The organism is Bacillus sp. SRL337, from assembly GCF_984799155.1.
The window spans coordinates 1,091,786-1,207,128 of sequence record NZ_OZ481793.1; the positions used below are offsets into that span (position 1 = coordinate 1,091,786).

Consider the following 115,343-nt stretch of genomic DNA (forward strand, 5'->3'; position numbering starts at 1 on the left):
AGAAGATCTGCCAAAACTTGACCAAATCATCTTCAAGTCCATCCCAGAGAACTCTGCTCGTTTGAATGCTCTGATTTCAGGTGAAATTGACTTGGCAGACGGCATCAATCCAAGTGATGCGGAAAAGATTACGTCTGATGAAAATCTACAATTATTCGAACGTCCTTCTCTGAACGTTGGATACCTTGGATTGACAAGTACAAGAGAACCATTTAATAACCCGAAAGTTCGCCAGGCATTGAACCATGCTGTTAACAAGCAAGCCATCATTGATGCTTTCTTTGAAGGGAAAGCTGATCCGGCTAAGAACCCGATGCCGTCAGTAATCAATGGATTTAACGATGATATTGAACCTTACGAGTTTGACCTTGATAAAGCAAAAGAGTTGCTTGCAGAAGCAGGCTACCCTGATGGATTTGAAATGGAACTTTGGGCTATGCCGGTTCCTCGTCCATACATGCCGGATGGACAAAAGGTAGCTGAAGCAATCCAGGCAGACTTTGCCAAAATTGGTGTGAAAGCAAAAATCGTTTCATTTGAGTGGGCAACCTACCTGGATAAAGCCAGCAAAGGTGAAGCGGATGCATTCCTTCTTGGCTGGACAGGTGATAACGGAGATGCGGATAACTTCCTTTATACTCTTCTTGATAAAGATAATATCGGCAGTAACAATTACTCTTATTACAGCAGTGATGAACTTCATGATATCCTGATTGAAGCACAATCAGAAGTTGATGAAGACAAACGTGCCGAGCTTTACAAGCAGGCTCAGGAAATCATTCACAAAGATGCTCCATGGGTACCTTTAGCTCACTCAACACCGCTATTGGCAGGAAGCTCTAAGATTAAGAATTTCAAACCGCATCCAACTGGATCAGACTTGTTGAGCGGCGTAGAAATCGAATAATGAAATAACAAGGGGGGGATTTCTCGGATTTCTCCCTTTTGTACATATTAAATGGATTTGGTGATGTCCTTGGGATAGACCAGGACAGTCTCATCAAATTTAAACTAAGTATGCGGCAGCAAGAAATAATGCCTTACTAAAAGAGGTGACCAATAATGTTTCAATATACGATTCGCAGATTGTTGCAGCTTATCCCTGTGCTTTTTGGAATGACATTCATTGTTTTTATGATCATCAGGGCCATTCCCGGCGATCCGGCGCAGACCATTCTCGGTCAGCAGGCTACCAAAGAAGCTGTGGCTGCATTAAGAGCTCAGCTTGGATTGGACAACCCCTGGTATGTTCAATATTTTCATTATCTAACAGGTTTATTTCAAGGGGATCTTGGAGAATCAATAAGAACTAAATCAGCAGTTTCAAGTGAAATATGGCCGTATCTTGCAGCCACCTTTGAGTTGGCACTGGTAGCGATGATTATTGCCGTGGTCATAGGGGTGAATGCTGGTATTATAAGTGCATGGTTCCAGAACTCCTGGTTTGATTATACAGCGATGATTCTGGCTTTGGTTGGAGTGTCAGTACCAATTTTCTGGCTGGGATTGATGGGGCAGTGGGTATTTGGAATTCAATTGGAGATCCTGCCGACCACAGGCAGGGAAAATATTAGAAATCCGGTCGATGCCATAACAAATCTCTATTTACTTGATACACTTATCCAGGGGGACTTCCAGAAGTTCGGGGCTGTCCTTCGGCATTTGATCCTTCCGGGGCTTGCACTGGCAACCATCCCTATGGCAATCATAGCAAGGATGACACGCTCGAGCATGCTCGAAGTCATGAGATCCGATTACATCCGTACAGCAAGGGCAAAAGGGTTGAAAATGTTCCTTGTTGTCTATAAACATTCATTAAAAAATGCAGTCATTCCGGTTCTGACGGTCATCGGTCTGCAAATGGGCCTTCTGCTCGGAGGAGCTATATTGACCGAAACCATTTTCGGCTGGCCGGGGATCGGAAGATATATATTTGATGCCATCGGTTATCGTGACTATCCTGTTATCCAATCAGGGATCCTGGTGGTGGCGGCCATATTTGTTACAATCAACCTTATTGTCGATCTTCTGTACGCAGCAGTCGATCCGCGAATCAAATACAATTAAAGAGAGGTGTCCATCATGGCAGAACTGGCACCAAACACAGGTGAAATAAAACAAAAAGCATCAGAAGAGACCATCTCTCCATGGAAAGAAGCATGGAAAAGTTTTCGTAAAAATAAGACGGCATTGGTTGGCTCGGGGATTGTATTGTTCTTTATCATCCTCGCGGCTGCAGGTCCTCTTATCGCTCCGCAGGGCATAAATGAGCAGAATATGGATATCAGGCTCCAGGCTCCGTCTGCAGACCACTGGCTCGGGACCGATGACTTTGGACGAGACATTCTATCTAGAATCATCCATGGTGCAAGGATTTCACTGACGGTAGGGTTCTTTGCTGTAGTCGGCTCAGCAATTGCAGGAAGTCTGCTTGGGATTGTTGCAGGGTACTATGGAAGATGGGTCGATACCATCATTTCCAGGTTTTTTGATATCTTATTGGCCTTTCCGAGTATCCTTCTGGCGATTGCGGTTGTAGCTGCTTTGGGACCATCACTCCGGAATGCGCTGATTGCCATTGCGATTATCAACATACCGAACTTTGGGCGTTTGATCAGATCCCGGGTTTTAAGTGTTAAACAGGAAGAGTATGTTATGGCTGCCCAGGCAATAGGGATGAGTGACAGACGGATTCTTTTCAGTCATGTCCTTCCTAACAGTATGGCACCAATCATCGTTCAGGGAACACTGGCGATTGCGACAGCCATCCTTGAAGCAGCAGCACTGGGATTCCTGGGACTGGGAGCACAGCCGCCTGATCCAGAGTGGGGGAAGATGCTTTCGGACGCCCGCAGATACATGCTTGATGCCCCTTGGACAATGATTTTTCCAGGACTGGCCATCATGCTGACAGTATTGGGATTCAATCTAATGGGAGACGGTCTGAGGGATGCGCTGGATCCAAAAATGAAGAATTAAAAAAGGATGCCATCACGGCATCCTTTTTCGTTGTTTTCGTAACCTTTTAAAAAGTCCTGGGGTATGGTTAAGAATGAAGGATTTCGCCATTCAGCTTCAGGGTTCACATAAGCCGATGCGTCAAGAACCATCCGACAAACTCGTCTTATGCCTGTCAAGACTGAACAAGTGCGTTTCGGCTTTCGCTCTTATCTTTCTTCCATTTCTTTTACAGTCACTTCGTTTTCGTCTTTGTGATAGGACTGGAAGCTCGTGATCAATGTATCAAGGTGTTCGAGCTGTTCATCATATTCAAATATCGCAGAGAAGATGTGCAGAATGTGAAAAGTATTGATATCACTCTCATTATAAGACTTATTGATTTCATCCATGAACAAGTTCATCATTTCTTTTCTATTCAGACAAACGGTATTGGTGTAATCTTTTTCTGTGACCATATGCATCTTGCCTATAAAACGGAGAAGCTGCTGTTCGTGATAAGTTAAAAGGCAGTCCATCTGTTCTGTTATGGAGCTTCTTAAATCCTCTGGTAAATGATTGAATTCATTCTCGTAGCGGTTCAAGCGCTTAAGGATTTCAAAGCTCCTGCGGGCAGCTGAAATCATTTGCCTGTAAATAACCAGCTTTCTGCTTTTTGCAATATCACTGGTTTTTAAGTAATTCCTTTCCTCCTTGTACAAAAGGTAAAGCTGCTCGCTCTTCGTCAATCTTTCCCTGATTTTCTCAAAATCTTTTTTTAACAGGTGAAAATCAGCTGAATGCCTGTTGCTCAAACGGATCCACTTTAGAATTTCTTCAGTAACATCTTCAATCTGGTGATAAAGCTTCGTCTCATATTTTGGCGGGATAAAAATCAAATTGACAACGAAGGAAGCGAAAACACCGGTCATAATGGTTGAAAACCGAATCAGCGCAAACTGTATAAAATCATCCTGTGGGGCTTCCATGATGGCAATAAGCGTTACAAGAGCAAGCCCGATGGTGTTTTCAATTCGGAGTTTTAAGATAATAATAATAGCAAAGATTGCTGCGAGTCCGACGACCAATATGTTATGGCCAAATAGAAGAACCAGCATAACTGCAAGAATGGCACCAACAAGATTACCCTGTATCTGCTCAATAATCGTAAGATAAGAGCGGTAAATGGTCGGCTGAACAGCAAAAACAGCGGCAATCCCGGCGAATACCGGATTTGGAAAATTGAGCATGTCTGCAGCCAGCAGGGCGAGTACAATTGCGATCCCGGTCTTAAAAATACGGGCACCTAACTTCATTATATAAATATCCTTTCCATAGTACTTATTTTGTCTGGACCAGGGTGTTCATAAAACGAATAGACTATATTGTAGATTTAACACATAGGGAGAATGCTAAACAATTTCGTTTTGCATAGACCCTATTTTACTTATTAAGGAGGTAAAAGGGAATAGGGAATTTCACCAGTCACTAACAAAAAGGCTGATCTGGATTTTATATCCAGCATCAGCCTCTTTAATTGATTATTCCGTTGAAACAGACGGATCTGCCTGCTCTTTTGAAGGGATGACCTGAAGGAAATGTTCATCAGGTGATTCCAAGAGCTTTCTTAAATTTTCCGCTTCTTCTGGTTGTTCTTTCTCAAGCACTTTAATGTAGCTTGATAGAAGGTCGTTAATATCTTCCCGCCCCTGTTCATTTAATGGCTGGAGTTGAACCTTCGCACCTTTTGCAATCCTTCTGTGCAATGCCTCTTGGGTAAGCCCCATTTCCGGCTGATGACGAAGATAGACGACGCCGCCGGTCATTCCTGCACAAATCCATGGACCCGGATCACCAAGGACGAGGCCGCGGCCATTTGTCATATATTCAAAGGCAAAACCTTTAATGTTGGCATTTGCTCCGATGTTGCCAAATTCTTTTGCTGGAATTGGTTCTTTGACGAGGCCGCCGATGACCATATCAGCACCTGAGAGCCTGATGCCGGCGCGGGCATCTGCATTTCCCTGCACCATCAGGAGTCCTTCCTGAGCCCCATAGCCAAAGCCCTTACCGGCCGAACCGTTAAAGAAGAGGTTGTTTCTCGTTTTTCCTTTTGTAACGATGATGCTGCCGCCATAACTGGACTTGCCCAGTCCATCCTGCGCGCCTCCGCTGACGGAAATGTTGATGCCTTCCACGTTGTAAGCCCCGAGTCCATTGCCAGGGATGGAACAATCATTATAAGCCAGTTGGACCGGCTGTAATTCTGCGTTGATATTTTGCAGTTTTGAACGGACACGGTGTCCAGAGGCACGGCTGCCCAAAACGCGCTGATTTGAAATGACTCCTGAGAATTCCCTTGAAAGGTGAAGATCCTCAACGCTGCTGTCAAGATATTCTCCTGCGACAGCCTGCAGTACTTTTGGCTGCTCCAGAGAGGCAGCTGCTTCTTTGTGAAACTGTCCAATTTCCAATGGCTGCAAAAGGGTGGCTAAATTCATGAATTCCTTGCCGCTTGCCTGTTCCAATAAATCGGATCGCCCCACCGCATCCTGGAGACGCTGGATTCCGATTGAAGCAGCCAAGGCTTTTAATTCTTCTCCAAAAGCGGTGAAGAGGTTTGTAAGCCCGGAGACAGCAAGATTCAACTGCCTTGGCACAAAACGACGGAGACCGTGGTCCTTTGCCTGGGCTTCAGATTCAATTTGAGTTGCAATACCAACATGGCAGGTGTCTAGGTGGCAGCCGCGGCATGTGGTACAGCCAATTGCAATCATGGACAGGGTACCAAACCCGATTCTATTAGCACCAAGGAGCATGACCTTCATAACATCCTGCATGCTCTTGATCCCGCCGTCAGCCCATATCTCGACTGTATCTCTCAAGCCGGCTTCAAGGAGGGCATTATGAGCTGCTTTGACTCCGATTTCGACCGGAAGTCCGACATGTTGAAGGGCATGGATCCTTGCTGCTCCGGTACCGCCGTCAAATCCGCTTAGGGTAACAATGTCCGCACCTGCCTTTGCGATTCCGACAGCGATTGTTCCGATGTTTGGGACGACCGGCACTTTTACAGCGACTTTTGCCTGGTCATTGGCTGTTTTAAGCTCATGAATCATTTGAGCTAAATCTTCAATTGAATAAATATCATGGTTATTCGAAGGCGAGATCAAATCAGAGCCGATGGTCGCATTACGTGCCTGGGCGATTTTTGCTGTCACCTTAGAGCCGGGGAGATGGCCGCCTTCCCCGGGCTTTGCCCCTTGGCCGATCTTGATTTCCAGCAGGTTAGATGAGTTAAGGAGTTCAGCATTGACCCCGAATCGGCCGGATGCGATTTGTTGTCCGCGTGTTTTAGGGTATTTTCCGATCATGTCCTTAATCTCCCCGCCTTCACCGTTCAAGCTGACCATGTTCAGGCGGTCTGCCGCTTCAGCATAGGCTCTGAAGGCAATTTCATTCTGAGACCCGAAGGACATTGATGCTATGGCAAAAGGAAGGCTGTGATCTCCTACACAGATATCCACTTTTGCCGGGTCAAGAGGTTTGTCTGCTTTTTTCAGGGAGGTTAAGTGCCTGATAGTGACAGGCTTTGTATCTTCCTGCTCGGTGATTTTCTCTCTGTAGCCTGAATAATCCCCAGTCCTGGCCACATCTCCGATGGCTTTCCAAATCCGCGGGAAGAGATGGAAACTTTTAGCGATTCTTTGCTTCTCATCGGAGTACTCAGCGGCTCTTTGAAGCGCATCTTTTTTCATCTCTTCAAAGTTGAATGCGAGACTTTCGGAACCGAAGAAGTTTACGATTTTCAACGTCTCTGCAACTTCATTGCTCAGACCAATGGCTGAAAACAGTCTGCCATATCCTCTAAGTTCATGGATTCCTATAGTGGAGATGACCTTTTCCAAGCCCTTTTGCAGGGAAGTATACAAATTTAAGACAGGATCATTGGACTCTTCTTCTAGGACTGTCAGGAACATATAGTATGGGCTGATGACATCCGCACCGAACCCGTATGCCACAATCACATCATGGAGGGAGCGGATGGCTGCGGAGCGCAGAAGCAATGAACAATCCCTTCTTAGAGAGACATCCGTCAGCCTTTGGTCGATTGCAGAAAGGGCAAGATGAGGATCCAGCCATAAGCTGCCATTGTGATGAGAGTCCCCGTCATCCAGCACCAGCAGGCTTTTCCCTGAGGCCGCAGCTTCCTGTGCTTCGTCTGCTAATCTATTCAAAGCTTCCTGAATCGTTTCCTGTTCTGTAAATGTTATAGAAATAAAGTGACATAGATTCTCTTGCTGGAAGAGATGTACAAGTCCATCATAGCTCGGCTGCTGCAAAGTTTCCGACACCTGCCAGCCTGCTTTTCCTTCTATAACGAGAGGAGTGAGCAGTTCGACAGCAAGGTGCTTTTCTGTTTTTTGGTTATAATGGGGTCTTTTTCCGATGATTGTTCTGGTCGAAAAATGCTCCGTTTCACGGTCTCTGTCGATTGCCGGATTAGTTACGACCGCGACGCTTTCTTTTATAAAGTCTGTCACGTTTTTACGATTCGGGTTGATGGCTGCAAGAGGTGAATCATGTCCAAGCGAACGTATCGGTTCTGCCCCTTTTTCCGCCATTTGTTCTACCAGTTGGACCTGTTCCCTTTCCCAGCCGAATGCATTGTATTGGCCATTTTCAATGCTGGTAGGATAACTCATCATGATATGTTTTTGCAGATTCAGCGTTTCCAGCCTGGTTTTGTATCCCTTAAAGGCAATCCGGTTTTCGAAACGGTTGTAAATTTCAGTTTGGAAGTCTGTATATTCATATTTTCTGATTCTGTCATTCTCCCAGGAAAAGCCGACTTTTTCGCCTGGGGAAAGGGGTTTAGGATCACCAGTGAACTCAGAAGAATTGATGATTCCCGGTTCAGAAGCAAATACATAAGCGGTCTCGATTTCAAGCATCCACAGCGGACGGAGGCCAAGTGAATCCACACTGAAGACAGCTTCTTCACCGAACCTGGAGACGATGCCTGCAGGACCCTGGGCAAAGTGTCCCCATGACTCCCTTAAGTAGGCGTACAGATCCTGGAGGTGGTCGGGATACTGTTTAATTTCATTAATGATCGGAGGGAAGATAAGTTCCATTGCTTCAAAAAGGGAGTACCCATCTCTCCCAATAAGTGTCTCAATCGTTCTGTTAAGGTCTTGTGAATCGCTTCCATTTTCCACAAGCGGTACATCAATCTTTTTAGCTTCAGCTCTTAACTTGCTGATGGTATTGATTTCACCGTTATGGCCGATCACACTGAAAGGCTGGACTCTGAAGAAGTTTGAAAGAGTATTGGTTGAATAACGGTTATGGCCCAATGTCATGGTTGAAGCAGCTTTTGGATTTGTCAGGTCTTTATAGTATCTCTGCAGTGAAGCACCGGCGCCCATCACTTTGTATACAGCATGGTCAGGGCTCAATGATGCAGCATGTATACCGCTGTTCTCCTCAATAGAAGCGAGCAGTTCAAATAATAGTCTGTAAGTTTCTGGCTTCTCCTGATTTTCGGGAGCAAGCATGGCCACTTGCAGAAAATGTGGATTTTCTTGAGCGGCAATCGGACCTAAGGTGTCAGGTCTCGTTGAATCAAGGTCTGTCAGCAATACATAAAATCCTTTTCTTTCAATCTTGTCGACAACTTCCTGTTTCCCTTGGGTTACTGGAATTCCTTTAATGAAAAAGTGGCCGATCGTAAATCGGGGCGATAGCGCTAAAGAGGAATCGATAGAAGCGGCTTCGAGTTTTTCGGACCAGACGGCTCTGGGAATATCAATATGTATACCAGCTCCATCTCCTTCACCGTTTATAAATCCTGCGCGGTGGTCCATTGTTACCAAAGCTTCTATACAACGGTCTATATTTTCTTTTGCAGGAATTTTGGTTTTTTCAATCGATGCTACAATCCCGCATGCGTCATGTGCACCGTTATGAAATTCTTTAAAGAGTTCTGGACTCCATTGAGTTCGTTGTTCCTTCAATAAAAACACCTCCAAAAAAAATACAGAATATATAACGAAATATTCTGAATAATAATTCCATTTTATCACAAGAATTTTCAGAATTCAATTTTTTATTCAAAACAATGGATGGTTATAGGGTGGCGTTGAAATACACATCTACTGAAAACGCTTTCATAAAAGGGTAAAAGAAATACAAGGAGGGAGTCCTCCTTGTATACGGTTGAATTTTTATGCGTTTTGTAATTGTTCAAATGCATAGTTAACGGCTTTGATTGTTTCCTCGATATCTTCTTCAGTATGAGCTGTGGTGAGGAACCATGCTTCATATTTTGATGGAGCGAGGTTGATCCCCTGATGCAGCATGAGATTGAAGAACTTTGCAAACATCTCTCCGTCAGTTGCCTCTGCCTGTTCGTAATTCTCTACCTTCTCTGTAGTGAAGTACAGGGTGAGTGCCCCTTTCAAACGATTAATTGTGATGGGTGCATTGTACTTTTCAGCTGCTTTTAGGATACCTTCCTCGAGAGTTGCCCCCAACTCATCAAGGTGGGCATAAACCCCTTCTTCTTTAAGGACTTCGAGACAGGCAATCCCTGACAGGATGGAAGCGGGGTTGCCTGCCATGGTTCCTGCCTGGTAAGCAGGTCCAAGAGGTGCAACTTTTTCCATGATTTCAGCTTTCCCGCCATAAGCGCCGATTGGAAGACCTCCGCCGATGATTTTCCCCATTGCAGTTAAATCTGGTTTCACTCCAAGCATGTCCTGTGCTCCGCCATACATGAAGCGGAAAGCTGTGATGACTTCATCGTAAATCACAAGGGACCCGGCATCATGGGATATATCGTTTACCTGCTGCAGGAATCCTTCTTTTGGTTCGACAATGCCAAAGTTCCCGACGATTGGCTCTACTAGAACTCCGGCAATTTGGTCACCCCATTTTTCCATCGCTTCTTTGAAAGGCTCAATGTCATTGAATGGAACAGTAATGACTTCATTGGCGATGCTTTTTGGGACCCCTGCAGAGTCTGGTGTTCCAAGTGTGGAAGGGCCTGAACCTGCTGCTACAAGCACAAGGTCCGAGTGGCCGTGGTAGCAACCGGCGAATTTGATGATTTTATCCCGGCCAGTATAAGCTCTGGCCACGCGGATAGTTGTCATGACCGCTTCCGTGCCGGAATTGACAAATCGGACTTTATCCATATTCGGCATTGCTTCTTTCAGCATTTCTGCAAACTTCACTTCAAACGGTGTAGGTGTGCCATATAGTACTCCGTTCTCGGCTGCCCTTGTGATCGCTTCTGTAATATGCGGGTGTGCATGCCCAGTGATGATCGGGCCGTATGCAGCAAGATAATCAATGTATTTATTTCCGTCCACGTCCCAGAAATAGGCACCTTTTGCTCGTTCCATGGCAACAGGGGAACCGCCGCCGACAGCCTTATATGAGCGGGAGGGACTGTTGACGCCCCCTACGATGCTGTCCAGTGCCTTTGTATGTAAACGTTCCGAGTTGGTGAAATTCATTTTGAAAAGTTCCTCCTTTTATAATGGCTGCTTTAGAAGAGTTTGTTGATTTCCGCTCAGAGGTCTGTTGTTCGCGGGCCGCTGAAGCCGGACTGAAGCTATTTCCGCAAGTGCTCGTACCTCTTTCGCGGCCATCAACACCTATCAACTCAAGGGTATTCATAACGCAGAACAATTCCATTTTGTACAGCCTTTCTTTTCTCTCACTCATTTTAGTACTATGTCCGGAAATGCGCAAATGAAGGGAATCTTTAACAAGCATCTTCCGCCCATCTTTCCAGGGGGCTGTGTTACACTATTTCATGGTTTAAATGAAGGAGGAAGATGAATGAACAATGCTATAGAAGTACACGGATTGCGGAAAGATTTTAAAGCTTACTCCAGCCGTTCTGGATTGAAGGGCGCTTTTCGTGATTTGTTCACTCGTAATTATAAAGTCGTTTCTGCGGTCAACGATATTAGTTTTACTGTAAAGCAAGGAGAAATGGTTGGCTATATAGGGGAAAACGGCGCGGGTAAATCAACAAGCATCAAGATGCTGACTGGTATCCTTACACCGACCTCCGGTGAAGTGACAGTCAATGGCATGAATCCTCATAAAGAAAGAGAAAAGTTCGTCAAAAGTATAGGCGTCGTGTTCGGCCAGCGTTCCCAGCTTTGGTGGGATATCGCCGTTCAGGAATCCTTTCAGCTTTTAAAAAAGGTGTATAAGGTTCCGGATGACCAATATAAAGAACATATGGGCCATGTAATTGAAACCCTTGAGATTGCACCTCTGCTGGACAAACCTGTAAGGAAATTGTCCCTCGGCCAGAGAATGCGATGTGAGTTAGCTGCAGCGCTGGTACACAATCCCCCTCTGTTATTTTTAGATGAGCCGACAATAGGTTTGGATGTCCTCGTCAAACTGAAAATCAGGCAGTTTTTAAAAGAAATTAATGAAAAATATAATACAACCATTCTCCTTACTACACACGACCTGTCTGATATCGAGGCACTTTGTGAGCGGGTGGTCATGCTGGATGAAGGCAGAATCATTTACGATGGGGCCCTTCAGAATCTAAAAACGGAGTGGGGAGAGCAAAAAGAAATCCAGTTCCAGTTCATTGATCCTGCATCTGTAGAGGAATTGAACATACTTACAGCTGGATTGGGTGCCGGATGGCAGCTGGATGAGAAAGAAATGCGGTATTCTGCAATGATTGAAGCAGATGATAACAAAATCTCTGATTTAATTGGTCTTGTGGTGTCTTCCTATAAAGTAAGAGATATGAAAATCAAGGAGACTACCACAGAAGAAATCATCCGGAATATTTATGAACAGGGAATTGTTGATTTTAAACCAGCAGAAAAAGAAACCGTGAAGGTATAAGGGGGATCCGCAATGTCAAAATATATCGAGATGATCCGGATCCGCTTTTTGATGATGCTTGCCTATAGGACAAATTATTACAGTGGTATCCTGATATACAGTATCAATATTGGGGCCTATTATTTCCTATGGCAGGCCATCTATGGAGGAAAAGAGGATATAGAGGGCTTGTCCGTCATACAGATGACCACCTATATCGCCGTTGCCTGGATGGCACGGGCCTTCTATTTTAACAATATCGACAGAGAGATAGCCACGGAAATCAAAGAAGGAAAAGTGGCAGTAGAGTTGATCAGGCCCTACAGCTACCTGGGGATGAAAACGATGCAGGGGCTGGGGGAAGGAATCTTCAGGCTATTATTTTTCTCGGTTCCCGGCATGGTCATAGTAGCTCTTGTCTTTCCGATTGAGGTTTCGGCTGACCTGTCCACCTGGATATTGTTTTTTCTGTCCATCATTTTCAGCTTTATGATTAACACACAGATTAATCTGCTGACGGGAATCACTACTTTTTTTCTATTTAACAATGATGGTTTGATTCGGGCAAAGCGCGTAGTAATCGACCTGTTTTCTGGCCTCCTGCTGCCTATCAGCTTTTTTCCGTTTTGGGCTCAAGGTGCAATGAAATTTCTGCCGTTTCAAAGCATCAGTTATGTTCCGAGTATGATTTTCACGGAAGGATATGCCGGTTCTGAAGTGTATGAAGCTCTTGGACTGCAGATCATGTGGGTACTGGTTTTGCTTATACCGATCAGCGCCTTGTGGCAGCTTGCAAAAAAACAAATGATTATCCAAGGAGGGTAAGAGGTGTTTTACGTATCCATGTTCTTCAGATATCTTTCACAATATATGAAAACAAGGCTGCAATACCGTGCAGACCTTGTGGTTGAAATATTTTCCGACCTTTTGTTCCAGGCTGTCAACCTTGTTTTCATTCTGGTTGTATTTGGGCACACTCAATTGTTAAGCGGCTGGACCCGTGATGAAATCATATTCATTTATGGCTTTTTTCTTATACCGTTCGCACTCTTTTCAACCTTTTTTAATATATGGGATTTCAATGAACGCTACATTGTAAAAGGAGAAATGGACAGAATCTTGACCCGTCCGATTCACAGCTTGTTTCAGGTCATTTTGGAAAGGATGGAGCTTGAATCTCTTTTTGGCGTGATTACAGGGTTTTTCATTATGTTATATGCCGGGCATAACCTTGGATTATCGATCAGTTGGCTGGATCCTATCTTATTTATATTGTTTGTGATCGGAGGAGCCCTCGTATATGCGGGGATTTTCATTGCCCTTGCAAGTATTGGATTCTGGTCAGATGCGAAAACGTCCATTATGCCGATGATGTACAATATCGGGAATTATGGAAGATATCCGGTTGATATTTATAACAATGTCATCCGTTTCGTTCTAACCTGGATATTGCCTTTTGCCTTTGTCGGTGTGTATCCGGCTGCCTATTTTCTTGGCAAGGAAGAGTGGTATATTTTTTCTTATTTAACCCCTTTAATCGGTGGAGTGTTTTTCACGCTTTCCTTTTTTATGTGGAATGAAGGGGTGAAAAGATACCGGGGAGCTGGGAACTAGGGCAATGATGGCTGTTGCTGGTGAACCTCGGGCAGGACATCATCGGAGTGAAATACGTGTAAACGTGTCTGAAATGAGCTATCAAGTGTTTCACGAGTTACCAGCCTGCTGAAACAAAGGGAACACTATAAAAGGTTCAAAACCAAACCGCATGGAATCAAGCATTCTTAACTTGATTTCTTGCGGTTTTTTCGACATTATTGGCCATTATCCAAACGCTTTCCCAAAATCTGATGAAGAAGAGACATGATAACCCATATGGCAGTTGGAAATACAATTGCTCCACCCACCATATATGCTAAGATGCGAAGTGGACTGTTTGGGACGCTGGCAAATAAGGAAACAATCGCAAAAGAGAATAGGAGGAAGAGGATAGTTCTTAACAGGTTCACAAATCCCTTCTTTTCTTTCGCTTTCCACTTGTTTTTGTAGGTTGCGATAAGAACCCAAGCTGAGAGGATCGTCAGTATACTAAAGACATTTGCTGCAATTTGAAAAAATGATTTAAAGAAGCCGCTGCTGATCATTGCACCCACCCACAGGAGAACGGTCAGTAATACTAGTCCAATTGCAGTGTTCTTCATGGAACGAATGGAATTATCGTATTTTTCAACGGTTGTGTCTTGATCACTATAAATCGGATTTGTCCCTGGCGATGCCCGGAATAAGTGAACAGTTCCTTGTGTTGCAATATGATGCCAGCCCGAAGATGAAAAGAATTCAACATATTCCCCTTTTTCCTCATCCTTCAAAGAACGGTAATCAACACTGTAAATAAAATCAGAGCTTTCGCCTTTCTTTAAAGTGTACCCCATAAATTTAAAGTCGCTGACATGCCAGCCTTTTAAAGAAAATCGATGGAGTTTTTCCATGTCCTTATTCTCAAAAAAAGCTAAACCAGCCGACATAATATACCTTGTTTTTGTCATTCTTCCGTCTCCTTTAGTCCGTTTTCAGCTAACTGAATCACTCGTTTTCTCAGCTTCAGATCTTCTTCTAAAACGTCTCTGCCAAAATCGGTAAGCAGATAGGTTTTTCGCCTGGAATCAGAATCTTCATAAAGATAAATCCACTCATTTTTAAGGAGCTTTTTAATGATGGTGTACATAGATGCTGGTCCAATCGTAACTGCCCCGTCAGTTGTTTCTTCAATTAAGCTCATAATTCCATAACCATGTCTTGGTTTAGTTAAGGCGGCCATAATAGTAAACACGGAGTCTGTTAGTTGTTCGGTATTCTTCAATCAATCACCCCCTCTTATATCCGTTTCAGATATATCATAATATGATATATCTGAAACTAATATATCACATTCTGATATATAATTCTATAGACAAATAAACATTTTTTTGTTTGTTCCTACGTAAGCTTGAATAGACAAGCTCTCCGGATAGGATGATGAAAATGGGATATTGGTTAATAACAGCCATCACAGTATGCATGATCATGAGCCTTCGGACGCTTTTTTTTCCTTCTAAATGGAGGGAGAAGCACCTTTCAATTAAGAACTTTCTATTATTGGGGATGTCTTACCTGGTACTGATGATCGGTTTTGGACTGGTTTATGTTCTTCTCGAGGTGGAAGGAATCGATTTACTGAAAGAGGATGGGAGAGTCATTCAGGGAGATTTCCTAGATCACTTGTTCACTTGTTTATATTTCAGCGGTGTCACCCTTTTTTCAGTGGGGTATGGCGATATCACACCTATAGGAATCGGAAGAGGAATCGCACTTGTTGAATCGTGGCTGGGGTACACAATCCCTGCCGCTTTTGTAATCAAGACATTTTTTGTAGAAGGAAAAAAGACAGGCCGTGAAAGCAGTTAAACGGTTGAGGCATCCAAGCATTTTGGGTAAGCTAAAAGTAAGCAAATGTGAGGAGGAATAATAATGAAAGTAGAAACAGGCAAGAAGGCACCGAAATTTGAACTTGAAGCCAGTAATGGCGAAATTGTAAACCTGTCTGATTACATAGGCAAGAATGTGGTGCTTTACTTTTATCCTAAAGATATGACCCCTGGCTGTACTACTGAAGCTTGTGATTTCAGGGACCACCATGATCAATTCACAGACCTTGAGGCGGTGATCCTAGGAGTGAGTCCTGATCCAAGGGATAAGCACAAGAAGTTTGTTGAAAAGCACGGACTTCCTTTTCTGCTGCTTGTTGATGAGGATCATAAAGTGGCTGAAGAGTACGGAGTCTGGAAATTGAAAAAGAACTTTGGAAAGGAATATATGGGAATTGAAAGGTCTACATTCATCATTGATAAGACAGGGAATATAGCCGCTGAATGGAGAAAAGTAAAAGTGAAGGGACATGTGGAGGAAGCTTTGGAATATATAAAAGAAAATCTGGAATAATGCCTATTTTTATAAAGAGAAGGCTTTTGTCCATTCACTTTCCTTGCATTTACATAGATTAATGTAGGGCATACCTCCTCAAATAAGTCTCGGAACTTTGGCGGCTGCAGCGTGCAGCCGTTCTTTTTTGTTTTTTACGGCTCACTAAATCTCCTGCCCAGCATAAAATATGGGGAAAATAGGAGGTGTATGCAGATGAAGGTCAACACATCAGTTCATTTGACGCCTGAAGCTCATGTGAATAATAGCGGGAATCCGATGGAGGTAAAGAAAAAGACCAGCCAACTTGAACCTCTAGAACAAGAAAACGCGATATTAAAGACAGAAATAGAAGGACTCAAAGCACAGAATCAGCTTCTGGAGGAAAGGTTGAAGTCTTATGAAGAAAAGGATAATCCGCTTCAAGCCCTTAATGAATTTGCTGTTGTACTCCAGGGATTACTGCCGTTTACTTCAGATAGTGACAATCAGGAATATAACAGTCTTTTGGGGGTTATAGAATCTGAGGTAGTTGAACAATTGTTTGCGGCTGGCAATCAAGGAAGCGAGTATGCAAATAACTTTATGGAAGAAGCATGGGAAGCGGAAGAAGACCAGACCGTTATAGAAATATTGCCCATTACAGACGATGTGGAAATTAACGAATCCTAAAAAAGCGAGAGTGAACTTAAAGATCCAGGGGGGTCTTTTTTTCTTTCAGCAATGAAACCGTTTAAATATGAAATGAAAAAACCAAGTGATAAAATATTCATATAAATGCACCAATCAAACAGAGGTGAAGTGATGAAGATACTTTTCACATTCCAGCCGCCTGAACAGTTAAAGCTGGAATTAGAAGATGATTTCCCGTCCTGTGAGTTTCAATTCTTCGAGGATATTCATTCTGCAGGGGAATCCATACTTGATGCAGAAGTGCTGGTGACCTTCGGGGAAGACCTGACGGATGAGCATATCATTCAGGCAAAGCAGCTGAGCTGGATCATGGTAATGTCAGCAGGATTGGAATTAATGCCCCTTCAAATCATAAGGGAAAAAGAAATTGTCATTACAAATGTGAAAGGAATCCATGCTATCCCGATGGCTGAGTTCTCGTTTGGATTGATGCTTCAACATGCAAAGCAGTTCCCGAAAATAATGAAAGAAATAAAGCAGGGATTATGGGAGAGGGAAGTCCCTGGATTGGAGCTTGCGGGACAAACCATTCTTATACTCGGTGCCGGTGCTATAGGAAGTGAAATTGCCAGGCTCGGCCAGGCCTTCAGAATGAACGTTTTTGGAATCAATACGAGAGGTAAGAAAATAGAGAACTTTGACAGCGTGTATACACTGGAACACTTGGGATCAGTCCTTGAACAAGCAGATTATGTGATATCCATTCTTCCAAGTACCGGGGAAACAAGGCATCTGCTGAAAAAAGAGCATTTTCGGTGTATGAAAACCTCTGCAGTATTCATAAATATAGGTAGAGGGGACCTGGTTAAAGATTCAGTCCTGATTGAAGCCCTTGAGAATAATGAACTTGATCATGCGTTTCTTGATGTATTTGAAACCGAGCCGCTCGAAAGCAACCATCCCTTCTGGAGTATGGACAAAATAACGATCACCCCCCACCTTTCCAGCAGAACAATGCAGTATTTACCTCGGTCTTTTGCCATTTTTAAAAAGAACCTGACAACTTATATGAATAAAGGGAATAGTTATATTAATCAAATCAATCCGGAAAGAGGGTATTAAGGTATGAAGATTTATACAAAAACAGGTGACAAGGGCACAACATCACTCGTTTACGGGCAGCGTGTTTCAAAAGCAGACAGGAGAGTGGAAGCGTATGGCACGTGTGATGAAGCGAATTCTTTAATAGGCCTTGGGTTAAGCTATATTAAAAATGAATACTTTGAAGAACGGGATGAGTTTGAATCAGTTTTTCATAAAATACAGACGACCTTGTTTCATGTTGGCGCAGAACTGGCAACACCGGCAGGGAAGGAAGTAAAATGGAAAGTAAGAAAAGAAGATGTGGACGAGCTTGAAATGACAATCGACAAATGGGATTCAGCATTATCTCCTTTATCCAATTTTATCCTTCCAGGCGGTCATCCTGCAGGAGCGGCATTACATACTGCCCGGACCGTGGTGCGCAGGGCAGAGAGGGAAGCGGTCGGTGTTGATGAGGAAATCAGCCCGCTGGTACTGTCTTATCTGAATCGCCTGTCCGATTTTTTATTTGTGGCTGCGAGGTATATCAATAACCAGCTTGGTGAAAAAGAGCTGAATCTGCACCAAGGTAATTAAGGTGATTTATTGACAAAACAGGTCGTTCGTTAGTACACTAATTATAAACATTATAAAATAAGAATCTTTATGGAATAGAGGTGCATGGCGATGTCAGATGTCCAATTGAAGGAAGCGATCGACACGCTGAAAGAAACTGGAGTCCGTATTACTCCCCAACGTCATGCGATTTTGGAATATCTGATACATTCTATGGCGCACCCAACTGCTGATGATATTTATAAAGCATTAGAAGGTAAGTTCCCGAATATGAGTGTAGCGACAGTCTATAATAACCTGCGGGTTTTCAGGGAAGTGGGACTTGTTAAAGAGTTGACATATGGTGATGCATCAAGCCGTTTTGATTACGTGACCTCAGATCACTATCACGTAATCTGCGATGAATGCGGAAGAATAGTCGACTTCCACTACCCGGGATTGGATGAAGTTGAGCAACTGGCTTCACACGTCACTGGTTTCAAAGTCCGCAATCACAGGATGGAGATATACGGAATCTGCGATAATTGCAGTACGAATAAAGAACAATAAAAAAAAGAATTGCCGGGCTGCCCGGCAATTCTTTTTTTTATTTAGAATGGGTTTCACCCTTCTTATTATAATCTTCGTTGAATTCTTTTCCTTCAAGTCCTTTGTCCAGTGTCAGCGGCTCGTTGCAATACATGCACATGTCAACACGGCCGAGGACCTTGGTCGGCTTTCCGCAATTCGGGCATACAACCTGGACCGCTTTTGTGGAGAGCATTCCGATCCAGAAATAAACCACAGTACTTCCGATGATGGCTAGCAATCCGAGGAGCATGAAGATTGTCATAACAATAGGGTGTTCTCTAAAGAATATCCCGCCATACATAATAATGAAGCCGATGAAAATTAGACTTAATGCAAATGTGCGGATTTTATTGATTTTACTGGAATATTTTTTGGCCATTATTGTCCCTCCTAAAAAAATACTATACCATATTTACTTGGGAATGAGTGTTTTAGATTTGATTTTGTCGAAATTTGACTACAATAGAGGGAGGAATTTTTTCTTTGTTGTCGAAATAGTATTCCAATGAAAGTAAGTAAGTGGAGGAATTGCAATGGAGGATATTTTACGACCCATATACCAGGAAAGAGCGAGCCAGCCGAATACTTTGGGAGTTCTGATGGTTGACCAGCGTCAAAAAGCAAGTCCGCTCACAGATACGTTTGATATTGTGTTACTGATCATAGTGAAGGAATCGGGAACTCCCGTTTTCATCAAGCACTATTCCTATGAACAGCAAAAAGCGGCCCTGCATATCGTAAGTGAAGATCAGTTAAAACAATGGATGCTGCTTGGTACAAACAGAAAGATCGTTGAATGGCTGTTTAATGGAAAGATCATTTTTGACAGAAATGAGTATATCAGCAATTTGAAAATGGAACTGAGGGACTTCCCGTTCTATGGAAGAAAGATTAAAATAGGGCTGGAATTCTCTAAACTGATCAGAAGGTATCTAGACGGAAAGGCATTCTTTGAAAACAAGCATTATCTGGACGCGTATAACCATGTAGTCCATTCCCTGCATCACCTTGCCAGGCTGGCGGTAATTGAAAATGGGTTCCATCCCGAGGTGACAGTATGGAATCAGGTGAAACAAATTGAGCCGGAGATTTTCAAACTCTACGAGGAATTGATCAACAGTGAAGAAAACCTGGAGAAGAGGCTTGAACTATTATTTCTGGCAAGTGAATTCCTTATCCATTCGAGACTGAAGACAGGTTCGGAGCACTTGATCAGTATAATGGTTGAAAAAGATCAATGGAGTTTTAATGAGCTTCAGGAACAGGAAGAAATCAAACCATATTCAGTGGATTTAAGTGTTCTTATAGAGTATCTGACTGAAAAAAGCGTATTGGAAACAGTCAATGTTGAAACCAAAGGGCAGGGGCTTTTCCATAGATATTACAGAGTTCCAAAAAAGTTATATTAAAATATTATAAATCTGTTGACTTCTGAATATATCCTTGTTATATTAATAAACGTCGCTGCTGAACGAAATGATATTTTTGGTTGGCAGCGACTGAGTTTCACAAATTAACACCTTGAAAAATCTCTTAAAAAACTTCAAAAAAGTTATTGACGAGATAACAATCAGGTGTTAAGATAATAAAGTCGCCAAAAACGAGCGACGCAAATTGAACCTTGAAAACTGAACAAAACAAGACAAAACGTCAATGTTAATCTAGTAAGAACTTGATTCTTACAAAGTTGCTAACACTTTAATTAGCAAATGAGCAAGTCAAACTTCTTTCGGAGAGTTTGATCCTGGCTCAGGACGAACGCTGGCGGCGTGCCTAATACATGCAAGTCGAGCGGACGGATGGGAGCTTGCTCCCTGAAGTCAGCGGCGGACGGGTGAGTAACACGTGGGTAACCTGCCTGTAAGACTGGGATAACTCCGGGAAACCGGGGCTAATACCGGATAGTTCCTTTCCTCACATGAGGAAGGGTGGAAAGGTGGCTTCGGCTACCACTTACAGATGGACCCGCGGCGCATTAGCTAGTTGGTGAGGTAACGGCTCACCAAGGCGACGATGCGTAGCCGACCTGAGAGGGTGATCGGCCACACTGGGACTGAGACACGGCCCAGACTCCTACGGGAGGCAGCAGTAGGGAATCTTCCGCAATGGACGAAAGTCTGACGGAGCAACGCCGCGTGAGTGATGAAGGTTTTCGGATCGTAAAGCTCTGTTGTTAGGGAAGAACAAGTGCCGTTCGAATAGGGCGGCACCTTGACGGTACCTAACCAGAAAGCCACGGCTAACTACGTGCCAGCAGCCGCGGTAATACGTAGGTGGCAAGCGTTGTCCGGAATTATTGGGCGTAAAGCGCGCGCAGGCGGTCTCTTAAGTCTGATGTGAAAGCCCACGGCTCAACCGTGGAGGGTCATTGGAAACTGGGGGACTTGAGTACAGAAGAGGAAAGTGGAATTCCACGTGTAGCGGTGAAATGCGTAGATATGTGGAGGAACACCAGTGGCGAAGGCGACTTTCTGGTCTGTAACTGACGCTGAGGCGCGAAAGCGTGGGGAGCAAACAGGATTAGATACCCTGGTAGTCCACGCCGTAAACGATGAGTGCTAAGTGTTAGAGGGTTTCCGCCCTTTAGTGCTGCAGCTAACGCATTAAGCACTCCGCCTGGGGAGTACGGTCGCAAGACTGAAACTCAAAGGAATTGACGGGGGCCCGCACAAGCGGTGGAGCATGTGGTTTAATTCGAAGCAACGCGAAGAACCTTACCAGGTCTTGACATCCTCTGACAACCCTAGAGATAGGGCGTTCCCCTTCGGGGGACAGAGTGACAGGTGGTGCATGGTTGTCGTCAGCTCGTGTCGTGAGATGTTGGGTTAAGTCCCGCAACGAGCGCAACCCTTGATCTTAGTTGCCAGCATTCAGTTGGGCACTCTAAGATGACTGCCGGTGACAAACCGGAGGAAGGTGGGGATGACGTCAAATCATCATGCCCCTTATGACCTGGGCTACACACGTGCTACAATGGACGGTACAAAGGGCAGCAAGACCGCGAGGTTTAGCAAATCCCATAAAACCGTTCTCAGTTCGGATTGCAGGCTGCAACTCGCCTGCATGAAGCTGGAATCGCTAGTAATCGCGGATCAGCATGCCGCGGTGAATACGTTCCCGGGCCTTGTACACACCGCCCGTCACACCACGAGAGTTTGTAACACCCGAAGTCGGTGAGGTAACCTTTTGGAGCCAGCCGCCTAAGGTGGGACAGATGATTGGGGTGAAGTCGTAACAAGGTAGCCGTATCGGAAGGTGCGGCTGGATCACCTCCTTTCTAAGGATATATGAGACGTGACGCGTTGATTTTGTTTTGTTCAGTTTTGATGGTTCAATCAGGTTTTTTCGCGCAGCGAAAATAACCCTCATTAACATCGCGCAGCGAAGCGGAGCTTTATGAGTTCCTTTCAATGCGATGACCATCAGGGCTTTTTGCGAAAGCAAAATAGCCAACCATAATTGTTCTTTGAAAACTAGATAAAGATAGTCATGAAGAAAGTCAAGAAAGAACCGAGAATTCGCCATTTTAGGATATCTCTTATGAGATATTGTTTTAAACTAAGGTGAAGGAGAAGCGAGGAGTGCAAGGCGCCCGTGTTTCTGAGCAGCGGAGTGTACCTTACCGTACATGAGCAGCGGAAGAAACGAAGGCAACGCCGCAATCCGAAGCTTATCGTTCGCCGATGGTTAAGTTAGAAAGGGCGCACGGTGGATGCCTTGGCACTAGGAGCCGATGAAGGACGGGACTAACACCGATATGCTTCGGGGAGCTGTAAGTAAGCTTTGATCCGGAGATTTCCGAATGGGGGAACCCGCTGCACGTAATGGTGCAGTATCCATACTTGAATACATAGAGTATGGAAGGCAGACCCGGGGAACTGAAACATCTAAGTACCCGGAGGAAGAGAAAGCAAACGCGATTCCCTGAGTAGCGGCGAGCGAAACGGGATTAGCCCAAACCAAGAGGCTTGCCTCTTGGGGTTGTAGGACACTCTATACGGAGTTACAAAGGAATGAAGTAGACGAAGAAGTCTGGAAAGGCTCGTCACAGAAGGTAACAACCCTGTAGTCGAAACTTCGTTCCCTCTTGAGTGGATCCTGAGTACGGCGGGACACGAGAAATCCCGTCGGAAGCTGGGAGGACCATCTCCCAAGGCTAAATACTCCCTAGTGACCGATAGTGAACCAGTACCGTGAGGGAAAGGTGAAAAGCACCCCGGAAGGGGAGTGAAATAGAACCTGAAACCGTGTGCCTACAAGTAGTCAGAGCCCGTTAACGGGTGATGGCGTGCCTTTTGTAGAATGAACCGGCGAGTTACGATCCCATGCAAGGTTAAGTCGGAAAGACGGAGCCGCAGCGAAAGCGAGTCTGAATAGGGCGAATGAGTATGTGGTCGTAGACCCGAAACCAGGTGATCTACCCATGTCCAGGGTGAAGTTCAGGTAACACTGAATGGAGGCCCGAACCCACGCACGTTGAAAAGTGCGGGGATGAGGTGTGGGTAGCGGAGAAATTCCAATCGAACTTGGAGATAGCTGGTTCTCTCCGAAATAGCTTTAGGGCTAGCCTCATGTAGTAAGAGTCTTGGAGGTAGAGCACTGTTTGGACTAGGGGCCCTCATCGGGTTACCGAATTCAGACAAACTCCGAATGCCAAAGACTTATCCATGGGAGTCAGACTGCGAGTGATAAGATCCGTAGTCGAAAGGGAAACAGCCCAGACCACCAGCTAAGGTCCCAAAGTATACGTTAAGTGGAAAAGGATGTGGAGTTGCTTAGACAACCAGGATGTTGGCTTAGAAGCAGCCACCATTTAAAGAGTGCGTAATAGCTCACTGGTCGAGTGACTCTGCGCCGAAAATGTACCGGGGCTAAACGTATCACCGAAGCTGTGGATTGACACCATTTGGTGTCAGTGGTAGGAGAGCGTTCTAAGGGCTGAGAAGCTGGACCGTAAGGACTGGTGGAGCGCTTAGAAGTGAGAATGCCGGTATGAGTAGCGAAAGACAGGTGAGAATCCTGTCCACCGAATGCCTAAGGTTTCCTGAGGAAGGCTCGTCCGCTCAGGGTTAGTCGGGACCTAAGCCGAGGCCGAAAGGCGTAGGCGATGGATAACAGGTTGATATTCCTGTACCACCTCTTTTCCGTTTGAGTGATGGGGGGACGCAGGAGGATAGGGTAAGCGCGCTGTTGGATATGCGCGTCTAAGCAGTTAGGCTGGTGATGAGGCAAATCCCGTCACCATAAAGGCTGAGCTGTGACAGCGAGGGAAATATAGTACCGAAGTTCCTGATTCCACACTGCCAAGAAAAGCCTCTAGCGAGGAAAAAGGTGCCCGTACCGCAAACCGACACAGGTAGGCGAGGAGAGAATCCTAAGGTGAGCGAGAGAACTCTCGTTAAGGAACTCGGCAAAATGACCCCGTAACTTCGGGAGAAGGGGTGCTCTGGTAGGGTGCAAGCCCGAGAGAGCCGCAGTGAATAGGCCCAGGCGACTGTTTAGCAAAAACACAGGTCTCTGCGAAGCCGTAAGGCGAAGTATAGGGGCTGACGCCTGCCCGGTGCTGGAAGGTTAAGGGGAGTGCTTAGCGCAAGCGAAGGTGCGAACCGAAGCCCCAGTAAACGGCGGCCGTAACTATAACGGTCCTAAGGTAGCGAAATTCCTTGTCGGGTAAGTTCCGACCCGCACGAAAGGCGCAACGATCTGGGCACTGTCTCAACGAGAGACTCGGTGAAATTATAGTACCTGTGAAGATGCAGGTTACCCGCGACAGGACGGAAAGACCCCGTGGAGCTTTACTGTAGCCTGATATTGAATTTTGGCACAGCTTGTACAGGATAGGTAGGAGCCTTGGAAACCGGAGCGCCAGCTTCGGTGGAGGCGCTGGTGGGATACTACCCTGGCTGTGTTGAACTTCTAACCCGCGCCCCTGATCGGGGTGGGAGACAGTGTCAGGTGGGCAGTTTGACTGGGGCGGTCGCCTCCTAAAGAGTAACGGAGGCGCCCAAAGGTTCCCTCAGAATGGTTGGAAATCATTCGCAGAGTGTAAAGGCACAAGGGAGCTTGACTGCGAGACCTACAAGTCGAGCAGGGACGAAAGTCGGGCTTAGTGATCCGGTGGTTCCGCATGGAAGGGCCATCGCTCAACGGATAAAAGCTACCCCGGGGATAACAGGCTTATCTCCCCCAAGAGTCCACATCGACGGGGAGGTTTGGCACCTCGATGTCGGCTCATCGCATCCTGGGGCTGTAGTCGGTCCCAAGGGTTGGGCTGTTCGCCCATTAAAGCGGTACGCGAGCTGGGTTCAGAACGTCGTGAGACAGTTCGGTCCCTATCCGTCGTGGGCGCAGGAAATTTGAGAGGAGCTGTCCTTAGTACGAGAGGACCGGGATGGACGCACCGCTGGTGTACCAGTTGTCTTGCCAAAGGCATCGCTGGGTAGCTATGTGCGGAAGGGATAAGTGCTGAAAGCATCTAAGCATGAAGCCCCCCTCGAGATGAGATTTCCCATCACTTTATGTGAGTAAGATCCCTGAAAGATGATCAGGTAGATAGGTCTGAGGTGGAAGCGTGGCGACACGTGCAGCTGACAGATACTAATCGATCGAGGACTTAACCACGTTAAAAAGCGCAGGCGGCTTTTAATAGCCGCCGGAGCTGGATTGCAAAATAGCGAAATTCGGAATCCTTTCTGATTCTTCATGACCTTTATCTAGTTTTGAGTGAATAATTTTAAAAGATTTTTTAAAAAAAGACTTGAAAAAATTATATAACTCGATATAATAGAACTTGTCCTTAAAAAAGACATTGTCTGGTGACAAAGGCGAAGAGGTCACACCCGTTCCCATGCCGAACACGGAAGTTAAGCTCTTCAGCGCCGATGGTAGTTGGGGGATTTCCCCCTGTGAGAGTAGGACGTCGCCAGGCTGAATTATTCCGCAGTAGCTCAGTGGTAGAGCTATCGGCTGTTAACCGATCGGTCGCAGGTTCGAGTCCTGCCTGCGGAGCCAAAAAATGGAGAGCTGTCCGAGTGGCCGAAGGAGCACGATTGGAAATCGTGTAGGCGGGTAACCCTGTCTCAAGGGTTCAAATCCCTTGCTCTCCGCCATTATACATACGGCCCGTTGGTCAAGCGGTTAAGACACCGCCCTTTCACGGCGGTAACACGGGTTCGAATCCCGTACGGGTCACCAACTCACAAAACAAAATATGGAGGATTAGCTCAGCTGGGAGAGCATCTGCCTTACAAGCAGAGGGTCGGCGGTTCGATCCCGTCATCCTCCACCATTCAATCATTATTATAAATCGTCGCGGGGTGGAGCAGTTCGGTAGCTCGTCGGGCTCATAACCCGAAGGTCGCAGGTTCAAATCCTGCCCCCGCAATACCATTCTTGACAAATAGGTTTGCTCCTTATGTTAAGGATAGATATTTTGCCTAACGGCAAAAATCTTTGGTCCGGTAGTTCAGTTGGTTAGAATGCCTGCCTGTCACGCAGGAGGTCGCGGGTTCGAGTCCCGTCCGGACCGCCATTTTTAAAAAGATCTTAGTCCAAACTAAGAGGGGTTCGATAAACGAAAAGGTCAAGGAAGTGACTGAGCGAATACCGGAGCGCACTGGAGGTGCGTGAGGATATGAGCGATGGAACTGACGAAGAGATTTAAAGTTTAGCGGAAGCCGAAACTATTACGGCTCAGTAGCTCAGTTGGTAGAGCAATGGACTGAAAATCCATGTGTCGGCGGTTCGATTCCGTCCTGAGCCACCATTTTCTAAAAATGCCGGTGTAGCTCAACTGGTAGAGCAACTGACTTGTAATCAGTAGGTTGGGGGTTCAAGTCCTCTTGCCGGCACCATCGGGAATATATGGAGGGGTAGCGAAGTGGCTAAACGCGGCGGACTGTAAATCCGCTCCTTCGGGTTCGGCAGTTCGAATCTGCCCCCCTCCACCACTTTTATAAAGTAAATAATTTCATAGGGGTATAGTTTAAAGGTAGAACAGAGGTCTCCAAAACCTCCAGTGTGGGTTCGATTCCTACTACCCCTGCCAATTTAGCTTATGGCGATTGTGGCGAAGTGGTTAACGCATCGGATTGTGGTTCCGACATTCGTGGGTTCGATTCCCATCAGTCGCCCCATAAGTTTTCACTAATTTGTTCTTAATTGCATATAATTATATCAGTGGGCTATAGCCAAGCGGTAAGGCATCGCACTTTGACTGCGACATGCGTTGGTTCGAATCCAGCTAGCCCAGCCAATAAGCGGAAGTAGTTCAGTGGTAGAACACCACCTTGCCAAGGTGGGGGTCGCGGGTTCGAATCCCGTCTTCCGCTCCAATGGCGGCATAGCCAAGTGGTAAGGCAGAGGTCTGCAAAACCTCTATCACCGGTTCAAATCCGGTTGCCGCCTCCAAACACTTGCCGGTGTGGCGGAATTGGCAGACGCGCACGACTCAAAATCGTGTTCCTTCTGGAGTGCCGGTTCGACCCCGGCCACCGGTACCATATGTATATTGCGGGTGTAGTTTAGTGGTAAAACCTCAGCCTTCCAAGCTGATGATGAGGGTTCGATTCCCTTCACCCGCTCCATACATACAAACTCAAACCTTTCTCATTGTGAGAAAGGTTTTTTTGCTGTTCCTTTTGATATAGACCATAAATTTAAATGGAATTACACTATCATACCAAGTTCTCTGTGAATAGCTTCCTGCAGCAATTATCCAGCCAACTCCCTCTGATCTGCCCCTGTCTTTTATGGAAGGAATCCGTTCAACCGATCCCTTGTTTTCGACAAAAACCAACATGATTCGGGGAGTGACTGTCACCAATTTAAGAGACCAACTCCCAACTAATCACAATAGTGCTCCTTCCTTGTCAATATTGTATACCCTTACTAGAAAGCGCTTCCATTATACTTTAGGAAAGAAATTCATTTAAAGGCGGTGATGCTAGTGAAGACAAAGATCGAAACAGAACCTGTGAGCCCAAAGAGGCAGCTTAACAGAGCAGCGAAGAAAAAGGTAAAGTACAAGAGCATTCTTATCTATGCAGCGTTTGTAGGGCCTGCTCTGCTTTTTTTTCTGGTGATTCAGATCATTCCATTCTTAATGGGGCTTTATTATTCGTTTACATCATGGAATGGAGTCAGTTCTGCTGTTCAATGGGTAGGGTTTGAAAACTACACAAAGATTTTCACAAATGACACAGCTTTCTATGAATCATTCAAATTTACAACTAAGTTTATGCTGGCAGCTGTTGTGATCAGTAACCTGATCGGGTTCAGCTTTGCCCTTCTTCTGACTGCAGCATTGAAAACAAGAAATATATTAAGGACAGTATTTTTCATCCCGAATGTGATCGGAGGGCTGCTGCTCGGTTTTATCTGGCAGTTCATCTTCGTCAAAGGGTTCGCCTCGGTAGGAAATATGACAGGTCTCGGATTCTTCAAGATGCCATGGCTTGGGGATGAGACGACAGCGTTTTGGGGGATTGTCATTGTCTTCGCCTGGCAGATCAGCGGTTATATGATGGTAATTTATGTAGCAGCACTTCAAGGAGTGGATACATCCTTATTGGAGGCAGCGAAAATAGACGGGGCTTCAAGCTGGGCTGTACTGACAAAAATTATTATCCCGTTGATTCTGCCTGCATTTACAATATGTTTCTTCCTGACAATTTCTATGGCATTCAAGATTTTTGACTTGAATATCTCCCTGACTGGAGGTGGGCCATTCAATTCCACTCAATCAGTTGCCATTAACATTTATCAGGAGGCATTCCAAAATAACCGTTATGGCTTGGGTACAGCGAAATCCATCCTGTTCTTTGTGGTAGTAGCTGTCTTTACGACTGCTCAAGTGATGCTGACGAAGAAGAAGGAGGTTGAGGCGTAATGGGCAGCCGCTATACGAAAAGGACATTTGTTCTGGAAATCATTGGAGTTACAATCGGGCTCATCTTTCTTATCCCTTTTTACTTTGTACTGGTCAATTCTGTTAAGCCTTTTGCTGCAATATTGATAGATGCTGCTGCATGGCCGGAAGAGTTCCTTTTCTCCAATTATATAAAGGTATGGGAAGTCATCAATTTTCCCAAAGCCTTCTGGAACTCACTGATCATAACGTTATTCAGCAATATAGGTTTGGTCATTATCAGCTCCATGGCCGCGTGGAAAATGGTAAGGACGCCAGGCAAGTTCAGCAAGCTTTTATTTATCCTGTTTGTCTCCGCGATGGTGATCCCCTTCCAGACAGTGATGATTCCGCTCATGAAGCTGGGAGGCGCTCTACTTCTGACCAACAGCCTTCATGGCCTTATCATCATGTATTTCGGCTTTGGCGTTCCACTATCATTGTTCCTTTACCACGGGTTTGTAAAAACAGTTCCGGTGGAAATCGAGGAATCTGCGATGATTGATGGCTGCAGCCCATTCGGGGTATTTTGGCGGATCGTTTTTCCGCTCCTAAAACCGATTACCGTTACGGTCATCATCCTGAACACACTGTGGATCTGGAATGACTATCTGCTGCCTCTGTTGGTATTGCAAGATGCTGAATTGAGGACGATTCCTTTGGCAGCAAGCTCATTCTTTGCCCAATATACAAAACAATGGGATATGGGACTTGCGGCACTGGTACTGGGTATTACGCCAATCATCATCTTCTTCCTATTTCTACAAAAACATATTATTAAGGGAATTGCGGCAGGATCCATTAAGTAGATATAAAGGTCCTGGTAAACTCCGGGAATTTATATAAAATAATACTAAGTACCAGGGAGGTCAAACCATTTATGAAACGTTTTCTGCTTTTATGTATGTCTTTCGCATTTGTATTCGGTATTGCTGCCGGATGCTCTTCTTCTGAAAACAGTTCAGGTAATTCAGATGGGGATACCACTTCAGGAGATGATGTCGTTACCCTGAATTTCTTTCAGTTCAAAGTGGAAATTGCCGATCAGCTTGCTGAAATGATCAAAGAATTTGAAGCTGAGCATCCAGACATCAAAGTTAAACTTGAAACTGTCGGGGGCGGTGCTGATTACGGTGCAGCGCTGAAGGCAAAGTTTGCTTCTGGTGAAGAGCCGGATATCTTCAATAACGGCGGATTTAAAGAGTTGGAACTGTGGAAAGAAAAATTGGCAGATCTATCAGGAGAGCCTTGGGTTGATCACGTTCTTCCTATAGGTAAAGTTCCTATGACTGATGAAGACGGCAAGCTTTATGGAATGCCTGTAAATCTCGAAGGATATGGATTTGTCTACAATAAAGATTTATTTGAGAAAGCAGGTGTTTCAGAACCGCCTGCAACAATCGATGAATTGAAAGCCGCTTCTGAAAAATTAAAAACAGCCGGTATCACTCCATTCTCTGCGGGTTACGGTGAGTGGTGGGTAATCGGACAGCATTTGCTGAACATTCCATTTGCCCAGCAGGAGGACCCTGTAGCATTCATTGAGGGTCTTTATGATGGATCTGAAAAAATCACCGGCAATGAGAAATTCAAGGAATTTAAAGAGGTCCTTGATACGGAGTTGAAGTATGCAAACGATAATCCATTGACTACAGACTACAATACACAAGTGACACTTTTTGCATCCGGGGAGACCGCTATGCTTCAGCAGGGGAATTGGACTGAAAATATGATTACTGAGATTAATCCTGACATCAACATGGGCTTCCTTCCTATCCCCATCAGCAATGATGAAAGCAATGCAGACCGACTGCCTGTAGGGGTGCCGAATAACTGGGTATTGAATAAGAATTCCGAACACCTTGAAGAAGCGAAAACATTCTTGGAATGGATGGTTACTTCTGAAACAGGTAAAGGCTATATCACAGAAGAGTTTGCGTTCATTCCGGCGTTTGACAATATTGAGCCTGCCGGTTTGGGTGATCTGGGGCAATCCATTCTTGAATATTCTAAAGAAGAAAACACCATCCCTTGGACTTGGTTCAGATGGCCGGATGGTGCCAACAAAGAATTCGCTGCGGCTATCCAGGAATATGCTGCAGGAAAAATCGATTATGATACATTGCTTGAGCGTTTCCAGACGACTTGGGACAACTTGAAGTGAAAAAATAGAGAGCATGTCTTTCACAGGCATGCTTTCTGTTTATATCTTGAAGCAGTTCCTGAAAAAGCGCTTTCAATACTGCCGTGATACACTCTATACTAGTATATATGAGTATTGGGGGATCACTTTTATGTTAAAGAATAGTATCCGGAACAAGTTGATTATCCTGTTAATGGTCACCACGATTATTCCTTTTGGCAGTTCCATCATCATTACATACCTATATACGAAGAATTCAATCGAGGAAGAGGTCATCCAGGAAAGCAGCAACCTGCTCTATCAAGGAAAAATCAATCTGGAAAACTATATTAACGAGTTAAACAGTTTGACACTTTCACTCTATAATAATCCTGATTTCATCAATTATTTGAAATCGCCGGGGAATGAGAGTAATTACCTTACCACTGGAATGGTCAAAAATGTTGTGCAAACAATTCTTTATACGGAAGATACAATTAATAAAGTCAGCATATCCTTCGCGAAGGATGAACGTGTCATCACCGCTACCAAGCATACGACAGTTGTTTTTACTACCAGGAATGAAGAGGCAATGCATGATGTTTTTATGAAGGCCAAGCGGAATCCATATAACATGTATATTGAACCTTCTTATCCACAGCAGGAAGAAGGGGGGAAGCAATCAAGGAATATTATCACCATTCATAGAGCTTTTACGAATGTGCCTAATGATGAAGTTCTGTCATATATCTCAATGGAAATTGTTCCCGACAAGATCCTGGATCTGAGCAGGAATTTGTACAACACCGAAACGGAAGAATTTTATCTCCTGACTTCTGAAGGTGAGATGATCTATAGTTCCAGCAGGGATATGGCCCGTAAACAGAATAGCCAGGCATGGATATCCAAGATTGCTGATGCGGAAGAAGGATCAGGTACACTTGAATGGAAAGAGGATTCCTTTAATGGAGTGATGATGTATGATCGTTTATCTCCGTCTGCCGGCGGCTGGATCTTGGTAAAAAGGGTCTCCTATGCGAACCTTTACGAGAGTGCGTTTAGTGTAGCCAAAATCAACATCCTGTTTGGTATTATAGGCCTTTCGCTTGTCATCCTGTCGATACTGTTCGTATCCTTTAAGATCACTTCTCCAATCCGTGTCCTTCTTCATAATATCCAGCAGGTTGAAAAAGGGGATATGAAGATTGAATCACAATCTTTCGGCACAGATGAAATAGGGCTTCTTGGTTCGCGGTTTCAACAGATGATCGGGAGAATCAATCAATTGATTAACAGGGAATACAAATTAGAATTGGAGAATAAGACCAATCAGCTGAAGGTCCTGCAATCGCAAATCAATCCGCACTTTTTATATAATGCCCTGCAATCAATCGGCACGGTTGCTTTAAAAAATAAGGTGCCTCAGATTTACACCTTGATCACCCACCTTTCCAAAATCATGAGATATGGAATGGATATGGAAGAAGACATCGTTCCGCTCAGTAAGGAAATCAGTTATACCCGAGCCTACCTTCTTTTACAAAAAGAACGATTTGGCGCTCACCTTGAATATTCAATAGTTGTTGAAGAAGAAATAAAGGAAGCACAAATACCCAAGATGCTTCTGCAGCCGATTATAGAAAATTATTTCAAGCATGGTTTTGATAGTAGGGAAGGCATTGGACAAATCACTTTAACATGTCTGATGAAGGAGGAGGACCTAATCGTCATGATTGAAGATAATGGGGCAGGGGTGACAAAGGAAAAGCTTGAAGAGATTCACGATCACTTTAAAACAGACGTAAAGAATCACTCAGGTCCGAATACTAGCATTGGGTTGAAGAACGTTTATATGAGGCTGATGCTTTACTACAATCAACAGGCAAGCCTTGATTTTATGAACATAGAAGGCGGTGGGTTCAGAGTCACCATGAGGCTGCCCGTGAGGATGGATGGTGATGATCATGAAGGCCATCATCATTGATGATGAAAGGCATGTCAGGGATGGGCTGAAGTTGCTGGGTGAATGGGAACAGCATGGAATTGATACGATTTTAGAAGCAGAAGATGGAGAGGAAGCTGTTGAACTGATTAAGAAGCATCGTCCGGCCATCATCTTTACTGATATGAGGATGCCGCGCCGGGATGGCATAAGTCTGCTGAAGTGGCTGCATTCATGCGGGCTCCGCAGTAAAACGATTGTTGTGAGCGGCCATGATGATTATGAATATATGAGGAACGCTCTTTACTATAAGAGCTTTGATTACATCCTTAAACCGATTGAACCGGAAATATTGAACGAAGCTTTGGGGAAAGCCGTGAACGAGTGGAAGGAACAGGCCCGTTCAAGAAAAAATCAAGTAGAAGAAAGCCAGGTTCTAAATGAAGCCAAACCCCTTTATTGGGATCGACTGTTCTCCAGGCTTTGCCTTACGGGAGATCTTTCAGCTGCCGCAGAGAACAGGATCAATACTGAATTTGGCCTATCATTAGGGGATATGGAAAAAAGGATTGCCTTGATGCCTATCAAACCGTTGGCAATGAAGGCCTTTCAAGGCGAAGAAGAACTGGCTGTTTTCACCTTGAGCAACATTGCTAATGAATGGCTGAGAAAAAATAATGAAGGTGTCTGTTTCAGAAATATCCATAATGGAGAGGAACTGGTGATTTTAATATGGAATGAGCAGAATGCTCCGCTTCTTCTTCGTGATATTTGTACAGCCATCTATCATTGCAGCAAGGTACGGCCCTTAGCCGCTCTTGGCTCAAATTCACACAGCGTGAAAGAAGCCTATTCCTCTTCACATATCATTTTGAGGAAGCATGATCTTCTATCCTTAAAAAGAGTAGTCACAGATCAGGAGATTTCAAACAGGACTCTGTTTCATCTCCTTGATCATTCTAATGAACTGAAATGGGCGATTCAATCCGGGAGCTTTGAACAAGTCAATTCACAAGTCAGCTCACTGTTCCATTTAGTCCAAGAAAAGTTCACATACTCACTTGAACAAATCGACAGCTGGGATACCCAATTCAAGCTGTTAAAAAATAATTGGATAAAAGAATACGAGATAAACAGAGAAATTCCAATGATTGTAAGACAGGATTACTGGAAAGAAGACGGTTCTTTCTCTCTTGAAAAATTCAAGAAAGAAAAAACTGAAGATTTCAGGGAGTTGGTCAATCTTCTGTCCCGCGCGAAATATCAGAAAGAGAAAAACAGTATACAGAGGATTGAAGAATATCTGCAAAGCCATTATCAGGAAGATATCACCCTTCAGCAAATTGCAGACAGGTTCTATCTCAGCAGGGAGTATATCTCAAGAAAATTCAAACAGAATTATGATTCAACATTAACGGATTATCTTACAGCTATCCGAATGGAAAAAGCCATGAAGCTGCTCGAAAATTCCTTTCTGAAAATTTATGAAATTGCTTATTGTGTAGGGTATCAGAATGAAAAATACTTTAGCAAAGTATTTAAAAAACATGTAGGCATAACACCTAATGATTACCGGCAGTCCATTTCATCCAAATCCTGACTTTCGGAGGTTTTTACCATGTTGAACGTAATAGTATGGAACGAAAATCGTCATGAACAAAAGAATAAAAAAGTCCGCGATATCTATCCTGAAGGCATCCATGGCGCTATTGCTTCATTCTTGGGAGAGGAATCTTTCAATGTGAAGCCTGCCACGCTTGATGAGGAGCAGCACGGTCTGACACAAGAGGTGCTCACACAAACAGATGTCCTTTTATGGTGGGGACATATCGCTCATGAGGAAGTATCAGATGATGTAGTAGAGAGGGTCAAACAGCGCGTACTTGAGGGAATGGGGCTGATTGTTCTGCATTCAGGCCACTTTTCCAAGATTTTTAAAACGTTGATGGGGACTTCCTGTGACCTTAAATGGAGAGAAGCAGATGAGAAAGAGAGAATCTGGATTGTGGATCCAGGCCATCCAATCACAAATGGACTTGGGGAGTACATCGAGCTTGAAAGAGAGGAAATGTATGGTGAACATTTCGATATCCCTGCCCCTGACGAGCTAGTGATGGTAAGTTGGTTTGAAGGCGGGGAGGTATTCAGGAGCGGCTGTACGTATAAGCGCGGAAATGGAAAAGTATTTTACTTCCGACCAGGGCATGAAACGTATCCAACCTACTATAACACGGATGTGCAAAAAGTGATTACGAATGCTGTCAAGTGGGCATCACCTGTCCAGTGTGAAAGACCTGTTTATGGAAATGCCAAGCCGCTTGAAACAATAAAGGAATCGGAGGAAAAGTTATGAAAAAATTAAAAATTGGCGTGATCGGGTGCGGAAGCATTGCGCGGCACCGCCATCTTCCTGAATATGCAGCTAACGAGTACGTGGAAATTGCAGCTGTCTGCGACATTATTGAAAACCGCGCTGATGAGCTGGCTGACCTGTATAGTGCAAGAGTCTATACAAAGTATCAAGACCTGCTGGCAGATGCTGAGGTTGATGCGGTAAGTGTCTGTACTCCTAATTATCTCCACGCTCCTATTTCTGTATCGGCATTAAAAGCAGGGAAACATGTATTATGTGAAAAGCCGATGGCGACATCTGCAGAAGAAGCACTGGAAATGATCCAAGCTGCAGAAACCAGCGGAAAGAAATTAATGATTGCCCACAATCAACGTTTTGTTCCTTCACATCAGAAAGCCAAAAAATTGATTGATGGCGGAGAAATCGGAAAGATATACAGCTTCCGATCTGCATTTGGACACAGTGGGCCGGAAGGTTGGAGTGCAGATGGCAAGGAGAGCTGGTTCTTCAAGAAGAGTGAAGCCTTCATCGGGGCAATGGGTGACCTTGGTGTCCATAAAACAGATTTACTGCGGTTCATCCTGGGAGAAGAATTCACCGAAGTCGGCGCCTTCATAGAGACCACTGCCAAAAAGAATGCTGATGTAGATGACACAGCTGTTTGTGTTTTAAAAACAGAAAGCGGCATAATAGGAACTCTTGCTGCGAGTTGGTCATATGCATCGAAGGAAGATAATTCAACAATCATTTACGGTGAAAAGGCCATTCTGCGCTTGGAAGATGATCCACTTCATTCCCTGATAGTTCAATATACAACAGGAGAAGTAGCAAAATACGAGCTTGGCGGTATCCAAACCAATGAGGACGGCGGTCAAGTGACTTCGCATATCATCGATCAGTTTATCAGTGCAATTATTGAGGATGGAGAACCGGCTGTCACAGGTCTTGAAGGGCTGAGGTCTCTGCAGGTTGTATTGGCTGCACTTGAATCAAATGAAACGAAACGGATCATTAAAATAGTGTGAGGTGTTTGCAGCATGTTCAAACTCCGTATGGGGATGATTGGTGTTGGCGGAATAGCCCAATCCAGGCACATTCCTGCTTATAAGAAATTAGCAAATATCGTGACTATTGAAGCAGTCAGTGACGTCGATTCCGAGAGAGCAGAAGATGTGGCTGCCACTTTTGAAATTCCAAAAGTATTCCTTGATTACCATGATATGTTTGCCCATGTAGACGCCGTGACGATTTGCACCCCCAACAAATTTCATGCCGAAATCTCTATTGCCGCGTTAAAAGCAGGGGTCCATGTTTTTTGTGAAAAACCGATGGCAATGACACCTGAAGAATGCCGGGACATGATCGACGCCTCAGAAGAATCAGGGAAAATTTTAAGCATTGCCTATCATTACCGTTTCATGAAAGAAACCCGGGCGGCAAAAAAACTGATTGACCAGAATGAAATAGGAGAACCGATCGTTGCCAGAGCAAGAGCAGTCCGCAGACGAAAAGTCCCTGGCTGGGGAGTGTTCACCAATAAAGAACTGCAAGGCGGGGGCAGCCTGATTGATTATGGATGCCACTTCCTTGATTTATCTCTATGGCTGCTGGGCGATCCGAATCCAGTCGAAGTAACAGGCACAACTTATAATAAACTCAGTAAAATGGCAGATGAAGTCAATATGTGGGGGAACTTTGACCGTGATACATTTGAAGTGGACGATCATGTAACAGCTTATATCAAATTTGATAATGGGGCATCCATGCTGTTTGAAACATCATGGAGTGCGAATATAAAGCATGATGAAGAAGTTATGAGCATTTCCGGCCTTACAGGAGGTCTTGATTTGTTCCCGCTTCACCTTAATCAAAGGAAGCACGGAATGCTGCTGAGCAGTAATGTCGATTGGGCGGCAGGGGAAGATGATCCCGGTCTGCCTCAAGCGGAGAATTTCATCAAAAGCTGCTTAGGGATTGAAAAGCCTGTTGTAAAAGCCAAAGAGGCTATGAAAGTATCACAGATCATTGCTGCCATTTATCAGAGTAGTGAAAAGGGGCATAGCATCAAGCTGCTATAGGAGGAAGCGAATATGAAATTAGGTGTATTTACCGTTCTATTTTCTCAAAAAAATCTTGAAGAGATGCTGGATTATGTAAATGAATCGGGGCTTAACGCCGTTGAAATCGGAACAGGGGGGTATCCCGGAAACGCGCACTGCGACCTGGATGCCCTGCTGGAAAGTGAACAAATACGGAAAGAGTATTTAGAGAAGATCACATCAAGAGGGCTGGTCATCAGTGCCTTCAGCTGCCATGGCAACCCGATTTCCCCTGATAAAACCGTTGCGGAAGAATCTCACTTTGCTTTAGAAAAAACAATAAAACTAGCCGGCAAGATGAATGTTCCAGTCGTTAACTGTTTCTCCGGAACTGCTGGTGACCATGAAGGGGCAAAATATCCAAACTGGCCGGTATCCCCTTGGCCAAATGAATATGGAGACATAGTAAAATGGCAATGGGAAGAGAAACTCATACCTTACTGGAGAGAGATAGGCAGGCTTGCCCAGGAGAATAACGTAAAAATCGGATTGGAACTGCATGGCGGATTTCTTGTCCACACCCCTTATACAATGTTGAAGCTGCGGGAACAAACCTGTGAGGCCATTGGAGCAAACCTTGATCCAAGCCATTTGTGGTGGCAGGGAATCGACCCGGTTGCAGCCATTAAAATCCTTGGCAAAGCAGGTGCCATCCATCATTTTCACGCCAAGGATACCTATATCGATCAGGATAATGTCAACATGTACGGCCTGACAGATATGCAGCCATATGGAAACGTTCAAACGAGAGCTTGGTCTTTCCGCTCGGTCGGGTGCGGGCATAGTATGCAGGAGTGGTCTGATATGATGAGTGCGCTGCGGACTTTCGGTTATGACTACGTTGTCAGCATTGAACATGAAGATCCTATCATGTCCATTGAAGAAGGATTCTCCCGGGCAGTGAAAAACCTGAAATCCATATTGATTGAAGAACAGCCCGCGGATATGTGGTGGGTATAAGTTCTACCTTTTTTCCCGGAGAGGCTGGGACAAAACCTATAAAAAAGCTCTTTTCGCAAGGCTCTTTTCGTAAACTTTGTTGCTAGTTGATAATAATTTCGAAAGATAGAGGAGTAATGAACCGGAAAAATCACTGTTTAGCAAGAAAGAAAAGAGCTTCTCTCTTCGTTCAGAGCGAAAAACTTAGTATACAGGGGAAAAATCAGGCTTTTGGGATTTTTCCGAAAGCAACAATATATACGAAAACAGCCTTTCGCAAAGAATGTGGCAGAGTAAAAAGGATGGATTTCCGCTCCAGGTGCACGACCCCGAGGGGCTGGGCGCTACAGCTAGATTGCGGGGTCTCACCTGTCCCGCTAGCCCCGCAGGAGGCCGCACACCTTCCGCTCCAATCCGCCTACGTTCAGAAAGAAGCGGTAAATAACCTTAAAAGCAACACCTTTAAATACGGAGTCTAATAACATGAATAAACCGCATGAAGTCAAGTATATAACCTTGATCTCATACGGTTTTATTTTCGATTATTTCTACTTAAATCAATTAGTTTTCAACTTATGTCCCAGCCTCTTATTACTGCTTTTTTAATGTTGACTGGACGTCCCGGCTGGCTTGCTATAAAAATATATCCCTAGTACTGCGGGACCATTTGGCCGGTTTTTATTGAAGGGTGTTTTCGCATTCCTTGCTTCGGAAAAATCCCAAGAGCCCGCTTTTTCCCCTGTATTCCAGAGATTTCCCCTCGAAAAAGGGAGAGTAGCTCTTTTCGTTCCTGCTTACAAGGGGGGATCCGGTGAATCATCAAAATAGTATTTGACATTCATATTGAATAGCAACAAAGTTTACGAAGAGAGCATTATTGAAAGGCCGCCAATGGTGTTTGTCGGGTGTTACTTCCCTGGTTTTAAAGTGCATGTACTGGACTTGGCTCTAAAGAACTGAGAAACGGGCTGTCCCGCCATGAATCGAAACAAACATATCCATAAGCGATTTCGTCAATTTTTCACTTTCCTCTAAAGAAAGGGACGGTTTCAGGTAAATAATCTGAACCGCATTTTTAGTTCCTTCTGTCACGGGGGCTCTTGAAGAATCGACAAACGGGCTGCCGAATGGACCTGCTTCATCGCAAGCAATGATCAGGTTTTTCAGTGAGTTTTCCCTGCCGTTCAAACCGATGTATGTTTCACCGTCTGTGCCAATTCTAAGTTCGATGATGGACCCTTGTAACTTATCAAGGTCATAGATGCCGATCGGCACTTCATATTGAAGTGAAAAAAAATTGTTCAGGTCGATGGCCGAATTGATTGTCTGCAGATAATTCTGCTTTTTGATCCTTCTATATAAAGCTTCTGCTGAATGGCGGTAGCGGTTCGGGTCTGTTCCGGCCGCTTTGAATATTTTCCTCCATTGGGCAACCCCGTCGATTTCCGTCACAAGCTTTTCCTGCAAATCAAAGAAAATCGATTCCTGAAACAGCTGCAGTCTCCCCTTCAGCATTTGAGGGGACGTGTCTACTTCGATATTATGATAGTGAATAAAGCCGGTCTTAAAGCCGTTCACTTTGGCTGCAATTACAGGGCTGATCGTAATTTCCACTAATTTTCCCTCCACATTTAGTTTAAAATAGTTTATCATAATACACGGCTATATTTCATTTAAGCGAATTTAATGTTTTAAACTAAAATAATTTCCTATCTTATTCTTAAAAATAGTAGTTTCTGGAATTTTAATAGTTGCTTGGAGCGGAAGAGGTGGTATCTCCTGCAGAGTTAGCTGGCAATCCAGTTCCGGCAGCCAGCGAAGCGGATTTTTGGTCTCTCTCCTTGCGATAAATCATCATCGAAGAACCGCTATGACTCTTCGTGATAGCTTAATCTCATGCGAGAGCCTGCCAATTTGTATGGTGCTGAAAGGACGTTTCCGCTTTTTAGCTTACCGCCCGCCCTGCGGAGTCACGCACCAGGAGAGGTGATCTTCATGAAGATATTCGAAAGGAGGAGAGAGCGATGGATTTGGATAAGCTGAAGCAGGATATCATCGAATACAGCAAAGAAATTGGGATTGATAAAATCGGATTCACTACAGCCGATACTTTTTCTGAAATGAAGAACAGGCTGCTGAGACAGGAACTGCTTGGATATCAGTCAGGTTTTGAAGAAAAGGATATCGAGAAGCGTGTGGACCCCTCCTTGATCTTTGAAGGTCCGAAATCAATCATAGCGATTGCTCTCGCTTATCCTTCCAGAATGAAAAATGCCCCACAAAGCAAAAAAGGCGAACGGCGCGGGATTTTCTGCAGAGCCTCATGGGGCACTGATTACCATGATGTTCTAAGAGACCGGTTGGCAAAATTGGAAGATTATATTAAATCCATGGTGCCCCAAGCTCAGTTTAAATCAATGGTTGATACAGGAGAGCTTGCGGATAGGGCGGTTGCCGAGCGGGCAGGGATTGGCTGGAGCGGCAAAAACTGTGCAATCATTACACCGGAATTCGGTTCCTATGTATATTTGGGTGAAATGATTACCAATCTGCCTTTTGCACCTGATGAACCTATGGAAGATCAGTGTGGAACATGCAACAAGTGTGTAGATGTCTGCCCGACGGGAGCGATCGTGGAAGGAGGACAGCTCAATGCACAGCGCTGCATTGCTTTCCTGACCCAAACCAAAGGATTCCTGCCTGATGAATTCAGGACGAAGCTGGGAAACAGGTTGTATGGCTGTGATACTTGTCAAACAGTTTGTCCTGAGAACAAAGGCAAGGATTTTCATAATCACTGGGAAATGGAACCAGACCCTGAGATTGCCAAGCCGCTGTTGAAACCGCTGCTGACGATCAGCAACAGAGAATTCAAAGAGAAATATGGTCATGTGTCAGGATCATGGAGAGGCAAGAAGCCGATTCAGAGAAATGCCATCATTGCATTGGCCCACTACAAAGATGAAACGGCGATTCCTGACTTGATTTTTGTGATGAATAACGATGTAAGGCCGGTTATCAGGGGAACTGCTGCTTGGGCCCTGGGCAAAATCGGCGGCAGTGAAGCAGGCAATGCGCTTCAAATGTTTCTTGAAAAAGAAAAAGACGAAGAAGTCATTTCTGAAATCCATAAAGGGCTGGATTTGTTATCAGCAGAATAAAACAGGTGGAGTTTTGAAACTTCGGCTGTTTTTATTTGGCTGTTTTCGTAAACTTTGTTGCTTTTTGATAATAATTCCGAAAGATAGTGGAGTAATGATTCGGAAAAACCCCTGTTTAGCAAGAGAGAAAAGAGCTTCTCTCTTCGTTCAGAGCGAAAAACGTAGTATGCAGGGGGGGAAATCCGGCTTCTGGAATTTTTCCGGAAGCAACAATATATGCGAAAACAGCCTTTTATTTTTACAGAGGGTGTCCGAGTCTTTTCTTTTGAAAGAGGGCTGGAATTTTTGCTAGAATCAATTGATTAATTGGAAAAAGCTGAAAAGGCTTGAGGAAGGAAGTTGTTTGAAAAAATGATTAAACAGCCGACAGGGAAGGAACGGATCGGACTGGCGTTTCTCCTTGGAATGCTTGGTGTACTCGGTCCCCTGAACATAGATATGTATTTACCGAGTTTTCCAGGAATCGCTTCAGACTTAGGCGCAAGTGCCTCACAGGTTCAGCTTAGTTTGACAAGCTGCCTGATCGGACTGGCAGCCGGCCAAATGGTGGTGGGGCCGATCAGCGATGCGAAAGGGAGAAGAAGCCCTTTGCTGCTGTTCATTTTTCTATTCGCCTTATCATCGATCCTTTGTGCTGTTGCTCCGAATATTTCGGTTCTAATAGCAGCCCGTTTTCTTCAGGGATTCACTGCATCTGCAGGAGTTGTTTTATCAAGGGCGGTGGTAAGGGATGTTTTCAGCGGCCGCGAACTGACTAAATTTTTTGCCCTCTTGATGGTCATCAATGCGACTGCACCAATGATTGCGCCGATTACAGGGGGAGCTATTTTGCTGCTTCCGTTCTCCACATGGAATACGATTTTCTATTTCCTTGGCTTTCTCGGGGTTCTCATTGTTTTGGTCATAGCTTTTAAGCTGAAAGAAACGCTCCCGCCCGAAAGCAGGCTCCCCAGTTCTGTAGGCAGTTCTTTACGGACGATGGGCAGCTTGATGAAAGACCGTTCATTTATCGGATATGCTTTGACTGTCGGATTGATTCACGGCGGGAGCTTCGCATATGTTGCGGGTACGCCTTTTGTTTATCAAGGAATTTATGGTGTTTCCCCCCAGGTTTTCAGTTTATTGTTTGGGATAAACGGATTGGCCATCATCACCGGAAGCTTTATCATTGGCCGCTTGGGAGGAATTGTTACAGAGCGCAGGCTGCTTAAGACAGCTGCCATTATAGCGGTAACTGCTACTGCATTCCTTCTTGTGATGACCATCATAGAAGGTCCTCTGGCAGCCGTGGTTATTCCGATATTCATCTACATGACCACAATGGGAATGGTCCTGACAAGCTCTTTTACTTTGGCCATGGAACATCAAGGCCATCGTGCCGGAAGTGCCAGTGCTGTGTTGGGAATGCTTCCGCTGGTCATTGGATCAGCCGTTTCACCCCTTGTAGGGATAGATGAGACAACTGCTGTGCCAATGGGAGCCATATTATTCATCACAGCTCTCCTTGGGGCTGTCGCTTTTTTCAGCTTGACGGGAGAAAAACAGAACGCCGCGCTGAATTATAGTGCCAAACGATTGTAAATATAAAGCAGTACCACTTGCAAACATGCAGTCGGTCTCTAATTCTCCGGGGAGAGAGGTGGGACCGGCTTTTTTATAGGTGAAAAAGATATTTAATAGAATATATTTACAATTAGTGAAATACATGTTATGTTTTTGATTGATTGATCAATCAATTTTATAGAGAAAGGATTATATCAATGTCTGACCAACCATTATCCATGACCGAGAAAAAGAAGCTAAAACGAGCCTCTATTCTACATGCAGCCATCAGAGTGTTCAGTGAGAAAGGATATGCAGAAACAACGATTGCGGTAATCGCAAAAGAAGCAGGAGTTAGTTTCGGGACAGTATTTACATATTTTGAGACAAAAGAAATCTTGTATGAGACAGCTGTTCTGGAACCCCTGGATGAAATCAAGCCGTACTTTTTTAAAGTCGAAGAGTACTTTGAAGGAGATCCTTTAGACAAGATCAAGCAGATGATTGAGTACCATGTGGATTTATTTTCAGGGCGCAGTGAATTCCTCCGTCTTATCCAGCAGGTTCTTGGGAGGCCGGACCGCTATCCCCTGCTGTTTGAGGAACTGGACCGTTTTGTGGAAACCTTTGTGGATGCTATCACTCCAGTTATTGAACAGGGGCAGCGGCAGGGAGTTTTCTATAAGGAAACTCCAGCGTTGATGGCACAATCATATCTGGCAATTTTAAACGGGATGAGACTGACTTATATTAATGAAGCTGCTCACTCGTTATGGGACGCATTGACAATCCAAGCGCTGCGTCTATTTGCACCAATCACCAAATAGTAAGGAGGAGACGGCATGAAATTGAGAGACATTCACCCGAATATTAGACTGAGACTGGGGATGCAGTTCTTAGGGGGGCTCATCTCCATGGCGGTGATCCCTTTTCTGGCAATCTACTTTGCCCGAAAGATCGGGGCTGCGGAAACGGGGCTCATCTTAATGCTGGTTGTCATCAGTGGAGTAGTAGGGGGATTTATAGGCGGCCATATTTCTGATAAAATCGGCCGAAGAAAAATTATGATTTATTCCGAGGTCGGTGTCCTCTTTTCTTATCTCCTGATCGCTGTTTGTAATTCACCATGGTTCGACCTCCCATATGTATCAGCAGCATTGTTTATTATCAACATGTTCTGCGGGGGGATGTTCCAGCCTGCAGCACAGGCAATGATCATAGATGTGACGGATTCCAATTCCAGAAAATTCGTGTTCACCATCAGTTACTGGCTGGGGAATTTGGCAACAGCCCTAGGGGGAATCATAGGAGCGTTTCTTTTTAAATCTTACCTGTTCGAGCTTTTTATCGGAATATCGGCTATTTCTTTGCTATCTGTTCTTATAACTGTTTTCTTCATCTCAGAAACCTACACTCCAAACCCTTCACCAGAACTCCCAAGGAAACCCAATTCTAAGAACTCCATTCTGCTTGAATATGCTGCAGTGATGAAAGACAAACTTTTTATGTACTATATTGCAGGAGCGATTCTGGTTTTTTCCTTAGAGCAGTCCCTGACCAACTATATTGCCATCAGGCTGGAAAGGGATATCCCTGAGCAATCAGCCTCTATCCTTGGCATTGATTTCGTTCTTGATGGTACAAAGCTGCTTGGCTTTCTGCGGACAGAGAATACATTACTTGTCGTGATTCTCTCGGCAGCCGTTATATTTTTGTTTAAAAGATGGAAAGACCGCTGGACTCTTGTCACGGGTATGTCGGTTTTCACTGCCTGCTTCAGCATTTTGGCATTTACGAACAATATTTGGGTTTTATTCATTGTGATGTTTATCGGAACGGTCGGTGAACTGATGTATGTTCCCATCAAACAAGCCATGATAGGTGATCTGGCGCCATCCCATGCCAGAAGTACCTATATGGCGTTTTACAGTTTAACTTTTTATGGAGCAATGATTGTCGCCTCGCTTCTCATCATTGCCGGACAATGGATTTCTCCGGTTTTGATGGGAGCCGTTCTGATGATTTTAGGACTGACAGGCACAGCCTTTTATGCAGTTATCATGAAGAAGCTGGACTCTGCAGATGGGACTGAATCAAAAACAGCGGCTATATCATAGGGAAGACCGGTATTTTTGGAAAAACAAACAGAGCTCCTGTTATCAGGAGCTCCATTTTCTATGAATGGTCCATTTCAAGATTCCCCGTTCCTTCCACAGCAATCTCGTATGCTGCAAGGATGGATTCATAATCCTCTTCATTTTTGATATTGACAAGATACTGCTCGGGTCCCTCTTCCTCGACCTTCATGACAATCGTATGATCATTGTTATCGGACTTCAACATGGCATAAGAACCGCCCTTCATCTCAAACAATGCTTCCACCATATATTTTTCCTGGCGTCCATTCTCATCTTCTATCGTAATAGTATCTCTATAAACATCATGCATTTTGAAAATCCTCCAATAGTAAGGTAGTCCTGCTTATCGTGTCCCTAAAGGACAGGGTTCATGTGAAAAACGAAAATGATTATAAAGGAATGAAATGCTCAGTCTATCAATTGATAGGATGATAAAAGGACATACTAAAAAAAAATCACCTGGGGGCGGACGAGTGTGAAAATTGATGACCAGGAAAGGAATCAGCTTAGTGAGGCAATCGACCATTTGTCTGAAGGGCTTGATGCTGTTATTGAGCTGTATAATGAATCAGTGGAAGATAAGCCGCTTCTCCAATTGACAGAAGAGAACGAAGGGTTATTGACTAAAGCCATCATCAAATTCGGGGGGGAAGAAGTAAATGGAAAGGTGAATAAAGTGATAGCCGAGCTTCTTGAATGGCTGCCTCTGGATGATGTGGGAAAAGAAGATAGCGATGAAACTGAAGACGAGCAGACTGAAGAATGAGTTACACAAAAAAACAGAGAAAATAGGCTGGATTTTCTCTGTTCTTTCATTTGAAAAAGGCGAATATATAGAAAATCCAATCATTTTTTTATAAAGAGCATGGCGAGAAGGCTGAGTGCGCTGAGCAGGAACGAGGTTTTTTCAAGCAAGGAGGTTGAATTGTAGTATTGTTCAACAGGGTAGTTGGTAATGATGCCATTTACATTGAGGTTGCGCAAGCTCCGTGCCGTTTTCGAGTCAGAAACTGTCCAAGTTAAGACATTCAAGTTTCTTTCTTTTGCCTGCTGCATGAAATCCGCATCTACAAGGGCTGCTTTAGGATTGATGAAAGTAGCGAAACCATCAACGGCAAATAGATCTTCCCCAGAGGTGAATTCCGAATCTCCAACAATGATTCCAGTCGGGACACCAGGAAGCAGCTGGTGAAATTCCTGAATGGACTGGCGATCAAACGATTGCACAATTATCGGGGATGCGGGGCTGTCTGCAGGAAACCTATTGCGTAATATATTTGCCAGTTCCTCTTCAATCCCTGGGTAAATGGACGGATGCTTGAGTTCAATCAGGATTCCGGTTCGTCCCTCATACCGGTCAAGGATTTTCTCAAGAGACGGGATTCTTTCTCCCTTGAATTTCGGGCTGAACCAGCTTCCTGCGTCAAGAACAGCCAGCTCTTCAAAGGTTAAGCTTTTAATTCTTCCTGTTCCATTAGTTGTCCGGTTCACTGTCACATCATGCATGGCCACCAGTTTGCCGTCCCCGGTCATCTGAACATCGACTTCGATGTAATCAGCCCCAAGGGTGACAGCCATATCAAAGGAAGAAATTGTATTCTCAGGGGCTAATGCAGAAGCACCTCGATGAGCCACTATTAACGTATCATCAGCCTGCTTGCCTGCCAAAGATTCTGAAATTCCATTAAGGAAACAGAAAATAGTGAAACTGAGAAACAATGAGAGAAGTATTCTGATAAACATTCCTCCTTCCAGCCTGTTTGATAAACGGGTAAAAAAATTCCTTCCTCTTAATTAAAATATGCACTAGTGGGACGAATGGTCAGTGGAAGGGGATCGATTTTCATGGTTGCAGCCTATCTATTCAGCTAAAATTTAGTTTTGCCCTGCTTTCTTCTATCATAGACATAAATGAGAAGGAGGCTGAGCAGATGAGACGGCAGCTGATGGCAAGACTGGAGGAGAGAATTGAAAAGTTTGTTGGGGGGGAAGGCTCTGAGAAAATTCAACGTAAGAATGAGCTGGTGATGGGGAGAAACGGAGCAATCGTAAAGGTCGAGGGAACGGGAAGAATCGGATCAGTTCAAAAAGTTGAGGATGGAAGGAAGGTTGATTATACACTTCATCTTAAATATCTGATCAAGCAAAAAGATTTCATGCATATTGAAGAAGAAATAGAAACGAGAGAGGCGTTTTTTTATAAGGGCCAGCTGGTCAGTGATGATGAGATTCCTGTTGAGTACAGCGGTGATCTTGAGCCAGAAATCAATTTTCGCGATCAGGAAGAAAGACGAGATGCCTATCAATATGACCGCCTGAAAGCTGTTCAGTATGCAGAGAAATGGTGGAATAGTTATAACCCTGCTTATAAAAAATTTGACGTTGATTGCACAAATTTCATTTCCCAATGCCTTCATGCAGGAGAGGCGCCGATGAGGGGATATCCAAAACGTGGAACAGGCTGGTGGATGCGGAATAATAACTGGAGTTACAGCTGGTCTGTTGCCCATTCACTCCGCATGTACCTGCCTTCCTCCACTTCCGGTTTACGAGCAGAAGAGGTAGGAAGCCCGGATGAATTAAAGCTCGGGGATGTAATTTGTTATGATTTTGAAGGAGACGGAAGATATAATCATAACACGATTGTGACCTCCAAAGATGCCTTTGGGATGCCCCTGGTCAATGCTCATACGACCAACAGCCGGCTTCGTTATTGGAGCTATGAAGATTCAACTGCCTACACCCCGAATATCACTTATAAATTTTTCACAATCGTTGATGATGCATAGATATTGTTCCTGGAATAAACAATGGTATAATGTCACATAGAGTTTATTAACGAGGTGACGAAAAGTGGGTATACATGTAGTACTATATCAACCAGAAATTCCGGCCAACACAGGGAATATCGCCAGGACCTGCGCGGCAACGGATACGACTCTGCATTTGATCAGGCCGCTGGGTTTTTCAACCGATGACAAAATGCTGCGCAGAGCGGGGCTAGATTACTGGCAGTTTGTAGAAATTATTTACTACGATTCACTTGAAGAATTTTTTGAGAAAAACAAAGGTGGAGAGTTCTACTATCTGACGAAATATGGACAGAACGTGCACTCCGGCTATGACTACAGCAATAAGGAAAAGAATCATTTCTTTATTTTTGGAAGGGAAACAACAGGGCTTCCGGATGAAATCATTGAAAATAATAAGGACCGCTGCCTTAGAATTCCGATGAATGAAAATGTCAGATCCCTTAACCTGTCCAATACAGCGGCAATTCTTGTATATGAAGCGTTGCGCCAGCAGGATTACTTGGATTTAAATAGAAAACTCTAAAGGACCGGGTGATGCCGGTTCTTTTTATTTGTGGATGGTTTTCGGGAGGGAAATAAGCTTTGCCTTCAAGAAGGAGTGAGAGCGGAAGGCCTGATTCCGTTTGTAATGGGGTTCCAGGTGATAAATATTGTGTTATAGAAAGCAATTCTGGTTATAACGGCGATGGGTCAGCCCTCCTGTTGTTGGCTGGGTTATCATAATGGTGTGTTTTTGATATAAACACCCGGTTATAAATCCTGGGCTGTTTATAATCCGGTGTTTTTGGATGAACCGCCCTGTTATAAGAGTTGCCATTGTTTATAGTGGGGTGTTTTTGATTCAAACACATGGTTATAAATCCAGGCACTGTTTAAAATCCGGTGATGGTTCAAAACACCCTGTTATAGGCAAAATTCTGTTTCTAAAACGGTGTTTTCACTCCTACCCACCCCTTTCGTAGATGAACCCCTTCATTGATAATACACTTCTTCTTTCTAATGATTGAAGTACCAAAGCGAAAACCCTTTTGACTAAATAAGATGGATTCGGATTCTTTTTATTTGTCTTGAATTAAGGGTACCCTTAACATAGAAGCTGAATCTATAATGGAGGTATTAACATGAATTCAACGATTGAAACCATATTGGCCCACAAGTCAGTGCGAAAGTTTAAAGCTGAAGAACTGGCAAAGGAACAGATTGAAATTCTGGTGAAGAGTGCCCAGGCAGCGTCTACCTCCAGCATGATTCAGGCCTATACGATTATTGGTGTCACAGATCCAGAAAAGAAGGCAAAGCTTGCAGAAATTGCGGGGAATCAAACTTACGTCGAAAAAAATGGCCACTTCTTTGTTTTCTGTGCAGACCTGTACCGACATGAAGTCATTGGTGAAAAGGAAGGTGCGGAGGTGACCGAATCACTTGAAAGCACTGAAAAATTCATGGTGGCCATGATTGATGCAGCTCTTGCCGCACAGAATGCAAGCGTGGCTGCTGAATCGATGGGACTGGGAATTTGCTACATAGGCGGAATCCGGAATGACTTGAACGCTGTGAGTGAAGTTCTTCAGATTCCTGACAGGGTAATTCCTTTATTCGGCCTGGCAGTGGGGGTTCCCGATGAAGATAACGAGCTCAAGCCAAGAAGGCCGGTGACACATGTTTATCATGAAAATACTTACAGGTCTGATAAGGAGACAGTGTCTAAGGAGCTCGATGAATACGATCAAACGGTTTCCAATTACTATAGGGAGCGGACCAATGGGAAAAGAGAAGATACTTGGTCAGCTCAAATGGCGAGAATGCTGGAGGGCAAAAAACGGATGTACATGAAAGAGTTTGTTGAGAAGAAGAAGTATGACTTGAAGTGAGACATTCTTTAAAGAATGACCCCAAAATTGATGCCAGGTAAGGAAATTGGTTTATTGATCTGTAGAAATGGACCAAAAATTGTGGCCAGGAGAAGAAAATTGGTTCAATAATGGAAGGAATAGACCGAAATTCCAGTGCGGACAAGGAAATATGGTTCATTAATCTGGGGAATAGGCCATAATTTTAGGGCAGGTAAAGAAAATTGGTTTATTAATCTGTAGAATGGACCAAAGATTGTGGCCAGGAGAAGAAAATTGGTTCAATAATGGAATGAATAGACCGAAATTCCAGTGCGGACAGGAAATATGGTTCATTAATCTGGGGAATAGGCCATAATTTTAGGGCAGGCAAAGAAAATTGGTTTATTAATCTGTAGAATGGACCAAAGATTGTGGCCAGGAGAAGAAAATTGGTTCAATAATGGAAGGAATAGCCCGAAATTCCAGTGCGGACAGGAAATATGGTTCATTAATCTGGGGAATAGGCCATAATTTTAAGGCAGGCAAAGAAAATTGGTTTATTGATCTGTAGAAATGGACCAAAGATTGTGGCCAGGAGAAGAAAATTGGTTTATTGATCTGTAGAATAGTACAAAAAATAAGGGCCGGCGAAAAAAATTGGTTTAATAATCGAAAGAATCAATTGAATTTCCAGTACTGGAAATGGGTATTCCGGCAATACCCCGTTTCCATAAAAATGAATTCAAACACAGAGGATTGCCCGATAAATCGAAAACGGCATCAATAGTGGTTCATTCAATGCAAAAACCCCTGCCATCCGGCAGGGGTTTTTTAAGTCCATTATCAGTCTTTGTTCGTTCCCGGCTTGTTGTTATAGCCTGCTGTAAAGATTGCGGAAAGGAAAGTCACGATAACACCTAAAATTAGAATAGTACCCATATCTATGTAGTCCTCCTCAAATTAATGATTCGTAGTCAATGCTTCTCTTAGTATAGCCTATTTCCCTGTTTATGTGAATGTTAACCCTGAGATTTTTGGGGCAATTTTTGAAAACTTTTCGAACAAGGGGACATTTTTCTTTAATTAGCATGATTGTCTAAATGAAGGCATAGAGTATAATAATCGCTCTCAACAAGTGACAGGGGAGGTCCTTTATGGATATTTTAAAAAAGGTTGAAGGCCATCGAGTTGAAGAAGAAAAGCTGAAATGGGAAGGTACTTTTGCAGATTATTTGAATGTCATCAAGGAGAGGCCAATTGTAGCTCAGTCAGCACATTCACGTGTGTTCAATATGATTAAAGATGCCGGGGTGGAAGAGGTTAATGGAAAAAGGAAATATAAGTTTTTCAGCAACCAGCTGTTCGGGCTTGAGGAAGCTTTAGAGAGGCTGGTGGAAGAATATTTCCATCCAGCTGCGAAAAGGTTGGATGTAAGAAAAAGAATCCTGCTTCTCATGGGACCGGTCAGTGGTGGTAAGTCTACGCTGGTTTCCATGTTGAAGAGAGGTCTGGAAGCCTACTCCCGGACGGATCGGGGAGCTGTTTATGCTATTAAAGGCTGCCCGATGCATGAAGATCCGCTCCATTTAATCCCTCAGCATTTAAGAGCGGACTTCTTTGAAGAATACGGCATCAGAATTGAAGGCAATCTGTCACCGTTGAATACAATGAGAGTCGAGAAAGAATACAGCGGCCGGATAGAAGATGTTCAGGTCGAAAGAGTATTCTTTTCCGAGGATAAAAGGGTCGGTGTCGGAACTTTTAGCCCGTCAGATCCAAAGTCACAGGATATTGCCGACTTGACGGGCAGTATTGACTTTTCCACCATTGCTGAGTATGGATCGGAATCAGATCCGCGCGCTTACCGGTTTGATGGAGAGTTAAATAAGGCGAACCGAGGCTTGATGGAGTTCCAGGAGATGCTCAAATGTGATGAGAAGTTCTTATGGCATTTGCTGTCCCTCACACAGGAAGGGAATTTTAAAGCAGGAAGGTTTGCCTTGATATCTGCCGATGAGCTTGTTGTGGCACATACGAATGAAACAGAGTACAGATCATTTATTTCGAATAAAAAGAACGAGGCGCTGCATTCCAGGATCATCGTTATGCCTGTTCCATACAACCTGAAGGTGACTCAGGAAGAAAAAATCTATGAAAAAATGATTAACGAGAGTGATGTGTCGGATGTCCATATTGCGCCTCATACAATGAGGGTGGCAGCCATGTTTACGATCCTGACCCGATTGAAGGAACCGAAGCGCGGAGACATTGATCTGATCAAGAAGATGAGATTGTATGATGGGGAGAGTGTGGAAGGTTTCAATTCTGCGGATGTGGAAGAGATGAAGAAAGAGTATCAGGATGAGGGCATGAGCGGCATTGACCCCCGCTATGTCATCAACAGGATCTCATCGACCATCATCAGGAAAGAAATGTCTTCGATTAATGCCCTGGATGTACTCCGTTCTCTGAAAGAGGGCCTGGACCAGCACCCTTCCATAACACAGGAATTGAGAGAGAAGTACCTCAACTTCATTTCTGTGGCCCGTAAGGAATATGACGACATTGCCAAGAAAGAAGTTCAAAAGGCATTTGTGTACTCCTATGAGGAATCGGCGAAGACACTCATGGACAATTACCTGGATAATGTGGAGGCTTACTGTAACAAAGCTAAGCTGCGAGATCCATTGACTGGTGAAGAAATTAACCCTGATGAAAAATTGATGCGCTCCATTGAGGAGCAAATCGGAATTTCTGAAAATGCCAAAAAAGCCTTCCGGGAAGAAATTCTCATAAGGATTTCCGCCTATGCCCGTAAAGGAAAAAGGTTTGACTACAACTCTCATGACCGCTTGAGAGAAGCCATCCAAAAGAAATTGTTTGCCGATCTTAAAGATGTCGTCAAGATCACGACTTCGTCCAAAACACCGGATGAACAGCAGTTGAAGAAGGTCAACGAGGTCGTGGCAAGATTGATTGATGAATGTGGATACAATTCAACTTCAGCCAACGACTTATTGAAATATGTCGGAAGCTTGTTAAATCGGTAAATAATGTAGAGGAAGAGCTGGCAGCCTGCAGATGGAGGCTGCCGGCTTTCTCTTTTTTCTCTATTGTGTAATGAAGGATGAGTATATAAATAGATCCCCTAATGTAAAATGCCCATTTTTCACTTTCTTCCCATTTTTACACATAAGCAGCTGATTGCTTTAATACTTATTTATACACCTTGCTTATAGGGAGAAACGGGCTTGTCCAGGGTATTAGGTGAATGTACAATTGTCGAAATTATTTGTAAATTTATTGCCGGTTCTGCATAGTATAGAGTAATCAGCGATAGATTTTATCTCTGTTGCTTTTTCTTTTTAGGCACTCATGACAGTATATGCACCCCTATGTATCTTTGTGAATAATCAATTAAGGAGGGGAAAAGAATGAGTCAAATGGATAATTATCAGTTTGTGATTTCAAAGGAAGACTGGTCCCTCCACCGTAAAGGCTATGATGATCAGCAAAGACATCAGGAAAAAGTTCAAGATGCCATAAGAAATAATCTGCCAGATTTAATCTCCGAAGAGAACATCATTATGTCAAACGGCCGGGACGTTGTAAAGATACCGATTCGTTCACTGGATGAATACAAAATCCGCTACAATCATGATAAGAACAAACATGTCGGCCAGGGAAAGGGAGACAGTCAGGTTGGAGATGTGGTAGCAAGGGACGGCTCACAGCAAAAAGGTCCTGGGAAAGGCCAAGGGGCAGGGGACCAGGCTGGAGAAGATTATTATGAAGCGGAAGTTTCAATGATGGAGATTGAAGAGGCGCTGTTCAGCCAATTGGAACTGCCTAACTTGAAGAAAAAAGAACAAGATGTTCAGACGGTGGAGAATATAGAGTTCAATGATATCCGTAAAACCGGATTAATGGGCAACATTGATAAGAAGAAGACAATGATGTCAGCTTTTAAAAGAAACGCTATAAGCGGTAAACCAAGTTTTCATCCGATCTATCAGGAAGATTTGAAGTTCAGGACCTGGAATGAAGTATTGAAGCCGGAATCAAAAGCAGTGGTACTTGCGATGATGGATACGAGCGGATCGATGGGAGTGTGGGAAAAATATATGGCCAGGAGCTTCTTCTTCTGGATGACCCGTTTTCTCCGAACGAAATACGAAACGGTTGAAATTGAATTCATCGCTCATCATACTGAAGCAAGAGTTGTATCAGAAGAGCACTTCTTCTCAAGGGGAGAAAGCGGCGGTACGATATGTTCATCAGCTTATCGAAAAGCTTTGGAACTCATAGAAACAAAATATCAGCCTTCAAGGTACAACATTTATCCCTTCCATTTCTCTGACGGTGATAACCTGACCTCAGACAATGTCAGGTGTGTAAAATTGGTTGAAGAATTGATGAAGGTTTCGAATATGTTCGGCTACGGGGAAGTCAACCAGTATAATCGACATTCCACTTTGATGAGTGCTTATAAAAACATCAAGGACGAACAGTTCCGGTACTTCATCTTGAAGCAAAAAGCTGACGTGTTCCATGCCATGAAAAGCTTTTTCAAACAGGAAGAAAATAAAATGTACGCATAAAAGACAGGGAAACCTGTCTTTTCCTTTACCGCTTTAAAGCACTAGGGGACTGTCCCCCAGTGCTTTAAAGCGGTAAAGTGTTGGAGGATATTTTCTTCATACGGCGAAATGGATAGAGAAAAAACTTTTGGGGGTCCAAAATGGAAAAATGGGTTGAAGAGCTTTTTAACGAGGAAGTATTACAATTAGCTGCAGATTTATATGGGGGGAATAGTGCAAATGCCAAAAAGCTGGGGGATTTTGAAAACTATGTATACGAGATACATAAAGGTGACAAACCCTGTATCCTGCGTTTGACACACAGTTCTCACCGAAGCAGGGAACAGGTAGTGGCCGAGCTGGAATGGGTCAATTACCTGCATTCAACAGGTGTGAATGTATCACTTGTCAGCCATTCAGCCCATGGAAATCTGGTGGAGGAAATACAGGCAGGGAAGACATCATTCTATGTCTGCTTGTTTGATAAAGCACCAGGCAGCCCTGTTGGTATCGGATCAGACCTTCTGGGTCCCGCTCTCTACCAGGAATGGGGAAGGACAATTGGAAAGATGAACAGGGTGACGAAGGATTTCAAGGAGGGCCCATCTTTTCGGGCGCATTGGTATGATGATGATTTATTGGTAAACATCAGTAACTATTTACCTGCGGAAGACCTGGGTATCATACATGAAGCAAAAGCGATTGTGGAAACTCTCCAAGGCTTTACGGCAGAAAGCAATGAATATGGTCTGGTCCATTCGGATCTCCACCTTGGCAATTTCTTTTATAGTGAAGGAGAAATTCATGTCTTTGATTTTGATGACAGTTCGTACCACTGGTTTTCCAGCGATATAGCCATTCCTCTTTATTATTCAACCTGGGGAAAATTGGGGAGGAGCAGCCTTGAGGAACGCTCAGCATTTGGGGAAGAGTTTTTGATGAACTTCCTGATTGGCTACTACAGAGAAAATGACCTGGAGGACCAGTGGATTATGCGCATCCCCTTATTTTTAAAATTGAGGGATATCGTTCTTTACACCGTGTTTCATAAGAAGTTTGATATAAACAATCTATCGGAACGAGAAGCAGGTGCAGTTGCAGGCATCAGAAAGAGACTTATAGACGGTGAACCGATGGTGCAGCTGGATTATGAAAAAATCCTCAGCCTCGTGAAGAAAGCGTAAGCCCTCCTATTCCTTGAAAACAGGCTGTCATTATAATACTGTAGAATAGGCAATGAAACGATACAGGATGTGAGAAAATGGACAAAAAAATAGGTTTTATCGGAAGCGGCAATATGGCAAAGGCAATAGTAGGAGGTTTATTATCTTCCAAAATAGCTGATTCGGAAAGTATTATGGCGAGTGCCATGACTGAATCCACCACTAAAGCCATCAAGGATGAATTCAATGTAAAAACGACAACAGATAATGTAAGGGTGGCAGAGGCTGCAGATTACCTCTTTTTAGCAGTCAAACCCGATCAGTATGCAGGCGTGATCAATGAGGTAAAAGATTACATTAAAGCAAACACGATTGTCATTACCATTGCGGCAGGCGTGACACTTGCTTCACTGGGAGAGCAGCTGGGCAGAGAGGTTAAAATCATACGGACAATGCCTAATACACCGTCTCTTGTAGGAGAAGGAATGAGTGCACTGTGTCCTAACGAAAAGGTAACCGAGGAAGAAATGGCCCAGGTAATGGAATTATTTTTAAGTTTCGGACGGGCAGAAGTACTTGAAGAGTATCTGATGGATGCGGTTCCTGCAGTCAGCGGATCTTCCCCGGCCTATGTATTCATGTTCATAGAAGCTCTTGCAGATGGGGCAGTCAAACAGGGGATTCCAAGAGATAAAGCGTATAAGATGGCTGCCCAGGCAGTATTAGGAGCGGCGAAAATGGTGCTTGAAACAGGCAGCCACCCCGGACAACTGAAGGATGCAGTTTGTTCTCCCGGCGGGGCAACGATTGAAGCGGTAAGTACTCTGGAAAAGACGGGCTTCCGGGCATCGGTATTATCTGCCATGGAAAGTTGTTATAAAAAGTCGGCAAACATGATTGATTAACAAAAAAAGGATTTCCCATAATTCGGGAAGTCCTTTTTATCTCTATTGAAGCTTTGTGTTTTGTAAAGCAGCCATGCCTGCTCCGGAAGCAGGGGCAAATCCCTGAAGCATTTGCTGCATATCCTGTTGTTCAAGACGCGGCACTTGATAGTATTTATGTTTGTTCTGGTATAAGAAAAGCTCATAGCTCATTTCAATAAAGTTTGGAACACTGTCAGCAAGTACTCGCCGAAATACAGGGTTCGTGACTTCAAGAGCTGACATTGTCAGTGCTCCTGCTGTTGTTTTGGCTGCGCTCAGCATTTGGCCGGAAATCTTCTGGTCATTGAGCTCGGAAGGATTTTGCATCGGCTTAGATGGTTGGGATGGTATAAGTCCATATGTCACAGAATTATCCTGGTTCATTCTATATTGTTGTGTTGGCTGAGAAGGATCCTGGCCAGTTTTAAAAGCTTCCACTGCACAGTTATAAGTTTGTTCAATAAAGCTGCGCTGATGAGTAAGAATTGATTTTAACTCGGGATCCTTAATGTTTTGTTCAAGCATTGTATATTGATCTAACGCACAAATTAAACCTGATAAGCATTCATGTGCATCAAACACTTCATGGCCTCCGTGGTTAGCTTGGGGCTGGCCAATTGGTGAAGGTTGAGTAGTCATTTGCTGTTGTTGGTTATTTATTTGCATTATAATTCCCTCCTTAATGAATCTGCCCTAATGGGACACTTTTATTTTGTTCAGATTTAGGGAGGTTATCCGTTAAAACTCATGAGCAATTCTGTAGAAATACCAGGAATGGAACATCAATCAAGCAGAAAAAAGGAGTTACGAAATCGTTGGGATTAGGCACTCCTTTTGTTGTGCTTAATTTAGGTTTGTAGTCAAAAACAGAAGCCGTTACCGTTAATGGTGTTTTCCTATTTCATCAGTTTGAATTTCACAGTCAGCCGGGCTGTGACTTCTGCCTCACCAGGCTGGACCGGAGCAGTGCTTTCAGCTGCCAGAACATAAGCTTTAGCAGATCCCGGAATCATAGGGATGCTGCTGTCTTCAATGATTGCCAACGGCAGGGGGTTCAAAGTTGTTCCGGATGAACGGGCAAGGACTTGTGCTTTCTTTAATGCATCTTCATAGGCTCTTGATAAGGCTTGCTGATAATAGGTATGCGGTTCTGACAGGGTGAACTGTACTCTTTCAATGGTATTGGCACCACTTTGAACAGCATCGTCAATAATTGCCCCGACTTTGTCAATCTCCCTGATTTTCACGGAGAAAATCTGCCTGACCTCATACCCTTTGAACATCTGTTTGCCATCAACAAAGTCGTATTGAGGGTAGATCTGGTACGTCGATGTTTGAATATCCTTCTCGGCAATGCCATTCTGTGTAAAAGAGTCTAGGATAGAGCTGCTACTTTCGTTATTTTTACGCTGTGCTTCCGTCAACTCCTTATCGGTTGTGACTACTCCGATTTGGGCAATTGCCATATCAGGCTGAACATTTACCGTTTCTTCACCTGTAACGGTGACCGTCCTGCTGCTTTTCTTTTCTGGATGGTTTCGGTAGGGCTGTTGATAATACATATCCATCACCTAAAAACATTGGAAGGAGCGGACTCTCCGCAAATCAGTTCCGAAATAAATCCAAGTGAATCCGGTCCATCTGAAGCCGGCAATCGAATTGCGTCCGACGAATGTAGGATAGAACCAGAAGGATTGGCCGCCCCTCATCCAGATGAAGGTGTAGCGGAACAGACATCTTTGGATGGCTCCTGGATCTACTGCAAATGTAGTGGCACCCTGGCTGCTAGTTGTGGTCAATGTCTGTGCTTGTGCCTGTGATGGTGTAAAAGAAGGCGGCGGTCCGGGTGGCTGCTGACTCTGTCCTTGACCCTGACCTCCTGGCTGGGTAGGCGGGAACCCCGGGAATCCCTGTCCGCCGCCGCCTGGAGGGAACGAAGGAAATCCCTGCCCGCCGCCACCAGGTGGAAATGAAGGGAATCCTGCTCCGCCTTGCCCGGGTGGAAACCCGGGGAATTGTAATTGTCTATGATCAAAATACATAAAAAATACCCCTCTCAAATGTAGTCAGTTTCACTATATGCAGAGGGGCCGTATTGGGTGACTGTCACAACTCGTAATTTGTCGAATGATATTACTGTGGGAAAGCTCTATTGATGACGCTTTTCAACGTGTCTGCGGAATAGGCAAATTGTTTCTTTTCTATTTCATGGAGCGGCATTTCAATTACGTTACGGATTCCGTTGCGGTTGATGATCGCTGGAACACCGATATAAAGGTCATCCATGCCAAACTCACCTTCCAATAATGCAGAAACAGTCAGGATGCTGTTTTCATTATTGAAGATAGCTTTCGTAATCCTTACCAGCCCCATCGCAATCCCATAATAAGTCGCACCTTTTCTTTCAATAATATGATAGGCGGCATCACGGACATTTACAAAAATCTCATCGAGTTCTTTTTGATTATCAGGAGACTCCATATCTATCATCTCCCGCAGCGGACTGGCTCCTATGGTTGCATGGCTCCATACAGGGAATTCAGTATCACCGTGTTCTCCCATTATATATGCATGGACATTACGTGTATCCACGTCAAAATGATCTCCAAGCAAATAACGGAGACGGGCAGTATCAAGAATGGTCCCAGATCCGATTACACGCTCTTTTGGGAGACCTGAAAAATGCCAAGTTGCATATGTCAGGATATCGACAGGATTCGTGGCGACAAGGAAGATGCCGTCAAATCCACTCTTCATCACTTCATTTACAATGTTTTCAAAGATTTTAATATTTTTATCAACAAGGTCCAAACGGGTTTCACCTGGCGCTTGGTTTGCACCGGCTGTGATGACAACAAGGTCGGCATCGGCACAGTCACTGTAATCGCCTGCCCATATCTTCAAAGGAGAAGAGAAGGGGAGACCATGGCTGAGGTCACGGGCATCGCCTTCAGCTTTGTCTTTATTCAAATCAATTAACACAAGTTCACGTGCAGCTCCCTGGTTCAATAGTGCAAAGGCATAGCTTGATCCTACAAAACCTGTACCGATCAAAGCGACTTTACTTTTAAAACTAGTCATGTTTATCACCCTTATTGAGTATTTATATTTATGGCCGTATTTGTGAAGTTTTTCACAAGTAAAATATATCACAGTTGAATGGAAATATCATGTGACAAAAATATGAAGGTTGGAAGTTGCTAAAGTTTCATTTATTCTGATGGAATACTTTCACATACCTATCCCATCCAATCCATTCCCGCAAATAAAGAAGACGATTCCCTAAAGAGGGAACCGTCAATTCGGTTTATCACCACTTTTAAATCCCAAATAACCCAAACTCACATCTGAAGCTGCTTCATCTCATAAAAGCTCCCTTGCTTATACATCAGCTCCTCATATGTGCCAAACTCTACGCAGCGTCCATCCTGAATGACGGCAATTTTGTCGGCGTTGCGGATGGTGGAAAAGCGGTGGGCAACAATGAAGGTAGTCCGGCCGTCGGTTAAAGTATCCAATGCTTCTTGTATTTTTCTTTCAGAATGGCTGTCAAGTGCAGAGGTCGCTTCATCGAGGATGATGACCTCCGGATCACGGATCAGTGCTCTGGCGATGGAGATCCTCTGCCGCTGCCCGCCTGATAGCTTATCCCCGTGTTCGCCTATTCGTGTTTCCAGGCCTTCCGGAAGTTTTTTGACCACTTCCCAAAGATTTGCCGCTTTCAGCACCCTATTTAATTCTTCCTCTGATACCGTCAGCCTGCCGTAGGTTATATTTTGCCTGATCGTACCTGAAAACAGTATCGTTGATTGCGGGACAACGGCAAGATGGTTACGGAAAGACCTCAGGTCAATTTCTGCCATATGGTGACCATCTAGAAGGATTTTTCCTTCTGTTGGCTGAATGAAACCGATCAGCAGATTGAGGATCGTTGATTTGCCGGATCCGGATTCACCGACAAAGGCAATGGTTTCTCCTTGTTTGACCTCAAGAGTGATATCCTTCAGGGTGTTTTCATGGGCACCGGGATATCTGTAGCTGACATGCTGGAGAGAAAAACTGCCATGCACCTTTTTTATCTTCGGTTTGTTTTCGTAGTTTTCCACCTCTCCTGCGTTCAAAATTTCGCCGATGGAGTTGACTGACTCCAGTCCTTTGGCGATCGTCGGAATCAAGGTGATCATGCCGGATACCGAGTTCACCACTGTCGTAAAATACGTCTGGTACATAACGACCTCACCGGGGGTAATGGAACCGCGATAGGCGAGGATGCCGGTGAACACCAGGCAGAAGATCTGGAAAATCTGAAAGCTTGCCCAGCTGACTGAGCCGAATAATGATTGGATGATGTCCAGGTGGAAGCCTTTTAATAGAATCTGCTGGAAACGGTGGTTGAGGCGTTTTACCTCCTGCTTCTCCAAGGCATGCGCCCTTGCAATCGGCACCAGCTCAATCATTTCTATGACCCGGGCAGAGGTTTCCTCCATTTCCTGCCTGAATTCAGAGTTGGAATTTTTTATTTTTCTTCGGAAAACAACAATGATAAGTGCTGAAATCGGAACGGTAAGGATAAAAAACAAGAAGACAACAGGGCTGTTGTAGAGCGTAATAGCCAGCGCGACAATCAGGTTGATAAATATATTCAGCAGGCTGACGAAAACCTGGGAAGACAGGGTCTGTACTGCTTCAACGTCCCTCATGATCTTGGATTGCATCCGACCTGACTGCATTTCCTTCTGGTAGGGAATGGAGAGTTCCTGCAGTTTTTTGATGAGTGATGCCCGAAGCCCTGATTCTACGCTTCGGATTGCATAGCTGTGCAGCTTTGTATGATAATAGTTTGATAGTATGTTCTGCAGCACAAGGATGACCATCACAATGGCATTGATATAGATGGTGCGGATGCCGTTTCCTCCGTGATTGGTGGCTGCATTGATGACATTGGCAATGGCGATAGGCATGACCCAGGCAGGGATATGCTTGATGACAAAAAGGATGGCAGAATAAAATAGCTTTAAAGTGTGCCCTTTATAAAGGCCAAGCAGCACTTTCAGAGAATTCTGCTGGTTCTTCTTATAAATGTTCTGAATAAATGAGTCCTCCAAGGCTTTCCCCTCCTTAATGCCCAAAGTAATCTCCTAATTCAGCAGGTTTTTTAAAGGCAGGCCGCTCCTTTTAATCTCTTCGGCAATTAAATGGGCCATGGCCTCAGCCCCTTTTTCATTGAAATGGGTGTTATCTTCAAGCCCATCCGGATAATTAGGCGATTCACCAGGTGTCAGATGCAGGAAGTATGCTGCCGATTCTTCCTGTCCCATGCTATTGAAGAAATCACGTGTCGCTTGATGTATGTCCAGGATGGGCACCTGGCACTTTTCAGCAAACTGTTTCATGGCATCAGGGAACTCCCCGACCGACAGCGGATCAATGGTGCTGCCGTCATACTTTCTCCTTGTAACTGGTGTAAACAGAACAGGGGTGGCCAGATGCCTCCTGGCAGCACTCACATACTCCAGAAGGTACTCCTGATAGTCTCCATAGGGGTTGGTCCCGCGTTCAGGATCTTCTGTTTTCTGATCGTTATGACCAAATTGGATGATCAGGTAATCCCCTGGACGGATGCTGCTCTCAATAGAAGCCAGGTGCCCCTGTTTCAAAAAGGATTTTGTGCTTCTGCCATTGATTGCTCGGTTTTCCAGCACAGCACTGCTTCTAAGATAGTGTGCAAAAGGTTCGCCCCATCCGGTTTCAGGACGCTTTTCAGGAAGCTTGACAGCGGCTGTAGAGTCGCCGGCAATAAAGATGGTCGTTTTTCGGTTCATTTGGATGCACTCACTTTCTGGGATATATTTACTACACTTGTAATGTTAACGTTAACATTATTGAGTAAGGTGAAAATCAACTGTATTATTGGATTATATTGTGCTATTATTATTTTAATAACGGACAAGTTTGAAATTTCAGTCATTTAATGTTAACGCTCACATTATATAAAACCAGCTATCGGAAAGTCAACAAATTGAAACAGGATAATAGTAAAGTTGCCTGGTGATATGCGAATTGTTGATAACGCTTTCATATATGCCAGAAACCAGGAGTTGAGCATTTTGAGAAACGGCAGAGTGTTTTACAAGCTGTTTATCCCGTTCTTTTTATTGGGGATAGGCCTTGTGGCAGGCTTCAGCATTTTTATCTATAACTCGACCTATAATTCAGTTGAGGAAAACTTTCTAAAGGATAAAGAAAGTTATACAAAACAGATTCAGCATAATGTCGAGCAGAAAGTCAGGACCATTGAATATGGCTACACAGCCTACAGCTCTACAGCAAGCTTTGAAGAGATTTTCACCAGCCCGCTGTCAGGCAGGGATTTTGACGTTTACCAGGATATTAAAAAAGAAATGAGTTATATAGAGATGATGGGGATAGAGGGAAGTAAATACAGCCTCATCAGCCTGGCGGGAAAATGGGGGATTGTCAATGATTCCTTAAAGAAGCTGACACCTGAAGAGTATAGCGCTTATTATGATCAATACATAGAAGATAATGACCGGAACTTGTTCTGGAAGCCGACAGAAAAAGGCATTGAAATGGTGATGACCCTCCCAGTCTATCAAAAAGAAAAATTTGCCCTCGGGATTGCCAACATCCCCAGAAGGAGCATTGATCATATTGTAGGGGAAAGAGATACTCTCGTTCAAATTTATAATAGGCAGAATGAACTCTTATATACAAGCGTAAAAGAGGGAAGCGGACTGACCGAACAAAGTTTCAAGGAGGTTAAGGCGGCCGCAGAAGCAGCAGGGGAGGAAGCGGATGTTTATAAAGCTGATAACGGCAAAACCTATGTTTTCCTTGAAGCAGATTATAACCATTGGCTGTATCTCCTCGAAATCGATGAAAATGAAATCGGCAGTATCATCCATAATACGAGGATAGGACTGATTCTTGCTTCTGCCATATTGCTTCTCCTTGTGGGCGGCATCTCCTTCCTTTTGGCAGACTCCTATTCCAGGCCAATCAAAAAAATCCAGGAAAAATTGTCGCAGGATGGGATGAACCATAAGCAAAACGAGCTGTCTTTCCTGGCTGCTTCTATTGACCGGATTGTCGATCAGAATGAACTACTCACTGAAAGTTTATCAAAGCAAAAGCCTGAACTTGAAACCTTGTTTGTGCTCAGTTTATTCAGAAAACGGATCGCTGAAAATGATATCCATCACCGCCTTGAACAATTTGGCTATCACTTTGGCGCAGGTAAAGTCTTTTATACCGGTCTGATCCAGATTGACCATATGGACGGCGGGCAGAATGCAGACAAAGACATCTTTTTGCTGGCAATCAATCATATTGTTCGGAAAATTGTCCCAAAAGAGGAAAGGCTCCTTCCAATTGTCCTTAATGATGAGATGCAGGCGACAATCTTTGCCTGCGACAATGAACAGGAAGCAGAACGGCGAATCATGATGTATTACGAGGAAATTCAGGAGGAAGTAAAGGAAACACTCAATCTTATTGTGAGCGTGGGCATCAGCCCGGTCTATCAGTCACTGATTGACAGCAAAAAAGCAGTGGACCTTGCAAAGGAATCACTTCATTACCGAGTAAATGTCGGGCCGGAAAGCATTATTTTCTACCATGATATCTCCTCAATGCTTAATGATGCTTCCATTTCCAAATTTCCGATCGAATTGCATAATAAATTATTGAGTTCAATCCGATCTGGCAGGGAAGAGGAAGTCCGGAATCTGATAGGTCTCCTCGTCGATGAAATTTTCAGGCTGAACAAGAACCCGATCAGTCTCGGCGTCACGCTGATCAGGGTGATCAATGATCTTGTCCAATTAGGGCAGTTGCTGGGGGCTGAGTCGAAAACATTTGAAAACATCAAGAAGCTCTACCAGACAGCCATGAATGCCTATTATCCAGAAAAGATCAAAGACCTGCTATATCAGCAGCTGATCCATCAGGTAATCGTCAGTACACAAAGCAATACAGAACAGGGCTTCAAGAACCTATCCGATAAAATTGTCTATATTGTCCAAAGCGAATATGATCAGGAAATCTCGCTCGAAATCATCGCTGACAGACTGCATTATAATCCCAATTATTTAAGCAATGTCTTCAAGAAGGAATATGGCGAGAACTTTGTGGATTATTTAATGAATTACCGGCTGCATATGGCGCAGATGTGGCTTAAAGAAACGGATATGACAATCAAGGAGATGGCCGAAAAGCTCCAATACCGGAACTCGCAGAATTTTATCCGCTTTTTCAAAAAGAAATTGGGGATGACGCCTGGGGACTACCGGAAGGAGAACCGTCAATAATGGATAAAAACAAAAGCTTCTGCCAGCGCAGAAGCTTTTGTTTTGCCACTATCCTTTTACAGAGCCGACCAGTGCTCCTTTTACGAAATACTTCTGGACGAAAGGGTACGCAATTAGCATCGGCACAGTTGCAATGACGATTACAGCCATCTTGATCGTCTGAGCGGGCGGCACCACATCGACTGATGACCCTTCTGCCTGCATCCCGCTTGAAACGATGACGATCTGCCTTAATAGAACCTGTATTGGCCATTTTGTGGAGTCATTGATGTAAAGGATTGCTGTCATATAAGTGTTCCAATAAGTGACGGCGTAAAACAGGGAAATCGTAGCAATAGATGGCATTGCGAGCGGCAGCATGATCTTGAGGAACACACCGAAATCGGAGCATCCATCCATCTTTGCTGATTCCTCCAGGCTGTCAGGCAGTGCCTGAAAGAAATTTCTCATGATGATCAGGTTAAAGGCATTGATCGCAACAGGCAGTATCAGTGACCAGTAGGAATCGATGAGCCCGAATGCTTTGACAACCAGGAAGGTCGGAATCATTCCCCCGCTGAACAGCATGGTGAAGACTACCATGAAATTTAGAATGTTTCTGCCTGCCAGGTACCTGCGCGACAGGCCGTATGCCATCAGTGAAGTGAGGACCATACTGACAAGGGTGCCGATGCCCGTCACACCGATGGATACAGCAAGTGATTTAAACAGGGTCGGAGTCGACAGAATATACCGGTAGGCATCCAGGGAAAAAGTGTGTGGAAACAAGATGAACCTCCGGGAAACGACCTCCTGGGTGGACGCGAAGGAGCTGGATATCACATTTACAAAAGGAAGAAAGCATACAAGTGCAATGATAATCAGCAATGTTCCATTAATAACGTTAAAGACACGCCCGCCTCTCGTAATATTGTTTTTCTTTCGAAATTCCATAAAAAACCTCCTCAGTTGAATCTATTTATCTTATAAAAAAGATACTTTTACCTTATCATCCACTAGGAATTACAGATATAATCAGTTTCCCAGCAGTAATGGAAACCAAGGAAAACGCTTACAATCGAGAGTTGCAAACTGGTTTTCATCTCTTGTCCACAGTGGTGGAAAGTAATCATTTTAACCGCTTACATTTTCGGAAGCCTTGATACAACAGCGTTTGTAAGCGTAATCATAAAATGATTATATACGGAATTTTCTAATTTTTAGTATTCTTAAAGCATCAAGCAAGCAAAAAAAGTTAAAAGGAGGATTTTATGGAAAGTACCGTTAAGTCGGAAGATCACATTCTCCCGGTATTGACTGCCAAGCAGGAGAAATCCATCAGAAGAAAAAAGATCCTGGCGGGAATGAAAACCAATAAGATGCTTTATCTAATGATTTTGCCGGGTGTCCTTTATTTTGTCATCTTTAAGTATTTGCCAATGGCCGGCCTGGTGGTCGCCTTTCAGGATTATCAGCCGTATCTGGGAATAATGGGAAGCCCCTGGGCAGGACTGAAGCATTTTATCCGATTGTTTACAGAACCGACTTTCTTCATGCTGCTGAATAATACACTCATTTTATTTGCCTTGAATATCGTCATTTTTTTTCCGCTTCCGATTATTCTTTCTTTGATGATGAATGAAGTAAAGAATAAATACTTCAAGTCGGGGGTCCAAACGCTCATTTATATCCCTCATTTTATGTCATGGGTTATCATCGTTTCGATCACATATGTCTTTTTGAATGTTGACGGCGGCATCATCAATGAGTTTCTCGCCTATATAGGGTTGGAAAAGGTCAGCTTTTTGACATCGCCTGATTGGACAAGGACCGTTTATATCAGCCAAATCATCTGGAAGGAGCTCGGCTGGTCCACTATTATATATCTCGCGGCAATTACAGCCGTAGATACCCAATTATATGAAGCAGCGGAAATAGATGGAGCAGGCCGCCTGCGCAAAACATGGCATGTCACTTTGCCGGCAATCAGACCGGTCATCATTACCTTGTTGATCCTGAAAATCGGCAGTACCTTGGACCTTGGCTTTGAACATATGTATCTCCTGCTAAACTCTCTCAATCGGAGTGTAGCGGAAATCTTTGATACGTATATCTATACGGCAGGACTTAAAAACGGCCAGCTGAGCTTTAGTACAGCTGTCGGGCTGTTCAAAGGGCTGGTAGGATTGATCCTTGTCATGCTTGCCAATAAGCTTGCCAAGAAATTTGGAGAAGACGGCGTTTATTAAGGCTGGAGGAGGGAGCTTATGCTGAAATCAATTGATAAAGTGAATTATGTTTTTACTATCATTTTGAATCTGGTTTATGTCAATTTCTTATGGGCTGCCTTCACATTGCTTGGATTGGTTGTATTTGGCATCGGCCCCTCCACCTATGCACTTGCCAGCATCTGCCGGCAATGGGTCAGGGGTAAGAGCATCCCGGTCTTTGCATCCTATTGGAAATACTATAAAGAAAGTTTCAGAGAAGCGGTGTTGGTCAGCTGGATTTTTTCTGCTGCCGGGTTTGTCATCATCGTGGATCTGCTTACCGTTTCCAATTGGTATTTGAAGGCGGCACTATTGTTCATCGGCTTTATTTATATCTTATCGCTGGTCTTTATCTTTCCCGTCATGGCTCATTATGAATGGAAGGGCATATTTTTCAAAATGAAGATGTCCTTATTGTTCGGACTGTCTTGCCTGCAATATTCATTGGTGTTAATGGCTGCAGCTGGTGTGTTCTACTGGGCGGCGGCAAGCTTTTTTCCGGGTATTCTCACCTTCCTGGGTGCAAGCCTGTTCTTCTATTTGTCAGCCTGGACTGCGAACCAGGTATTTACGAGGATGGAACTGGCCAATGCCGAGGAAGTGAATGATACAAATAAATATCAAATTGTAAAGGGGAATAAAGATGAAGAAGCACATGGCATTTAAATTGGCTACCATTAGTTTGGCGGGTACCCTCCTGCTGTCTGGCTGCATCGGGAAAGAAACAAGCAGTTCATCCGATGGAAAAAACGCAGATGGGAACACAGAAATAACGTGGTTGAATATCCTTCACACAGCCTCTCCTCCGACCGATACGGTACTGGATCAAATTGAGGAAAAAACAGGGACGGAAATCAAATTCTCCTGGATCCCTGATGCCTCTAAGGAGGAGCGCATCAATACCGCTTTGGCCTCTGACTCACTGGCAGATATTGTCACTTTGACAATGCTGGACAATTCTTCGGTCAGAAACTCGCTTAAGTCAGGGATGTTCTGGAATGTTGAAGAATATCTGGATGAGTTTCCTAACTTAAAGGCGATTTCAAAGGATACACGCGAATCAGCCTCTATTGAAGGCCAGCTTTACGGGATACCATTTCAAAAAGACCTTGCGCGCAATGGTGTGGTCCTGCGGAAGGATTGGCTTGACAATCTTGGGTTATCCGTCCCTAAAACAACCGAAGAACTGATGGAAGTTGCAAAAGCATTCACTGAAGACGACCCGGATGGAAACGGCCAGGATGATACCACCGGCTTTATGGATAGGAGCGATTTAATTTACGGTGCATTCAAAACATTGGGTTCTTACCATGGGACCCCGAATATTTGGGAAGTGGACAGCGAAGGGAATTTCACACCCGAATTTGAAACTGATGGGTATATCAAGACGATGGATTATATGAAAGAGTTATATGAAAATGGATGGATCAATAAGGACTTTGCCGTAACAGCAAAAACCGATCAGCAGCAAAACTTCGCACAGGGAAAAGCCGGCATATATGTTGGGGCCCTGTTTGATTCCAAAAATCTGCAGACAATGGCAGAGGGAATCCAGGATGAAATGGAAATCGCACTTGTCAATGATATGACCTCAGAAGCCAATCCTGACCGCGCCATCTGGTCAGCTGGTAATGGAATTGGCGGCTTGCTGGCATTCCCTCGCTCTGAAGTGAAGGATGAGGCTGAGCTTAAGAGTGTACTGAAGTTTGTCAATGATCTGCTGGATAAAGATATTTATACCTTGATGACCTATGGAATTGAAGGGACACACTATAAGCTTAATAATGAAGGCGCTTACGAGATCATCGATCAGGACCTCTGGCAGCAGGAGGTACAGCCTTTTGCAGCATCCCGTCCGAAAGAAACAGAATATGGCTTGAAGGACCCGAATCCGCTGAAGAGTGAAGCAGATGTGAAAATAGCCGAGAACGCGAAGTATGCAGTGCTCAATCCCGCATTTCCTCTGGAATCACCTACCAATACAACACAGGGATCAGAAATGCAGAAAATCATCACCGATGCTACCTACCAGTATATTTTAGGAGAAGTTTCACTTGATGATTTCAAAAAAGCAACAGAAAACTGGAATGATCAGGGCGGCAAAGCAGTCAAAGAAGAATACAAGGAAGCATACAACGCAGCCAAATAACTGGGATGGAGGTTCAACTGAACCTCCATTTCCATTAAAACACTATGTTTAAAGAATGGAGGAATTTAAAAGTGCATGAAAGCAACTGGTCTGCCAGAATAGCAGATTCTATCATGGAAAGAACACCCTTACTGTTTGAAGCCTCTGGTTATAATGGAAAATGGTCTTATGATTACGGGGTGATCCTAAAAGGGTTCAATCTCGTTTGGAAGAGCACAGGAGACCGGAAATATTTTGAGTTCATTAAGGAAAACATGGATCACTTCATCAATGAAGACGGCTCGATCAACCGCTATGAGCTGGAAGAATACAATATTGATCATATTAACAACGGTAAAATGCTTTTTGTTTTATATCAGGAAACAGGTGATGAGAAGTACAAAAAAGCAGCCTCCCTCTTACGCAGGCAGCTGGAAACACATCCTCGCACCTCAGAAGGCGCTTTTTGGCATAAAAAAATCTATCCCTTCCAAATATGGCTTGATGGCTTATATATGGGAGCACCTTTTTATGCGGAGTATCAGACTGCTTTTCATGGCGGGGAAGGGCTTGATGATATTATCAGCCAATTCAAGATAAGCTACAGCCGCTTGATAGATAAAAAAACCGGTCTGCTTTATCATGCTTGGGATGAGAAGAAAGTGCAGCCCTGGGCAGACAAAGAAACCGGTCTATCCCCCAATTTCTGGGGCCGGTCCATGGGGTGGTATCTGCTTGCACTCACGGATGTGCTGGAGGTTATTCCAGAAACAGCTCCAGATAGGGGCACTCTTGTAAAAATCCTTGAAGATACTCTCGAAGCGCTGCTTGAATATCAGGACGAAGAAAGCGGTGTATGGTACCAGGTGGTCGATAGGCCTATGGAAAAAGGGAATTACAGGGAAGCTTCCTGCAGCAGCATGATTGTCTGTGCCATCGCCCGTGGAATACGGCTTGGTGTCCTGGATAGGAATAAGTGGGAAGGGCAGCTGAGAAAATCCCATCAAGGCCTGCTGGACGAATTTGTCCTGTTGACAAAAGAAGGCTGGGTCAACCTGAATAAGAACTGCCAGGTGGCTGGTCTTGGCGGAGCGGATCAGCGGGACGGCACTTACACCTATTATATTAGTGAGCCGGTCATCTGTAATGACCAGAAAGGGCTTGGGGCATTTTTGCAGGCAGCGGCTGAGTTTGAAAATCTGATGAAAAGGAGAGTGGATTATGGCAGTTTATCATATTAGCAATTATATAGACGGAAATGCAGGCCATGCTACAGACAGCATCCAGAAGGCGATTGATGATGCTTATCAGAATGGTGGAGGTAAGGTAGTGATTCCTGCCGGAGAGTTCCTCAGCGGCGCATTATTTCTTAAGGACAATATTGAACTTCACCTGGAGAACGGGGCATTGTTGAGGTTTTCCGACAGGCAGGAGGATTATCCGGTAGTAAAGTCGCGTTGGGAGGGCGTACAGCGGGAAGTCTATGCATCCTGCCTGTATGCTGAACGAGCGAAAAATATCTCTGTAACTGGGTTTGGCACGATTGACGGCAATGGAATGGAGTGGTGGGATGTTTTCAGGAACCGCAGGGAGGAGCTCAAGTATCCGCGGCCAAAGCTGATTAGCTTTGATCAGTGTGAGCACATTACGCTCAGGGATGTCCGCCTTGTCAATTCCCCAAGCTGGACCGTCAATCCGATCCGATGCCAGGACATGACAGTTGATAATATTTCAATTCTGAATCCTGCCGACTCTCCAAACACAGACGGAATCGATCCGGAATCGTGCAGGAATGTAAGAATAAGCAATTGCCATATTGATGTGGGTGATGATTGCATTGCCATAAAATCGGGCACAGAAGATACGGCCGAGAGAGTTGCCTGCGAGAATATCACGATTACAAATTGTACAATGGTCCATGGGCATGGAGCTGTCGTGTTCGGCAGTGAAATGAGCGGGGATATCCGCAATGTCACAATCAGCAACTGCGTTTTCCAGGAAACAGACAGAGGAATCCGCTTTAAATCCAGGAGAGGACGCGGCGGAATCGTAGAGGATGTCCGGGTTGACAATATCGTGATGGAGGGGGTTATCTGTCCATTCATCATCAATCTCTACTATTTCTGCGGACCGCGAGGGAAGGATCAATATGTGTGGGATAAAAATCCTTACCCTGTCACAGCCGAAACCCCTATGTTCCGCAGACTCCACTTCGCCAATATTACGGCGAGGAATGTGCACGCTTCCGCCGGATTCATCTACGGCCTTGCAGAACAGTATGCATCTGATATCACTTTTAACCAGATTGATATTTCACTGTCGGCAGACGCAGTGCCCGGCAAGCCTGCCATGATGTCCGGGATTGAGGATATGGCGAACCGTGGATTTTACGTCGGATTTGCAAAGGATGTCCTGTTCAACCAGGTGACGATTGAAAATCATGAAGGGCCAGCCTTCCATATTGAATACAGCGAGGATGTTGAAGTCGTATCCTGTAAATCAAGGAATACAAAGGAAGGAGAAGAGCTGGTCAGGGAAGTGGCGGCAAAATGACAGCAGCAGATAAACGCCGGAAGCTTTTCAGCCTTTTGGGTGACCGCTCTGTTCCCGAAAGCAACGTGCATCAGGTGCTTAGTATGGAGAAAAGAAATGGATATGTTCTGGAGAAATTGATGCTGAGCCTTAATGGTATGGAAGCAGTACCGGCCTATTTTGTAAAACCTATTGATACTCAGGGTCCTTTGCCTGTAGTCATATATTGCCATTCCCATGGCGGAAATTTTGAAAATGGAAAAGATGAGCTGCTGACAGGCAGCCTTTATCTGAATGAGCAGCCTTTTGCTGACGCAATCACCGGGCGGGGATTTGCCGTCTGTGCAATAGATATGTGGGGCTTTAACGAGAGAAAAGGAAAGCAGGAAAGCGAATTGGTAAAGGAAATGCTGCTGAAAGGCCAAACCCTTTGGGGAATGAGGCTATTCGACAGCCTGTCCTTGATTGACTACCTTCATACCAGATCCGATGTGGATGGAGAGCGGCTTGCCGCAATCGGGATGTCGATGGGCGGGCTGATGAGCTGGTGGCTCTCCGCACTGGATGAAAGGGTTAAAGTATCAATTGACATAGCAGCACAGGTGCATATCGAAACGCTGATAGACAAACGCGGCCTTGACCATCATGGCTTCTATTATTATGTCCCGGGATTGCTGAAGCATTTTTCTACTTTAGAGGTCCAGGAGCTGATTGCACCGAGGGCGCGCCTCAGCGTGATCGGCAAGGACGACCGCCTTTGTCCGGCAGATGGAGCAGTATTTTTGAACAGCCGCCTGAGGGATCTTTATGAAGAGCAACAGGTTCCGGGGAATTGGGAAGGCCGGATTCTGACAGGTGGACATCAAGAAACGAAGGAAATGAGGGAACTATGGAAAGCATTTTTAATAGAGCACCTGTAAATGACATGCAAAGCATAATCGTCGGAAAAAATAAAATTGCTGATTTTAAAACTATACAGGAAGCATTGGACAGCTGTGCTGGATCGGATGGTCCGTTCAAGATAACCGTCTTGAACGGGGAGTATCGGGAAAATCTTCATATCTATCAGTCTGGCCTTCTATTGGAAGGGATTGGCGAGGTCAAAATCATAGGCAGCAGGTATGCAAGGCAGATAGGGGCCGATGGCAGGGAAATCGGCACCTTTCAGTCTGCCACTGTTTTTATCAATGCATCAGATATTGTCATGAAAGATATTGAAGTAATCAATGATGCGGGTCCGGGCGAGCAGGCAGGGCAGGCTGTGGCTTTATACAATCAAGGCGACAGGATTGATTTTATCGGTTGCAGCTTCAAGGGGTATCAGGATACCATCTGCCTTGGTCCGCTGCCGGAAGTCCAAAAAAACGGCCAGCCCTTTTCCGGGCCTGAATTAAAAACGGTATTCATTGAGAATCGGGTCCGTTTCCTCTCCTGTTATGCAGAAGGAACGGTGGATTTTATTTTTGGTGGAGGAGAAGCCTTTTTTCATTGCTGCGAAATTAAGTCCTTAAAGCGACCGGACAATCAGGAAGGATACATCACAGCAGCTTCCACACTCCCCGAAAAAAATGGATTCCACTTTGAGCAGTGCTATCTGACAGCGGAAGCTGATGTGGGAAATGTGTATCTTGGCCGGCCTTGGCGACCTTATGCGAAGACTTCATTCAACAGATGCCGTATCGGTTCTCATCTTCATCCTGACCACTGGGATGACTGGAGGAACAGAGAGAATAGGAAAACGGTTGACTATCGGGAAAACGGCAATGTTTTTGCAGATGGAAGAGCAGGTACCGCAATGGACTGGATAAAATCGAGCAATCAAACATGAAAGTAAAGAGGAGGAAGCAGGAATGAAACGTAAATGGGAAAGCATCATCGGCATCATGGGTGCGTTGCTTTGCCTGATTTTTTTAGGCGGCTTTTCAGTGACTATCACGACAATGGATAAAAAAACTTTCGAAGCGGCTGTCTTCCCGATTCTGCAGGCGGATGTATCGAAAGGCCACCTCTCAGAAAGCTTTGAAGCGGTCAAAGCCCTTGCTGTCTGGTTTGGTGTCACCATGATAGGGGTCCTTGTTTTTACGAGCATTGCGACTTTATTTGTCCGCAAAAACAAAAATCCCAAAGTGGCGGCAGCATTTTATATTTTGGCTGGCCTGACAGCCCTGGCTGGCACTCAGTTGATTGCTTTCCCGCTTGCTTTCTTATTTTTCCTGGCTGCTGTGCTCTGCATATTTAGAAATTTAAAGCCAAAGGAAGGAGCATCTTATGCATAATTCAAGGATTATCAATCCGGTCTTGCCAGGATTCAATCCGGATCCTTATATTGTAAAGGCAAAGGACACTTACTATATAGCCGTTTCATCATTTGAATGGCTGCCTGGTATCCGTGTATACCGTTCAGGTGATCTGGTGAATTGGGAGCACGAAACTGATATTCTTACTACCCAAGTCGATTTAAGAGGGAACCCTGAGAACGGAAGCATCTGGGCACCGCAGCTCAGCTATTTCAGGGATAGATTCTACCTTGTCTATACAGATGTGAAAAGCACGAAGCGTCCATTTAAGGACAGTCATAACTATTTGATCACGGCTCCCTGCATCAATGGTCCATGGTCGGAGCCGGTGTACTTGAACAGCAGCGGCTTTGATCCTTCTTTATTTCACGATGAAGATGGACGAAAATGGCTGCTGAACGAAATTTGGGATTACCGTATGGAAACCGGAAACAAATCTGCGGGGATCGTCATGCAGGAGTACGATGAAGAAGCAAAGCAGCTCAGTGGGCAGGTGCATAAGATCTTCGACGGTACCCCTCTGGCTAAAACTGAAGCTCCGCACATGTACCGGTGCAATGGCTACTATTACTTAATCACAGCTGAAGGGGGGACTGGCGCCGGCCATGCTGTCACCGTCTGCCGTGCGGAAGAGATTACCGGCCCATATGAAGTGGATCCGGAATATCCGATGCTGACTGCCAGGGATAAACCTGATTCTCCGCTGCAATGCTCCGGCCATGGCAGCATTGTCGAAACACCGCACGGAAAATGGTACATGGCATATTTGTGCACCCGCCCGCTTCAAGGCAAATACAATATTCTCGGGCGCGAAACAGCGATTGAGGAAGTAGTCTGGACTGAGGACGGATGGCTGCGCCTTGCAGGCGGAGGAAACGGCCCGCATGCGGAAACGGAAATCGAGACGGAAGAGCCCGTTGTGCAAAGTAGGAATACAAGCTTCCGTGATGATTTCAATCAAAATCTCCATAAAGAATGGAATACACTGCGGATCATGTCCGATCCGTCCTGGTGCGACATGACAAGCAGGAAAGGCTGTCTTCGTATGCACTCGGGAGATTCAATCCAATCACTGTTTGAGCACCATATTCTGGCGGCCAGGCAGAAAGACTTCAGCTTTTCTGCATCCACCAGGTTGGAATTCCACCCTGAAACCTATAATCAGATGGCGGGGCTTCTCCTGTATCTGAATGACAGCAACTATTTATATGCGTATATGACCTATGATGAAGATAAGGGTACTGTCATCCGCCTAATGCAATCGAAATCAGGGGAGTTCTCATTAGCGCCTCAAACAATATCAGTGGAAAGTGAGGCAGAGCTCAAAGTCAAGGTAGAAGGCACTCAAGCACAATTTTATTATCGCTCAGATGAAGATTCCTGGCAGGAGCTCGGGGGTGCAGCGGATATCACCTTTTTGTCAGGGGGATTTACCGGCAATTTTATCGGGATTGCCGTTCATGATATGGATAAAAAGGCAGGCTCCTATGCAGACTTTCATTACTTTGAGTATGAGGGTCAGGACAGAATTTAACTAAAAACAGTAAAAGGCCGGATGCTCTCCTGGCCTTTTACTGTTTTTACATGAAGAAAGGTGAATAATCTGACCGATCGTCCAGTTCTCTGTGTTTTTATCATAAGTTGCGTAGGTTCTTTAATCTCTCAGTATTTAGCAGTTATTCCTGTAAATAGGAATAACGAAGCCTAGGGAGGGTATTTTAAATAAAATAAATAGTACAGCGCTAACAAGATCAGGAGGAGAAGCGGATGAAAAAGAAGATTGCCCTTATCGGCGGTTCAGGAACAATTGGCACTGTTTTATATAATGGTCTCTGCAGCAAATACGATATCGTGATCCTTGATAAAAAAGCCCCTGAAGAGCCAGCGGATTTTATTGAAACTGATGCAGCAGATTATGAGAACCTTACGGAAAACATTCCGGAGGATACAGATGTGCTGGTTAATCTGCTGACTATCAAGACAGAAAATGAACTGGAGAATCTGCAGGAGTTTCACATGATGACCAGCATCCATTTTATCGCTTCGTTTTATATCCTGCATGCAGCCTCTTCCCTCGGAATCCCAAAAGTCGTATTTGCCAGCAGCAATCATGCAGCCGATTATTATGAGAAAAATGGGTATTCTTCATTAGGCAGAGAGGTCACTGCTCAGGATTTCCCAATGTCTGTAGGGCTGTATGGTGTTCTAAAGTATGCATCTGAAGGCGTTGGACGAATCATGGCCAGCAACGAAAATAATAACCTTTCGGTGATCAATTTAAGGGTCGGTAGTGTACATCCAGATGAAGGAGCGGCCGTGAAGGATGATGACAGGCTGTGCAGGACCCTCTTGTCACATGAAGATGCTGTACAGCTGTTTGATCTCGCTATCCAGTCGACTATTAAGAATGGCACCTATTACGGTGTTTCAGATAATCCTGATAAACCGTGGTCGACAGAAACAGCCTGGAAGGAGCTTGGATTTGTTTCAAAAAAAAATGCAAAAGAGGTATTGGAAGAGAATGATGAATGAATAGGAGATTGGTTCTGGACGGGCCAGGTCTCTTTTTTAGTACACTAAAATATGTATGGGGGAAATGTGAATAATAAGCAGTCTGTGTAACTAATGAAGAGTTGTTTGGGAAAATTTGAAGGTCAGCCCACTCCCCGCATCTTACAAAAATTTGCTGGAGGCTGTGTTCTTTTATTACAACTGAATCTTTACCATTGATTGCAGATCAAACAGTTAAATAGAAGGTTTACAAAAGCGAAGGCGTAAAGGCAAAATATATCAATATGCTTATAAAGCCCCATTTTATTCTTCCAAAGAATGATGCAAATTCAATGGAAAGGTTCCATAATGCCATGCGGTTACTCTTAAAGGGAATCGGCAGTTGAGAAAGCGAAGGCAACTGCAGAAAAAGAAAATGTTAACGTTAACAAAAAACATTTACAGCACTAGTTAAATTTGTTAGACTGAATTTACAGATAATTGTTAACGTTAACAAAACACTTGGAGGATGATTAAGATGGAAAAGTTTATGGGTGAGAATTTTCTCCTGAAAAATGAAACAGCTGTGTCTTTATATCATGAGGTAGCAAAGGATTTGCCGATCATCGATTACCATTGTCATATTAGTCCAAAGGAAATCTATGAAAATAAGAAATTTAAGAATATTACCGAAGCTTGGCTTTACGGGGACCATTATAAATGGAGGGTGATGCGGGCCAATGGCATTAAGGAAAAGTATATAACTGGTGATGCAGACGATTATGAAAAGTTTCTTGCATGGGCTAGAACAGTTCCGATGACCATAGGGAACCCCTTATACAACTGGACGCACATGGAGCTGCAGCGCTTTTTTGGCATAAACGACATATTGAATGAAAAATCAGCTCCAGACATCTGGAAAAAAGTAAATAAATTACTGGTTGAAGATGATTTCAGAGTTCGGGAAATCATCAAGGAATCAAATGTACGGGTAGTCTGCACGACTGACGATCCGGTCGATTCACTGGAATATCACAAGCTTCTTTCAGAAGAAGAGGACTTTCCCGTTCTTGTCGTGCCGGGCTTCAGGCCGGATAAAGGACTGGAAATCAACCGACAAGGCTATGAAGAGTGGATAAAGCGTCTTGAGACAGCGAGCGGGGTTACGATTGACAGCTATTCCAGCCTCCTGGAAGCATTAGATTCAAGAGTGCATTTTTTTCACGCGCTCGGCGGCCGGGTTTCCGACCATGCGCTTGATAAGGTTGTATATGAAGAAGCCACCTTTGAAGAGGTATCAGAGATTTTTGCCAAAAAGCTCTCTGGAGGGACTGTATCCGAGAGGGAGGAAAAGCAGTATAAAACCTATACACTTGTTCATCTCGGCAAACTTTATTCCAGTATGGGCTGGGCAATGCAATACCATATGAATGCGCACCGCAATAATAATACAAAAATGTTTCAAGCCCTTGGCCCTGATACCGGCTATGATTCTATCAATGATGATAAGATTGCCAAACCGCTCGTCAGGCTGCTCGACGCTCTTTCCCAGGCAGGAGGGCTGCCAAAAACAATCCTGTATTCACTGAATCCTGGCGACAATCATACTCTTGCCAGCATCATCAACAGCTTCCAGGATGGCAGCATACCAGGGAAAATCCAGTACGGCACTGCCTGGTGGTTCAATGATACGAGGGACGGGATGCTGGACCAGATGAAAGCCTTGGCAAATATGGGCCTCTTCAGCCGATTCATCGGGATGCTTACCGACTCGAGAAGCTTCCTGTCATATACCAGGCATGAATATTTCCGCAGGATTGTCTGCAGCCTGGTCGGTGAATGGGTTGAAAATGGGGAAGCACCGAATGATACGGAGCTGCTCAGCACGATTGTCAAAGGGATTTGCTATTATAATGCTGAGGATTATTTTCAATTCCAGGAAGCTGAAAAACAGCATGAAGCTGCTGTTAAATAAATCGTGACAACGCTCCAGGCTTGGAGCCGGCATGTAGGGAAGGTTATAATAAAAGGATAACTAGGATTGATGGGTAAAAGGAAGGTTTATATATGGTAACAATTAAAGATATTGCGAGAATTGCCAATGTATCGCACACAACCGTTTCTCGAGCATTGAACAACAGTCCGCTGATCAAAAAGCCGACAAAGCAGAAAATCCTAGAAATTGCCTCCCAGCTTAACTATTCGCCGAATGTGAATGCGAAGAGTCTGGTTATGCAGAAATCGCATACGATCGGCCTGTTCCTGACAAGCATCGTAAACGGAACTTCTGCTAGCTTTCTTGCAGATACAATCAAGGGAGTGAACGGGGCCATTTCACAGGAGTATAACCTATTCATTCGCGGAATCGATGATTATCAAGATTTCTCCAGCATCAACAGACAGCGGTTTGACGGGATCATCCTAATGAGCCAAAGTGTCCGCGACAATCCTTTTATCTACCATGTCATGCAAAGGGAGATTCCCCTTATTGTCCTGAACAGGGAGATAGAAGAAGAAAATGTCTACAATATATATTCAAATGATGCTGAAGGATCGAAACAGGCAGTGGAATACCTGATTGAAAACGGGCATAGGGATATTGCGATAATTGAAGGAACGTCAAGCTTTAAATCTTCGCAAATGCGCAAGGACGGTTATTTGCAGGCGCTGATTGATAAGGGGATACCTGTGAAAAATAGTTATGCAGTGAAAGGCAATTATGATATGGAAAGCGGCTTTATGGCGATGGAGCAGCTTTTATCCCTCCATGATCCTCCGACGGCTGTTTTTTGCTCTAACGATGATATGGCAATAGGTGCCATGAACTGTGCGTTTGAAAAAGGACTAAGTGTACCTGATGACTTATCTGTCTTTGGTTTTGATGACATAGGTTATTCACAATACACCACTCCGCCGCTATCGACCGTCAAGCGGCCAGTAGAGCAGATCAGCCTGCTGGGGGCGGAAAAAATGCTCTCTCTTGTACAAAAAGGGATTGAGGCAGAAAAGATATTTGTTAATACTGAGCTCATCATCAGAAGCTCTGTAAGAAGGCTTGACTAGCCTAACCCGCAGCCCGTGGGTTTTGCGTAAAAATGTTAACGTGTGCAAAATAGAAAATAAGGGAGGAAAGGTATGGAACGCCTAAGCAGTAAAACGCATCCCAAAAGGATCTTCCCGGAAAAGATCCTTCAATTTGGCGAAGGGAACTTCCTACGGGGGTTCGCCGACTGGCAGATAAAAGTTTTAAATGACAAAAAAGAATTTAATGGAAGTGCTGTTGTTGTACAGCCCCGTGGGTCGAATAAGATTGAGCGGCTTAATCGGCAGGATGGGCTGTATACCCTCTATCTCGAAGGGCTTAAGGAAGGAGTCCCTGTAAAGGAACATATGGTGATCGATTCTATCAGCAGGGGAATTAATCTTCACTCAGATTATGAAGAGTTCATCAACCTTGCAGGGCAGAAGGAACTTAGGTTTATCATCAGCAATGCCACCGAGGCAGGGATGGTATTTGATCCTGATGACAAGCTGGAGGACCGCCCTCAAAAGGGTTTTACCGGAAAACTTGCCAGTTTTTTATATCATAGGTACCTGGCTTTTGAGGGAGATGAGAAATACGGATGCATACTCCTTCCGTGTGAACTGGTTGAAAATAATGGCGGGAAATTGAAAAAAATCGTTCTTCAATACGCTGATGCATGGAATCTTAAAGAAGATTTCAGTAACTGGGTAGACAAAGCTAATGTATTCTGCTCGACGCTGGTGGACCGGATCGTCCCGGGTTTTCCGAAGGACAGCATAGAAAAGAAGACAGAAGAATTGGGATACGACGATGAACTTCTTCTAACCGGGGAGCATTATCATCTCTGGGCCATCGAAGGGCCTTCCTGGCTGAAGGATGAGCTGCCTGTTGAGGGGACTGGACTTAATCTTGTCATTGCTAATGATATTTCCAAATACCGTGCGCGAAAAGTCAGGATTCTGAACGGCGCCCATACGGCTATGACTCCCCTGGCAATCCTTTCTGGCCTTGAAACCGTAGAAGAATCTGTCAGCCATCCAGAAGCAGGGCTTTTTATTAAAGAGCTGATAGAAGAGGAAATCCTTCCGACACTCGAAGGCGACCCACAAGAGCTGAAGCTTTATGCGGAAGAGGTTATGTACCGTTTTGCCAACCCTTACATCAAGCATTATGTGAAAAGTATCTCTTTGAATTCAATATCTAAATTCTCTGCAAGGAATCTTCCGGTCTTACTGGATTATACAAAAAAGGAAGGTGAATTGCCTGTCAGGATTGTATTCTCCTTAAGCTGCCTCTTGTATCTTTACAAGGAAATGGAAGTGGAGGATAGCAGCGAGGTTCTCGAAATCTTCCAATCTGCATGGGGCGGGTTTGGGGAGAAGCAAATCGGGATGGAACAGCTGGCTGGTTACCTTTTGAAGGAAGAAAAGCTGTGGGGGAAAGACCTGACTGACGTTCCTGGGCTTAAGGAAGCAGTGACTGAATTCCTTACTGAGATAGAAGAAAAAGGCGTCAAAAAAGCGCTTCAGCACGTAATGGGCGCACCTGCATTAGCAAGGGGGAAAATAGAATGAGAGATTTCCTTAAGATCGACCCTGCTGACAATATCATTCTCGCACTGAAAGACATGAAAAAAGGCGATGAATTGGTAGTGGAAGGCAAATCCGTCATTTTGCAAGAGGATATTCGCCGCGGGCACAAAATTGCAGAAACAACAATCAATGCGAATGAAAATATCGTAAAATACGGCTATCCAATCGGGCATGCAACAGCAGCCATCGTTCCTGGGGAGCTGGTGCATACGCATAATACGAAAACGAACCTCTCTGGCCAGGAGGAATATAGCTATTCTCCTGCTTACACGAACAGCCCTTTTTCTCATGAGAAAAGAACCTTCAAGGGATATCGGCGCAAAAACGGCAAAGCAGGCATCCGCAATGAATTATGGATTGTTCCGACGGTCGGCTGTGTAAATGGTATCGCAGAGAAAATCATCAGCCGCTTTGAAAAACATGCCGGTGAAAACAATCCGTTTGACCAGGCACTTGTATTAAAGCATAGCTATGGCTGTTCGCAGCTTGGAGACGATCATGAAAATACAAAGCAGATCCTCCTTAATGCAGTCCGTCATCCTAATGCAGGTGGAGTGCTCGTTTTAGGACTTGGGTGTGAAAACAATGAGATGGAGGAATTCAGGAAGTCTCTTGGCGAAGTGGACGAGAGCCGGGTTAAATTTCTCGTTTCCCAGGAAGTTTCAGATGAAATTGAAGCAGGTTTAAATCTTGTAAAGGAAATATATGAAGTAGCCAGGAATGATAAGAGAGAAGACATCCCACTATCTGAATTGAACATTGGCTTGAAATGCGGAGGCTCTGACGGATTCTCTGGAATTACCGCAAATCCTCTGCTGGGACGGTTCTCGGATTATCTCATTGCCCAGGGCGGTACGACTGTATTGACAGAAGTACCTGAAATGTTTGGAGCTGAGACCATCCTCATGGAAAGGGCGGAAAATGAAGCGGTTTTTGAAAAAGTCGTCAGCCTGATAAATGATTTTAAAGGCTATTTCCTTGAGCATAACCAGCCGGTTTATGAAAATCCATCACCAGGCAATAAAGCTGGAGGAATCACAACTCTTGAGGATAAATCGCTTGGCTGCACCCAGAAAGCGGGAACCTCAAAGGTGGTTGATGTACTGAAATACGGTGGGACACTCCGTAAAAATGGGCTGAATCTTCTCAGTGCACCCGGGAATGACCTGATTGCTTCCACCGCGCTAGCTGCAGCAGGTTGCCATATCGTCCTGTTCACGACCGGCAGGGGGACCCCTTTCGGAACCTTCGTACCGACGATGAAAATTTCGACCAATACCCAGCTTTATGAAACAAAGCCCCATTGGATCGATTTCAATGCCGGTATACTGCTGGAAGACGATGTCCCTTCTGAAGACGTACTGCAGCAGTTCACGGAGTATATCATCAGCGTGGCGAGCGGGGAATTGGTGAATAACGAGAAAAACGATTTCAGGGAGATTTCCATTTTTAAAAGCGGAGTCACTTTATAGGCTGGAGCAGGGAGATTAAGCCCTTGCCGGGGAGGCAATTATGAAGAAGTTGAACATATTGAATCGACTGACAGAATCCGGAGTGGTGGCAGTTGTAAGGACTGGCTCAAAGGATGAGGCTGTAAAAATATCTGATGCCTGTGTAAAGGGAGGGATTGCTGGAATTGAAATCACCTTTACCATCGATGGGGCTGAAGACGTCTTAAAAGAATTAGCGGGATATTTCGCTGCAGATCCGAGGGCAGTTCTGGGAGCGGGAACCGTCCTGGATCCGGCGACAGCGAGGATGGCCATTCTTGCCGGTGCGCAGTTCATAGTAAGCCCTGCCTTTGACAGGGAAACCGCCAAGCTTTGCAATCTTTATCAGGTGCCCTATATGCCTGGCTGTATGACTATTACAGAAATGAAGGAAGCTCTCCAATATGGGGCTGATATTATCAAGCTGTTCCCCGGGAATACCTTCGGTCCGGATTTCATCAAAGCGGTCAAGGCGCCGCTTCCACAGGTAAATATCATGCCGACTGGCGGGGTGAGCCTGGAAAATGCAGGACAATGGATTAAAAATGGCTGTGTGGCGGTTGGGGTTGGCGGAAACCTTGTGGCGCCTGCCAAAACAGGAGATTATGAAAAAATCACTGAAATGTCTGCAGAATATATAAAAATTGTCAGAGAGGCAAGAAAAGAGGGACGAGAATGAAGAAGATTGTTACTTTGGGAGAGATTATGCTGCGTTTTTCAACAGAAGAGGGCATCAGGCTTTCCCAGGCATCAGGCCTTAGCGTCCATTACGGCGGTGCAGAAGCCAATGTCGCAGTATCAATGGCGAACTTCGGCTATGAATCCTTTTTTGCCGGCAAGGTTCCTGACAACCCTTTAGGGCAGGGAGCAGAAAGGCATTTAAAAGCAAATGGCGTTCGTACAGATTTCCTCATAAAAGGAGGGCACCGGCTTGGCACCTATTATTTGGAATCGGGTATTGGCGAGCGAAGCGCCAAAGTCACCTATGACCGGAAGCATTCGAGTTTCTCAGAACTTGTTCCGGAAGAGGCAGACTTGGACAGCATGCTCAAGTCTGCCTCGCTTTTCCATGTAAGCGGAATCACACTCGCCCTTTCCCCCGAACTTAGGGAGCTGGTACTTCTGGCATTAAAAAAAGCGAAGGAATATGGAGTGTTGACAAGCCTTGACTTTAATTACCGGGGAAAGCTCTGGAGCCAGTCAGAGGCCGGGGCGGCCATAAAGGAACTCCTTCCTTTTGCAGATATCTGTTCCTGCGGGGAATTGGACAGCATCCATCTCTTGGGGATGGAGCCTGCTGATGCTTCTCTTTCCCAGACAGAGAGGCTGCAAGTCTACTATGACCGGCTGGTCTCGCAATACCCCGGCATCCGGTTTATCTGCTCAACCTTCAGGAAAGTGATTTCCGCCTCCAGCAACACCCTCCAGGGAAATTTATTTAGCGGCGGCCAACTCTTTCAGTCAAAAATCCACAGCATAGAGCCCATTGTCGACAGGGTAGGCGGGGGGGACGCTTTTATGGCAGGGATTCTTGCAGGTGTGCTGGAGGGGTGGGATTCCCAGATGACGGCAGATTTTGCAACTGCCGCCTCAGCCCTTAAGCACACAGTCCATGGAGACAGTAATTCATTTACAAAGGAAGAAGTTTTGGCTTTGGCGGAAAATGAACCAGGTAAAATCCTTCGCTGAAAATAAAAAATGAAAAGGAGAATGCACAATGGAAACACGTTATGCGATTCATCCCGAAGATATGAAGAAGTATACGACAGATGAGTTAAGAAGAGAGTTCTTGGTAGAAACACTTTTTGAACCCGGACAGGTTCACCTGACTTACACTCATAACGACAGGATGATTTTTGGCGGTATTACACCTGCAGGGCACGAACTGACCATCAAGCTCGACAAGGAATTGGGAGTCAATTATTTCCTGGAACGGCGGGAGCTGGGTATCATCAATATTGGCGGGGACGGGACAGTCATCCTCGATGGGACAGAGTATGATATGCAGGCCAGGGACGGCTTATACGTGGGAAAAGGGACTAAGGAGGTGCTTTTCCGCTCCAAAAATGAGGCAGAGCCAGCCAAATTCTATATTAACTCCACCCCTGCGCATCAGGAGTATCCTACCGTCAAGATTGATATAAATGAAATCAAGCCGCTGGAAATGGGAGAGCCTGGCACTTTGAATGAACGGAAAATCTACCAGTATGTCCACCCAAATGTCTGCGAAAGCTGCCAGCTGCAGATGGGCTTGACGATGCTGTCCCCGGGAAGCGTCTGGAATACGATGCCATGCCATACCCATGAGCGGAGAATGGAGGTATACCTTTATTTCGATATGGAGGAAGATACACGTGTCTTCCATTTCATGGGAAGGCCGGAGGAAACAAGACACCTTGTCATGAAGAATGAACAGGCTGCCATATCTCCAAGCTGGTCCATCCATACAGGCACGGCAACGAGCAATTATACTTTCATATGGGGAATGTGCGGAGAGAATATCACGTATTCCGATATGGATCATGTCAAGATGGAAGAATTGCGATAAGATTCTGTTAGAAATGGAGGATTTGATATGACAGATGCACTTAGTGCCTTTTCATTGGATATATTCAGCCTCACTGGCAAGACAGCGATTGTGACAGGCGGTAATAAAGGTCTCGGCCAGGCTTATGCGGCGGCACTTGCCAAGGCTGGCGCCGACCTGTTTGTCATTTCCAGGAGCGGCGATTGGCAGGAAACTGAAAGATTAATAGAAGAAACGGGTCATAAAGCGGTATTTTTTCAGGCAGACCTAAGCGATAGAACGAAAATCAGAGAAGCAGTCGAAGCCTGTCTAGAGGAATACGGAAGAATCGATATCCTTGTCAATAATGCAGGTACGATCCGCCGTGCGCCGCTCCTTGAATATAAAGAAGAAGATTGGGATGCCGTAATGGAAGTCAATATAAATTCTCTTTATCTTCTCAGCCAGGAGGCAGCAAGAGTCATGTCTGAACAGAAATCTGGGAAGATCATCAATATTGCAAGCATGCTGTCTTTCCAGGGCGGTAAATTCGTCCCTTCTTATACAGCAAGCAAGCATGCGGTGGCAGGGCTGACGAAGGCGTTTGCCAATGAGCTGGCTGAATTCAATATTCAGGTCAATGCGATTGCCCCGGGCTATATTGCGACAGACAATACAGCTGCAATCAGGTCGGACGAAAAAAGAAATGCAGAAATCCTTTCGCGTATTCCTGCCGGAAAATGGGGGCAGTCCGCCGATCTGATGGGCGCAGTGGTGTTCCTTGCAAGCGATGCTTCAAGCTATATGAATGGACATCTTCTAGCGGTAGATGGAGGATGGCTGGTACGATAAGAAAATAAGTAAAGGGAGCCGTACAGGAGTGCGGCTTCCTTTATAGGGGGATTTTATATGAAGCTTGGGATCAGAGCGCACGATATCGAACAAGATTCATTGGAAGGGCTGGCAATGGAGATTGGCCGCAAAGGATTTTCATACATCCAGCTTGCCCTGGGTAAATCACTGGCTTATCTTTATCCTTCACCAGGAAGCCTTTCATCTGGCCTGTCTCAATACATCGGCAAGACATTCGGGGAAGCTGGCGTCCAAATTGCGGTTCTTGGCTGCTATGTGAATCTTATTCATCCAGATATGTCAGAGAGGCAGAGGGGGCTGGAGAAATTTAAAGAACACATTAGGTATGCCAGGGATTTTGGATGCCGCATCGTAGGGACTGAGACTGGAAGTGTTCTCCCTGAGATGGGCTACACAGAAAGGAATTTTGAGGAAAAGCCCTTTTTAGACGCAGTAGAAAGTGTTGCAGAGCTCGCACGGGAGGCAGAAAAGTTCGATGTGATCGTCGCGGTAGAGGCAGGGGTCAATCATCCGGTCCATTCAGCGAAAAGGCTTAAACGCCTCTTGGAGCTCGTAGACTCAAATAATGTTCAGGTGATATTTGATCCGGCGAATCTTATAACGATTGAAAATTATCAAAGGCAGGATGATCTTTTAGAGGAAAGCATCGGCCTGCTCGGAGAATGGATTAGCATCTTCCATGCGAAAGACTTTGTAATCGAAGATGATCAGGTGAAAATAGTCCCGGCAGGACAGGGGCTCTTAAACTATGACAAAATCTCCAGTCTGCTGCGAGAACGGCAGCCTTATATTGAAATCCTCATGGAAGGCACAAGAGAACCGGACATTGACGCAAGTGCAGAATTTTTAAGGATCAAGCTGGGCACGGCCGATATAAGTCCGGGGCATTCCAGGTAAGAATGGACACTGATTGAAAAAACAGAGGACATCAGGGAAGCAGACTTCAACTTCCGCTTTCAGGCGGCTGTCATTGTGAGTTTCGATGTCTTCTAGTTACTTATTGAGATCAGAGCACCGTTCTCAGGGAGAATGCTGAATCTTGCTCCTGTAGGGATGCTGCCCCGCCAGATTGTGCTGAACCTTCTGTTGAGCCAGCTGTGTATACCTGTACTTAACTCCATTAAGTTCATTCACGATTTCGTCAAGCTTATATGTATTGTCTCTAACGTCTTCAATTGGTGTATTATTTGGAAGCTTTAAGTAGTCATGACTACTTCTGCTGAAGAATTGTCAACAAAGCATATTTTTGCATTGCCGCGAAAGTTCCAAACGAGCCTGTAAAGAGAAGGAAAGACAACAGCAGGATGATCCATTTATGATTCAACGATCAAGCCAGCCGCTTTAAAAATGGGCTGAAGATTTATGGGTTACGAGTTTGCGTTTTTCAGCTGGCCAGCAGCTCATCAATGGAACGACAACAAAAATGACCAAAAGAGATGTAATGGTGGGTACCTTACGTGGAGTAATTTTTATAAGAGAGGCCACTGATTATCAGGTCTGAGGGTGTTTTGTCGAATGGCATTTACTGCTTTAACACTTTAACGTAACAGGGGACAGTCCCCTGTTACGTTAAAGTGTTAAAGCGTTATATATGGAAGCAGCCGGAATCCTGAAGGGGTTCCGGCTGCTCTCCGTACACTTACTTTTAGATTTAATGAGGCAGGAATGCCAATTGATACATAAACAGGATGGCAAAGAGGTAAACAAGAGGGTGTACTTGTTTCCATTGGCCCTTCACGACTTTTAACAGAGGATAAGAGATGAAGCCTAACGCAATCCCGGTGGCTATACTTGAAGTTAACGGCATGCTGAGAATGATCAGGAATGCAGGGAACGCTTCATCAATCTCTCCCCATTTGATATGGGAGATGCTTCCCATCATCAGGCTTCCGACGATGATCAGGGCAGGTGCCGTGATAGCGGAAATGCCTGACACAGCGCTGACGAGCGGGCCAAAGAAAGCAGCTGCGATGAATAAAACGGAAACAGTCAGGGAAGTCAGTCCTGTTCTTCCTCCTGCAGCAACTCCAGCCGAAGATTCAATATACGCTGTTGTCGGGCTTGTTCCGAACATGGAACCAATTGTAGTCCCCGCTGAATCGGCCAACAAGGCTGCCCTTGCCCGCGGCATTGATTTTCCTTTCATCAATCCGGCCTGCTCAGCAACACCGATCATCGTTCCTGTTGTATCAAAAATCGTTACAAGCAGGAATGAGAAAACGACAGCATACAGACTGTGTTGAAAAACATCAGCAAATGCCGTAACAGGGTTTGCAACAATCAATCCATCAGGAAGAGAAGGAAGAGAGGCGATTCCTTCAAATTTTAATTCGCCTGTGAAGAAGGCAATGATTCCCGTAACAATCATCCCAAGGAACAAAGCACCGTGTATATTGCGGACCATCAGAATCAAAGTGACTGCCAGACCGACCAAAGCCAGCACGACTGATGAAGAATGAAGATCTCCTAATGCCACAAGGTTTTCTGGGTGAGAGGTGATGATTCCTGTCAGACGCAGGCCGATAAAAGCGATGAATAAGCCGATACCTGCAGTGATTCCATGTTTTAGATTCTCTGGAATTGCTTCGATTAATTTTTTTCTAAAAGGTGTTAGAGATAATAGGACAAAGATGATACCGGCAACAAATACGGCTGCAAAGGCGGTTTCATATGTAATGTTTTCATTAACGCCAACTACTGAATAAGTGAAATAGGCGTTCAACCCCATACCAGGGGCAATGGCAATTGGGTAGTTGGCAAACAGGGCCATCCACAAGGTACCTACTACTGCAGAGATGATCGTTGCCGTAAATACCTGTTCAAAGGGCACTCCGGCATCTGCTAAAATAACCGGATTAACGATTACGATATACACCATTGTTAAAAAAGTAGTAATACCTGCTATAATTTCAGTTCTTACATTTGTATTATGCTCTTTTAATTTAAACATAGAGAAACCTCCAAAAAGACGAACGATTTTTAAACGCAAATTCTATAATATTCGTTTATATATCATTTTTCAAGCGAAAGAAGAAAATCTGTAGAATTTTTCATCTTCATGACTTCCAAAGCAAAGACGACTTCGATAAGATGATATCAACATAGAAATGAAAGGGTGTTTTCTGGACATGTATAGTGTACTCCAAGGAAAGGCAATGTATGACCAGATTGAATTGTTGACCAAATCACTGATGGCGAAAAAAAGCTTCAATAATACAGAGGGTGAAAGAAGGAAGGCAAAGCAAATCAAGGAAATCATTGAAACGTTTCCTTATTTCCGGAAGCATCCTGAAAACCTCTGGACTCAGGATATCCCGGGTGACCCTCACGGCCGTTTCAATGTCTTCGCAAAAGTGAGCGGCAAATCGAACCGGACGCTCCTTTTTCATGCCCATCTCGATACGGTTGGCATTGATGATTTTGGCATATTAAAAGAACATGCACATGATTCGGATTTTTTGGAAGCGTTCTTTTCTGATTATGACGGCGATGAAAAAGTAAAGAAGGATGCACGTTCAGGAAAATGGCTGTTTGGCAGGGGGGCTTTGGATATGCAAAGTGGAATTGCAGTCCATTTAGCTAACCTTCTATCTTTTTCCGAAAATGGTCAGGAGCTTGATGGAGACCTCCTGTTTCTTTTCAATCCGGATGAAGAAAGCGAACATGCGGGGATGATAGCAGCCATTGATGAATTATACCGATTGAAGGAAGAGGGAACTCAGTTTTTAGCAGCCATCAACAATGATTTTATTTCACCTGTATATGATGGCGATCGAAAGAGGTACATTTATACGGGTGCAGCGGGTAAGTTGCTGCCTTGTTTTTATATTGTCGGCCGTGAAGCACATGTCGGGGATATTTTGACATCTATTGACCCTACGAGAATTGCCTCTGATATAAATTTGAAAATCAATCAGAATATCGATCTGCTGGAAGACATAGAAGGGGAGTTCGTTCTTCCACCGTCCTGCTTGTATTTTAAAGATAAGAAAACGGTCTACAATGTGCAGACACCTTTAGAAACAAGAATGTATTTCAACTACTTTGTTTATGAGAAAACTTCAAGGGAGGTATTGGAGGAACTTGTAGATATTGCTGAGAAATCAGTGAGTCAGTTGGAAGCGGATTCCAAACAAAAATATGAAAAGTACCGCAGTCTCCATGGCTTTCCGGAAAGAGAGGTTTCCTGGAAGGTGGATGTCGTAACGTTCGAAGACTTTGTTAATGAACTACGTAAAAAAAGAGTGGACCCTGATGCAGTGATGAAAGAGAAGCTTGAAACCATGAAGGGGGAAGACAACCGCGAGATTGCCTTCTCCATTGTAGAAGCATTACAGCAGCTGGATCCGGACAAGACACCGAGGGTCATCCTTTTCTTTGCACCACCGTTCTTACCGCACAACTATTTAAATGAGGAAAATGAATATGGAAAGAAAGTGAATAACGTATTAAGAGAGTGTTTGAAAGAGACGGCGGAAAAGACTGGAGAAGAGTTCGAAATCAAGCGATTCTTTCCTTATTTGGCTGATGGCAGCTTTTTATCGCTTCATGAAAGCGATGCAGATATCCAGGCATTCAAGGATAATATGCCGATGATTGATTCACTGTATCCTGTCCCGATAGACCGGATACGTGAGCTTAACATTCCATCGATTAATATCGGGGTGTATGGAAGAGACGGACATCAATGGACAGAAAGGGTCTATAAGCCATACTCCTTTTCCACTCTTCCCGGTATCATTAGAGGGGTGGCGGCAGAACTGCTTAAAGTAGAATGAAGGGGTGGTAGTGCTTGATACTCGGCTTCAAATGCCAATGGGAAGGGTAAAATACCAGGTTATTGGTCCTAAAAAAAGGTAAATGGGCCGATGAGAATGAAAAATAGCCAGGAAGTTGGACCATAAACGAGGTAATCGGTCCAATGAGAATGAAGAAGGGCCAGGTGGTTGGCCTGAAAACGGAGTAAATGGTCCAATGGGAATGAAGAAACTCGAGGATATTGGCCAGAAAAGTAGGTAAATGGGCCAATGAGAATGAAAAATAGCCAGGAAGTTGGCCCATAAACGAGGTAATCGGTCCAATGGGAATGAAGAAATTCGAGGTTATTGGCCCTAAAAAGGTAAATGGGCCGATGAGAATGAAAACTAGCCAGGAAGTTGGTTAGGTTTTCTGCAAATAAACAGACCTAAATGGACCAAGGATCAACAAAACCAGGAAAATGCGGACCGAACAGCCATACCCGCCAACTGCTTTATAAGAATAAGTCAGCCAACTAGCTTATCCCCAAGCTAAAAAGGGAATAAACCAAAAAAGAAGCTGAAATAGCCAGCTTCTTTTTGCATTTTCTATCTTACTTTGCCCAGGTAATGAGGCTTTTGATGTCGAGGCGTTCTGTTTGACGGGCTTCTTTAAGCGGCTTTCCAAGGGTGATCAACATGATGGGGATATAACGCTCGGATACATTGAACTCTTCCATCAGTTTTGGGTGATTGAATCCGCCAATAGGGCAAGTATCCCAGCCTTTTCCTTTCGCAGCCAGCATTAACTGCATAGCAGCTAAAGATGCGTTGCTGAATGCAGCGTCCCGGGCATACTGGCCACGGGAGTAGGCACCTTCGATTTGTTTGACCAGCACCTCTTTTAACTCTGGAGTCATTTCTCCTTTTTCAATGGAAGGATTCAAAACAGGATCAGCCTTTTTATGTGCTTCTAAATCACCCAGAATGGCGATGACTGCAGAGGAATCCACGATTTGCTGCTGGTTATAAGCGATTGGAAGAAGCTTTTCCTGTGCCTCCTGATTATGAAAGGCGAGGAAATGCCACTGCTGGAGGTTCCAGGCAGATGGAGCTCTTCCTGCCAATTCAAGTATCTCTACCAGTTCCTCTGTAGAAATCTCTATTTTCGGATCATAATTTTTAGTCGAACGTCTTTCCCGCATAGCGTCAAAGATGTTTTCCAAGATGGTAGCCCCCTTCATTGTCTGTTGACATATTGTCATGATATCTTTTAGTGAGCAGATTTTTTAAGTAAGTTTCATCAGCCATCTTATAAGAGAAGGCCACCATCGTCAAGGCAAACCTGGGCAATGCGGTAAAATGAGGATTATAGCTGTATCATTACGTGCCCAATTCATTTTAACAAGAGGCTGTTTGATAAAAGTAGTATTTGACAAGGAACCATATTTTAAATGAAGTGCTATAAAGTATCGCTTAGTAAAATACATTGAAAAGAAAGGATGATCTTATTGCTTGGTAATAAGGAAGAGAAAGTTCTTGTCATCGTCATGTTTGCTGTAGCGGCATTTTTATTGATTGCAATATTACGAAAATTCTTCTTTTGAGGAGGCTGCATGTGGGCTTCCTCTTTTTTGGGGTTACTTGTCCATCAGCCGTTTTTGATAAAATGTAGTGAAGGGGGTGAAGGAATGCGGATCAAAACATTGATCATCATACTGTTATCATTTGGACTTATTTTCGGCGGCTTTTATACCTATTTAAAAATATCGCAGTTGGATGAACCATTATTTTTGACTCATTTTTACGAAAAAGAAGTCTTTGATTCATCCGATGAGCACATTCCGATTTTTTACATTACCAATCAAGGAGATCAAAGGCAGCTTGTCAGTGCCAGGTCAAAAGAAATTCCCGGACACAGGTTCTATGTCAATCAAGATGTGATTCACTACTCGGAAGGGATTTACAACCAACATAAAGCTTTCCTCACGCTAAGGGGCATAAGTGAAAAGAATATCAAACTAGAAGATTTTCTGTTTGAGTTTTCAGATGGGACTTCAATTGAAGCAAACATTGGAGCAATCAAACTGTTGGAGGCAAATAGACCGCCGGAAGAGGAATGGGCGGTCAATATCGCTTCAAGCGGCAGCAGTAATACCGGTGAATCATTTGCTTCGATCGACGTGCTCAAAGACAGCCGGTTATCAGCTTTGACTCTTCCATTTACTAGCCAGCTTACTGGGATCCTGGACGTGAAGTTGGATAACGCCAATTCCACCTTTAATACACACAGTCCAAAACCAGAAGACTTTAAAATCAAGAAAGGATTCACTGAAAATGAATTGCCTGTATCACTAAAAAAGAGCCATCTGCTTCGTTTATATGCCCTTGTCGATAAAAATGAACTGTATACAAATGATATCCATGCGCTGCAGTTCGGGATTACGGGCACATTCCAGGTAAATGGAAGAGAAGTAAAACAAAATCTGATGCACGTTATGGAACAACCCTATCTAACATCGGCACAGATTAAAGAGCTAAAAGACATTAGAGAGGACGGCGGGAAATGACAGAAAGGGCTATTAAACTTCTGGTGTGGGGACTGCTGATCGTCCTTATTGATATTAGGATTGTTACAGTTGATATTATTCATGATTTGATTGGCTATATTTTTCTGTACAAAGGCATCAAGAGGCTTCCGGAATCACGCTGGATGAACCTGGCAAAAATCTCCCTCATTATACTGGGTATCTTTTCGGTAATCGAGATTTTCGGATTTTCAACCATAAATATGAATGAAATGAATCAGGATTTTACAATGGAACTCGCATTTGCCGGTATTTTGGCCATTCTTTCTCTGTTTTTTAAACTGAACCTGCTATCAGGGCTGCTTGAGACAGCAGTTGAGTATGGTCTAAAAGACCAGCACCCATCGATGCAAAAATTTAAGATGGTTTATCTTATGTTCAATTTACTCTACATTATGAGTCTTCCTTCTATGATGGTCTTCCGTGAGGATTACGTTCTATTTTTGGTTTTCCTGATGGTTGCAGGCTTTATTGTCGAGATTGTGTATATTGTGAAAATCAATTCCTTCAAACGATTCATCCCTTCAGAAGAATACGCTTCTTAACCCCATGTCATCCGCATAATGTGTTACAAGGGATGAAAGCCTAAAACAAGATGCGGACGGAGGCAGTATGTGGAAAGAATTTAGGGAATTTATTTCAAGAGGGAATGTTTTTGATTTAGCTATCGCGGTTATGATTGGCGCCGCCTTCAGTAAAATTGTTGAATCCCTGGTAAAGGATTTGATGATGCCTGTCATAGGGATCCTGTTTGGCGGGGTCAATTTCGCTGGTTTGAATTACCGGCTGAAAGCAGAAGTGATCCAATATGGGGTCTTTATCCAGACGCTTGTGGATTTCTTCCTCGTGGCTGCTTCCATTTTTCTTATGATCAAGATATTTAACAAACTCCGTGGAAAAGGAAAATCTTATGAGATCAAAGCTTCGACCCAGCTTGAAGTCCTGATGGAGATAAGGGAAATCCTCCGGAATATGCAGGAGGAGAAAAATGAAGACCTTCCTCCAATACAGGGAAGGAGAACATCTATACGTTTTAAAAAAAGAGACTGATTCGACTTATTCCGGAGTCGCAGTCTTATTTTTTTTCGTATAATGTTGTAAACGTCCAACTTTTCTGATAATATATTCTTCTGCTCACCAAAACGCCTACATAATAGTCAACTTTCTCCATTGCGGCTGAATACAAAGGAAGGGAGAAATAAATGACGAACGAAACGCACAACCACCCCGATTATTCAAAGGAAAAAGACAGACTCGAATTCACGAAACGCTACATCGATGTTGTTATTCAAACAGCCCAGACCAGCAAAGATAAATTCAAAGAGAACATTGAAAATGCCTTCGGGGATGCCGACTGGCTGGAATCATCCGCCGCCTATATCGATATCCTGACAAATGCCAGCTTTTTTGAAATGTCAAAAGAGGAACTGGAAGCCCTTCAAAAGGCAAAGAACAAACCTTATTTCGCCAGGATAGACTTCACGCATGAAGATTCGCCCGATGAAGAAAGGCACTATATTGGAAAGACCTCTCTGTATCAACGCGAGAACCAGGAACAGATCATCGTTGATTGGCGCTCGCCGGTTGCCAACCTTTATTATGAAGGCCGAATAGGAGAGGTTTCCTATGAAGCGGAAGATGAAACCTACCATGGCCATCTGTCCTTGAAGAGACAGTATATGATCGAGGATGGTAATCTGGATGAGATTCGTGATATTGACCTCACGACAACGGACGAGCTTCTTCAAGAATCTCTTTCTAAAAGCTCCAGCAACCGTTTGACTGAAATCATCTCTACGATCCAGGAAGAACAAAACAGAATCATCCGGGCGGACTTAAATAAGCCGATCATCGTCCAGGGAGCTGCTGGGAGCGGCAAAACCACCATCGCCCTTCACCGGATTTCCTATTTCATTTACAATTACAAACAGCATTTTGATCCGCGTCAGCTTATGATTTTGGCACCAAGCAGGCTTTTCATAGATTATATTTCGGAAGCACTTCCCGAACTGGGTGTTGAAAGAGTGCGCCAGACGACATTTAGTGACTACGTGATGACCTGTTTAGAGAAACAGCTGAAACTGGCGGATGATAACAAGTTGATCCGATTGATTGAAAAAACGGATGAAGCAGCAAAACAGGCTGCCTGGATTTCAGGCTGGAAGGGCTCGAGGGACTTCCGGAAAATTCTGGATGCCTATATTGCCGATATTGAAAGCCGGTTTTACCCGACAGATGATTTTATCATCGATAAATATAGACTTTTCTCAGCTAAGAAATTCACTTCACTGTTAAAAGATGATTATACGTATATGCCAATCTATCGAAGAGTAGAAAAATTGAAGCTCCTCTTGCAGAGCTATGTTCGTTCCAATAAGAAAATGATGGTCGATAAAGTGGAGAAATTTTTCGACGAGAAAATTGAAAAAGCCCTCTATCATAAAAAATACGCAGCCAACCGAAAGGAGTATATCTCCAAAGCGCTTGATAAAAAAGCACTGCGCATGAAGGAAGTGCAAAAATCCATACGTACCGGTTTGACTCAATATATGAAACAATTCGAGAAGAAAACGTTGGTACAATATTATGAAGAACTGTTTTCCGACTGGGATAAGCTTGCGGAATATGCAAATGGCCGGCTTTCAAAAGACCAGGCAAGGGAAATATGCGAGTACACTGTAAAACTGTTAAAAAAGAAGACATTTGAAATCGAAGACCTCGCAGCTCTGCTTTATTTGCAGACCGCGCTGTACGGAATCGATTCTTTTTACAAAGCAAAAAACGTCGTCATAGATGAAGCGCAGGATTACAGCTACATGCAGCTGTATGCCTTGAAAACAGCATTGCAGACGGACATGTTCACATTGGTCGGCGACCTGGCACAAGGCATTCATTCCTACCGCGGTTTGGAATCCTGGGAACCGGTATACAAAGAAATCTTCCCAAGGGCTACCTATACTGAACTCCAGAAAAGCTACAGGACAACTATTGAGATAATGGAGGAAGCAAACAAATTATTGAAGAAGCTTCCTTATGAATTTCCTAAGGTCAACCCTGTGGTACGGCACGGGGAGAAGCCGGAATTCTTTCCCTTCGAAAAAGACGAAGAGTTAAAAGAAAGGCTTTCTCGTTTGTTCTTAGATTTAAGAGAAGAAGAGGACTTCCAAACTTTCGCTGTCATAGGAAAGACGATGAAGGATTGTGAAAAAATAGCTGCACTATTGGAAGCGGAATTCCCGGATGGCGTCAAGCTCCTGGCTGAACAGGAAAGCATTCCGAAAGACAAAATCGTCGTTGTTCCTTCCTATCTGTCAAAAGGCCTTGAATTTGATTGTGTGGTCATTGCCTCAATTGAGGAACACTACAAAGAAGAGAATGAGCTTGATATAAAGCTTCTCTATGTTGGGATGACCAGGCCGCTCCACAGGCTGTATTTTTTTGGAAAGAACAAATCGCATTTCCTTCTTGATTGATATTGGCTCTTCCTGCATGGCAGGAAGGGTCCTTTTTTCGCGTTTTAGGTATGTACTTGGGCCAGAATCTGCAAAGTACACATACATAGAAACTGCAAAAGGGGGTGGAAATACCATATGTCGGACTTGGTGTCTAAATGATGGAAGACGATGAGAAAGCAGTGAACTCAATCAAAACAGCGATGGATAGGGGATATCGCTCCTAGATACAGCTTCCTTCTATGAAAAGCGTGGGACAGGCTGTCAAAGAATCTAGGATCACAGTGAAAACCTATCCATTACATCCAGGGGTTGGGACTCCGACCAGGGATATAAATCCCCCTTACAACGCGTTTGAAGTGAGTAGGAAGCAGCTGTAAATACATTACATGGATTTCTAACTTTTTCACTGGCCGGCAGCTGATAAATACAGAGATACATGGAAAGTAATTGAACGGCTGTATGATGAGGGACTCATCAAAGCGGTCGGTGTAAGAAACTTCAAGGAGCATCATCTTGAAGAGTTGATGAAGGACAACAATGAAAGGCGGCCATTAATCAAATCGAACTTCACTCCTCGATTAAGCCTGCAGAAGCTCCGGAACTACTGCAGGAAAAATGAAATTGCAGTCGGAGCCTGGTCGCCGATTGCCTGTGGAAGGAATTTTGGGAACTGTTCCTGGAACATTTGGCCGGAAAATATAATAAATCAGCGGCTCAGGGCATCCTGCGCTGGCACCTGCAAAATGGCACAGTCATCATTCCGTAATCAATCCATGCAAACAGGATGAAAGAAAATATCCACATTTTTGACTTTGAATTGAGTCTCGAAGAAAGGTGCCAATCGACTCTTTGATAGGGATGAGCGATAGGGGGCAGACCCTTGCAAATTAGACTTTTAAACATCACTGCATTAACGCACCGGGGGACAGTCCCCTTGTGCGTTAATGCGTTAAAGGATGAGGGAACGATAACTTTCCTATTTGACAGATAAGGCAAATAGGCGATATAATTATCTCGAATTAAAGATAAATATTTTCGTAATATTGGAATTTAAAAAGTTTATTTTAACCAGCAAAGGGAAAGTATGGGATAGCATAAATGTCTATGTCATATGATTTTTGGCAAGAATTTAACCTGTCACAGGTTAAAAATATATGGATGGAAAAGGAGTTTTTTTTAACATGGCTAATATCGCGGTAATTTATTACAGCTCTACAGGAACAAATTATCAGCTTGCACAATGGGCAGAAGCTGCAGCAAAAGAAGCAGGAGCAGAAGTTAAGTTATTAAGAGTGGAAGAAATTGCACCAGAAGCGGCTGTTTCCTCTAACCCTGCATGGAAGCAGCACTTGGAAAACACGAAGGATATACCAGTAGCAACTAATGACGACCTTGAGTGGGCCGACGGAATTATTTTCAGTGTACCGACACGTTTTGGTAACGTTCCAGGACAAGTAAAACAATTCTTTGATGGTACTGGCGGCCTTTGGGCGCAAGGCAAACTAGCTAACAAAGTTGTAAGTGCAATGTCTTCAGCTGCAAATCCGCATGGCGGCCAAGAGCAGACAATCCTTGCGCTTTACACAACTATGATGCATTGGGGCGCAATCCTTGCAGCACCTGGATACACTGATCAGGCTCTATTCGCTGCAGGCGGAAATCCTTACGGCACAAGTGTAACAGTCGATCAGGAAGGCAATATGGTCGAAGATGTAGAAGCAGCGGTCAGGCATCAGGCAAAGCGTACAGTTGCTGTTACAGAAGCTGTTGCAAAAGGTTTAAACTAATCATATAAAAAGCAGGTATCCATTTGGATATCTGCTTTATTTTTTATCAAAGAACGTTGGAAATAATGGGGGATTATCCAGAAACGGTGCTTCATAGACCAATCTCTCCCCGGTCAAAGGATGAGGAAGATCAATGTACTTTGCATGAAGGGCCTGCCTGCTGACAATCGTTTGCCCTCCATATAATACATCTCCTGCAAGGGGATGGCCGATGGAACTCATATGAACACGGATTTGGTGGGTCCTTCCTGTATCAAGAATCAGCTGAACAAGACTGAGTTTCTTTGGTTTGTTTTGTTCTAACAATTGAAAATGAGTGACTGCAGGCTGCCCAGATGGAGAAACCCTTCTGCGTGTATTATGATGCCTGTCCCGGCCGATTGCTTGGTTGATCGTGCCTTTTTTTTGTTTGAGTAAACCATGTACAATCGCCCAATAGGTTCTTTTGATTTCTCTAGCGGCGAGGAGGCGGTCCAAAATACCTTTCACTAAGGGGTGTTTGGCAAAAATCACAGCACCAGTCGTATCCCGGTCAAGCCGATGAATGTGCTGAACCTGGACTTTTTCCCCTTTTTGCTGAAGATGCCATGCAACCCCGTTAGCCAATGTGTCTTTTTCAGAAAGGGGATCATTAGGATGTGTGTTCATTCCGGCCGGTTTGTTGATTATGAGCAAGTGGGGATCTTCATAGAGAACCTGCAGCGGCATGATGGCAGGAATGACTCCGTATTCCATTTCCTGAAGTGAAAATTGGAGAACATCTCCTTTCTTAAACGGACGTGTCCATTGGAGCGGCTGGCCATTCAACGCAATGACTTTTTCCATCCTTAACTGATGGACTGTCTTCTTTGGTGCCTGCCAAATGTCCCGCATCAAAACATCGGCTGTAACATTATCCCATTTTGCAGGGATGACGATCTCGAATTCAGGACCTTTGTCGTGTATATTCATCAAAAATCTCCTTTTTTCGTGTCTGGTAACGCTTTAATGCAGGCACTATATACTTGTTTTTATTTAGTTCCGATGTCATCATGGCTATAATTACCACCCGGAAAGAACTATATTTATGGTATTCTTAGAATAACTATTACATAGAGATGACAATCGTTACAAAGGTGGGTTATATGTGAAAATATTATTGGCTTCCACAGAGGAACAGGAGGAGACCATCCAAGAACTTATTTCGTATATTTATTGTACTATTTTCCCTCGTTATTTTACAGATGATGAGATCGAGCAATTTGAAAAACTAGAAGTACTCCATATGGAAACTAGTCACGCAAAGTATAACGGTACGTTGAAAGAGGCATTCCAATTGATTTCCAGTCTCCAGACTCTCATTTCCCTAATCGAGGCAGACTCCTCACAAAACGATTATGAAGAAATGTATGATCACAATCTGCGCATCTTAAAAAGCTTCAATTTATTTTTCCCATTCGAGCTTGAACATTTCCGCAGGTGCTGTAATTATCACAACAAAGTCAGTCTGTATGCCAAACCGGCCAATCAGCTGCTCGTGTGAATATTTTCTGAAAATCCCCGTATAAAATGGGCAGGGGAAGGCATACTTATAGATAATCAAGAAGAGATCCTCACCAATCTCTTCATTGATTCATCTTGTAATTCTCCTCTATTATTCTGCCTGGCGCAGGATGATCAACCACTGAGTGCTTGGAATGCACTTGGTGGTTTTTTGTGTTGGTTGAAGATATGGTTTCCCCCCAGCTCACAGGATAATCGAGGGAAAACACCATGCTATAAAAGAGTGTGACCTGTATCATCGTGTAATCCGGAGAGAAACACCGGGTTATAAACGGTGTAAGGTTTTAAAACCATGTGATTAGAAGGGAAACACCAGGTTATAACCGGTGTAGGATTTTAAAACCATGTGAATAGAAGGGAAACACCAGGTTATAACCGGTGTAGGGTTCTAAAACCATGTGAATAGAAGGGAAACACCGGGTTATAACCGGCGTTGGATTCTAAAACCATGTGAATAGAAGGGAAACACCAGGTTATAACCGGTGTAGGATTTTAAAAACATGTGAATAGAAGGGAAACACATGGTTATAACCGGTGTAGGGTTCTAAAACCATGTGATTAAAAGGGAAACACCAGGTTATAACCGGTGTAGGATTTTAAAACCATGTGAATAGAAGAGAAACACATGGTTATAACCGGTGTAGGGTTCTAAAACCATGTGAATAGAAGAGAAACACATGGTTATAAAAGGGCGTTGGGTTCTAAAACCATGTGAATAGAAGAGAAACACCGGGTTATAACCGGTGTAGGATTTTAAAACCATGTGAATAGAAGAGAAACACATGGTTATAACCGGTGTAGGATTTTAAAACCATGTGAATAGAAGAGAAACACCGGGTTATAACCGGTGTAGGATTTTAAAACCATGTGAATAGAAGGGAAACACATGGTTATAACCGGTGTAGGGTTCTAAAACCATGTGAATACAAGAGAAACACCGGGTTATAACCGGCGTTGGATTCTAAAACCAGGTGAATAGAAGAGAAACACCGGGTTATAACCGGTGTAGGATTTTAAAACCATGTGAATAGAAGAGAAACACATGGTTATAACCGGCGTTGGATTCTAAAACCAGGTGAATAGAAGAGAAACACCAGGTTTTAAACGGAGAGGAGATTTAAAACCATGTGAACTAGAAAGAATCCTGTTAGTTTGCAGGCTTGCACTGTTATGAATCAGTCTAACTAATTTTTATTTACATAATGAGAGCTCCGGCCGATTTTTATAAGGTTATAATTTTCCCCTAATATCTTATTCATGGTTTCAGGACTTTTAACTATAGAGCACCACTCCATAGCTTGAGAAAGAGTGATTCTTTCTTTTGGAAACAACAACATAAATTCTTTTAAGCTTCTTAAAACAGCATCATATGAACTTTCCCGCCTTCCGCAATAAGTACAGGTTAGAGTTGATTTCACGTAATTCAAATAAAACCGCCCACACCCAGTACAAACAATCCCCTTCCTCAATTCGTTATACCGATAGTCAGGCAGCCGGACATACGGATTGTCCGCCACTGCTGAAGATATCAATTTTGCCGCGAGGTCTGTATGGGTTCTTTTCAGAAAAGAGGGAGTTTGGTTCAGTTTTGCAATGAAGCGTTCCAGTTGAGCGGGGTAAATGATGGGAAGACCAACCGGGGCGTTATAGAGGTGGAAACGGGGATTGACGAAGACAGCGGTGGGTTGGATGGGAAGGGTGCAGCCAAGGTTGTCCAGGATTCTGCGAAGGACGGGTTCGTTTCGTTTAAGTTGAAGGATGGGATTTTTGGCATCAGTGCCGTCCATCCTGAGAAGGTTATCGCCTTCTAAAACATGATCGCCTTCGTAGTATTTGACTTCAAATAAGTAGAGTTGTTTGGAGGTCAGCAGGAGGGTGTCGATTTGCACAAAGGTGGTGTTTGGCATGAACTGCATATCAGGCAAAAGGATCTTATCCCCAAGCACAGGTTCCAGCCACTGGTCGAATAGATCCTCTCCAATAAAGCCTTTTTCCAAGCCGGCAAAATAGTGTTTTTCTTTTGGGGTTAATTTTTTCCGGAGATCAAGGGATCTGTAAATCCTTAATTCTTCGGACTCCAAACGGTCTTTCACTTTCAATAATCATCACTCCTTTTGCTTCATCATACCATACATTCCAATGCCGGAATCATGGATGTCTTTAAAATGTTTGAGTAAGCAGGTTATACTTGAGAAGAAGCGGTTGAAGAGTTAGATAAGGATTAAAGAGGTTATTTTATCTTCTAAAAAAACAAGGACAACCTGAAAAAATCTCTCTTAGCAGGATGCTTTTTTCAAAGGGCTCTTTTCGCAAAAATTGTATTCAGGGGGAAATCCGGCTTTAGGGATTCTCCGAAAGCAACTAGAAGATTAATTTTGAATCAGGGAGAGCAGCTCTTTTGTTGTTTAGATGAATTATGGATTGATCTTTGAAAATTTATAAAAAGAAACGTTTAAAATACTAGAGGGGGAAAACATCTTGAAAAAAACGCTGGTCATCGGAGGTACTGGTATGCTCGGGGGAGCTGTCCGCTATTTGGTGAATAGGGGAGACGCGGTCACTGTCCTTGCCCGTTCAATGGATAAATTCAACAACATGCTTGCACATAATCATCTCACCAAAGGGGATGTCTCCTTCATTTCTGCAGATTATTTTAAAACCGCGGAATTAGTACAACTTCTGAATGAGCATATTAATAAGAATGGAGTCTTTGATGAAGCAGTGGTTTGGATGAGGAGTACTGCCGCTGATTCCTTTCATGCCGTAATGGAAATCTTGGACAGGAATGGCGGCTTGGTCGAGGTGTTTAAAGTGAATGGAAGCTCTGCCTCCAGGAGCCCTTTGCCTTCAAATGAATATCGGTCAATAAACATGCATCATATCATTTTAGGGTTTAAAATAGAGAATGGTGAATCCAGATGGCTGAACAATGAGGAAATATCCAATGGGGTCATTTCTGCATTGAAGACAAGGATTCCTGTTTCAATTGCAGGGGGAACAGAACCTTGGGAGAAGAGACCTGGCTATTAGTTTGAAGCCGGCCGTTTGCAGGGTACAACATAAAGATGAGTGCAAAAGGGAGTGTAACGATATATGTCAGAAAAACTGGATTTATCTCAGTTTGAGAAAAAAATGATCATAAGACAAATGAAGCATAAAGACATTAACGATATCATACAGATGCAGAGTTTTTGTTTCCCGGGGATGGACCCGTGGAAGCCCGAACATCTTGAAAGCCACCAGGAAGTTTTTCCTGAAGGCCAGCTGGTCGCTGAACTCGAAGGCGAAATCATTGGTTCCTGTTCAAGCTTGATCATCAACTTTGATGAATATGATGACCGTCATTCCTGGGATGATGTTACCGATAACGGTTATATTACCAACCACAACCCTGATGGATATAACCTGTATGGAATCGAAGTGATGGTGCATCCCGATTACCGCAGGATGAAGGTCGGGCACCGTCTGTATGAAGCAAGGAAGGATCTTGCCCGCCAGCTCAACCTGAAGAGCATCATCATTGGCGGCCGGATTCCAAACTTCCACAAACATGCAGATGAAATGTCACCGAGGGAGTACGTGGATTCGGTCTCAAGGCATAAGATTTACGATCCTGTCCTGTCCTTCCAGTTGATGAATAGTTTTACCTTGATGAGGATCAATCCGAACTATCTTCCGGATGACACGAAATCCAAAAAATATGCCACTTTGATGGAATGGAATAATGTCGATTACCGGCCGTCCAGCAAACGCCATTTCAAGACGAGCTATCCTGTCAGGATCTGCGTCGTCCAATATATGATGAGAAAGATCAACTCGTTTGAGGAATTCGCAAATCAGGTTGAATATTTTACAGATGTAGCATCAGATGCGAAATCGGACTTCGTTGTCTTCCCTGAAATTTTCACTTCGCAGTTGATGTCCTTCCTGGATGAAAAGTCCCCGAGCTTAGCCATCCGAAAGCTGACTGAGTATACAGAAGAATACATCGAATTATTTACAGATTTGGCTGTGCGTTACAACGTGAATATCATAGGCGGGTCTCACTTTGTAGAAGAAGAAGATGAGGAAATTTACAATATCGCTTACCTGTTCCGCCGTGATGGTACGATTGAAAAGCAGTACAAAATTCATATTACACCGAATGAACGCAAATGGTGGGGAATCAGTCCTGGAGATAGTGTCAAAGTCTTCGACACAGACTGTGGAAGAATCGCCATCCAGATCTGTTATGATATTGAATTCCCTGAACTTGCCCGGATTGCAACAGACCGGGGAGCGAAAATCATCTTCACTCCATTCTGTACCGAAGACCGCCAAGGGTACCTGAGGGTCCGTTATTGTGCGCAGGCACGTGCAGTAGAGAACCAGATTTATACAGTCATTTCCGGAACAGTCGGAAACCTTCCGCAGACGGAAAATATGGATATCCAGTATGCGCAGTCAGGCATCTTTGCTCCGTCTGACTTTGAATTTGCCCGGGATGGCATCGTAGGTGAAACAAACCCTAATATCGAAATGGTGATGATCGGGGATGTAGACCTTGAAGTCCTTCGCCGCCAGCGCCAGTCCGGTACAGTCAGGCAGCTGAAAGACCGCCGTCATGATGTGTATGAAGTGAAATATAAGAAATAAATAGTTCAATGGCCGCTGATCAGCGGTCTTTTTTGTTGATTTCAAGTTTGCTATCTATAAAACGCCTTGCCATATGATAAAATGGGAGGGATGAAAAGGTTGTCAAAAAAAGGCGGATTATTTTTACAGGGAAATTCCAATCCACCAAGAATTACATATTGTAAGTCATCGATAGGAGGAGATTAACTTGAATTGGAAATCAGCATGGGAAAAATGGGATTCATTCACTGGGCTCGATAGCGAAATGCGCAGTCTTTTAACTAATATGAAAGACGATGAAAAAAGTCTGGAAGATGCGTTTTATAAAAATTTAGAATTTGGAACAGGCGGGATGCGCGGGGAAATCGGCGCTGGAATCAACCGCATGAATATCTATACTGTACGCAAGGCCTCAGAAGGCCTCGCTCGATACATAATCTCTCATGGCGAGGAAGCCAAAAACCGTGGAGTGGCGATTGCTTATGATTCCCGCCATAAGTCTCCTGAGTTTGCCATGGAAGCAGCCATAACTCTTGCTTCAAATGGTATTCAAACCTATGTGTTTGATGAATTGAAACCGACACCCCAACTTTCGTTTGCTGTAAGAACCTTGAACGCTTTTTCAGGGATAGTGGTGACAGCAAGTCATAATCCGCCTGAGTACAATGGCTATAAGGTGTATGGCGAAGATGGGGCCCAGCTTCCTCCAAAAGCAGCGGATGAAGTCATCGCAAAAGTGAATGAAGTTGAGAATGAACTTCAGATCAATGTGAAATCTGAAGAAGAATTAAAGGAAACGGGGCTCATCAAAATGATCGGTGAAGACATCGATCAATCTTATCTTGAACATCTCCTATCTATTTCAGAGAAGCCGGGCATTGCCAAAGAAGTGGACTTGAGCATTGTGTTCTCCCCTCTCCACGGTACGGCGTTGAAGATGGTGGAAAAAGGATTGGGCGCCCTGGGTTATGCCAATGTTCATATTGTTAAGGAACAAGCTGTCCCGGATCCGGAATTTTCGACGGTGAAATCTCCTAATCCGGAAGATAAAGCCGCATTTGAGCTTGCCATTCGTGATGGAAAGGAAAAGGATGCTGATATCCTCATTGCTACCGATCCCGATGCGGACCGGTTAGGAGTTGCGGTGAAAGATCCTCATGGTGAGTACATTCTGTTAACAGGCAACCAAACAGGTGCTGTGCTAATCGATTATATTCTTGGCCGAAAGAAAGAAAAAGGGATGATTCCTGCCAATGGAAGAGTATTCAAAACGATTGTCACTTCAGAATTGGGGCGAAAAGTGGCTGAGTCATACGGTGCCTCCGTGGAGGATGTCCTGACTGGCTTTAAATTCATTGGAGAAAAAATCAAGACCTATGAAGAATCCGGCGAATATCAATTTTTATTTGGATACGAAGAGAGTTATGGATATTTAATCGGGGACTTTGCCAGGGATAAAGATGCTGTCCAGGCCGTTCTCATGGCAGCTGAAGCAGCTGCCTATTTCAAACAGCAAGGAAAGACGCTGCATGATGCACTGCTCGATCTTTACAAACGTTTCAGTTACTATCAGGAAGGTCTAGAGTCCCTGACGTTAAAGGGAAAAGAAGGGGCGGAGCAGATCCAATCCATCCTTTCAAGCTTCCGTAAAGAGCCGCTCAAGGAAATCAGTGGACTTATGGTAACGAAACAGGAGGATTACCAAACAAGCTTAAGCACGACGATGGAAAGTGGACTGGAAGAAACCATATCCCTGCCGAAATCCAACGTCATCAAGTATTTCCTTGAAGACGGTTCGTGGATCTGTCTGCGTCCATCAGGCACAGAGCCAAAGATCAAATTCTATTTCAGTGTTACCGGCAGTTCTCTAATCGAGAGTCAGGAGAAACTCCAGGGCCTTAAGCAAGCCCTCATGGAAAAAATTGATGTGATGGTCAATTCTTTCGCAGGATAAGGCATCTGTCTTTCCTGGCATCAGTTCAATTGAAATGCAGGCAGCCACAGGTTTGCCTGTTTTTTTTATGGTTCAACCTAGATCTCAGAACCAGTTCCTTGCCAATAAGATCAAATGGCGAATCCTTTTGGCGCCTTTTCTTGTGCTGTCAGCGCTCATCAAGGCACTTGCGTTTTTGTTCCTACAACAAAAGTCGTAGGAACTTTCATACAAATTGGCGAGCCAAACAGAGGTTGGATTATATATACTATTGATAAAGGAGGCAACCTTTTTGAACATAGAAAATAACAGCAATTCGAATATACATTTACTAAAAAAAATTGCAGAACTGCTGAATGAAGAAACAGAACTTCAGCAGATGCTTTTCTGTGCTCTTCAAGTCCTCATCAACGGTACTGATTTTACGACTGGATGGATTTTTTTTATAGATGAATCAGGCAGCCATTCGCTTGAGGCATATCATAATATTCCCTCGTCTCTTTCTGAAGAAGGATGCGGGCTGCTGAAGAATGGAGGCTGTTGGTGTGTCAATCGATTCCGGGCTGGCAAATTGACAAAGGCGTCCAACATTATTGAATGTCAAAGAATTGAAAAATCCCTGGCTGAAAATCGTGGGGACACGGGGAATATTGTCTATCATGCAACGGTTCCGCTGCAATCAGGGAATGAATCATTCGGTTTGTTGAACGTAGCTGCGCCTGGGAAAACTCACTTCCATGAACATGAACTTGCTTTATTAGAATCGGTTGCATTTCAAATCGGTTCGGCTATAAAGAGGGTCATGCTCACGAAAAAAGAACAGGAAGTCGCGCTGATGCAGGAACGAAACAGGCTGGCAAGAGACTTGCATGATTCAGTCAATCAGCTTCTCTTTTCCCTTACTTTGACAGCCAGAGGCGGAACGATGCTAAGTGAAGACCAAAACGTGAAGGAAACATTCTCCACCATACAAAGCCTTGCACAGGAAGCGTTGACGGAAATGCGCGCCTTGATTTGGCAGCTTAAACCTCATGGGTTGGAGAACGGCTTTAGTGAAACGGTCAAAGGCTATGCTGGAATGCTGGGTATGGAAGTCGTAATAAAGGTCAATGGAGTTGTTGCCCTGCCCTCCAAAATTGAAGAAGCGCTATGGAGGATCGGGCAGGAGGCACTCAATAATGCCAAGAAGCATTCCGGGGAAGATTGCATCTATTTCTTTTTGAAAACCTCACCTAAAATGGTCACTCTACAAATAGAGGATAAAGGCTGCGGTTTTCACTACAGCCCTGCTCAATTGATTCCTTCGATGGGTATTCAGGGTATGAAAGAAAGAGTGAAAAGCCTGGGAGGAAAATTTGAATTGCAAAGCAAGCCGGGAGACGGGACGAACATAACTGTGGAGATTCCATATTGAAAAGGGGAGCTTAAATGACGATTCGAGTATTGATTGCCGATGACCATCATGTGGTAAGACGGGGGCTGGTCTTCTTTTTAAAGACACAGAAAGACATAGAAATCATCGGTGAAGCAGCAAATGGGGGTGAAGCCGTTGAATTAGCGGAAAAGCTCAAACCAGATTTGATTTTGATGGACCTGGTCATGCCGGAGATAGATGGAATCCAGGCTACAAAGCATATCAAACAATCCCAGCCTTCCATTGAAATCATGATGCTGACAAGCTTTTCAGATCAAGATCATGTCATACCGGCTATCGAAGCAGGTGCCGCTGGATATCAATTGAAGGATATTGAACCGGATGAACTGGTAAATTCGATACGAAAACTTGTGAGAGGTGAAAACTCCCTTCACCCAAAGGCAACAAATCACTTGTTGAAGCGGGTGTCGCGGAACCATCAGCCGCCGCATCAAATCCATCGGCTCACCAACCGAGAAAAAGATGTGCTTCACGAGCTGACCAGAGGCAAGAGCAACAAGGAAATTGCCTCTAGTTTATTCATTACCGAAAAAACAGTCAAAACCCACATCTCTAATATCTTCACTAAGCTGGAGGTTTCAGATAGGACACAGGCTGCTTTGTATGCGGTGAAGCATGGACTTTCCGAATAAGATTAATGACCGTCTGTGCCGCCAAAGGCTATCTGATAACCATCGGGATCTTGAATTACGAATTCCTTCCAGGGACCATTTGCTTCATCAATCCATGGTTGGACGGAGATCGGTACAGCTTTCCCGGAAAATTCATGATACAGCTCATCCAGCGCTCGCCAATTTTCTATATAACAATAAAGGTCAAAGGCGGTGTCAGCTCCTTTGGCTGGTTTGTTCGGCCTCACATCTTCTGGTGATTCCGCCTGCAGAAGTTTTAGGGCCAGGCCACTGAAGCCATCCCTGATCACCCACCACTCTGTGACTTCACAGCCAAGCAGTTTCTCATAAAAGTGATTTGAATTGTTTAAATCAGATACCATCAATACTTTTAATGAACTATGTATTTTTGTCACTATTATCAACTCCTTCTTCTTTTATTTGACATCATTCACAATAATCCTTTTATAAAATTAAAACGGGCTGAAATGATTCAGCCCGCAGGATTGGTGGAATCCTATATTTTCATGATATGTTCTTCCATTGGCTCAACTTGACTGGCAGTCAGATTGGCGTGTTCGATATATCTGAGAAGGGTGTACATGTTTTGTTCGATCATTGTATAGTCACGGGAAAAATGATAAGCGTGCAGAAAATGCTCGATCCTTTTAGCTAACAGGTTGTCTTTGGTTCGTACCATGAGAATGAGAAGGTTATCCCATTCACTCCGATGTGTATAGTACAAAGCTCTGTCGTAATCGACTTTATTCAAGTAAATCCCTCCTTTTGAAGGGTTACTACTAGTATGGTCCAGTGTGCTGCTAATTTTCACTGAAAAAGTTGGCTGTCCTTTGAAACAGGGCTTTCCTTCTATTGGATGTATAGTGACCCGAAAATCACTGCATATTATATATGAAATTATATGCAGAGGTGAGGTAAACATGAAAAAATGGATGATGATTTTTTCTCTTTTATTTTTCCTGTTGGGAGGCCAGCAGACGTTTGCTCAGCAGGGGTATCAAAAATATGGCCGAATCGCGATTGCGGTTGTCAAAGAGGATTATACAGGCGAAAAACTTGCTGATTATAAGTATGATGGAAGGAAGTCATTGACTGGCGGTCAGGTCAAAGATACTTTTACCTTCGATGTTGTAAAGGATGGAAAGGATGTAACAGTCAAAGTGAATGTTGTTCATAATCCTGCAAAGCCCGCTGATTTAACCATTTCACTAATAGAAGTGCCATAAAATAAAAAAGCTTGCCCTTATTATGAGGACAAGCTTTTTGTTTTCTATTTGTCAAATAAGGAAATTTGGTACTATACTTTCAGTAGGGTGTCAGGAAAACGAAAAAACGTTATCGTTCTGCGGGGCACTTCCGCTTTATATCCAATCCAGCTGCAGTGCCCCAGCGCCTAGCAGATTTCGGTCTCCCTCCGGAAGATAAGTCAACATCGGCTCGCGCGTTGCTTGCCGTGTTTCCTTTATCTTCTGCGGGAGCCCTCCAATCTGTACGCCGCTGAGCGGGGCACTTCCGCTTTATATGAAAGGAGAGCCAGTCCCTTGTGATATTCATTCTTTTCTCAGACAACTTCATAATATGTAAGGAGGAAGAATGGTGAAGATAAAAGCTTTCCGTTATTTGTGGGTTGGCCAGGCTTTGGCCAACGGAGGGGATGTCTTTTTTATTGTTGCCATTATTGCAGCGATATTTGAAAGAACCCAATCTCCATTCATGATGAGTATCATCCCGGTGGTAATCACCTTTTCCCGGTTTGTCAGCAGTGTGCTGGCACCGCTGATTCTGGACCGGTTTCACTTGAAAAATCTTTTGTTTTTTTCTCAATTGCTGAAAACAGTTTTAATGGGGGTTACGTCAGCCCTTCTTTTTTGTGACGGTTTGAACTTGGTCTGTTTTTTCCTGTTGGTGAGCAGTGTCGCTTTCTTGGATGGATGGGCATTGCCTGCCCGAAATGCATTTGTCCCTTTCATTGTAAGAAGGGAAGACTTGATGGGGGCGAACGGTTTTCTCTCTACAATTGATCAGGCTGTGCAGTTTTCTGCATGGGCTGTTGGCGGAATCCTGGTTTCATTTGCAGGAGAGGAATGGACGTTGGTTCTGACTGCTGCATTTTTTTTAGCCAGCAGCCTTATGATGTACAGTCTCCCAATGTATGGCGGAGGAATGCCGATAAGGCAAGAGAAGGATTTCAAACTGCTGCAGAATATGACAGATGGCTGGGGAGACATCTGGAGAACCCCCAAATTAAGGAACATTTTCGTTATCTATACGATTGAATCGGCGGCAACGGTTGTCTGGATTGCAGCGATTTTATACGTGTTTGCAGAGCAGCAGCTTGGTCGTGGTGAAGAATGGTGGGGCTTTATCAATGGCGCCTTTTTCTTAGGTCTCATAGCTGCGGGGGTACTGTTGTTAAAAACCCACAGGCTTTTTTCCGGAAAAGTCTACCGGTGGCTGCCTTTAACTTTGATCTGCACTTCACTTGCCACTTTGTTTTTTGGATTAACTAGCAGTGCTATCCTTTCTTTGGTGTTTTCCATCATGTTCGGATTTTTTGATGGGCTGAAAGTGATCTTCCTGCAAACGGCCGTACAGCAGAGTGTCAGTCCCGAGAAGCTTGGGAAAGTATTTGCAGCTCAGGAAGCTGTTACCACACTCCTTTTTGGAATATTTTCACTAGCAGCTGGATTTCTTGCAGGGAAAATAGGAGTTACGCCTGTTTTTATCGCCGCGTCCTTACTCTTGATGACTTCGGTGATTCCGGCTAACAGGCTGAAAAATCTATTATTGAATGATTAATGTAAGGAGGAGTCTCTATGGAGGCTCTTTTTTAGTACTCCATATAGTCTAATTTTTTCCCTGTTGCTTTTCTTCTCATGAATCCTTATCCCATCACATATATTGAACTATGACTAAACAGGAGCCGAAGGTGTAAATTCCTACTGGAGGGGAACATGTATGAGAGAAGAGGAACAGAAACAGCTGCAGTATGCAATTGCAGAAATAACGGAAATAGCGAAAGGTTTTGGATTGGATTTTTACCCGATGCGATATGAGGTCTGTCCAGCAGATATTATTTATACATTTGGTGCATATGGAATGCCGACACGGTTCTCCCATTGGAGCTTTGGAAAGCAGTATCATAAGATGAAGCTTCATTATGATCTTGGCTTGAGCAAGATTTATGAGCTTGTCATCAATTCGAATCCTTGTTATGCATTTTTGCTCGATTCCAACTCGCTCATACAAAATAAATTGATTGTAGCACACGTGCTTGCCCACTGTGACTTTTTTAAAAATAATGTCCGGTTTCAAAATACAAAAAGAGATATGGTTGAAAGTATGGCCGCTACTGCAGATAGAATCAGGCAGTATGAAATCGAATATGGAAAAAAGGAAGTGGAAACCTTTCTTGATGCTGTCCTGGCAATCGATGAGCATATCGATCCTTCCTTGATGCGCCCCAAGCTTTCATGGACCATGGATGATGTAGAGTGGGAAGAGGAAGAAGTCTCGGCAGCTACGCCTTATGACGATTTATGGTCACTTGATGAGGGACCAAGAAGAGACAAGAGTAAGCGCAAAAGGGTTAAAAAGAAATTTCCGCCTCAGCCTGAAAAGGATATCCTGCTTTTCATTGAACAATTCAGCCGCGAACTTTCGGATTGGCAGCGTGATATTCTGACTATGATGAGGGAAGAAATGCTTTACTTCTGGCCACAGTTGGAAACGAAGATCATGAATGAAGGATGGGCATCCTATTGGCATCAAAGAATCATCAGGGAAATGGATTTAACCAGCGGGGAATCCATTGAATTTGCCAAGTTGAATGCAGGAGTTGTGCAGCCCTCGAAAACAAGCATTAATCCTTATTACCTTGGCTTGAAAATTTTCGAGGACATTGAAGAACGATATAACAATCCAACAGATCAAATGATTAAACGGGGAGAAAAGCCCGGTTCAGGCCGGGAGAAAATGTTTGAGGTCAGAGAAATCGAGTCGGATATATCTTTCCTGAGAAACTACCTGACAAAGGATTTGGTGACAAGGGAGGATATGTACCTGTTTCAAAAGCAGGGCAAGGATTATAAGATTGTTGATAAAGAATGGAAAGAAGTCAGGGATCAGCTTGTAAGCATGCGGGTCAACGGCGGGTTTCCATTCATCACGGTCAATGATGGCGACTATATGAAGAACGGGGAGCTCTATTTGAAACATTGGTATGAAGAAATAGAACTCGACATTAAATATCTGGAGAAGGTCCTTCCGTATGTCCATCAGCTTTGGGGACGGACCGTTCATATTGAAACCCAGGTGGAAAACAGGCAGATTTTGTTCACTTACGAAGGCAGGAACGTACAGCGGAAATATTTGTAGAGAGAATTTCAAAGAAGGCAATATCCCTGTAGGGTGTATTGCTTTCTTATTTTGTTATGATACTTTAGCACTTTAAAGCAGCCGGGGACAGTCCCCGGCTGCTTTAAAGCGCTAAAGTGGAGGGAGAATAAATGCAGAGGAAACAGGATTACACCAGGAAAGTGCAGAATATATAAGTTAGAAATACATTGCCCTGATTCACGAGTAGTATCCCAAAAAGAAAGGGAAAAATGCACTCTTCCATTCAGATAGAAAAGCCCTGGTATCCAAGGGGAAACCCTGTCCTTTAGACTTTTTCAAAGCAGCAATCCATACGAAAGAAGTCTTTCCAGATGATGCAGGGTCCAATTTAAAATAATGAGGTGAAGGGATGTACCAAAGAATTTTATTGGCTGCTGATGGTTCTGAGCATTCAAAACGGGCTGCAGAGAATGCCATCCTTATCGCTAAATGTTCTGAAGAATCAACGATTGTGATGGTTTATGTAGCAGATGCAGACCGCGCCAAATCGGATATTTTGGCCCATTGGAATTCTGCAGAGATTAATGACTTCAGGAAAGAAAGAATGAAGGATGTAGAAGCCTTGGCAAAGGATGCAGGAGTCAAATATGAAATCAAAATCCTTCATGGAGACCCCGGGCCTGCAATTGTCGAATATGCAAATAAGCAGAAAGCCGATATTGCCGTGATCGGCAGCAGAGGGCTGAACGGTCTTCAGGAGTTTGTATTAGGCAGCGTAAGCCACAAAGTTGCCAAGCGGGCGAACTGCCCGGTGCTGATTGTTAAATAAATTGATTCCTCCTCATTTGGGGAGGTTTTTTCTTTGGTTGTATACTTACTTGGATTAAAGCGGGAAGAGGGATAGTCCCACCCATCGCTTTAACGCTTTAACGTGCTGGGGGACTGTCCCTCATTGCGTTAAAGGGGCAAAGTCCTTAATTTTAGTGAAAGTTTTGACATACTTTCACTTCTTTCATATACTAATATTCAAATGAATGTTTGAATGTAATGACTGGGGGAGTGTTTAGTGAAACAGGGAGAAATCTGTGAAGTGACTTGTCAAGTAGATGAGAAAGTGACATCGATTCAGAGGGAGCTTTCTTCAACGGATACAAATGGGGCAGCCAAAATATTTAAGGCCTTATCGGATGATACTAGAATGAAGATCGCTTATGCTCTCAGTCTTGAGAAAGAACTTTGCGTGTGTGATGTGGCGAATATCGTGAGTTCCACCACAGCAACGGCTTCCCACCACTTGAGGCTGCTTCGGAATATGGGGCTCGCGAAATATCGGAAAGAAGGGAAATTGGTATACTATTCCCTGGATGACGACCACGTCAGAAGCTTGATTAAGATTGCTATTGCTCATCATAAGGAGGTGGAACAGCGTGGCTGAAGGATTGAAGGATACAACTTCTAAAACAATATACCGCGTTCAGGGCTTTTCCTGAGCAGGCTGTGCCGCAAAGTTCGAAAAGAACGTGAAGCACCTGGATGGTGTTTCGGAAGCCAATGTTAATTTTGGAGCATCGAAACTCACAGTCTTTGGAGATACAACAATAGAAGAACTTGAAAAAGCAGGAGCCTTTGAAGGGCTTAAGATCATAAATGAAAATCAGCAATTTAGTGAAGAAAAACAACCATTCATAGCGAAGTATGCAAATGTATTGTTGTCTGCTGCCTTCCTGGTACTGGGATGGTCACTTGGACACTTCTACGGAGAGGAGAATATCCTATCTATTCTCGCCTATGTTGTATCCATAGCAGTCGGTGGCTTTCGCCTTTTTACAACCGGTTTAAAGAATCTGGTTCGTTTGGAATTCGATATGAGAACACTGATGACCATTGCGATCATTGGTGCTGCTTTCATAGGGGAATGGGGAGAAGGAGCCACGGTCGTAATATTGTTTGCGATCAGTGAGGTCTTAGAAGCCTATTCCATGGATAAGGCCCGCCAGTCGATCCGTTCACTCATGGACATTGCGCCCAAGGAGGCACTGATCCGAAGGGACGGCACAGAGATGGTTGTAGAAATTGAAGATATCCAAGTAGGCGACACCATGATAGTAAAACCAGGGAAAAAGCTTGCCCTGGATGGAGTAGTGGTAAAAGGGACATCGGCTGTCAACCAGGCAGCCATTACAGGTGAATCTGTTCCAGTCACCAAGAATAAGGATGATGAAGTCTTCGCTGGCACCCTGAATGAAGAAGGCTTGCTGGAAGTCAAAGTCACCAAGTTGGCTGAAGATACAACCATTGCAAAAATCATCCACTTGGTAGAAGAAGCTCAGGCAGAAAGAGCACCTTCCCAGGCATTTGTGGATCGTTTTGCTAAGTACTATACTCCGGCAGTCATTCTGGTTGCCATTCTTGTCGCCATTGTCCCGCCCTCGTTCTTTGCTGCTGACTGGTCTACCTGGGTGTACCAGGGGCTTGCTGTACTTGTTGTCGGCTGTCCATGTGCCCTTGTGATATCCACGCCGGTTTCCATCGTAACGGCTATTGGAAACGCTGCGCGCAACGGTGTTTTGATCAAAGGCGGTATCTACCTGGAAGAGGCAGGTGCTTTAAAGGCAATTGCCTTT

General features: G+C 44.2%; 95 protein-coding genes, 16 tRNA genes and 3 rRNA genes (2 of these 114 running past the window's edge). 92 read left to right on the forward strand and 22 right to left on the reverse strand.

The features are described from left to right. The 3 genes from AC4E8A_RS05350 to nikC all read left to right on the forward strand — a co-directional run. Window positions 1-907, forward strand: partial view of an ABC transporter substrate-binding protein gene (locus AC4E8A_RS05350; RefSeq protein WP_490197263.1) — the 3' portion only. 692 nt of this gene lie to the left of the window's left edge; only the last 907 of its 1,599 coding nucleotides appear in the window; its start codon lies off the left edge, out of view; the stop codon is at window positions 905-907. 155 nt (window positions 908-1,062) lie between these two features. Beyond that, window positions 1,063-2,067, forward strand: a complete 1,005-nt coding sequence (locus AC4E8A_RS05355; protein ID WP_490197264.1) for an ABC transporter permease — start codon at window positions 1,063-1,065, stop codon at window positions 2,065-2,067. A 15-nt stretch (window positions 2,068-2,082) separates the two neighbouring features. Beyond that, a complete protein-coding gene (gene nikC, locus AC4E8A_RS05360) occupies window positions 2,083-2,979 on the forward strand; it encodes a nickel transporter permease (RefSeq protein WP_490197265.1) in 897 nt (298 codons plus the stop codon). A gap of 188 nt (window positions 2,980-3,167) precedes the next feature. Here the strand turns inward: nikC and AC4E8A_RS05365 are convergent, their stop codons facing one another. The 3 genes from AC4E8A_RS05365 to AC4E8A_RS05375 form a co-directional block, all read right to left on the reverse strand. Continuing rightward, a complete protein-coding gene (locus AC4E8A_RS05365) occupies window positions 3,168-4,253 on the reverse strand; it encodes an aromatic acid exporter family protein (protein ID WP_490197266.1) in 1,086 nt (361 codons plus the stop codon). A gap of 225 nt (window positions 4,254-4,478) precedes the next feature. Continuing rightward, on the reverse strand, window positions 4,479-8,966 hold the full coding sequence (locus tag AC4E8A_RS05370) for a glutamate synthase-related protein (RefSeq protein ID WP_490198774.1): 4,488 nt from the start codon (window positions 8,964-8,966) through the stop codon (window positions 4,479-4,481). 201 nt (window positions 8,967-9,167) lie between these two features. Continuing rightward, entirely contained in the window at window positions 9,168-10,463 is a 1,296-nt protein-coding gene (locus AC4E8A_RS05375) for a glutamate-1-semialdehyde 2,1-aminomutase (protein ID WP_490197267.1), read from the reverse strand. A 328-nt stretch (window positions 10,464-10,791) separates the two neighbouring features. Here AC4E8A_RS05375 and AC4E8A_RS05380 point away from each other — a divergent pair, with 328 nt between their 5' ends. Genes AC4E8A_RS05380 through AC4E8A_RS05390 form a run of 3 tightly spaced genes read left to right on the forward strand, consistent with a single transcriptional unit; the run spans window position 10,792 to window position 13,428 of the window. After that, window positions 10,792-11,835 (forward strand): ABC transporter ATP-binding protein, encoded by a 1,044-nt coding sequence (locus tag AC4E8A_RS05380; protein WP_490197268.1) that lies wholly within the window; start codon window positions 10,792-10,794, stop codon window positions 11,833-11,835. 12 nt (window positions 11,836-11,847) lie between these two features. Continuing rightward, entirely contained in the window at window positions 11,848-12,639 is a 792-nt protein-coding gene (locus AC4E8A_RS05385; RefSeq protein WP_490197269.1) for an ABC transporter permease, read from the forward strand. Between the two features lie 3 nt (window positions 12,640-12,642). Further along, window positions 12,643-13,428: an ABC transporter permease gene (locus AC4E8A_RS05390; protein WP_490197270.1), complete on the forward strand. Its 786-nt coding sequence runs from the start codon at window positions 12,643-12,645 to the stop codon at window positions 13,426-13,428. A 197-nt stretch (window positions 13,429-13,625) separates the two neighbouring features. Here AC4E8A_RS05390 and AC4E8A_RS05395 read toward each other — a convergent pair whose 3' ends face one another. After that, the gene (locus AC4E8A_RS05395) at window positions 13,626-14,357 is read right to left on the reverse strand and encodes a DUF2812 domain-containing protein (protein WP_490197271.1); all 732 of its coding nucleotides are present in this window, start codon (window positions 14,355-14,357) and stop codon (window positions 13,626-13,628) included. Further along, window positions 14,354-14,671 carry a PadR family transcriptional regulator gene (locus tag AC4E8A_RS05400; protein ID WP_490197272.1) on the reverse strand — a complete coding sequence of 106 codons (318 nt, stop codon included), beginning with the start codon at window positions 14,669-14,671 and terminating at the stop codon, window positions 14,354-14,356. Before AC4E8A_RS05400 ends, AC4E8A_RS05395 begins: the two co-directional genes overlap by 4 nt. 161 nt (window positions 14,672-14,832) lie before the next feature. Between AC4E8A_RS05400 and AC4E8A_RS05405 the strand changes: the two genes are divergently transcribed. The 6 genes from AC4E8A_RS05405 (at window position 14,833) to perR (ending at window position 18,609) form a co-directional block, all read left to right on the forward strand. Next, window positions 14,833-15,255, forward strand: a complete 423-nt coding sequence (locus tag AC4E8A_RS05405) for an ion channel (RefSeq protein WP_490197273.1) — start codon at window positions 14,833-14,835, stop codon at window positions 15,253-15,255. A 63-nt stretch (window positions 15,256-15,318) separates the two neighbouring features. Next, window positions 15,319-15,789, forward strand: coding sequence for a thioredoxin-dependent thiol peroxidase (gene bcp / locus AC4E8A_RS05410; RefSeq protein ID WP_490197274.1), 471 nt, complete (start codon window positions 15,319-15,321; stop codon window positions 15,787-15,789). Between the two features lie 195 nt (window positions 15,790-15,984). Beyond that, entirely contained in the window at window positions 15,985-16,440 is a 456-nt protein-coding gene (locus AC4E8A_RS05415) for a hypothetical protein (RefSeq protein WP_490197275.1), read from the forward strand. Between the two features lie 132 nt (window positions 16,441-16,572). Further along, window positions 16,573-17,523, forward strand: a complete 951-nt coding sequence (locus AC4E8A_RS05420; RefSeq protein WP_490197276.1) for a D-2-hydroxyacid dehydrogenase — start codon at window positions 16,573-16,575, stop codon at window positions 17,521-17,523. Window positions 17,524-17,526: 3 nt separating this feature from the next. Next, window positions 17,527-18,081 carry a cob(I)yrinic acid a,c-diamide adenosyltransferase gene (locus AC4E8A_RS05425; RefSeq protein WP_490197277.1) on the forward strand — a complete coding sequence of 185 codons (555 nt, stop codon included), beginning with the start codon at window positions 17,527-17,529 and terminating at the stop codon, window positions 18,079-18,081. 90 nt (window positions 18,082-18,171) lie between these two features. Next, window positions 18,172-18,609, forward strand: a complete 438-nt coding sequence (perR, locus tag AC4E8A_RS05430; RefSeq protein WP_490197278.1) for a peroxide-responsive transcriptional repressor PerR — start codon at window positions 18,172-18,174, stop codon at window positions 18,607-18,609. Between the two features lie 37 nt (window positions 18,610-18,646). Here perR and AC4E8A_RS05435 read toward each other — a convergent pair whose 3' ends face one another. Further along, complete coding sequence (locus AC4E8A_RS05435) at window positions 18,647-19,009, reverse strand: YgzB family protein (RefSeq protein ID WP_490197279.1); 363 nt, start codon at window positions 19,007-19,009, stop codon at window positions 18,647-18,649. Between the two features lie 154 nt (window positions 19,010-19,163). On the opposite strand from AC4E8A_RS05435, the gene AC4E8A_RS05440 reads away from it, so the two are divergent. The 29 genes from AC4E8A_RS05440 to AC4E8A_RS05580 all read left to right on the forward strand — a co-directional run bounded on the left by AC4E8A_RS05440 (window position 19,164) and on the right by AC4E8A_RS05580 (window position 38,013). Continuing rightward, window positions 19,164-20,039, forward strand: coding sequence for a nucleotidyltransferase-like protein (locus AC4E8A_RS05440; RefSeq protein ID WP_490197280.1), 876 nt, complete (start codon window positions 19,164-19,166; stop codon window positions 20,037-20,039). Between the two features lie 317 nt (window positions 20,040-20,356). Further along, a 16S ribosomal RNA gene (locus tag AC4E8A_RS05445) occupies window positions 20,357-21,907 on the forward strand. Between the two features lie 408 nt (window positions 21,908-22,315). After that, window positions 22,316-25,251, forward strand: a 23S ribosomal RNA gene (locus AC4E8A_RS05450). 190 nt (window positions 25,252-25,441) lie between these two features. Next, window positions 25,442-25,558 (forward strand): 5S ribosomal RNA (rrf, locus tag AC4E8A_RS05455). The 16S, 23S and 5S rRNA genes sit together here with 16 tRNA genes alongside, the layout of an rRNA operon. A gap of 8 nt (window positions 25,559-25,566) precedes the next feature. Further along, window positions 25,567-25,641: transfer RNA gene (locus tag AC4E8A_RS05460), tRNA-Asn, on the forward strand. Window positions 25,642-25,647: 6 nt separating this feature from the next. Beyond that, a tRNA-Ser gene (locus AC4E8A_RS05465) sits at window positions 25,648-25,739 on the forward strand. Window positions 25,740-25,749: 10 nt separating this feature from the next. After that, window positions 25,750-25,824: transfer RNA gene (locus AC4E8A_RS05470), tRNA-Glu, on the forward strand. An 18-nt stretch (window positions 25,825-25,842) separates the two neighbouring features. Continuing rightward, window positions 25,843-25,918 (forward strand) — tRNA-Val (locus AC4E8A_RS05475). Between the two features lie 22 nt (window positions 25,919-25,940). Further along, window positions 25,941-26,014, forward strand: a tRNA-Met gene (locus tag AC4E8A_RS05480). A 70-nt stretch (window positions 26,015-26,084) separates the two neighbouring features. Continuing rightward, window positions 26,085-26,161, forward strand: a tRNA-Asp gene (locus tag AC4E8A_RS05485). 158 nt (window positions 26,162-26,319) lie between these two features. Next, window positions 26,320-26,395 (forward strand) — tRNA-Phe (locus AC4E8A_RS05490). A gap of 12 nt (window positions 26,396-26,407) precedes the next feature. Next, a tRNA-Thr gene (locus AC4E8A_RS05495) sits at window positions 26,408-26,483 on the forward strand. A gap of 12 nt (window positions 26,484-26,495) precedes the next feature. Then, window positions 26,496-26,579: transfer RNA gene (locus tag AC4E8A_RS05500), tRNA-Tyr, on the forward strand. 24 nt (window positions 26,580-26,603) lie between these two features. Next, a tRNA-Trp gene (locus tag AC4E8A_RS05505) sits at window positions 26,604-26,677 on the forward strand. A gap of 12 nt (window positions 26,678-26,689) precedes the next feature. Continuing rightward, a tRNA-His gene (locus tag AC4E8A_RS05510) sits at window positions 26,690-26,765 on the forward strand. Window positions 26,766-26,809: 44 nt separating this feature from the next. Beyond that, window positions 26,810-26,884, forward strand: a tRNA-Gln gene (locus tag AC4E8A_RS05515). 4 nt (window positions 26,885-26,888) lie between these two features. Then, window positions 26,889-26,963: transfer RNA gene (locus AC4E8A_RS05520), tRNA-Gly, on the forward strand. A gap of 2 nt (window positions 26,964-26,965) precedes the next feature. Beyond that, window positions 26,966-27,039, forward strand: a tRNA-Cys gene (locus tag AC4E8A_RS05525). Window positions 27,040-27,046: 7 nt separating this feature from the next. After that, window positions 27,047-27,131, forward strand: a tRNA-Leu gene (locus AC4E8A_RS05530). A gap of 10 nt (window positions 27,132-27,141) precedes the next feature. Beyond that, window positions 27,142-27,215 (forward strand) — tRNA-Gly (locus AC4E8A_RS05535). 356 nt (window positions 27,216-27,571) lie between these two features. Then, window positions 27,572-28,519 carry a carbohydrate ABC transporter permease gene (locus tag AC4E8A_RS05540; protein ID WP_490197281.1) on the forward strand — a complete coding sequence of 316 codons (948 nt, stop codon included), beginning with the start codon at window positions 27,572-27,574 and terminating at the stop codon, window positions 28,517-28,519. Further along, window positions 28,519-29,346: a carbohydrate ABC transporter permease gene (locus AC4E8A_RS05545; RefSeq protein WP_490197282.1), complete on the forward strand. Its 828-nt coding sequence runs from the start codon at window positions 28,519-28,521 to the stop codon at window positions 29,344-29,346. The genes AC4E8A_RS05540 and AC4E8A_RS05545 overlap by 1 nt, the downstream gene beginning before the upstream one ends. A 71-nt stretch (window positions 29,347-29,417) precedes the next feature. Further along, complete coding sequence (locus AC4E8A_RS05550) at window positions 29,418-30,701, forward strand: ABC transporter substrate-binding protein (protein ID WP_490197283.1); 1,284 nt, start codon at window positions 29,418-29,420, stop codon at window positions 30,699-30,701. Between the two features lie 130 nt (window positions 30,702-30,831). Beyond that, window positions 30,832-32,643, forward strand: a complete 1,812-nt coding sequence (locus AC4E8A_RS05555) for a cache domain-containing sensor histidine kinase (protein WP_490197284.1) — start codon at window positions 30,832-30,834, stop codon at window positions 32,641-32,643. Then, window positions 32,618-34,201: a response regulator transcription factor gene (locus AC4E8A_RS05560; protein ID WP_490197285.1), complete on the forward strand. Its 1,584-nt coding sequence runs from the start codon at window positions 32,618-32,620 to the stop codon at window positions 34,199-34,201. The genes AC4E8A_RS05555 and AC4E8A_RS05560 overlap by 26 nt, the downstream gene beginning before the upstream one ends. Before the next feature lie 18 nt (window positions 34,202-34,219). After that, on the forward strand, window positions 34,220-34,954 hold the full coding sequence (locus tag AC4E8A_RS05565; RefSeq protein ID WP_490197286.1) for a ThuA domain-containing protein: 735 nt from the start codon (window positions 34,220-34,222) through the stop codon (window positions 34,952-34,954). Beyond that, window positions 34,951-35,979, forward strand: coding sequence for a Gfo/Idh/MocA family protein (locus tag AC4E8A_RS05570; RefSeq protein WP_490197287.1), 1,029 nt, complete (start codon window positions 34,951-34,953; stop codon window positions 35,977-35,979). The genes AC4E8A_RS05565 and AC4E8A_RS05570 overlap by 4 nt, the downstream gene beginning before the upstream one ends. 12 nt (window positions 35,980-35,991) lie before the next feature. Next, complete coding sequence (locus tag AC4E8A_RS05575) at window positions 35,992-37,032, forward strand: Gfo/Idh/MocA family protein (protein ID WP_490197288.1); 1,041 nt, start codon at window positions 35,992-35,994, stop codon at window positions 37,030-37,032. Between the two features lie 12 nt (window positions 37,033-37,044). Further along, window positions 37,045-38,013 carry a sugar phosphate isomerase/epimerase family protein gene (locus AC4E8A_RS05580; RefSeq protein ID WP_490197289.1) on the forward strand — a complete coding sequence of 323 codons (969 nt, stop codon included), beginning with the start codon at window positions 37,045-37,047 and terminating at the stop codon, window positions 38,011-38,013. Window positions 38,014-38,940: 927 nt separating this feature from the next. Here the strand turns inward: AC4E8A_RS05580 and AC4E8A_RS05585 are convergent. Then, entirely contained in the window at window positions 38,941-39,606 is a 666-nt protein-coding gene (locus AC4E8A_RS05585) for a B3/B4 domain-containing protein (RefSeq protein WP_490197290.1), read from the reverse strand. Window positions 39,607-40,016: 410 nt separating this feature from the next. Between AC4E8A_RS05585 and queG the strand changes: the two genes are divergently transcribed. The 4 genes from queG (at window position 40,017) to AC4E8A_RS05605 (ending at window position 44,812) form a co-directional block, all read left to right on the forward strand. Beyond that, window positions 40,017-41,153, forward strand: coding sequence for a tRNA epoxyqueuosine(34) reductase QueG (queG, locus tag AC4E8A_RS05590; protein WP_490197291.1), 1,137 nt, complete (start codon window positions 40,017-40,019; stop codon window positions 41,151-41,153). A gap of 351 nt (window positions 41,154-41,504) precedes the next feature. Next, window positions 41,505-42,734 carry a Bcr/CflA family efflux MFS transporter gene (locus AC4E8A_RS05595; protein WP_490198775.1) on the forward strand — a complete coding sequence of 410 codons (1,230 nt, stop codon included), beginning with the start codon at window positions 41,505-41,507 and terminating at the stop codon, window positions 42,732-42,734. Window positions 42,735-42,913: 179 nt separating this feature from the next. Then, window positions 42,914-43,522, forward strand: a complete 609-nt coding sequence (locus tag AC4E8A_RS05600) for a TetR/AcrR family transcriptional regulator (protein WP_490197292.1) — start codon at window positions 42,914-42,916, stop codon at window positions 43,520-43,522. Window positions 43,523-43,537: 15 nt separating this feature from the next. Next, window positions 43,538-44,812 (forward strand): MDR family MFS transporter, encoded by a 1,275-nt coding sequence (locus AC4E8A_RS05605; RefSeq protein ID WP_490197293.1) that lies wholly within the window; start codon window positions 43,538-43,540, stop codon window positions 44,810-44,812. Between the two features lie 58 nt (window positions 44,813-44,870). Here AC4E8A_RS05605 and AC4E8A_RS05610 read toward each other — a convergent pair whose 3' ends face one another. Next, entirely contained in the window at window positions 44,871-45,143 is a 273-nt protein-coding gene (locus AC4E8A_RS05610) for a DUF1292 domain-containing protein (RefSeq protein WP_490197294.1), read from the reverse strand. Between the two features lie 165 nt (window positions 45,144-45,308). Between AC4E8A_RS05610 and AC4E8A_RS05615 the strand changes: the two genes are divergently transcribed. Continuing rightward, complete coding sequence (locus AC4E8A_RS05615; RefSeq protein WP_490197295.1) at window positions 45,309-45,599, forward strand: hypothetical protein; 291 nt, start codon at window positions 45,309-45,311, stop codon at window positions 45,597-45,599. 80 nt (window positions 45,600-45,679) lie between these two features. On the opposite strand, the gene AC4E8A_RS05620 is transcribed toward AC4E8A_RS05615, so the two are convergent. Next, window positions 45,680-46,576, reverse strand: a complete 897-nt coding sequence (locus AC4E8A_RS05620) for a glycerophosphodiester phosphodiesterase (protein WP_490197296.1) — start codon at window positions 46,574-46,576, stop codon at window positions 45,680-45,682. A gap of 188 nt (window positions 46,577-46,764) precedes the next feature. On the opposite strand from AC4E8A_RS05620, the gene AC4E8A_RS05625 reads away from it, so the two are divergent. The 7 genes from AC4E8A_RS05625 to proC all read left to right on the forward strand — a co-directional run bounded on the left by AC4E8A_RS05625 (window position 46,765) and on the right by proC (window position 56,126). Next, window positions 46,765-47,622 carry an amidase domain-containing protein gene (locus AC4E8A_RS05625; RefSeq protein ID WP_490197297.1) on the forward strand — a complete coding sequence of 286 codons (858 nt, stop codon included), beginning with the start codon at window positions 46,765-46,767 and terminating at the stop codon, window positions 47,620-47,622. Window positions 47,623-47,686: 64 nt separating this feature from the next. Continuing rightward, on the forward strand, window positions 47,687-48,169 hold the full coding sequence (gene trmL / locus AC4E8A_RS05630) for a tRNA (uridine(34)/cytosine(34)/5-carboxymethylaminomethyluridine(34)-2'-O)-methyltransferase TrmL (RefSeq protein ID WP_490197298.1): 483 nt from the start codon (window positions 47,687-47,689) through the stop codon (window positions 48,167-48,169). A 598-nt stretch (window positions 48,170-48,767) separates the two neighbouring features. Further along, window positions 48,768-49,517, forward strand: coding sequence for an oxygen-insensitive NADPH nitroreductase (gene nfsA, locus AC4E8A_RS05635; RefSeq protein ID WP_490197299.1), 750 nt, complete (start codon window positions 48,768-48,770; stop codon window positions 49,515-49,517). Window positions 49,518-50,632: 1,115 nt separating this feature from the next. Beyond that, window positions 50,633-52,528 carry a PrkA family serine protein kinase gene (locus AC4E8A_RS05640; protein WP_490197300.1) on the forward strand — a complete coding sequence of 632 codons (1,896 nt, stop codon included), beginning with the start codon at window positions 50,633-50,635 and terminating at the stop codon, window positions 52,526-52,528. A gap of 384 nt (window positions 52,529-52,912) precedes the next feature. Then, the gene (gene yhbH, locus AC4E8A_RS05645) at window positions 52,913-54,079 is read left to right on the forward strand and encodes a sporulation protein YhbH (RefSeq protein ID WP_490197301.1); all 1,167 of its coding nucleotides are present in this window, start codon (window positions 52,913-52,915) and stop codon (window positions 54,077-54,079) included. 140 nt (window positions 54,080-54,219) lie between these two features. Beyond that, window positions 54,220-55,242, forward strand: coding sequence for a phosphotransferase enzyme family protein (locus AC4E8A_RS05650; RefSeq protein WP_490197302.1), 1,023 nt, complete (start codon window positions 54,220-54,222; stop codon window positions 55,240-55,242). Between the two features lie 77 nt (window positions 55,243-55,319). After that, complete coding sequence (proC, locus tag AC4E8A_RS05655; RefSeq protein WP_490197303.1) at window positions 55,320-56,126, forward strand: pyrroline-5-carboxylate reductase; 807 nt, start codon at window positions 55,320-55,322, stop codon at window positions 56,124-56,126. A gap of 42 nt (window positions 56,127-56,168) precedes the next feature. On the opposite strand, the gene AC4E8A_RS05660 is transcribed toward proC, so the two are convergent. The 6 genes from AC4E8A_RS05660 to AC4E8A_RS05685 form a co-directional block, all read right to left on the reverse strand. Beyond that, complete coding sequence (locus AC4E8A_RS05660; RefSeq protein ID WP_490197304.1) at window positions 56,169-56,813, reverse strand: spore coat protein; 645 nt, start codon at window positions 56,811-56,813, stop codon at window positions 56,169-56,171. 230 nt (window positions 56,814-57,043) lie between these two features. Beyond that, the gene (locus tag AC4E8A_RS05665) at window positions 57,044-57,709 is read right to left on the reverse strand and encodes an SIMPL domain-containing protein (RefSeq protein WP_490197305.1); all 666 of its coding nucleotides are present in this window, start codon (window positions 57,707-57,709) and stop codon (window positions 57,044-57,046) included. Between the two features lie 9 nt (window positions 57,710-57,718). Beyond that, a complete protein-coding gene (locus tag AC4E8A_RS05670) occupies window positions 57,719-58,189 on the reverse strand; it encodes a transporter (protein WP_490197306.1) in 471 nt (156 codons plus the stop codon). A 91-nt stretch (window positions 58,190-58,280) separates the two neighbouring features. After that, window positions 58,281-59,228 (reverse strand): L-lactate dehydrogenase, encoded by a 948-nt coding sequence (locus AC4E8A_RS05675; protein ID WP_490197307.1) that lies wholly within the window; start codon window positions 59,226-59,228, stop codon window positions 58,281-58,283. Between the two features lie 260 nt (window positions 59,229-59,488). Further along, on the reverse strand, window positions 59,489-61,252 hold the full coding sequence (locus AC4E8A_RS05680; protein WP_490197308.1) for an ABC transporter ATP-binding protein: 1,764 nt from the start codon (window positions 61,250-61,252) through the stop codon (window positions 59,489-59,491). Between the two features lie 33 nt (window positions 61,253-61,285). Beyond that, window positions 61,286-61,969, reverse strand: a complete 684-nt coding sequence (locus AC4E8A_RS05685; protein ID WP_490197309.1) for a rhamnogalacturonan acetylesterase — start codon at window positions 61,967-61,969, stop codon at window positions 61,286-61,288. A gap of 285 nt (window positions 61,970-62,254) precedes the next feature. Between AC4E8A_RS05685 and AC4E8A_RS05690 the strand changes: the two genes are divergently transcribed. Then, window positions 62,255-64,477 (forward strand): helix-turn-helix transcriptional regulator, encoded by a 2,223-nt coding sequence (locus AC4E8A_RS05690; protein WP_490197310.1) that lies wholly within the window; start codon window positions 62,255-62,257, stop codon window positions 64,475-64,477. 48 nt (window positions 64,478-64,525) lie between these two features. Here the strand turns inward: AC4E8A_RS05690 and AC4E8A_RS05695 are convergent, their stop codons facing one another. Then, window positions 64,526-65,410 (reverse strand): carbohydrate ABC transporter permease, encoded by an 885-nt coding sequence (locus AC4E8A_RS05695; protein ID WP_490197311.1) that lies wholly within the window; start codon window positions 65,408-65,410, stop codon window positions 64,526-64,528. Window positions 65,411-65,820: 410 nt separating this feature from the next. Here AC4E8A_RS05695 and AC4E8A_RS05700 point away from each other — a divergent pair, with 410 nt between their 5' ends. From AC4E8A_RS05700 to AC4E8A_RS05790, 19 genes are all read left to right on the forward strand, one after another. After that, window positions 65,821-66,705: an ABC transporter permease gene (locus AC4E8A_RS05700; RefSeq protein ID WP_490198776.1), complete on the forward strand. Its 885-nt coding sequence runs from the start codon at window positions 65,821-65,823 to the stop codon at window positions 66,703-66,705. Between the two features lie 18 nt (window positions 66,706-66,723). Next, the gene (locus AC4E8A_RS05705) at window positions 66,724-67,392 is read left to right on the forward strand and encodes a YesL family protein (protein ID WP_490197312.1); all 669 of its coding nucleotides are present in this window, start codon (window positions 66,724-66,726) and stop codon (window positions 67,390-67,392) included. Then, the gene (locus tag AC4E8A_RS05710; protein ID WP_490197313.1) at window positions 67,370-68,875 is read left to right on the forward strand and encodes an extracellular solute-binding protein; all 1,506 of its coding nucleotides are present in this window, start codon (window positions 67,370-67,372) and stop codon (window positions 68,873-68,875) included. The genes AC4E8A_RS05705 and AC4E8A_RS05710 overlap by 23 nt, the downstream gene beginning before the upstream one ends. Window positions 68,876-68,919: 44 nt before the next feature. Then, window positions 68,920-70,095, forward strand: coding sequence for a glycoside hydrolase family 88/105 protein (locus tag AC4E8A_RS05715; RefSeq protein WP_490197314.1), 1,176 nt, complete (start codon window positions 68,920-68,922; stop codon window positions 70,093-70,095). Next, complete coding sequence (locus tag AC4E8A_RS05720; RefSeq protein ID WP_490197315.1) at window positions 70,076-71,407, forward strand: glycoside hydrolase family 28 protein; 1,332 nt, start codon at window positions 70,076-70,078, stop codon at window positions 71,405-71,407. The genes AC4E8A_RS05715 and AC4E8A_RS05720 overlap by 20 nt, the downstream gene beginning before the upstream one ends. Further along, entirely contained in the window at window positions 71,404-72,306 is a 903-nt protein-coding gene (locus AC4E8A_RS05725) for a dienelactone hydrolase family protein (RefSeq protein ID WP_490197316.1), read from the forward strand. Before AC4E8A_RS05720 ends, AC4E8A_RS05725 begins: the two co-directional genes overlap by 4 nt. After that, window positions 72,276-73,214 carry a pectinesterase family protein gene (locus AC4E8A_RS05730; RefSeq protein WP_490197317.1) on the forward strand — a complete coding sequence of 313 codons (939 nt, stop codon included), beginning with the start codon at window positions 72,276-72,278 and terminating at the stop codon, window positions 73,212-73,214. Before AC4E8A_RS05725 ends, AC4E8A_RS05730 begins: the two co-directional genes overlap by 31 nt. A 22-nt stretch (window positions 73,215-73,236) precedes the next feature. Continuing rightward, a complete protein-coding gene (locus tag AC4E8A_RS05735; protein WP_490197318.1) occupies window positions 73,237-73,662 on the forward strand; it encodes a hypothetical protein in 426 nt (141 codons plus the stop codon). Further along, a complete protein-coding gene (locus AC4E8A_RS05740) occupies window positions 73,655-75,217 on the forward strand; it encodes a glycoside hydrolase family 43 protein (RefSeq protein WP_490197319.1) in 1,563 nt (520 codons plus the stop codon). Before AC4E8A_RS05735 ends, AC4E8A_RS05740 begins: the two co-directional genes overlap by 8 nt. A 233-nt stretch (window positions 75,218-75,450) precedes the next feature. Further along, window positions 75,451-76,215 carry an NAD-dependent epimerase/dehydratase family protein gene (locus AC4E8A_RS05745; protein WP_490197320.1) on the forward strand — a complete coding sequence of 255 codons (765 nt, stop codon included), beginning with the start codon at window positions 75,451-75,453 and terminating at the stop codon, window positions 76,213-76,215. Window positions 76,216-76,711: 496 nt separating this feature from the next. Next, the gene (gene uxaC, locus AC4E8A_RS05750; RefSeq protein WP_490197321.1) at window positions 76,712-78,148 is read left to right on the forward strand and encodes a glucuronate isomerase; all 1,437 of its coding nucleotides are present in this window, start codon (window positions 76,712-76,714) and stop codon (window positions 78,146-78,148) included. Window positions 78,149-78,240: 92 nt separating this feature from the next. After that, on the forward strand, window positions 78,241-79,236 hold the full coding sequence (locus tag AC4E8A_RS05755) for a LacI family DNA-binding transcriptional regulator (RefSeq protein WP_490197322.1): 996 nt from the start codon (window positions 78,241-78,243) through the stop codon (window positions 79,234-79,236). 72 nt (window positions 79,237-79,308) lie between these two features. Further along, on the forward strand, window positions 79,309-80,772 hold the full coding sequence (locus tag AC4E8A_RS05760; RefSeq protein ID WP_490197323.1) for a tagaturonate reductase: 1,464 nt from the start codon (window positions 79,309-79,311) through the stop codon (window positions 80,770-80,772). Next, window positions 80,769-82,262, forward strand: a complete 1,494-nt coding sequence (locus AC4E8A_RS05765; protein ID WP_490197324.1) for a UxaA family hydrolase — start codon at window positions 80,769-80,771, stop codon at window positions 82,260-82,262. The genes AC4E8A_RS05760 and AC4E8A_RS05765 overlap by 4 nt, the downstream gene beginning before the upstream one ends. Before the next feature lie 40 nt (window positions 82,263-82,302). Next, the gene (locus AC4E8A_RS05770; RefSeq protein WP_490197325.1) at window positions 82,303-82,959 is read left to right on the forward strand and encodes a bifunctional 4-hydroxy-2-oxoglutarate aldolase/2-dehydro-3-deoxy-phosphogluconate aldolase; all 657 of its coding nucleotides are present in this window, start codon (window positions 82,303-82,305) and stop codon (window positions 82,957-82,959) included. Beyond that, window positions 82,956-83,969: a PfkB family carbohydrate kinase gene (locus tag AC4E8A_RS05775; RefSeq protein WP_490197326.1), complete on the forward strand. Its 1,014-nt coding sequence runs from the start codon at window positions 82,956-82,958 to the stop codon at window positions 83,967-83,969. The genes AC4E8A_RS05770 and AC4E8A_RS05775 overlap by 4 nt, the downstream gene beginning before the upstream one ends. Before the next feature lie 28 nt (window positions 83,970-83,997). Further along, window positions 83,998-84,828 carry a 5-dehydro-4-deoxy-D-glucuronate isomerase gene (gene kduI / locus AC4E8A_RS05780; protein WP_490197327.1) on the forward strand — a complete coding sequence of 277 codons (831 nt, stop codon included), beginning with the start codon at window positions 83,998-84,000 and terminating at the stop codon, window positions 84,826-84,828. A 27-nt stretch (window positions 84,829-84,855) separates the two neighbouring features. After that, complete coding sequence (gene kduD, locus AC4E8A_RS05785) at window positions 84,856-85,638, forward strand: 2-dehydro-3-deoxy-D-gluconate 5-dehydrogenase KduD (RefSeq protein WP_490197328.1); 783 nt, start codon at window positions 84,856-84,858, stop codon at window positions 85,636-85,638. A gap of 57 nt (window positions 85,639-85,695) precedes the next feature. Further along, window positions 85,696-86,556: a sugar phosphate isomerase/epimerase family protein gene (locus AC4E8A_RS05790; RefSeq protein ID WP_490197330.1), complete on the forward strand. Its 861-nt coding sequence runs from the start codon at window positions 85,696-85,698 to the stop codon at window positions 86,554-86,556. Between the two features lie 754 nt (window positions 86,557-87,310). On the opposite strand, the gene AC4E8A_RS05795 is transcribed toward AC4E8A_RS05790, so the two are convergent. After that, window positions 87,311-88,609, reverse strand: coding sequence for an NCS2 family permease (locus AC4E8A_RS05795; protein WP_490197332.1), 1,299 nt, complete (start codon window positions 88,607-88,609; stop codon window positions 87,311-87,313). 178 nt (window positions 88,610-88,787) lie between these two features. Between AC4E8A_RS05795 and AC4E8A_RS05800 the strand changes: the two genes are divergently transcribed. Beyond that, the gene (locus AC4E8A_RS05800) at window positions 88,788-90,437 is read left to right on the forward strand and encodes a M20/M25/M40 family metallo-hydrolase (RefSeq protein WP_490197333.1); all 1,650 of its coding nucleotides are present in this window, start codon (window positions 88,788-88,790) and stop codon (window positions 90,435-90,437) included. Window positions 90,438-91,009: 572 nt separating this feature from the next. Here AC4E8A_RS05800 and AC4E8A_RS05805 read toward each other — a convergent pair. Then, entirely contained in the window at window positions 91,010-91,621 is a 612-nt protein-coding gene (locus AC4E8A_RS05805; protein ID WP_490197334.1) for a nitroreductase family protein, read from the reverse strand. A gap of 465 nt (window positions 91,622-92,086) precedes the next feature. On the opposite strand from AC4E8A_RS05805, the gene AC4E8A_RS05810 reads away from it, so the two are divergent. The 6 genes from AC4E8A_RS05810 (at window position 92,087) to wrbA (ending at window position 98,225) form a co-directional block, all read left to right on the forward strand. Continuing rightward, window positions 92,087-92,965 carry a hypothetical protein gene (locus tag AC4E8A_RS05810; RefSeq protein ID WP_490197335.1) on the forward strand — a complete coding sequence of 293 codons (879 nt, stop codon included), beginning with the start codon at window positions 92,087-92,089 and terminating at the stop codon, window positions 92,963-92,965. Next, on the forward strand, window positions 92,962-93,528 hold the full coding sequence (locus tag AC4E8A_RS05815) for a hypothetical protein (RefSeq protein ID WP_490197336.1): 567 nt from the start codon (window positions 92,962-92,964) through the stop codon (window positions 93,526-93,528). Before AC4E8A_RS05810 ends, AC4E8A_RS05815 begins: the two co-directional genes overlap by 4 nt. A gap of 67 nt (window positions 93,529-93,595) precedes the next feature. Further along, window positions 93,596-94,033, forward strand: coding sequence for a large conductance mechanosensitive channel protein MscL (mscL, locus tag AC4E8A_RS05820; RefSeq protein WP_490197337.1), 438 nt, complete (start codon window positions 93,596-93,598; stop codon window positions 94,031-94,033). A 152-nt stretch (window positions 94,034-94,185) separates the two neighbouring features. Further along, complete coding sequence (gene helD / locus AC4E8A_RS05825) at window positions 94,186-96,456, forward strand: RNA polymerase recycling motor HelD (RefSeq protein ID WP_490197338.1); 2,271 nt, start codon at window positions 94,186-94,188, stop codon at window positions 96,454-96,456. Between the two features lie 437 nt (window positions 96,457-96,893). Then, entirely contained in the window at window positions 96,894-97,226 is a 333-nt protein-coding gene (locus AC4E8A_RS05830; RefSeq protein ID WP_490198777.1) for an aldo/keto reductase, read from the forward strand. Between the two features lie 393 nt (window positions 97,227-97,619). Further along, entirely contained in the window at window positions 97,620-98,225 is a 606-nt protein-coding gene (gene wrbA / locus AC4E8A_RS05835) for an NAD(P)H:quinone oxidoreductase (protein WP_490197339.1), read from the forward strand. A 36-nt stretch (window positions 98,226-98,261) separates the two neighbouring features. Here wrbA and AC4E8A_RS05840 read toward each other — a convergent pair whose 3' ends face one another. Then, window positions 98,262-99,176: an RluA family pseudouridine synthase gene (locus tag AC4E8A_RS05840; protein WP_490197340.1), complete on the reverse strand. Its 915-nt coding sequence runs from the start codon at window positions 99,174-99,176 to the stop codon at window positions 98,262-98,264. A gap of 175 nt (window positions 99,177-99,351) precedes the next feature. Here AC4E8A_RS05840 and AC4E8A_RS05845 point away from each other — a divergent pair, with 175 nt between their 5' ends. Beyond that, window positions 99,352-99,747 (forward strand): DUF5365 family protein, encoded by a 396-nt coding sequence (locus AC4E8A_RS05845; protein ID WP_490197341.1) that lies wholly within the window; start codon window positions 99,352-99,354, stop codon window positions 99,745-99,747. 1,204 nt (window positions 99,748-100,951) lie between these two features. Here the strand turns inward: AC4E8A_RS05845 and AC4E8A_RS05850 are convergent. Continuing rightward, window positions 100,952-101,860: a nuclease-related domain-containing protein gene (locus AC4E8A_RS05850; RefSeq protein WP_490198778.1), complete on the reverse strand. Its 909-nt coding sequence runs from the start codon at window positions 101,858-101,860 to the stop codon at window positions 100,952-100,954. Window positions 101,861-102,245: 385 nt separating this feature from the next. Between AC4E8A_RS05850 and AC4E8A_RS05855 the strand changes: the two genes are divergently transcribed. The 5 genes from AC4E8A_RS05855 to AC4E8A_RS05875 all read left to right on the forward strand — a co-directional run bounded on the left by AC4E8A_RS05855 (window position 102,246) and on the right by AC4E8A_RS05875 (window position 108,381). Continuing rightward, on the forward strand, window positions 102,246-102,797 hold the full coding sequence (locus AC4E8A_RS05855; RefSeq protein ID WP_490197343.1) for a Rossmann-fold NAD(P)-binding domain-containing protein: 552 nt from the start codon (window positions 102,246-102,248) through the stop codon (window positions 102,795-102,797). 63 nt (window positions 102,798-102,860) lie between these two features. After that, the gene (locus AC4E8A_RS05860; protein WP_490197344.1) at window positions 102,861-104,402 is read left to right on the forward strand and encodes a GNAT family N-acetyltransferase; all 1,542 of its coding nucleotides are present in this window, start codon (window positions 102,861-102,863) and stop codon (window positions 104,400-104,402) included. A 187-nt stretch (window positions 104,403-104,589) separates the two neighbouring features. After that, the gene (locus tag AC4E8A_RS05865; RefSeq protein ID WP_490197346.1) at window positions 104,590-106,335 is read left to right on the forward strand and encodes a phospho-sugar mutase; all 1,746 of its coding nucleotides are present in this window, start codon (window positions 104,590-104,592) and stop codon (window positions 106,333-106,335) included. A gap of 277 nt (window positions 106,336-106,612) precedes the next feature. After that, window positions 106,613-107,728, forward strand: a complete 1,116-nt coding sequence (locus tag AC4E8A_RS05870; protein ID WP_490198780.1) for a GAF domain-containing sensor histidine kinase — start codon at window positions 106,613-106,615, stop codon at window positions 107,726-107,728. A gap of 14 nt (window positions 107,729-107,742) precedes the next feature. Continuing rightward, entirely contained in the window at window positions 107,743-108,381 is a 639-nt protein-coding gene (locus AC4E8A_RS05875) for a response regulator (RefSeq protein ID WP_490197348.1), read from the forward strand. Between the two features lie 2 nt (window positions 108,382-108,383). On the opposite strand, the gene AC4E8A_RS05880 is transcribed toward AC4E8A_RS05875, so the two are convergent. Both AC4E8A_RS05880 and AC4E8A_RS05885 read right to left on the reverse strand, forming a co-directional pair. After that, window positions 108,384-108,776: a VOC family protein gene (locus AC4E8A_RS05880; RefSeq protein ID WP_490197349.1), complete on the reverse strand. Its 393-nt coding sequence runs from the start codon at window positions 108,774-108,776 to the stop codon at window positions 108,384-108,386. A 101-nt stretch (window positions 108,777-108,877) separates the two neighbouring features. After that, window positions 108,878-109,132: a YhdB family protein gene (locus AC4E8A_RS05885; protein WP_490197350.1), complete on the reverse strand. Its 255-nt coding sequence runs from the start codon at window positions 109,130-109,132 to the stop codon at window positions 108,878-108,880. A gap of 169 nt (window positions 109,133-109,301) precedes the next feature. Between AC4E8A_RS05885 and AC4E8A_RS05890 the strand changes: the two genes are divergently transcribed. The 6 genes from AC4E8A_RS05890 to AC4E8A_RS05915 all read left to right on the forward strand — a co-directional run. Next, a complete protein-coding gene (locus tag AC4E8A_RS05890) occupies window positions 109,302-109,607 on the forward strand; it encodes a DUF3889 domain-containing protein (RefSeq protein WP_490197351.1) in 306 nt (101 codons plus the stop codon). Between the two features lie 367 nt (window positions 109,608-109,974). After that, complete coding sequence (locus tag AC4E8A_RS05895) at window positions 109,975-111,180, forward strand: MFS transporter (protein WP_490197353.1); 1,206 nt, start codon at window positions 109,975-109,977, stop codon at window positions 111,178-111,180. A 159-nt stretch (window positions 111,181-111,339) separates the two neighbouring features. Then, the gene (locus tag AC4E8A_RS05900) at window positions 111,340-112,758 is read left to right on the forward strand and encodes a SpoVR family protein (RefSeq protein ID WP_490197354.1); all 1,419 of its coding nucleotides are present in this window, start codon (window positions 111,340-111,342) and stop codon (window positions 112,756-112,758) included. A gap of 370 nt (window positions 112,759-113,128) precedes the next feature. Next, window positions 113,129-113,548 (forward strand): universal stress protein, encoded by a 420-nt coding sequence (locus AC4E8A_RS05905; protein ID WP_490197355.1) that lies wholly within the window; start codon window positions 113,129-113,131, stop codon window positions 113,546-113,548. Between the two features lie 237 nt (window positions 113,549-113,785). Beyond that, entirely contained in the window at window positions 113,786-114,154 is a 369-nt protein-coding gene (locus tag AC4E8A_RS05910) for an ArsR/SmtB family transcription factor (RefSeq protein ID WP_490197356.1), read from the forward strand. Then, window positions 114,147-115,343 carry the 5' portion of a heavy metal translocating P-type ATPase gene (locus AC4E8A_RS05915; RefSeq protein WP_490197357.1) on the forward strand. It continues 936 nt past the right edge of the window, so 1,197 of the gene's 2,133 nt are visible here — the first part of the coding sequence; the start codon lies at window positions 114,147-114,149; its stop codon lies off the right edge, out of view. Before AC4E8A_RS05910 ends, AC4E8A_RS05915 begins: the two co-directional genes overlap by 8 nt.

Excerpts from the sequence above, each read along its gene's own strand:
- AC4E8A_RS05355 (WP_490197264.1), top strand. The coding sequence starts at position 1,063 with ATGTTTCAATATACGATTCGCAGATTGTTGCAGCTTATCCCTGTGCTT.
- nikC (WP_490197265.1), top strand. The coding sequence starts at position 2,083 with ATGGCAGAACTGGCACCAAACACAGGTGAAATAAAACAAAAAGCATCA.
- AC4E8A_RS05365 (WP_490197266.1), bottom strand. The coding sequence starts at position 4,253 with ATGAAGTTAGGTGCCCGTATTTTTAAGACCGGGATCGCAATTGTACTC.
- AC4E8A_RS05375 (WP_490197267.1), bottom strand. The coding sequence starts at position 10,463 with ATGAATTTCACCAACTCGGAACGTTTACATACAAAGGCACTGGACAGC.
- AC4E8A_RS05380 (WP_490197268.1), top strand. The coding sequence starts at position 10,792 with ATGAACAATGCTATAGAAGTACACGGATTGCGGAAAGATTTTAAAGCT.
- AC4E8A_RS05385 (WP_490197269.1), top strand. The coding sequence starts at position 11,848 with ATGTCAAAATATATCGAGATGATCCGGATCCGCTTTTTGATGATGCTT.
- AC4E8A_RS05395 (WP_490197271.1), bottom strand. The coding sequence starts at position 14,357 with ATGACAAAAACAAGGTATATTATGTCGGCTGGTTTAGCTTTTTTTGAG.
- AC4E8A_RS05405 (WP_490197273.1), top strand. The coding sequence starts at position 14,833 with ATGGGATATTGGTTAATAACAGCCATCACAGTATGCATGATCATGAGC.
- bcp (WP_490197274.1), top strand. The coding sequence starts at position 15,319 with ATGAAAGTAGAAACAGGCAAGAAGGCACCGAAATTTGAACTTGAAGCC.
- AC4E8A_RS05415 (WP_490197275.1), top strand. The coding sequence starts at position 15,985 with ATGAAGGTCAACACATCAGTTCATTTGACGCCTGAAGCTCATGTGAAT.
- AC4E8A_RS05420 (WP_490197276.1), top strand. The coding sequence starts at position 16,573 with ATGAAGATACTTTTCACATTCCAGCCGCCTGAACAGTTAAAGCTGGAA.
- AC4E8A_RS05425 (WP_490197277.1), top strand. The coding sequence starts at position 17,527 with ATGAAGATTTATACAAAAACAGGTGACAAGGGCACAACATCACTCGTT.
- perR (WP_490197278.1), top strand. The coding sequence starts at position 18,172 with ATGTCAGATGTCCAATTGAAGGAAGCGATCGACACGCTGAAAGAAACT.
- AC4E8A_RS05435 (WP_490197279.1), bottom strand. The coding sequence starts at position 19,009 with ATGGCCAAAAAATATTCCAGTAAAATCAATAAAATCCGCACATTTGCA.
- AC4E8A_RS05440 (WP_490197280.1), top strand. The coding sequence starts at position 19,164 with ATGGAGGATATTTTACGACCCATATACCAGGAAAGAGCGAGCCAGCCG.
- AC4E8A_RS05540 (WP_490197281.1), top strand. The coding sequence starts at position 27,572 with ATGCTAGTGAAGACAAAGATCGAAACAGAACCTGTGAGCCCAAAGAGG.
- AC4E8A_RS05545 (WP_490197282.1), top strand. The coding sequence starts at position 28,519 with ATGGGCAGCCGCTATACGAAAAGGACATTTGTTCTGGAAATCATTGGA.
- AC4E8A_RS05550 (WP_490197283.1), top strand. The coding sequence starts at position 29,418 with ATGAAACGTTTTCTGCTTTTATGTATGTCTTTCGCATTTGTATTCGGT.
- AC4E8A_RS05555 (WP_490197284.1), top strand. The coding sequence starts at position 30,832 with ATGTTAAAGAATAGTATCCGGAACAAGTTGATTATCCTGTTAATGGTC.
- AC4E8A_RS05560 (WP_490197285.1), top strand. The coding sequence starts at position 32,618 with ATGATCATGAAGGCCATCATCATTGATGATGAAAGGCATGTCAGGGAT.
- AC4E8A_RS05565 (WP_490197286.1), top strand. The coding sequence starts at position 34,220 with ATGTTGAACGTAATAGTATGGAACGAAAATCGTCATGAACAAAAGAAT.
- AC4E8A_RS05570 (WP_490197287.1), top strand. The coding sequence starts at position 34,951 with ATGAAAAAATTAAAAATTGGCGTGATCGGGTGCGGAAGCATTGCGCGG.
- AC4E8A_RS05575 (WP_490197288.1), top strand. The coding sequence starts at position 35,992 with ATGTTCAAACTCCGTATGGGGATGATTGGTGTTGGCGGAATAGCCCAA.
- AC4E8A_RS05580 (WP_490197289.1), top strand. The coding sequence starts at position 37,045 with ATGAAATTAGGTGTATTTACCGTTCTATTTTCTCAAAAAAATCTTGAA.
- queG (WP_490197291.1), top strand. The coding sequence starts at position 40,017 with ATGGATTTGGATAAGCTGAAGCAGGATATCATCGAATACAGCAAAGAA.
- AC4E8A_RS05595 (WP_490198775.1), top strand. The coding sequence starts at position 41,505 with ATGATTAAACAGCCGACAGGGAAGGAACGGATCGGACTGGCGTTTCTC.
- AC4E8A_RS05600 (WP_490197292.1), top strand. The coding sequence starts at position 42,914 with ATGTCTGACCAACCATTATCCATGACCGAGAAAAAGAAGCTAAAACGA.
- AC4E8A_RS05605 (WP_490197293.1), top strand. The coding sequence starts at position 43,538 with ATGAAATTGAGAGACATTCACCCGAATATTAGACTGAGACTGGGGATG.
- AC4E8A_RS05610 (WP_490197294.1), bottom strand. The coding sequence starts at position 45,143 with ATGCATGATGTTTATAGAGATACTATTACGATAGAAGATGAGAATGGA.
- AC4E8A_RS05620 (WP_490197296.1), bottom strand. The coding sequence starts at position 46,576 with ATGTTTATCAGAATACTTCTCTCATTGTTTCTCAGTTTCACTATTTTC.
- AC4E8A_RS05625 (WP_490197297.1), top strand. The coding sequence starts at position 46,765 with ATGAGACGGCAGCTGATGGCAAGACTGGAGGAGAGAATTGAAAAGTTT.
- nfsA (WP_490197299.1), top strand. The coding sequence starts at position 48,768 with ATGAATTCAACGATTGAAACCATATTGGCCCACAAGTCAGTGCGAAAG.
- AC4E8A_RS05640 (WP_490197300.1), top strand. The coding sequence starts at position 50,633 with ATGGATATTTTAAAAAAGGTTGAAGGCCATCGAGTTGAAGAAGAAAAG.
- yhbH (WP_490197301.1), top strand. The coding sequence starts at position 52,913 with ATGAGTCAAATGGATAATTATCAGTTTGTGATTTCAAAGGAAGACTGG.
- AC4E8A_RS05650 (WP_490197302.1), top strand. The coding sequence starts at position 54,220 with ATGGAAAAATGGGTTGAAGAGCTTTTTAACGAGGAAGTATTACAATTA.
- proC (WP_490197303.1), top strand. The coding sequence starts at position 55,320 with ATGGACAAAAAAATAGGTTTTATCGGAAGCGGCAATATGGCAAAGGCA.
- AC4E8A_RS05660 (WP_490197304.1), bottom strand. The coding sequence starts at position 56,813 with ATGCAAATAAATAACCAACAACAGCAAATGACTACTCAACCTTCACCA.
- AC4E8A_RS05665 (WP_490197305.1), bottom strand. The coding sequence starts at position 57,709 with ATGTATTATCAACAGCCCTACCGAAACCATCCAGAAAAGAAAAGCAGC.
- AC4E8A_RS05670 (WP_490197306.1), bottom strand. The coding sequence starts at position 58,189 with ATGTATTTTGATCATAGACAATTACAATTCCCCGGGTTTCCACCCGGG.
- AC4E8A_RS05675 (WP_490197307.1), bottom strand. The coding sequence starts at position 59,228 with ATGACTAGTTTTAAAAGTAAAGTCGCTTTGATCGGTACAGGTTTTGTA.
- AC4E8A_RS05685 (WP_490197309.1), bottom strand. The coding sequence starts at position 61,969 with ATGAACCGAAAAACGACCATCTTTATTGCCGGCGACTCTACAGCCGCT.
- AC4E8A_RS05695 (WP_490197311.1), bottom strand. The coding sequence starts at position 65,410 with ATGGAATTTCGAAAGAAAAACAATATTACGAGAGGCGGGCGTGTCTTT.
- AC4E8A_RS05700 (WP_490198776.1), top strand. The coding sequence starts at position 65,821 with ATGAAAACCAATAAGATGCTTTATCTAATGATTTTGCCGGGTGTCCTT.
- AC4E8A_RS05705 (WP_490197312.1), top strand. The coding sequence starts at position 66,724 with ATGCTGAAATCAATTGATAAAGTGAATTATGTTTTTACTATCATTTTG.
- AC4E8A_RS05710 (WP_490197313.1), top strand. The coding sequence starts at position 67,370 with ATGAAGAAGCACATGGCATTTAAATTGGCTACCATTAGTTTGGCGGGT.
- AC4E8A_RS05715 (WP_490197314.1), top strand. The coding sequence starts at position 68,920 with ATGTTTAAAGAATGGAGGAATTTAAAAGTGCATGAAAGCAACTGGTCT.
- AC4E8A_RS05720 (WP_490197315.1), top strand. The coding sequence starts at position 70,076 with ATGGCAGTTTATCATATTAGCAATTATATAGACGGAAATGCAGGCCAT.
- AC4E8A_RS05725 (WP_490197316.1), top strand. The coding sequence starts at position 71,404 with ATGACAGCAGCAGATAAACGCCGGAAGCTTTTCAGCCTTTTGGGTGAC.
- AC4E8A_RS05730 (WP_490197317.1), top strand. The coding sequence starts at position 72,276 with ATGGAAAGCATTTTTAATAGAGCACCTGTAAATGACATGCAAAGCATA.
- AC4E8A_RS05735 (WP_490197318.1), top strand. The coding sequence starts at position 73,237 with ATGAAACGTAAATGGGAAAGCATCATCGGCATCATGGGTGCGTTGCTT.
- AC4E8A_RS05740 (WP_490197319.1), top strand. The coding sequence starts at position 73,655 with ATGCATAATTCAAGGATTATCAATCCGGTCTTGCCAGGATTCAATCCG.
- AC4E8A_RS05745 (WP_490197320.1), top strand. The coding sequence starts at position 75,451 with ATGAAAAAGAAGATTGCCCTTATCGGCGGTTCAGGAACAATTGGCACT.
- uxaC (WP_490197321.1), top strand. The coding sequence starts at position 76,712 with ATGGAAAAGTTTATGGGTGAGAATTTTCTCCTGAAAAATGAAACAGCT.
- AC4E8A_RS05755 (WP_490197322.1), top strand. The coding sequence starts at position 78,241 with ATGGTAACAATTAAAGATATTGCGAGAATTGCCAATGTATCGCACACA.
- AC4E8A_RS05760 (WP_490197323.1), top strand. The coding sequence starts at position 79,309 with ATGGAACGCCTAAGCAGTAAAACGCATCCCAAAAGGATCTTCCCGGAA.
- AC4E8A_RS05765 (WP_490197324.1), top strand. The coding sequence starts at position 80,769 with ATGAGAGATTTCCTTAAGATCGACCCTGCTGACAATATCATTCTCGCA.
- AC4E8A_RS05770 (WP_490197325.1), top strand. The coding sequence starts at position 82,303 with ATGAAGAAGTTGAACATATTGAATCGACTGACAGAATCCGGAGTGGTG.
- AC4E8A_RS05775 (WP_490197326.1), top strand. The coding sequence starts at position 82,956 with ATGAAGAAGATTGTTACTTTGGGAGAGATTATGCTGCGTTTTTCAACA.
- kduI (WP_490197327.1), top strand. The coding sequence starts at position 83,998 with ATGGAAACACGTTATGCGATTCATCCCGAAGATATGAAGAAGTATACG.
- kduD (WP_490197328.1), top strand. The coding sequence starts at position 84,856 with ATGACAGATGCACTTAGTGCCTTTTCATTGGATATATTCAGCCTCACT.
- AC4E8A_RS05790 (WP_490197330.1), top strand. The coding sequence starts at position 85,696 with ATGAAGCTTGGGATCAGAGCGCACGATATCGAACAAGATTCATTGGAA.
- AC4E8A_RS05795 (WP_490197332.1), bottom strand. The coding sequence starts at position 88,609 with ATGTTTAAATTAAAAGAGCATAATACAAATGTAAGAACTGAAATTATA.
- AC4E8A_RS05800 (WP_490197333.1), top strand. The coding sequence starts at position 88,788 with ATGTATAGTGTACTCCAAGGAAAGGCAATGTATGACCAGATTGAATTG.
- AC4E8A_RS05810 (WP_490197335.1), top strand. The coding sequence starts at position 92,087 with ATGCGGATCAAAACATTGATCATCATACTGTTATCATTTGGACTTATT.
- AC4E8A_RS05815 (WP_490197336.1), top strand. The coding sequence starts at position 92,962 with ATGACAGAAAGGGCTATTAAACTTCTGGTGTGGGGACTGCTGATCGTC.
- mscL (WP_490197337.1), top strand. The coding sequence starts at position 93,596 with ATGTGGAAAGAATTTAGGGAATTTATTTCAAGAGGGAATGTTTTTGAT.
- helD (WP_490197338.1), top strand. The coding sequence starts at position 94,186 with ATGACGAACGAAACGCACAACCACCCCGATTATTCAAAGGAAAAAGAC.
- wrbA (WP_490197339.1), top strand. The coding sequence starts at position 97,620 with ATGGCTAATATCGCGGTAATTTATTACAGCTCTACAGGAACAAATTAT.
- AC4E8A_RS05840 (WP_490197340.1), bottom strand. The coding sequence starts at position 99,176 with ATGAATATACACGACAAAGGTCCTGAATTCGAGATCGTCATCCCTGCA.
- AC4E8A_RS05860 (WP_490197344.1), top strand. The coding sequence starts at position 102,861 with ATGTCAGAAAAACTGGATTTATCTCAGTTTGAGAAAAAAATGATCATA.
- AC4E8A_RS05875 (WP_490197348.1), top strand. The coding sequence starts at position 107,743 with ATGACGATTCGAGTATTGATTGCCGATGACCATCATGTGGTAAGACGG.
- AC4E8A_RS05890 (WP_490197351.1), top strand. The coding sequence starts at position 109,302 with ATGAAAAAATGGATGATGATTTTTTCTCTTTTATTTTTCCTGTTGGGA.
- AC4E8A_RS05895 (WP_490197353.1), top strand. The coding sequence starts at position 109,975 with ATGGTGAAGATAAAAGCTTTCCGTTATTTGTGGGTTGGCCAGGCTTTG.
- AC4E8A_RS05900 (WP_490197354.1), top strand. The coding sequence starts at position 111,340 with ATGAGAGAAGAGGAACAGAAACAGCTGCAGTATGCAATTGCAGAAATA.
- AC4E8A_RS05905 (WP_490197355.1), top strand. The coding sequence starts at position 113,129 with ATGTACCAAAGAATTTTATTGGCTGCTGATGGTTCTGAGCATTCAAAA.